The 115343-nt window shown below is 38.4% G+C and carries 114 protein-coding genes, 2 tRNA genes and 1 other RNA gene (1 of these 117 running past the window's edge); 67 read left to right on the top strand and 50 right to left on the bottom strand.

The window, feature by feature from the left end; all coding sequences use genetic code 11:
• The 8 genes from H6W52_RS06395 to H6W52_RS06360 all read right to left on the bottom strand — a co-directional run.
• Positions 1 to 169: the 5' end (the start) of a hypothetical protein gene (locus tag H6W52_RS06395; protein WP_116096865.1), read on the bottom strand. The gene continues 386 nt to the left of window position 1, outside the view; only the first 169 of its 555 coding nucleotides appear in the window; it begins with the start codon at positions 167 to 169; its stop codon lies off the left edge, out of view.
• 96 nt (positions 170 to 265) lie between these two features.
• Positions 266 to 649, bottom strand: coding sequence for a hypothetical protein (locus H6W52_RS06390; protein WP_123891940.1), 384 nt, complete (start codon positions 647 to 649; stop codon positions 266 to 268).
• Between the two features lie 5 nt (positions 650 to 654).
• A complete protein-coding gene (locus tag H6W52_RS06385; RefSeq protein WP_123891941.1) occupies positions 655 to 969 on the bottom strand; it encodes a hypothetical protein in 315 nt (104 codons plus the stop codon).
• A 193-nt stretch (positions 970 to 1162) separates the two neighbouring features.
• Positions 1163 to 1235: transfer RNA gene (locus H6W52_RS06380), tRNA-Lys, on the bottom strand.
• A gap of 5 nt (positions 1236 to 1240) precedes the next feature.
• Positions 1241 to 1313, bottom strand: a tRNA-OTHER gene (locus H6W52_RS06375).
• Between the two features lies 1 nt (position 1314).
• Entirely contained in the window at positions 1315 to 2631 is a 1317-nt protein-coding gene (locus H6W52_RS06370) for a hypothetical protein (protein WP_116096869.1), read from the bottom strand.
• 40 nt (positions 2632 to 2671) lie between these two features.
• Positions 2672 to 3103 (bottom strand): hypothetical protein, encoded by a 432-nt coding sequence (locus tag H6W52_RS06365; RefSeq protein WP_116096871.1) that lies wholly within the window; start codon positions 3101 to 3103, stop codon positions 2672 to 2674.
• A 290-nt stretch (positions 3104 to 3393) separates the two neighbouring features.
• On the bottom strand, positions 3394 to 5451 hold the full coding sequence (locus H6W52_RS06360) for a M3 family metallopeptidase (protein WP_116096873.1): 2058 nt from the start codon (positions 5449 to 5451) through the stop codon (positions 3394 to 3396).
• A gap of 211 nt (positions 5452 to 5662) precedes the next feature.
• Here H6W52_RS06360 and H6W52_RS06355 point away from each other — a divergent pair, with 211 nt between their 5' ends.
• On the top strand, positions 5663 to 6196 hold the full coding sequence (locus tag H6W52_RS06355) for an SRPBCC family protein (RefSeq protein ID WP_228457535.1): 534 nt from the start codon (positions 5663 to 5665) through the stop codon (positions 6194 to 6196).
• A gap of 39 nt (positions 6197 to 6235) precedes the next feature.
• On the opposite strand, the gene H6W52_RS06350 is transcribed toward H6W52_RS06355, so the two are convergent.
• The gene (locus H6W52_RS06350) at positions 6236 to 6604 is read right to left on the bottom strand and encodes a DUF805 domain-containing protein (RefSeq protein ID WP_185144395.1); all 369 of its coding nucleotides are present in this window, start codon (positions 6602 to 6604) and stop codon (positions 6236 to 6238) included.
• A 141-nt stretch (positions 6605 to 6745) separates the two neighbouring features.
• Here H6W52_RS06350 and H6W52_RS06345 point away from each other — a divergent pair, with 141 nt between their 5' ends.
• Both H6W52_RS06345 and H6W52_RS06340 read left to right on the top strand, forming a co-directional pair.
• Complete coding sequence (locus H6W52_RS06345; RefSeq protein ID WP_076396041.1) at positions 6746 to 7195, top strand: hypothetical protein; 450 nt, start codon at positions 6746 to 6748, stop codon at positions 7193 to 7195.
• 226 nt (positions 7196 to 7421) lie between these two features.
• On the top strand, positions 7422 to 7931 hold the full coding sequence (locus H6W52_RS06340; RefSeq protein WP_076396039.1) for a nitroreductase: 510 nt from the start codon (positions 7422 to 7424) through the stop codon (positions 7929 to 7931).
• A gap of 2 nt (positions 7932 to 7933) precedes the next feature.
• Here the strand turns inward: H6W52_RS06340 and H6W52_RS06335 are convergent, their stop codons facing one another.
• Positions 7934 to 8329 (bottom strand): hypothetical protein, encoded by a 396-nt coding sequence (locus H6W52_RS06335; protein ID WP_123891942.1) that lies wholly within the window; start codon positions 8327 to 8329, stop codon positions 7934 to 7936.
• A gap of 1223 nt (positions 8330 to 9552) precedes the next feature.
• Here H6W52_RS06335 and H6W52_RS06330 point away from each other — a divergent pair.
• Positions 9553 to 10107 (top strand): 30S ribosomal protein S16, encoded by a 555-nt coding sequence (locus tag H6W52_RS06330; protein WP_087705922.1) that lies wholly within the window; start codon positions 9553 to 9555, stop codon positions 10105 to 10107.
• A 12-nt stretch (positions 10108 to 10119) separates the two neighbouring features.
• Positions 10120 to 10662, top strand: a complete 543-nt coding sequence (rimM, locus tag H6W52_RS06325) for a ribosome maturation factor RimM (protein ID WP_116096879.1) — start codon at positions 10120 to 10122, stop codon at positions 10660 to 10662.
• Positions 10663 to 10671: 9 nt separating this feature from the next.
• Here the strand turns inward: rimM and H6W52_RS06320 are convergent, their stop codons facing one another.
• Entirely contained in the window at positions 10672 to 11628 is a 957-nt protein-coding gene (locus H6W52_RS06320; protein WP_241277881.1) for an XRE family transcriptional regulator, read from the bottom strand.
• Between the two features lie 90 nt (positions 11629 to 11718).
• On the opposite strand from H6W52_RS06320, the gene H6W52_RS06315 reads away from it, so the two are divergent.
• The 11 genes from H6W52_RS06315 (at position 11719) to H6W52_RS06265 (ending at position 21753) form a co-directional block, all read left to right on the top strand.
• Positions 11719 to 12189 (top strand): hypothetical protein, encoded by a 471-nt coding sequence (locus H6W52_RS06315; protein ID WP_116096883.1) that lies wholly within the window; start codon positions 11719 to 11721, stop codon positions 12187 to 12189.
• A 21-nt stretch (positions 12190 to 12210) separates the two neighbouring features.
• Complete coding sequence (locus H6W52_RS06310) at positions 12211 to 12810, top strand: CDP-alcohol phosphatidyltransferase family protein (protein WP_116096885.1); 600 nt, start codon at positions 12211 to 12213, stop codon at positions 12808 to 12810.
• A gap of 134 nt (positions 12811 to 12944) precedes the next feature.
• Positions 12945 to 14393, top strand: a complete 1449-nt coding sequence (gene asnS, locus H6W52_RS06305; protein WP_076396013.1) for an asparagine--tRNA ligase — start codon at positions 12945 to 12947, stop codon at positions 14391 to 14393.
• 270 nt (positions 14394 to 14663) lie between these two features.
• On the top strand, positions 14664 to 15914 hold the full coding sequence (locus H6W52_RS06300) for a site-specific integrase (protein ID WP_116096887.1): 1251 nt from the start codon (positions 14664 to 14666) through the stop codon (positions 15912 to 15914).
• Positions 15915 to 16455: 541 nt separating this feature from the next.
• On the top strand, positions 16456 to 17529 hold the full coding sequence (locus tag H6W52_RS06295; protein ID WP_116096889.1) for a DUF932 domain-containing protein: 1074 nt from the start codon (positions 16456 to 16458) through the stop codon (positions 17527 to 17529).
• A gap of 51 nt (positions 17530 to 17580) precedes the next feature.
• Positions 17581 to 17988 carry a hypothetical protein gene (locus H6W52_RS06290; protein WP_116096891.1) on the top strand — a complete coding sequence of 136 codons (408 nt, stop codon included), beginning with the start codon at positions 17581 to 17583 and terminating at the stop codon, positions 17986 to 17988.
• A gap of 2 nt (positions 17989 to 17990) precedes the next feature.
• Complete coding sequence (locus H6W52_RS06285; protein WP_116096893.1) at positions 17991 to 18500, top strand: hypothetical protein; 510 nt, start codon at positions 17991 to 17993, stop codon at positions 18498 to 18500.
• Complete coding sequence (locus H6W52_RS06280; RefSeq protein ID WP_116096895.1) at positions 18490 to 18684, top strand: 3-isopropylmalate dehydratase; 195 nt, start codon at positions 18490 to 18492, stop codon at positions 18682 to 18684. The genes H6W52_RS06285 and H6W52_RS06280 overlap by 11 nt, the downstream gene beginning before the upstream one ends.
• A gap of 332 nt (positions 18685 to 19016) precedes the next feature.
• Entirely contained in the window at positions 19017 to 20168 is a 1152-nt protein-coding gene (locus tag H6W52_RS06275) for a HEPN-associated N-terminal domain-containing protein (protein ID WP_116096897.1), read from the top strand.
• Entirely contained in the window at positions 20168 to 20743 is a 576-nt protein-coding gene (locus tag H6W52_RS06270; RefSeq protein WP_116096899.1) for a hypothetical protein, read from the top strand. The genes H6W52_RS06275 and H6W52_RS06270 overlap by 1 nt, the downstream gene beginning before the upstream one ends.
• A gap of 29 nt (positions 20744 to 20772) precedes the next feature.
• Positions 20773 to 21753, top strand: coding sequence for a bacteriophage abortive infection AbiH family protein (locus tag H6W52_RS06265; RefSeq protein WP_116096901.1), 981 nt, complete (start codon positions 20773 to 20775; stop codon positions 21751 to 21753).
• Here H6W52_RS06265 and H6W52_RS06260 read toward each other — a convergent pair.
• The 3 genes from H6W52_RS06260 to H6W52_RS06250 all read right to left on the bottom strand — a co-directional run bounded on the left by H6W52_RS06260 (position 21750) and on the right by H6W52_RS06250 (position 23064).
• A complete protein-coding gene (locus H6W52_RS06260) occupies positions 21750 to 22199 on the bottom strand; it encodes a response regulator transcription factor (RefSeq protein ID WP_116096903.1) in 450 nt (149 codons plus the stop codon). The two genes, H6W52_RS06265 and H6W52_RS06260, sit on opposite strands and share 4 nt — an antisense overlap.
• Before the next feature lie 279 nt (positions 22200 to 22478).
• Positions 22479 to 22772 (bottom strand): helix-turn-helix domain-containing protein, encoded by a 294-nt coding sequence (locus H6W52_RS06255; RefSeq protein WP_116096905.1) that lies wholly within the window; start codon positions 22770 to 22772, stop codon positions 22479 to 22481.
• A complete protein-coding gene (locus tag H6W52_RS06250; protein ID WP_002995989.1) occupies positions 22753 to 23064 on the bottom strand; it encodes a helix-turn-helix domain-containing protein in 312 nt (103 codons plus the stop codon). The genes H6W52_RS06255 and H6W52_RS06250 overlap by 20 nt, the downstream gene beginning before the upstream one ends.
• 193 nt (positions 23065 to 23257) lie before the next feature.
• Between H6W52_RS06250 and H6W52_RS06245 the strand changes: the two genes are divergently transcribed.
• From H6W52_RS06245 to H6W52_RS06235, 3 genes are all read left to right on the top strand, one after another.
• The gene (locus tag H6W52_RS06245) at positions 23258 to 23824 is read left to right on the top strand and encodes a Crp/Fnr family transcriptional regulator (protein ID WP_116096907.1); all 567 of its coding nucleotides are present in this window, start codon (positions 23258 to 23260) and stop codon (positions 23822 to 23824) included.
• Positions 23825 to 23899: 75 nt separating this feature from the next.
• A complete protein-coding gene (locus H6W52_RS06240; RefSeq protein WP_116096909.1) occupies positions 23900 to 24322 on the top strand; it encodes an rRNA adenine methyltransferase in 423 nt (140 codons plus the stop codon).
• Positions 24323 to 24408: 86 nt separating this feature from the next.
• Positions 24409 to 24963: a dihydrofolate reductase family protein gene (locus tag H6W52_RS06235; RefSeq protein ID WP_116096911.1), complete on the top strand. Its 555-nt coding sequence runs from the start codon at positions 24409 to 24411 to the stop codon at positions 24961 to 24963.
• A 195-nt stretch (positions 24964 to 25158) separates the two neighbouring features.
• Here the strand turns inward: H6W52_RS06235 and H6W52_RS06230 are convergent, their stop codons facing one another.
• The 12 genes from H6W52_RS06230 to H6W52_RS06175 are packed head-to-tail and all read right to left on the bottom strand — an operon-like array spanning position 25159 to position 34647.
• The gene (locus H6W52_RS06230; RefSeq protein ID WP_116096913.1) at positions 25159 to 25608 is read right to left on the bottom strand and encodes a DUF3872 domain-containing protein; all 450 of its coding nucleotides are present in this window, start codon (positions 25606 to 25608) and stop codon (positions 25159 to 25161) included.
• 11 nt (positions 25609 to 25619) lie between these two features.
• The gene (locus tag H6W52_RS06225; protein WP_116096915.1) at positions 25620 to 26180 is read right to left on the bottom strand and encodes a conjugal transfer protein TraO; all 561 of its coding nucleotides are present in this window, start codon (positions 26178 to 26180) and stop codon (positions 25620 to 25622) included.
• Between the two features lie 20 nt (positions 26181 to 26200).
• A complete protein-coding gene (gene traN, locus H6W52_RS06220; RefSeq protein ID WP_116096917.1) occupies positions 26201 to 27100 on the bottom strand; it encodes a conjugative transposon protein TraN in 900 nt (299 codons plus the stop codon).
• 24 nt (positions 27101 to 27124) lie between these two features.
• Entirely contained in the window at positions 27125 to 28468 is a 1344-nt protein-coding gene (traM, locus tag H6W52_RS06215) for a conjugative transposon protein TraM (protein ID WP_116096919.1), read from the bottom strand.
• Entirely contained in the window at positions 28455 to 28739 is a 285-nt protein-coding gene (locus tag H6W52_RS06210) for a nitrogen regulatory IIA protein (protein WP_116096921.1), read from the bottom strand. Before H6W52_RS06210 ends, traM begins: the two co-directional genes overlap by 14 nt.
• Before the next feature lie 18 nt (positions 28740 to 28757).
• Complete coding sequence (locus H6W52_RS06205; protein ID WP_116096923.1) at positions 28758 to 29186, bottom strand: hypothetical protein; 429 nt, start codon at positions 29184 to 29186, stop codon at positions 28758 to 28760.
• A 12-nt stretch (positions 29187 to 29198) separates the two neighbouring features.
• Positions 29199 to 29822 (bottom strand): conjugative transposon protein TraK, encoded by a 624-nt coding sequence (traK, locus tag H6W52_RS06200; RefSeq protein WP_037440337.1) that lies wholly within the window; start codon positions 29820 to 29822, stop codon positions 29199 to 29201.
• A gap of 19 nt (positions 29823 to 29841) precedes the next feature.
• Positions 29842 to 30837 (bottom strand): conjugative transposon protein TraJ, encoded by a 996-nt coding sequence (gene traJ, locus H6W52_RS06195; protein WP_123861346.1) that lies wholly within the window; start codon positions 30835 to 30837, stop codon positions 29842 to 29844.
• Positions 30838 to 30839: 2 nt separating this feature from the next.
• Entirely contained in the window at positions 30840 to 31472 is a 633-nt protein-coding gene (locus H6W52_RS06190; RefSeq protein ID WP_034735094.1) for a DUF4141 domain-containing protein, read from the bottom strand.
• A 27-nt stretch (positions 31473 to 31499) separates the two neighbouring features.
• On the bottom strand, positions 31500 to 34004 hold the full coding sequence (locus tag H6W52_RS06185; RefSeq protein ID WP_116096927.1) for a TraG family conjugative transposon ATPase: 2505 nt from the start codon (positions 34002 to 34004) through the stop codon (positions 31500 to 31502).
• Entirely contained in the window at positions 34001 to 34330 is a 330-nt protein-coding gene (locus H6W52_RS06180) for a DUF4133 domain-containing protein (protein WP_116096929.1), read from the bottom strand. Before H6W52_RS06180 ends, H6W52_RS06185 begins: the two co-directional genes overlap by 4 nt.
• An 11-nt stretch (positions 34331 to 34341) precedes the next feature.
• Positions 34342 to 34647 carry a DUF4134 domain-containing protein gene (locus tag H6W52_RS06175; RefSeq protein ID WP_002979435.1) on the bottom strand — a complete coding sequence of 102 codons (306 nt, stop codon included), beginning with the start codon at positions 34645 to 34647 and terminating at the stop codon, positions 34342 to 34344.
• 116 nt (positions 34648 to 34763) lie between these two features.
• Here H6W52_RS06175 and H6W52_RS06170 point away from each other — a divergent pair, with 116 nt between their 5' ends.
• The 5 genes from H6W52_RS06170 to H6W52_RS06150 are packed head-to-tail and all read left to right on the top strand — an operon-like array spanning position 34764 to position 38889.
• Entirely contained in the window at positions 34764 to 35120 is a 357-nt protein-coding gene (locus H6W52_RS06170) for a helix-turn-helix domain-containing protein (protein WP_228445356.1), read from the top strand.
• Positions 35121 to 35157: 37 nt separating this feature from the next.
• Positions 35158 to 36018: a hypothetical protein gene (locus H6W52_RS06165; RefSeq protein WP_228445354.1), complete on the top strand. Its 861-nt coding sequence runs from the start codon at positions 35158 to 35160 to the stop codon at positions 36016 to 36018.
• Positions 36019 to 36062: 44 nt separating this feature from the next.
• Complete coding sequence (locus H6W52_RS06160; RefSeq protein WP_228445352.1) at positions 36063 to 36311, top strand: hypothetical protein; 249 nt, start codon at positions 36063 to 36065, stop codon at positions 36309 to 36311.
• Complete coding sequence (locus H6W52_RS06155; RefSeq protein WP_116096936.1) at positions 36301 to 38076, top strand: DUF2326 domain-containing protein; 1776 nt, start codon at positions 36301 to 36303, stop codon at positions 38074 to 38076. Before H6W52_RS06160 ends, H6W52_RS06155 begins: the two co-directional genes overlap by 11 nt.
• On the top strand, positions 38077 to 38889 hold the full coding sequence (locus tag H6W52_RS06150) for an endonuclease (RefSeq protein ID WP_116096938.1): 813 nt from the start codon (positions 38077 to 38079) through the stop codon (positions 38887 to 38889).
• Between the two features lie 16 nt (positions 38890 to 38905).
• Here H6W52_RS06150 and H6W52_RS06145 read toward each other — a convergent pair whose 3' ends face one another.
• The 3 genes from H6W52_RS06145 to H6W52_RS06135 are packed head-to-tail and all read right to left on the bottom strand — an operon-like array spanning position 38906 to position 40774.
• The gene (locus H6W52_RS06145; RefSeq protein WP_116096940.1) at positions 38906 to 39541 is read right to left on the bottom strand and encodes a conjugal transfer protein TraD; all 636 of its coding nucleotides are present in this window, start codon (positions 39539 to 39541) and stop codon (positions 38906 to 38908) included.
• Positions 39542 to 39552: 11 nt separating this feature from the next.
• Positions 39553 to 40002, bottom strand: a complete 450-nt coding sequence (locus tag H6W52_RS06140; RefSeq protein WP_116096942.1) for a DUF3408 domain-containing protein — start codon at positions 40000 to 40002, stop codon at positions 39553 to 39555.
• Positions 40003 to 40006: 4 nt separating this feature from the next.
• Positions 40007 to 40774, bottom strand: coding sequence for a ParA family protein (locus H6W52_RS06135; RefSeq protein ID WP_116096944.1), 768 nt, complete (start codon positions 40772 to 40774; stop codon positions 40007 to 40009).
• A gap of 752 nt (positions 40775 to 41526) precedes the next feature.
• Here H6W52_RS06135 and mobA point away from each other — a divergent pair.
• The 28 genes from mobA to H6W52_RS06005 all read left to right on the top strand — a co-directional run bounded on the left by mobA (position 41527) and on the right by H6W52_RS06005 (position 71343).
• Positions 41527 to 41958: a conjugal transfer protein MobA gene (mobA, locus tag H6W52_RS06130; RefSeq protein WP_116096948.1), complete on the top strand. Its 432-nt coding sequence runs from the start codon at positions 41527 to 41529 to the stop codon at positions 41956 to 41958.
• Positions 41959 to 41966: 8 nt separating this feature from the next.
• Positions 41967 to 43259 (top strand): conjugal transfer protein MobB, encoded by a 1293-nt coding sequence (gene mobB / locus H6W52_RS06125; protein ID WP_116096950.1) that lies wholly within the window; start codon positions 41967 to 41969, stop codon positions 43257 to 43259.
• 93 nt (positions 43260 to 43352) lie between these two features.
• Positions 43353 to 45353, top strand: a complete 2001-nt coding sequence (gene mobC, locus H6W52_RS06120; RefSeq protein ID WP_116096952.1) for a conjugal transfer protein MobC — start codon at positions 43353 to 43355, stop codon at positions 45351 to 45353.
• A 149-nt stretch (positions 45354 to 45502) separates the two neighbouring features.
• On the top strand, positions 45503 to 45877 hold the full coding sequence (locus H6W52_RS06115; protein WP_084019003.1) for an ArsR/SmtB family transcription factor: 375 nt from the start codon (positions 45503 to 45505) through the stop codon (positions 45875 to 45877).
• Complete coding sequence (gene merTP / locus H6W52_RS06110) at positions 45874 to 46476, top strand: mercuric transport protein MerTP (protein WP_084019002.1); 603 nt, start codon at positions 45874 to 45876, stop codon at positions 46474 to 46476. The genes H6W52_RS06115 and merTP overlap by 4 nt, the downstream gene beginning before the upstream one ends.
• Complete coding sequence (locus H6W52_RS21190; RefSeq protein WP_084019001.1) at positions 46476 to 46682, top strand: GDCCVxC domain-containing (seleno)protein; 207 nt, start codon at positions 46476 to 46478, stop codon at positions 46680 to 46682. Before merTP ends, H6W52_RS21190 begins: the two co-directional genes overlap by 1 nt.
• A gap of 79 nt (positions 46683 to 46761) precedes the next feature.
• Positions 46762 to 47100, top strand: coding sequence for a hypothetical protein (locus H6W52_RS06105; protein WP_072885930.1), 339 nt, complete (start codon positions 46762 to 46764; stop codon positions 47098 to 47100).
• A 6-nt stretch (positions 47101 to 47106) separates the two neighbouring features.
• Positions 47107 to 47514 (top strand): Fur family transcriptional regulator, encoded by a 408-nt coding sequence (locus H6W52_RS06100; RefSeq protein WP_084019000.1) that lies wholly within the window; start codon positions 47107 to 47109, stop codon positions 47512 to 47514.
• 58 nt (positions 47515 to 47572) lie between these two features.
• A complete protein-coding gene (locus H6W52_RS21430) occupies positions 47573 to 47899 on the top strand; it encodes a DUF6660 family protein (protein WP_372487778.1) in 327 nt (108 codons plus the stop codon).
• Between the two features lie 252 nt (positions 47900 to 48151).
• Positions 48152 to 52519, top strand: coding sequence for a CusA/CzcA family heavy metal efflux RND transporter (locus tag H6W52_RS06095; protein ID WP_116096956.1), 4368 nt, complete (start codon positions 48152 to 48154; stop codon positions 52517 to 52519).
• 6 nt (positions 52520 to 52525) lie between these two features.
• Entirely contained in the window at positions 52526 to 53818 is a 1293-nt protein-coding gene (locus H6W52_RS06090) for an efflux RND transporter periplasmic adaptor subunit (protein WP_072885934.1), read from the top strand.
• 14 nt (positions 53819 to 53832) lie between these two features.
• The gene (locus tag H6W52_RS06085; RefSeq protein WP_072885935.1) at positions 53833 to 54432 is read left to right on the top strand and encodes a methyltransferase family protein; all 600 of its coding nucleotides are present in this window, start codon (positions 53833 to 53835) and stop codon (positions 54430 to 54432) included.
• Positions 54429 to 56561, top strand: coding sequence for a heavy metal translocating P-type ATPase (locus H6W52_RS06080; RefSeq protein WP_087709269.1), 2133 nt, complete (start codon positions 54429 to 54431; stop codon positions 56559 to 56561). The genes H6W52_RS06085 and H6W52_RS06080 overlap by 4 nt, the downstream gene beginning before the upstream one ends.
• A gap of 361 nt (positions 56562 to 56922) precedes the next feature.
• Entirely contained in the window at positions 56923 to 57747 is an 825-nt protein-coding gene (locus H6W52_RS06075; protein WP_084018995.1) for an RteC domain-containing protein, read from the top strand.
• A gap of 113 nt (positions 57748 to 57860) precedes the next feature.
• Complete coding sequence (locus H6W52_RS06070; RefSeq protein ID WP_072885938.1) at positions 57861 to 58424, top strand: helix-turn-helix domain-containing protein; 564 nt, start codon at positions 57861 to 57863, stop codon at positions 58422 to 58424.
• A gap of 88 nt (positions 58425 to 58512) precedes the next feature.
• Complete coding sequence (locus H6W52_RS06065; protein ID WP_185216500.1) at positions 58513 to 60924, top strand: heavy metal translocating P-type ATPase; 2412 nt, start codon at positions 58513 to 58515, stop codon at positions 60922 to 60924.
• Positions 60925 to 61023: 99 nt separating this feature from the next.
• Entirely contained in the window at positions 61024 to 61245 is a 222-nt protein-coding gene (locus H6W52_RS06060; protein ID WP_002981097.1) for a heavy-metal-associated domain-containing protein, read from the top strand.
• A gap of 261 nt (positions 61246 to 61506) precedes the next feature.
• A complete protein-coding gene (locus H6W52_RS06055; RefSeq protein ID WP_027374963.1) occupies positions 61507 to 61686 on the top strand; it encodes a hypothetical protein in 180 nt (59 codons plus the stop codon).
• A gap of 268 nt (positions 61687 to 61954) precedes the next feature.
• Positions 61955 to 62830 carry a DUF3347 domain-containing protein gene (locus H6W52_RS06050; protein ID WP_034735069.1) on the top strand — a complete coding sequence of 292 codons (876 nt, stop codon included), beginning with the start codon at positions 61955 to 61957 and terminating at the stop codon, positions 62828 to 62830.
• A gap of 14 nt (positions 62831 to 62844) precedes the next feature.
• Positions 62845 to 63150 carry a phosphoribosylpyrophosphate synthetase gene (locus tag H6W52_RS06045; RefSeq protein WP_072885940.1) on the top strand — a complete coding sequence of 102 codons (306 nt, stop codon included), beginning with the start codon at positions 62845 to 62847 and terminating at the stop codon, positions 63148 to 63150.
• A gap of 18 nt (positions 63151 to 63168) precedes the next feature.
• Positions 63169 to 63699 carry an AAA family ATPase gene (locus tag H6W52_RS06040; protein ID WP_072885941.1) on the top strand — a complete coding sequence of 177 codons (531 nt, stop codon included), beginning with the start codon at positions 63169 to 63171 and terminating at the stop codon, positions 63697 to 63699.
• A gap of 14 nt (positions 63700 to 63713) precedes the next feature.
• Positions 63714 to 65834, top strand: a complete 2121-nt coding sequence (locus H6W52_RS06035; protein ID WP_091098859.1) for a heavy metal translocating P-type ATPase — start codon at positions 63714 to 63716, stop codon at positions 65832 to 65834.
• Positions 65835 to 65840: 6 nt separating this feature from the next.
• Complete coding sequence (locus H6W52_RS06030) at positions 65841 to 66506, top strand: DUF3347 domain-containing protein (RefSeq protein WP_072885943.1); 666 nt, start codon at positions 65841 to 65843, stop codon at positions 66504 to 66506.
• Positions 66507 to 66517: 11 nt separating this feature from the next.
• Positions 66518 to 67042 carry a DUF305 domain-containing protein gene (locus H6W52_RS06025; RefSeq protein WP_116096960.1) on the top strand — a complete coding sequence of 175 codons (525 nt, stop codon included), beginning with the start codon at positions 66518 to 66520 and terminating at the stop codon, positions 67040 to 67042.
• A gap of 26 nt (positions 67043 to 67068) precedes the next feature.
• The gene (locus tag H6W52_RS06020; protein WP_116096962.1) at positions 67069 to 67488 is read left to right on the top strand and encodes a hypothetical protein; all 420 of its coding nucleotides are present in this window, start codon (positions 67069 to 67071) and stop codon (positions 67486 to 67488) included.
• A 32-nt stretch (positions 67489 to 67520) separates the two neighbouring features.
• Complete coding sequence (locus H6W52_RS06015; protein ID WP_116096964.1) at positions 67521 to 67976, top strand: heme-binding domain-containing protein; 456 nt, start codon at positions 67521 to 67523, stop codon at positions 67974 to 67976.
• Positions 67977 to 67989: 13 nt separating this feature from the next.
• On the top strand, positions 67990 to 70260 hold the full coding sequence (locus H6W52_RS06010; protein ID WP_116096966.1) for a multicopper oxidase family protein: 2271 nt from the start codon (positions 67990 to 67992) through the stop codon (positions 70258 to 70260).
• A gap of 261 nt (positions 70261 to 70521) precedes the next feature.
• Positions 70522 to 71343, top strand: coding sequence for an RteC domain-containing protein (locus H6W52_RS06005; RefSeq protein ID WP_116096968.1), 822 nt, complete (start codon positions 70522 to 70524; stop codon positions 71341 to 71343).
• Positions 71344 to 71348: 5 nt separating this feature from the next.
• On the opposite strand, the gene H6W52_RS06000 is transcribed toward H6W52_RS06005, so the two are convergent.
• Both H6W52_RS06000 and H6W52_RS05995 read right to left on the bottom strand, forming a co-directional pair.
• Entirely contained in the window at positions 71349 to 76787 is a 5439-nt protein-coding gene (locus H6W52_RS06000) for an N-6 DNA methylase (protein ID WP_116096970.1), read from the bottom strand.
• Entirely contained in the window at positions 76774 to 77211 is a 438-nt protein-coding gene (locus H6W52_RS05995) for a DUF1896 domain-containing protein (RefSeq protein ID WP_047094741.1), read from the bottom strand. Before H6W52_RS05995 ends, H6W52_RS06000 begins: the two co-directional genes overlap by 14 nt.
• Positions 77212 to 77388: 177 nt before the next feature.
• On the opposite strand from H6W52_RS05995, the gene H6W52_RS05990 reads away from it, so the two are divergent.
• The gene (locus H6W52_RS05990) at positions 77389 to 79002 is read left to right on the top strand and encodes a hypothetical protein (protein WP_123891943.1); all 1614 of its coding nucleotides are present in this window, start codon (positions 77389 to 77391) and stop codon (positions 79000 to 79002) included.
• A 31-nt stretch (positions 79003 to 79033) separates the two neighbouring features.
• Here the strand turns inward: H6W52_RS05990 and H6W52_RS05985 are convergent, their stop codons facing one another.
• The 6 genes from H6W52_RS05985 to H6W52_RS05960 all read right to left on the bottom strand — a co-directional run bounded on the left by H6W52_RS05985 (position 79034) and on the right by H6W52_RS05960 (position 85321).
• The gene (locus H6W52_RS05985; protein WP_116096974.1) at positions 79034 to 79915 is read right to left on the bottom strand and encodes an ORF6N domain-containing protein; all 882 of its coding nucleotides are present in this window, start codon (positions 79913 to 79915) and stop codon (positions 79034 to 79036) included.
• Positions 79905 to 81998, bottom strand: coding sequence for a type IA DNA topoisomerase (locus tag H6W52_RS05980; RefSeq protein WP_185216497.1), 2094 nt, complete (start codon positions 81996 to 81998; stop codon positions 79905 to 79907). The genes H6W52_RS05985 and H6W52_RS05980 overlap by 11 nt, the downstream gene beginning before the upstream one ends.
• A gap of 6 nt (positions 81999 to 82004) precedes the next feature.
• A complete protein-coding gene (locus H6W52_RS05975; protein ID WP_116096978.1) occupies positions 82005 to 83465 on the bottom strand; it encodes a DUF3945 domain-containing protein in 1461 nt (486 codons plus the stop codon).
• A gap of 85 nt (positions 83466 to 83550) precedes the next feature.
• Positions 83551 to 83859: a helix-turn-helix domain-containing protein gene (locus H6W52_RS05970; RefSeq protein ID WP_002978404.1), complete on the bottom strand. Its 309-nt coding sequence runs from the start codon at positions 83857 to 83859 to the stop codon at positions 83551 to 83553.
• A gap of 12 nt (positions 83860 to 83871) precedes the next feature.
• A complete protein-coding gene (locus H6W52_RS05965) occupies positions 83872 to 84225 on the bottom strand; it encodes a helix-turn-helix domain-containing protein (RefSeq protein WP_116096980.1) in 354 nt (117 codons plus the stop codon).
• Positions 84226 to 84475: 250 nt separating this feature from the next.
• Positions 84476 to 85321 (bottom strand): RteC domain-containing protein, encoded by an 846-nt coding sequence (locus H6W52_RS05960; RefSeq protein ID WP_116096982.1) that lies wholly within the window; start codon positions 85319 to 85321, stop codon positions 84476 to 84478.
• A 413-nt stretch (positions 85322 to 85734) separates the two neighbouring features.
• On the opposite strand from H6W52_RS05960, the gene H6W52_RS05955 reads away from it, so the two are divergent.
• The 3 genes from H6W52_RS05955 (at position 85735) to rpoN (ending at position 87855) form a co-directional block, all read left to right on the top strand.
• Positions 85735 to 85950 (top strand): DUF2683 family protein, encoded by a 216-nt coding sequence (locus tag H6W52_RS05955; protein WP_123891944.1) that lies wholly within the window; start codon positions 85735 to 85737, stop codon positions 85948 to 85950.
• Positions 85938 to 86231: a type II toxin-antitoxin system RelE/ParE family toxin gene (locus H6W52_RS05950; protein ID WP_116096986.1), complete on the top strand. Its 294-nt coding sequence runs from the start codon at positions 85938 to 85940 to the stop codon at positions 86229 to 86231. The genes H6W52_RS05955 and H6W52_RS05950 overlap by 13 nt, the downstream gene beginning before the upstream one ends.
• Before the next feature lie 160 nt (positions 86232 to 86391).
• On the top strand, positions 86392 to 87855 hold the full coding sequence (gene rpoN / locus H6W52_RS05945) for an RNA polymerase factor sigma-54 (RefSeq protein WP_087705908.1): 1464 nt from the start codon (positions 86392 to 86394) through the stop codon (positions 87853 to 87855).
• A 48-nt stretch (positions 87856 to 87903) separates the two neighbouring features.
• Here rpoN and H6W52_RS05940 read toward each other — a convergent pair whose 3' ends face one another.
• From H6W52_RS05940 to H6W52_RS05925, 4 genes are all read right to left on the bottom strand, one after another.
• On the bottom strand, positions 87904 to 88077 hold the full coding sequence (locus H6W52_RS05940) for a bacteriocin-like protein (RefSeq protein ID WP_157967235.1): 174 nt from the start codon (positions 88075 to 88077) through the stop codon (positions 87904 to 87906).
• A gap of 56 nt (positions 88078 to 88133) precedes the next feature.
• Positions 88134 to 89756 (bottom strand): AMP-binding protein, encoded by a 1623-nt coding sequence (locus H6W52_RS05935; protein WP_116096988.1) that lies wholly within the window; start codon positions 89754 to 89756, stop codon positions 88134 to 88136.
• 62 nt (positions 89757 to 89818) lie between these two features.
• Entirely contained in the window at positions 89819 to 90493 is a 675-nt protein-coding gene (locus tag H6W52_RS05930) for a beta-carotene 15,15'-monooxygenase (protein WP_116096990.1), read from the bottom strand.
• Positions 90486 to 90977 carry an RNA polymerase sigma factor gene (locus H6W52_RS05925; RefSeq protein ID WP_076396001.1) on the bottom strand — a complete coding sequence of 164 codons (492 nt, stop codon included), beginning with the start codon at positions 90975 to 90977 and terminating at the stop codon, positions 90486 to 90488. Before H6W52_RS05925 ends, H6W52_RS05930 begins: the two co-directional genes overlap by 8 nt.
• Positions 90978 to 91147: 170 nt before the next feature.
• Here H6W52_RS05925 and rnpB point away from each other — a divergent pair.
• An RNA gene (gene rnpB / locus H6W52_RS05920) (RNase P RNA component class A) lies at positions 91148 to 91472 on the top strand.
• 92 nt (positions 91473 to 91564) lie between these two features.
• On the opposite strand, the gene H6W52_RS05915 is transcribed toward rnpB, so the two are convergent.
• Positions 91565 to 92437 carry a polyphosphate kinase 2 family protein gene (locus tag H6W52_RS05915; protein WP_116096992.1) on the bottom strand — a complete coding sequence of 291 codons (873 nt, stop codon included), beginning with the start codon at positions 92435 to 92437 and terminating at the stop codon, positions 91565 to 91567.
• A 151-nt stretch (positions 92438 to 92588) separates the two neighbouring features.
• Positions 92589 to 93071: a DUF1573 domain-containing protein gene (locus tag H6W52_RS05910; RefSeq protein ID WP_116096994.1), complete on the bottom strand. Its 483-nt coding sequence runs from the start codon at positions 93069 to 93071 to the stop codon at positions 92589 to 92591.
• Between the two features lie 127 nt (positions 93072 to 93198).
• Here H6W52_RS05910 and H6W52_RS05905 point away from each other — a divergent pair, with 127 nt between their 5' ends.
• The 6 genes from H6W52_RS05905 (at position 93199) to H6W52_RS05880 (ending at position 99769) form a co-directional block, all read left to right on the top strand.
• A complete protein-coding gene (locus tag H6W52_RS05905) occupies positions 93199 to 95829 on the top strand; it encodes a valine--tRNA ligase (protein ID WP_116096996.1) in 2631 nt (876 codons plus the stop codon).
• A 66-nt stretch (positions 95830 to 95895) separates the two neighbouring features.
• Positions 95896 to 96531: a DUF4241 domain-containing protein gene (locus tag H6W52_RS05900; RefSeq protein WP_116096998.1), complete on the top strand. Its 636-nt coding sequence runs from the start codon at positions 95896 to 95898 to the stop codon at positions 96529 to 96531.
• Positions 96532 to 96615: 84 nt separating this feature from the next.
• A complete protein-coding gene (locus tag H6W52_RS05895; protein WP_116097000.1) occupies positions 96616 to 97506 on the top strand; it encodes a PfkB family carbohydrate kinase in 891 nt (296 codons plus the stop codon).
• Between the two features lie 89 nt (positions 97507 to 97595).
• A complete protein-coding gene (locus H6W52_RS05890) occupies positions 97596 to 98435 on the top strand; it encodes an alpha/beta fold hydrolase (protein WP_116097002.1) in 840 nt (279 codons plus the stop codon).
• Between the two features lie 57 nt (positions 98436 to 98492).
• Positions 98493 to 99137 carry an HD domain-containing protein gene (locus H6W52_RS05885; protein WP_116097024.1) on the top strand — a complete coding sequence of 215 codons (645 nt, stop codon included), beginning with the start codon at positions 98493 to 98495 and terminating at the stop codon, positions 99135 to 99137.
• A gap of 38 nt (positions 99138 to 99175) precedes the next feature.
• Positions 99176 to 99769, top strand: coding sequence for a hypothetical protein (locus H6W52_RS05880; protein WP_087705891.1), 594 nt, complete (start codon positions 99176 to 99178; stop codon positions 99767 to 99769).
• Between the two features lie 51 nt (positions 99770 to 99820).
• Here the strand turns inward: H6W52_RS05880 and H6W52_RS05875 are convergent, their stop codons facing one another.
• From H6W52_RS05875 to H6W52_RS05845, 7 genes are all read right to left on the bottom strand, one after another.
• Positions 99821 to 100051 (bottom strand): hypothetical protein, encoded by a 231-nt coding sequence (locus tag H6W52_RS05875; RefSeq protein ID WP_087705889.1) that lies wholly within the window; start codon positions 100049 to 100051, stop codon positions 99821 to 99823.
• A gap of 192 nt (positions 100052 to 100243) precedes the next feature.
• Complete coding sequence (locus H6W52_RS05870; protein ID WP_116097004.1) at positions 100244 to 101134, bottom strand: DUF72 domain-containing protein; 891 nt, start codon at positions 101132 to 101134, stop codon at positions 100244 to 100246.
• A 102-nt stretch (positions 101135 to 101236) separates the two neighbouring features.
• Complete coding sequence (locus H6W52_RS05865; RefSeq protein WP_116097006.1) at positions 101237 to 103336, bottom strand: T9SS type A sorting domain-containing protein; 2100 nt, start codon at positions 103334 to 103336, stop codon at positions 101237 to 101239.
• Between the two features lie 524 nt (positions 103337 to 103860).
• Positions 103861 to 105429, bottom strand: a complete 1569-nt coding sequence (locus tag H6W52_RS05860) for a hypothetical protein (RefSeq protein ID WP_116097008.1) — start codon at positions 105427 to 105429, stop codon at positions 103861 to 103863.
• Positions 105430 to 105439: 10 nt separating this feature from the next.
• Positions 105440 to 106036: a hypothetical protein gene (locus tag H6W52_RS05855; RefSeq protein WP_228457537.1), complete on the bottom strand. Its 597-nt coding sequence runs from the start codon at positions 106034 to 106036 to the stop codon at positions 105440 to 105442.
• A gap of 482 nt (positions 106037 to 106518) precedes the next feature.
• The gene (locus H6W52_RS05850) at positions 106519 to 108198 is read right to left on the bottom strand and encodes a ribonucleoside-diphosphate reductase subunit alpha (RefSeq protein WP_256038072.1); all 1680 of its coding nucleotides are present in this window, start codon (positions 108196 to 108198) and stop codon (positions 106519 to 106521) included.
• Positions 108199 to 108679: 481 nt separating this feature from the next.
• Positions 108680 to 109654: a ribonucleotide-diphosphate reductase subunit beta gene (locus H6W52_RS05845; protein WP_076395970.1), complete on the bottom strand. Its 975-nt coding sequence runs from the start codon at positions 109652 to 109654 to the stop codon at positions 108680 to 108682.
• 427 nt (positions 109655 to 110081) lie between these two features.
• On the opposite strand from H6W52_RS05845, the gene H6W52_RS05840 reads away from it, so the two are divergent.
• The 4 genes from H6W52_RS05840 (at position 110082) to H6W52_RS05825 (ending at position 114723) form a co-directional block, all read left to right on the top strand.
• A complete protein-coding gene (locus H6W52_RS05840; protein ID WP_076395968.1) occupies positions 110082 to 110771 on the top strand; it encodes an ABC transporter ATP-binding protein in 690 nt (229 codons plus the stop codon).
• 98 nt (positions 110772 to 110869) lie between these two features.
• Positions 110870 to 112099 (top strand): ABC transporter permease, encoded by a 1230-nt coding sequence (locus H6W52_RS05835; RefSeq protein WP_116097010.1) that lies wholly within the window; start codon positions 110870 to 110872, stop codon positions 112097 to 112099.
• Between the two features lie 127 nt (positions 112100 to 112226).
• The gene (locus tag H6W52_RS05830) at positions 112227 to 113498 is read left to right on the top strand and encodes an ABC transporter permease (protein WP_116097012.1); all 1272 of its coding nucleotides are present in this window, start codon (positions 112227 to 112229) and stop codon (positions 113496 to 113498) included.
• A 28-nt stretch (positions 113499 to 113526) separates the two neighbouring features.
• Positions 113527 to 114723 carry an efflux RND transporter periplasmic adaptor subunit gene (locus H6W52_RS05825; RefSeq protein ID WP_116097014.1) on the top strand — a complete coding sequence of 399 codons (1197 nt, stop codon included), beginning with the start codon at positions 113527 to 113529 and terminating at the stop codon, positions 114721 to 114723.
• The last annotated feature ends 620 nt before the right edge of the window (positions 114724 to 115343 follow it).

The raw sequence follows: 115343 nt of genomic DNA, 5'->3' as shown, positions 1-115343 counted from the left end.
TAAAATCACCCAGCTTTATGATTTCTTTTTGAACAACCGTTTCTTTTTTTGAGCTGAAGTTTTGATAATTTTTCTCCAGACCTACAGTCGAAGGTTTTACAGTCGGAATCTGTGCTTTAAGAGCTGAAAAAATGATAATAAAGAATGCTGAAATAATTGTTTTCTTCATAGGAGATGGTTATTATTTATGTTTTTTAAAAATGCTGAAATTACAGAAAAATTGGGAATTGATTAGTAAACCGAATCATTATTTTAAATAAAATTCTCAACGGGACTGAGGATCAAAATGAGCTTTAAAAGTAAACGGATCTTCTTTTTTATCTTCTGCAATTTCTAAAAATTCATGATATTCTTCAGGATGCTTTCCCATATAAGTCATCACAATTGCAAGATTAATAAAAAGATTCTTATCCGCCGAACCAAGATTCAACGCTTGATAAAGATATTTTAAAGCCTGCTCGTCTTCTCCCATATCAGAATAGATCGCACCGATATTAATTAAAGCGGAAGTATTTTCCGGTTCAAGCGCTAAAATTTCATCCAGTTCTTTGATTAAAAGATCGTTAATTGCATCCCAATGATCTTCATTTTCCCATCTTTTTGCCTGGAGTTTTTTTACGTTTTGGAGTCTTGTGTTTATATTATTCATGATTTTTATTTTTTTTCTAAAATTTCCGAACAAATGTTTTTGCCTTCATTGCACCGATAATCATAAATAATATAGTTTTTTCCTGTTTCTACCACTTCATATTCCGTTTTCTTACCAACATAAAATAAGCTGTCCGGCATTTTATATTTTGTTTTTATATTTTTTATTTCCGCTTTAAATTTACATTTACTCAGCATTTTTATGTTACTTTCTATCGTAACGGTATTTTTCCCATAGATTTCTGTCATTTTATTGTCAGAAAATTTCACTTTAAACCGATTATCTTGGCTATATCTGGAAAAAGTTCCATTTTTAATCATGTCACAATTCGGGATTTTATCAGAATACGGAAAATCATTTCTTCTTTGGGATTGTAAAGCGAAAGAAAATAACAGGGCGACGAAAAGTGTAAATTTTATTTTCATTAAGAAATACACTAAGGCGATTAAAATGTGTTCTTTAAAAAGATAGACCCTTTAAACACAGTAAAGGATTCATTGAATATAATTTTTGTTCTGATAACAGGGCTCGAACCTGTGTCCTCCCGGGTGAAGAGCCGGGTACTCTGCCGCTGAGCTATATCAGATACCAAGACAGATGTAGGGCTCGAACCTACGTCAATCCGGAAGAAGAGCCGGATATTCTACCACTGAATTAACCTGTCTTTATTTATTTTTTCCTGAGAAAAATTTGTTCTTTCTTAGAATCGTTGCCATAAATGGATTTGAAACCGTTACACCGTGTACAAGTTCGGGTGTCGGTTTAAATTTCGCAACAGAATGTTCTCTTGGTGCGATCCATCCTGATTTTTCCGGATCTATTCCTGCTTCTCTGCAAATATCTGTAATTAATTTTTTATTGCAAAATGCTTTTTCCTGAAAAACTTCCCAAGGTAGAGGGATCTTATTCCAAACCTCTGTATTAGGATCAATCTTACTGCCTGTTGCATAATGCCACGCAACAACATCTGCAGCCATTAATCTCATGACTTTTCCAAAGCAAATGTCTTCAAGGATAAAATCCATTCCCATTGCATAAATGATATTCATCCAATTGTCTCTCGCTTTATTCCATGCTCCGGCGGTATTGTTCCAGGTTGTAGAATCATTTCCGCGTTTTACAGCCATTGTCTGGCGATTGATATCGTTATTATTCCATAGAACTTCTAAAAAACCGGAGATTTCCTGAATAATAGATGTCCATTTTCCCAAAAGTTTTCCTTTTTGTTTGTCATTTAAATAATTTAAAGTTATATCACTTGTGTAAATATGAGAAATTGCCCACCAATTTGTATTTTCAGGATTTTCTTTACATCTTCCGAATAAAACTTCGCAAATTTCATCAAATGGTCTTTCCTGACTTTGATTGGTAAATACACTTCTCATATTGCAGCGTGCATTATAATAGGCGATAAAACAGGCAGTATTTAGATCAGATTGAAAATCCTCAAAATTTATCGTGTGACCTAGTCCGTGTTTTGAAATTTTTTGAAACTCAAGCTTTTTAGTTTCCTGAATTAATGTTTTTAATTTCTTTTCGATTCTTTTTAGGAGACGCCATTTTTTATTGTAATTTCTTTTAGAAATATCCAGACCAATTTCTTTTCTTTGAATTTTGTTCAGTCTGTCTGTCTTAAAATTATTCTGACCAACAGATTTAAAAATGAGGGGAGAAGTCTTATTTAAAAAATCTTCAATATCTTCTGTCTTACTACCAAATTTGTCAGTTTCTTGAGTTTCAATCTTAAAGACTTCTATGGCTTTATTAATTTGGACTTCTGCACCAACTGCAATTCCAAAACTTTCCAACATTGAAGTATAGCCATACAGATTTCTATTCAGAGATCCTTTTGCTGCTTTTTCCAGAATTTGATTTTCATGAGTTGAAAGTTGATCTTTCATAAGTTCAACAATCATTTCCGCAACATCTTCCGGACGTCGTCGTTCTTCTAAGGTTTTGTAAAGATCTTTGATATTGTACATTGTCACTTTTTATTTCAAATCTAATAATAAACTTCGAAAATTATTGATACTTCATTTTAAAATCAAGCCCATTTTTATATTCGGCAGGATTAAAAAAAGTAATAACTCCGATATCAGAATTCAGCCTTTGTTTCAAATCATTTAAATAAATTTCAGCTAATTTAATGGTTCCGTCAATAGTTAAACTGAAGACCGTTTTATTATCATCAGTTATATTAACGCCAAACGAAATTCTATCAGGATTGTCAATGTATTGATTCCAGTAAAATGTCTGGTCAATATGATCTGTACTTACAAAATAATCGATCATTTCTTTATTGCTGCTAAAGCCTTCTTCACTATCTATTCTGGAAGTATAATCTAAATTCAACGGTTCGTATTTAGGCAGATAAAGATTTAAAAGTTCAAAAATTTTTTCGGTTGATTTGCCGTCAAAATAAACCTGACAGACAATATCATTAATTAATTTCATGGTTTTAATTTCGAATTGGTTTAAAGCGGATTCTCAAATATAAATTTTAATTCTATGCAAAGTAAAAACAATTTTTAAGATGAAAGATAACAAGCATATTTTCGTTATGTGCGGATGATGAAACGTGCGCTTCATAGCAGATGAAATCTGCCTCACTTTGCTTAAATATTTAGCTCTAAATATAAAGCTTTGCGTTTCAGATTTATAATTAAAGCATAGCTGGAAATTTCATCACAGATTTTTAAAATAAAACCATTAAGCTCAATAACTTAATGGTTTTATAAATGTTTTTATCCAAACGCCCTCTTCAGCAAACTTTCCACTTTTGGTTCGCTTCCTCTGAAATTCTTGTACAGTTCCATAGGATCTTTTGTACCGCCGGAAGAAAGAAGAACTTTGTATTTCGTAGCAATTTCAGGATTGAAAATGCCGTTTTCCTTGAAATATTGAAACGCATCTGCATCCAGAACTTCCGCCCATTTGTAAGAATAATATCCCGCAGAATATCCACCCTGGAAAATATGTGAAAAACTCGGACTCATCGCCGTTTCAGGATTTGAAGGATATAACTGTGTTGCTTTTGTGTATTCATCTTCAAATTCCTTCACACTCTTATTCTCCAACTCTCCGACTTTAGTATGGTAATTCATATCCAGTAATCCGAAACCAAGCTGTCTCAATGTCTGGTAACCCTCCATAAAGTTTTTTGACTGTGCAATTTTTTCAATTTTTTCATCCGGCAAAACTTCTCCTGTTTTATAATGTTTCGCGAATGTTTTTAAGAATTCTGGTTCGTAGCAGAAATTTTCCAGAAACTGAGAAGGCAGTTCAACGAAATCCCATTTTACGGAAGTTCCCGAAAGAGTAGGGTATTGCGTATCGGCAAGCATTCCGTGAAGGGCGTGACCAAATTCATGGAACAAAGTTGTTACTTCCTGAAACGTGAGTAAACTTGGAGTATCCTTCGTCGGTTTGCTGAAATTGCAAACGATAGAAATATGCGGACGGGAATTTTCGCCGTCTTTTTTGTATTGATTTTTATAGCTCGTCATCCAGGCTCCCGCTCTTTTGCCTTTTCGAGGGAAATAATCTACATAAAGCAGCGCTTTGAAAGTTTTTTCAGAATGGTTGCTTCCATCTTCCATCTTCCCGCTCCCTGTTTCAAATACCTCATAAACCTTTACCTCTTCATGATATTTCGGAATATCGTTTCTTTCCTCAAAAGTTAATCCGAAAAGTTGTTCTGCCAATCCGAAAACCGCACCCTGAACCTGATTTAAAGGAAAATAAGGCTTTAATTCTTCATCATTAAGATCATATTTTGCTTTACGGAGTTTTTCAGCATAAAAAGCGTGGTCATAGCCTTGCATTTCTTCAATTCCGTCTGCTTTTGCCAAAGATTTCAACTCTTCAATTTCTTTATCGGCATAAGGTTTTGCTTTGGTTAAAAGTTCGTTCAGAAAATCGATGACTTTTGCCGGAGATTTTGCCATTCTTTCCTCCAGAACATAATCTGCGTAGTTTTTATAGCCTAATAATTCAGCTTTTTGCTGTTTTAAAGAAAGAAGCTCTTTAATTAAATTCTGATTATCAAATTCACCACCGTCGAAAGACTTTTTACCGTTTGCCAAAGCAATTTCCTTTCTCAATTCGCGGTTTTCAGCATACGTCATAAACGGAATATAACTTGGATATTGCAGCGTTACCACCCATCCTTTTAGATTTCTTTCTTTGGCTTCTTCTGCATATTGCTCCAGAATAGCTTCCGGAATTCCCGCAAGATCTTCTTTATTGGTGATATGTTTAAAATAATTATTCGTCGAAGCCAACACATTCTGCCCGAACTGAAGTGATTTTAAAGACAAATCCATGCTGATTTTCTTTAATTTCTCTTTGTCTTCTTCATTTAATAAAGCACCGCTTCTCACAAAACCTTTGTACGTTTCATTCAGAAGCATTTCCTGCTCTTCGTTGAGGTTATATTTCTCTTTTTCATCGTACACTTTTTTAATTTTACTGAAAAGGGCTTCGTTTTGAGAAATTTTTGAAGAATATTCTGTTAAAATCGGAGAAACTTCCTGTGCGATCTTTTGGATTTCATCGCTGGTTTCTGCCGAATTTAAATTGAAAAATATATTGGAAACCACATCAAGCTGTTCGCCGGAATAAGCCAATGCTTCAATTACGTTTTCGAAAGTCGGGGCATCCTGATTATCAACGATAGCGTTAATTTCTTCTTCAGATTTCTGAATTAAATCTTTAAAAGCTGGAAGGTAATCTTCGTTTCTGATCTGATTAAATGGAGCTGAATGATATGGTGTGGTAAATTTTTCTGTTAAAATATTCATATTCTGATTTTTAATTGTTATAAATTTAATGATTCTCCGGAACCGACAGCGAAAAAGCTCAAAAATGATGCCTGAAAGGAAGTTGTGACAAAATTGACGCTATTGTATAATCTTGTCATATGGAAAGTTAAGATGAAGCCGGATTGATTAATTTTGACAGCAAATTGAAGTGTCCTTATCATAAAAATTATAACCCTAAATTTTAATAACGATGAAAAAATTTTTAAAAGTTTTTGGTATCATTTTACTATTAATTGTTGTTTATGCTTTGATCGCAATGGTGGCATTTGGCAAAAACTATCATTACGAAAAATCGATGGTGATGAATGCTCCGAAAGAGAAAGTCTGGAAACAGATCAGTTCCATGAAAGCTTTTAATCAGTGGAATCCGTGGATGAAGCTGGATCCGAATATGAAAATTGTGTATTCCGGAAACGAAGGTCAGGTTGGAGATAAGTATTGCTGGGACAGCAAAAATGATGATGCAGGAGCAGGTTGTCAGGAAATGAAAGAGTTGGTTACAGACCAAAAGCAGAAAACAGAAATGATTTTTGAAAGACCGTTTTCAGGACAGGCAACCTCAGAAATCGCTTTGTCTCCAGAAGGAAACGGAACAAAAGTAACCTGGACGATGGATACAGAGCAGGATCCGATGATGAAAATAATGCGGCCGATGATGGATTACCAAATGGGAAAATCCTACGAAGAAGGACTTAATAATCTGAAGAAATTAGTAGAAAAATAAAAAGAAAGCCTTGTGAAATTACTCGCAAGGCTTATTTATTTAATATTCTTTTTGACCTATTTCATTAATTGAATTGTAATTTCCTTCACCTTTCGGGTTGGGACCATATTCATTCGGGCCATGGTCGCTGTTTCCAAATAACATCCAAAGGGAATAAAAGGGAATGATTTGGAACCATCCTGAATTTCCTCTGTCGTGACATCTTTTTGCTCCTTGTGCTAACATAAACCACACTAAAGGAATAAGCAATAGTAAAAAGATAATAAGAACAACTCCTGAAGGTTCTTCATTATTATTAATATTAAAATAAAGATTGAAGGGAACAGAAAATACTAAATAGATAAGATAGGATAGTCCATACTCTGTTCTTCTGATTCTTCCCTCGAAAGAAAATGGTGCTTTAAACATGGTATTTTTAGTTTTTATTCGTTAAAAAAACAAATGTAGAAATTATTTTAAAATTTCAGTACCATATTTGAAATTGTTATTTTAAGTTAAGCCGAATAAGAATTATTGAAAAAATATTATCTTTATATAAAGATTTGATGTATGGAGAAGACCGTATTTGAGAAAAACAACATAAGAAATTATGTAAAAAACGTGATTGCCGAAAAGATCGAAAAATTAAAAAACTTCATAGAATTTACATTAGAAGCAAGTCGCGACATCAAAAAGACTCCGAAATATGACAGCATGAGAGAAGAGATGCAGGAAGAAATCTACCAGATGCAGCGTCAGTTGGGAGCGTTAAACGATTTAAAAAGAAATATGGCTAAAGTCCTGAATAATTCCACCGAAAAAGTTCAGTTGGGATCTTTGGTCATTACGAATAAAGCAAGGTTTTATATTTCGGTTTCCTTGGGAGAATTCTTTTTTGAAGGCGACCGGTTCTATGCCATTTCTTCCGAAAGTCCGATGGCAAAGAAAATGATGGGCATGAAACCCGGCGATGAATTTACACTGAATAAAATTCATCAGAAAATTATTGAGGTCATTTAATAATGATGAATGATGAATGATGAATGATGAATTTTTCAAACTAAACACTTGCTGTCATTCTGAATAGAGCGCAGCGGAGTGAAGAATCTATTTAGTGATATTAACGTTGAATATTCGTCAGAACGACAAATAAACTTTTAAAATAAACGGATAATCTAAATTATCAATAACTAAAAACTATCAGCTATCAACAGTCAGCCATCAACTTTTTCGTAATTTTGCCCTCATGAATAAAGCAGAAGTTTTAAAAGAAATCATAGAGCAAAGAAGAAGCATATTTCCAAAAGATTATTCAGATACAGAAATTTCACAGGAAATTCTTGACGAAATTTTACATTCGGCAACGTTAGCTCCCAATCATAAACGTACAAAACCTTGGCGTTTCAAAATATTCAGAGGGGAAGAAAAAGCAAAACTGGCTTTAGAAATGCAGTCGATTTACAAATCTACCCAACCCGAAACACTTTTTTTAGAAAAAAAATACAACGATATTGGTTTTAAAATCAATAAAGCAGATACCGTAGTTTCCATTGTTGTCAATTTCAGCGGAATGGTTCCGGAATGGGAAGAAATCGCAGCAGTTTCCATGGCGGTTCAGAATATGTATCTTACCTGTACTGCAAATAATATCGGATGTTACTGGAGTTCTCCGAAAATTGTAGACCATCTGAAAGAATCTTTAACCATTGAAGAAAACCAGAAGTGTTTAGGGTTTCTGTATATGGGAGTAATCTAATTTTATTTGATAATGAAAATCTTATAATGAGATTTATGGTAAGGATATGAGCGGTAATTTTCCCCGATATAACGGTCTATAATATTAAGTCCCATATCTTTACTGCTTTTGTTTGGCTCTGTAGATTTTTCGTCACTTGTAATGATAAACTTAGGTTTATTCTTGGTAAGTTCGTCAACTATTGTCTGCTGTCCTTTTTTAGTATTGGCAATTCCGGGGTGCAGTTCACTGTATTTTGTTGCAATTTTTCCTGGAGAAAAATAGTATAAAATCAGTTGATTAATCAAAAACTGATCATGATTGTCAACACCAATATAAAGGTAATCTTGCTTTTTTACATTGTTCTGAATAAAAAAGATAGCATCTGTTAAATCTTTATCACTTTTTAAATAAGGCATTGTAAAAAGATTTACGGTGTTATAATCCCTTGTATTATGCCGATATATTTTTTTAACAGAAACAAAAAGAAGGATTACAGCTGTTGTATATTTTATCCATTCTGGTAGAGTAAAACGTAAATTTTTAAAGAATGAACGGATATAGTAAATTCCTATGATGCATCCAAAAAATAATACAGGCAAAGAATGTATCGTATCGGCTCTGTTAAACAGCTGATTTAAAAATAAAAATCCACTAAAAATTACGACCAGCAGTTTGTAATTGGGCTTTTGCTTCTCGGATCCCGTTATCTTTCGATATTCAATAGACAAAGCAAATACGAATAGTAAAGGATATAAGTAATATGTTGATTTTATTGGAATTACCCTGTATTGTTTAATCAGAGAGCCGGGCTCAGCAATGAGAGTCTGAAAATATAGACTGATTTCCTGGGAAGTAAATATTGCATAATATGCACAAGCCGCTAATAATAAGCTAACTCCGGCGAATAATAAAATTTTCCGGAATAATTCTTTATCAAAAAATATGGATACAGCAAGAATTAGAATATAAGAAATAAAGGAATATACGAAAAAATCTATTCTGAATAGTGCCGTAACCTGAAGAGCTAAAAAAGACAAAAACAGGATGTACGATTTTCTTTTGTCTAAGTAGCTGAAAAATAGCAAGTATGATATACTGACACAGATTAAAGCGTTATAAATAGGAGGGAAAAAAAGGAAATCAGATTTGGAATTAAGATAATAGCAAAATATCAGAGAAGAAAAAGCTGCTGTTTTCGAAGATTTAATAAGGTTTCTGACAATAAAATAGAAGAAACTTCCAAATGATATTCCGATTAAAAATTCCAGACACCTTACCGAAAGCAGATTTTCTCCAAAAATTTTCATCCAGGATTCGAAAATCCAGAATTGACCTTTCGGATAAATAGTCCAGAAATCTTTTAAATACCTTTCTCCTTGAAGTAATCTTTTGGCATTAACCAAAACAATTCCTTCATCATAAACGTTTAATGGGGAACAAAAAACCTGAAAAAAGAAAAGAAAGGCGATGAAAAAATAAATATAAATGTTTTTACAGACATTCATTTCGAAGACTTTAATCACAAATATATAAACAGTTTTAAGAATTGAAAATTATTAGGTGGAATATTTGAAAAAAAATATTATCTTTGCACTCTTAAATATTTAACTGGGACGAGTTCCCGTAAAATTCAAACATTATGTCAGTAAAAATCAGATTACAAAGACACGGATCTAAAGGAAGACCTTTTTTCCACATCGTGGTTGCAGATTCTAGAGCAAGAAGAGATGGTAAATTCATCGAGAAACTAGGAACATACAACCCAATTACAAACCCTGCAACTATCGATTTGAACGTTGATTCTGCTGTAAAGTGGTTAAACAACGGTGCTCAGCCAACTGATACTGCAAGAGCTATTCTTTCTTACAAAGGGGCGCTTTACAAAAAACACTTACAAGGTGGTGTTGCTAAAGGAGCTTTTGATGAGGCTGAAGCTGAAAAAAGATTCAATGCTTGGGTAGAAGCTAAAGAAGCTAAAGTACAAGGTAAAGTGGACGGTTTGGCTACTGCTAAATCTGATGCTAAAAAAGCTGCTTTAGAAGCTGAAGCTAAAGTAAATGAAGCTAGAGTTGCTGCTGCTGCACAGGCTGAAGCAGACGCTAAAGCTGCTGAAGAAGCTGCAAATGCACCTGCTGAAGAAACTACAGAAGGAGAAGCTGCTGCTGAATCTACAGAAGAAAATACTGAAGCTTAAGAAAAATCCGGTATGCGTAAAGAAGATTGCTATTTATTAGGAAAAATCACACGCAGACACGGACTTGCGGGAAACGTTATCCTTAAATTGGATACCGATCAACCCGAGCTTTACAATAAACTGGAATCAATATTCGTTGAAATCAACGGATTATTGGTTCCTTTTTTTATTGAAAAATCATCCTGGAGTAAATTGGATGCTCTTAATATTGCCTTTAAAAACTCCTCGGAAGCTTTAGTGGATCAGTCATTGGGGAAAAACGTCTATCTTCCTCTCTCAAGCTTACCGAAACTTACAGGAAAGCAATTTTATTACCATGAAATCATCGGGTACAATATCCATGATGAAAATGATAACGACTGTGGAGTGATCCGTTCCGTAAACGATCAGACAGCGCAGGTTTACTTTATCACCAATCTCGACGGAAAAGAAGTGGTAATCCCTATTATTAAAGACTGGATCTTAGAAGTGAACAGAGATGAAAGATTCATCAAAATGCATCTTCCGGAAGGTCTTATTGATGTTTTCTTGGTTCCTTCCAAGAAAGACGAATAATTTTACTGCTTACATTTTAGTATTCAGTTTCTTTTTCAAATCCTCAATCTGATTATACATTCGGTTAAAAAATATTTTTCGGTCCCGGTTTCCCGAAGTATTCATCGATTTTGAATTTTTTATCTGATGCTCAAAATAATTCAAGGTTTCGGTACATGTCTTTTCATCGTTAATCAGAATATAGCCAAACATATTGGTCGGAATGGCAAACAGTGACTGTTGAGGATGATGAAAAAAGATGTCATTGGAAAGATGCATCAGTTCATTTTCATATAATTGAAATTTAAGATTGTTTTCTGTTTTTTCCTCAATATACTGTATAAGTTCCGTTAATTCATTTAAAATAATCCGAGCCTCACTCTGTTTCAGGTGTCCCGTTTCAGAATAAAACAAAATTTGCTGTAGGATGCTCGAAATGGTGCTGTTATTCCATAACTCAATAACATTCTGTTCCTCATATTTCTTCCTGAGTTCTTTCGTGTCGAGTTTAAAATCGGGAGGCGAAAACTGCAGGAAAGGGATGAAAACCTGTTTGGAATTAAGCAGATTCATCCATACATATACTTTAAAGCGGGAAAGCATCGAATCTGAAAGCGTGTAAAAAAACGGAATGTCTTTCGCCGAATAATAGATTGTCATTCCTTTTGAAAGAGGAAGGTTTTCAAACACATTGAGATTGTTCTGGAAAAATGATTTTAAATCTTCTGTTTCCGTAACAACACTTGTTTTTCTTACTATAATCTGCCGGTCAGAAGTCTGAAACTGATCCAGAGAAATCTGAAAATACTTTGCCAGTTCCAAAGCTTCCTCTAAACTGAATTTCGCTTTCAGGGAAGTTCTTCGGTGTGCCGCATCGTAGCTGATATTGAGAATGTTGGCAATTTCGTCATTCAGAGATTTTTCGCCAATCTTTTTTCGGATTTCTTTAAGCAAACGTTCCTGATACATGGTTTTTGCGATTTTCACAAATGTAGAGATTTATTTTAATTTTTTTTCGCATTTATGAAACAGCTTTTCAAGTATAGCTTTGAGGTGTAATTTTTAAAATAAGCAATCATGAAAAATTTTGTATTAATCATTGCGCTGTCTTTTTGCAGTTTTGTAAACGCACAAATCGGCAACAAAAAAGACTGGGCAATTATAGGATCAATTATTTGCACTCGTCTCGAATTAACCATCATGAATGATAAATCTTTTCTTTCTTTCGGTCCGAAAATTCCTCTTAATGAAAATAATTATGTGAGTTTAAGAGGGCATTTCAATTGGTGGGATACACCGGAAAGAAAATTTATTGTTATTCCGGAACTGGATTATTTTTACAAAGTTGCAGATTTTAAAGAAAAAAGTATGATAACCAATTTGTATACCGGCGCCGGAATTACTCCATATGCGGTATCACCAAAATTTGGAATAGTTTTTTACCATTTTATTTCTGCTGAAGCGGGTTATAATATTGAATACGAACCTTATAAGTACTTTTCTACCTCAGGTTTCAGATTTTCTTTGGGATTTAATTTAGTCTTCTAAATCTTAAAAAAAACAATTGAAATGAAAACAATACCCTATCTATTAATCGCCACAAGATTTTGTTTGGCTCCAATCATCCTTTTGTTAGCTTATTTTAAAGGAGAGCAATCCCGATTTTTAATTTTAAGCTTAATGTATTTCGGTTTATTAACGGATATTTTCGACGGAATCATCGCACGAAAAGTGGGTGTTTCTTCCGAAAAACTTAGAAGATTAGACAGTCAGACCGATTTGGTATTCTGGCTATCTCTTGGATTTGCTTCTTACTTTTTGAATGCCGAATTAATAAAAAACGAATGGAAAGGAGTTGCTCTAATTTTCGTCATGGAAGCACTTTGCTATATAATAAGCTGGCTAAAATTCGGGAAAGAGACCTGTACTCACGCTTTTTTATCGAAAATGTGGGGACTGAGTTTGCTGATCGCTTTTACCTATTTAATTGGATTTCAACAAGCAGGATGGACTTTTTATCTTACCGTTATTTTAGGATTTGTTTCGCACATTGATGTAATTTTAATTATTTTAATCCTTCCCAAATGGCAATATGATGTTCCGAGTTCTTATCATGCATGGAAAATTAGGAAAGGAAAACAGAGAAAAAAATCGATTTTCTTTAATTGATTCTTATTTAAAGCATAATTTTTTGAGTAATTAATTGATAAATGAATTGAATTAAAACAGTGTAATCCTCAAATTGCGCTGTTTTTTTGTAACTTTGCAGACATTAATTTTTACAGAAAAATTTTAATCAACAAATGAAAAAGCAGACCATTAAGGAAATCCTACAGGATTACAAGAAAGTATTACATCATGACATTACGGTTTACGGTTGGGTAAGAACGTTCCGTGCGAATCGCTTCATTGCGCTTAATGATGGTTCTACGATTAATAATTTGCAGATTGTTGTTGATTTTGAAAATTTCGACGAAGAGATTATCAGCAAGATCAGTACAGCTTCTTCCCTTAAAATTGTAGGAGAAGTGGTGGAAAGTCAGGGAGCTGGACAGGCTGTTGAGATTTTAGCGAAAAAAATTACCATTTTAGGAGATAACTTCACGGAAGAAAGAGACAAAACGATTCTTCAGCCTAAAAAACACTCATTGGAAACTTTGAGAGATCAGGCGCATTTGAGATTCAGAACCAATTTATTCGGAGCCGTTTTCAGAGTGCGTCATGCGGTAAGTTTTGCGGTACATTCTTTCTTTAACCAAAACCAGTTTTTCTACATCAACACACCGGTTATTACAGGAGCTGATGCAGAAGGAGCCGGAGAAATGTTCGGAGTAACGAATTTTGATCTGAACAATATTCCGAGAGACGAGCAGGGAGACATCGATTTTGCTCAGGATTTCTTCGGAAGAAAAACAAATTTAACGGTTTCCGGACAGCTTGAAGGAGAAACTGCAGCGATGGGATTGGGAAGAATTTATACTTTCGGACCTACTTTCCGTGCAGAAAATTCAAACACTACCCGTCACTTGGCAGAATTCTGGATGATAGAGCCGGAAGTGGCTTTCAATAATCTGGAAGACAACATTGATCTCGCAGAAGATTTCTTAAAATATGTAATTAAATATGTATTGGATCACTGCAAAGACGATCTTGAGTTCTTAGACAAACGTTTTGAAGAAGAACAAAAATCCAAGCCTGAAAAAGACAGAGCCAAAGAAGGTCTTATTGAAAAGCTTGAAAATGTAATTGCGAAACGCTTCAAGAGAGTTTCTTATACAGAAGCTATCGAGATCTTAATGAACTCAAAAGAAAATAAGAAAGGGAAATTCCAGTATCCGGTTGAAAACTGGGGAACCGATCTTCAGTCTGAGCACGAAAGATATCTGGTAGAAAAACATTTCGAAAGTCCGGTAGTTTTGTTTGATTATCCAAAAGAAATTAAAGCGTTCTACATGAAACTGAATGAAGACGGTAAAACCGTAGCTGCGATGGACGTTCTTTTCCCGGGAATCGGAGAAATCATCGGTGGTTCCGAAAGAGAAGCCAGACTGGATGTTCTTAAGCAGAAAATGGCAGAAATGCACGTTGATGAACACGAATTGTGGTGGTATTTAGATACAAGAAAATTCGGTTCTGTTCCTCATGCAGGATTTGGTCTCGGATTGGAAAGACTGGTTCTTTTCGTAACAGGAATGACGAACATCAGAGATGTAATTCCTTTCCCGAGAACGCCGAAAAACGCTGAGTTTTAATTTTATGAAAAAAAGATTAGTAAAAAGCAAAAATAAGCAAAACGGTTAAAACCTTTGCTATACAAGGCTTTATAAAAAGAGTAGTCTTAGTTCGGAAGTCGGTGTCTGATAGGTTTTGGGCTTAAATTGACAAGGTTAGGTTACTAATTCGTTACCGATTGACAAAGGTAACTATGTGGTTTAACTGATTATATTTCAGTCTTTTGCATCCTTTTCTATGTTCCCTTGTAACTCAATGTAATTTAATTTTAAACGTTAAACATTTGAGTTATGGAGCAGACAAAAAAATCGACGTTCAAACTGCTTTTCTATTTGAAAAAGAACGAACTAAAAAAGAACGGTAATGCCCCGATTATGGCACGTATTACCATTGACGGAACCCCTAAAACTTTCGGCACAAAGTTAGAAATTGACCCCAATAATTGGGATTTAAAACACGGAAGAGTTCAGGGAAAAAGTGCGCAGGCATTAAGCATCAATAAGAAACTGGATAACATACGTGGGCGTATCGACAAGATTTATGAAGATATGCTGAAGCACGAGGGCTTTGCAACCGCCCAAAAAGTTAAGCTATCGTTTTTGGGTGTTGGTGTAATGGATGATGCAATATTAAAAGTCTTTAACGACCAAAATGAGGATTTTAAAAAATTGGTCGAAAAGGAAGAACGTTCCCAAAGTACCTATAACAAGTACATCACGGTTTACAATCATCTTACCACGTTTATCAAAGAACGCTATCATCGTGATGATATGGCATTTCGGGAATTGACTACCGATTTTATTCGTGAATTTGATTTTTACCTACGCTACGATTTACAGTCTTCGCATAATACGGTTTGGGTTTACACTATGCCTGTGTTAAGTCTGGCAGAACAGGCTATTAAAAAAGGCTTGATACGTGATAATCCATTTCAGGATTATGAAATTAATATGGAAGAAACCGACCGGGGTTATATCCTTAAAGAAGATGTAGAAAAGCTGATGATGTGCGTACCACCGCACCCACGGTATGAATTGGTAAAAGACCTGTTTATTTTCAGTTGCTTTACCGGACTTGCTTACGCTGATATTAAAAAACTGACAAGGAACAATATTCAATCTTTCTTTGACGGTCATCAATGGATTATCAGCAGGAGAAAGAAATCAGATATTGCTTCCAACGTTCGGTTAATGGAAATCCCTAAACGTATCATTGAGAAATATCAGGGTACGACAAGGAATGAATTTATCTTTCCTGTTCCGACCAATTCAACCTGTAATACGCACGTAGGTAAATTGATTGAAAAGGCAGAGATTATTACAGAGCAAAAAGTAACCTTTCACACGGCAAGGCATACTTTCGGAACAATGTTTTTAACAGAGGGTGTACCGCTTGAAAGTTTGAGCAAAATGATGGGACATAAAAATATTTCCACCACACAGATTTACGCTAAAATCACAAGCCAAAAAATCAGCAAGGATATGGATTTAGTTACTCCTAAATTCAAAGCAATGGAAGAAGCGTTTATGATGGCAATCTAATCAGCTTTTATTTAATGACAACGAGCAGAACTTAACGGTTCTGCTTTTTTTACGCCTCTACTTTTTGTGTAGGTAAACATTTACTTTCCTCAACGCAATCCAACGCTGTAAAAGAGCTTATTACCTACTTGCTAAATAGAAAATTGAAAAACGAAACCCTAATCTAACGCCCCTTGCTATTCCATTTTTCAAATCTCTATTACAGGCTATCATAGCCTGGTCATTAATACCATAAAAATTTAGAACAGAAAATTTCCACAATCAACCGGTAAAAAGGCAGCTAAGTTATAGCGGGCAGCCATCGCACACACCCACCAATAAAAAAAACGAATGAACGGTTTCCCCCTAAAGGAACCCCCATTAAATCATTTTTTTTCTTGGTCATCGCTGTTGCCCGCTTGGATTATCTGCTTTCTTTTTTCCGGTTTTTCTTTTGGAAAAATTTATGCGAAGCGAAGCGGAGCAAACCACAACGGGAAGCGGGAAAGGAGAAAAGCGAGTGAGTAAATAACATTTTTTCAAACATCAAAATTTTAGCATTATGGCACACAACATCAATTTCAACGAGCAAACAGGACGTCATTCATTTTGCAGCGTTCAACAAAAAGCGTGGCACGGTTTGGGGCAAATCGTAGAGCAGTACCCAACAAGCGAGGAAGCAATCGTACACGCAGGTTTAGATTACGAGGTTATCAAATCCCCACTGTTTACACAGGGCAGAACAATGAGCATAGGCGACAGCGGAGAGCTGATTGAAGCAAACGACATCTTAGTACCTAACAGTTTCGCCACACTCCGCACCGACACCAATACACCATTGGGTGTAGTAGGGAAAGACTACCATATCGTACAGAACCGTGAGGCGTTCAATTTCTTTGATGCTATTGTAGGCGGAGGCGATGGGATATTGTATGAAACCGCAGGAGCATTGGGCAACGGGGAACGCATTTTTATCACTGCCAAGCTGCCTGACTATATCCGAGTAGGTAACGGCGACGACGTAACAGAAAAGTACATCTTCTTAACCACGAGCCACGATGGTAGCGGAAGTATTACCGCAGCGTTTACCCCTATCCGTATCGTATGCCAAAACACCCTTAACGCATCATTACGGAGTATGACAAACGTTGTGCGTATAAAACACACGTCAGGCGCAAAACAACGCCTCGAAAACGCTCACAAGGTTATGGGGCTTGCCAATACCCTAAGCACCCAGTTAGAGAACATTTTTAACGACTGGGCTAAAGTAAGGGTAACAGACCGAGAAGTAAGAAAGCTAATCCAGTTGGCACTTTGCCCAAACAAAGAAACGCTTAACCTGCTCAAAAAAGGTGCGGAAGATGAAGTTTCCACCGTGTTCAAAAACACCGTAGATGATGCCTTTGAATACGCTATGATAAGCGACACCCAACAAATGGCAACTACCAAAGGCACATTATTCGGGGCTTACAATGCTGTTACAGGCTACTTTCAGAATGTACGCAATTACAGGGATGGCGAAGCCAAACTACAATCTATTGTAATGGGTGGTACAGCACAGCTAAAGACCCAAAAAGCCTTTGAACTGTGTACAGACTTTGCCTATTCAGGAGCAGAGATTTTCAACTTCAATTAATCATCAAAGGCGACTGCCTGCAAAGGTGGTCGCCTACTAAAAACAAAAGATATGAAAGCATTAGATAAAATGGACAACCTCGATAAAGCGGGCTTGTTATGTAAATTGTTTCCCGCAGAACTGGAGAACCTGCAAAACGCTATAAAAACACAATGCGACTACTTCCTGCAAAATGAAACCGCCTTTCGTGAGGGTTGGTATCAAAAGGGATTTTTCACCGCTGATTTTTGGTGCAGGCTTGTGCAGAATGCACAAAAAGGCATAGACAAAGCCGAACCACTATGGAAACGCCCGCACTGGTTTACAGACCATTTTTTTGACGGACACAATTCAATTTTCGCTATTCACTGCCTGATTGAATATACAGACGATACGCAGTGCGACCCGCAATTAAAACAGGTGATACACCTGATTTTCGGGAGCGACAAATTTTTACAGATAACCTTAAACGATAAATAATTATGGCTAATTGGTGCAACAACTGGGTTGTTTTTGAGGGAACAGCCGAAGCAATAGAACAGATAACACAGCTATTCAAATCAATGGCTGAACAGGAACAGAAAGACAACTGCGGGCAATTACCTCATTTCGTACAGGACACGCACGGAGATTATTTGTACAATATCAGTCAGGACAATGAAAGTGCGGGCGTATTCCAGTATGAAACAAAATGGTCGCCAAACACGGAAACCGTGAAGCAGATAGCCGAACACTTCAAAGTCAATTTCACACAGGACTATGAGGAATTAGGATGCTTAGTATATGGTCAGGCAATATTTGAAGACGGCATACTAACGAACACCTGCTTAGATAGCCAGGACTTTGACAGCTATGAATTAGACGAGGAAACAGATACCTATCATTTTGAGGGAACAGAATATGAAAGCGAGTGGGAAATTCTCGACACCTTATTAGAGCGTAAAATCGAAAATCAATTGGCTAATGCTAAAATTCAGCACAATGAAAATTAGAGATAAAAACGGGAACTGGATTGAAGTTACAGACCTTAAAAAAGCTATTCAGCAAACTGGTTGGTATAAAGAATATGAGCATAACCCACCTGTGAAAAGCGACAAGGAAAGGCAGACATATTGGACAGATATGCACAAGAAATTAATAACTCTAAGAGAACGGTTAAACAAACCGAAAAATTAAAACACCGTCCGACCCAAAAAGTCGGGCGGCAAAAAGACAGATCCTCCCGATGGTCGGGCAGTCTTTTTGCTTTAAATGGGAGCAATCCCCTTTAGTAAAATGCACCACTACACAATTCCTTTTCTTCTCCATTTTACCAAACAGGTTGCAGCGTTATTGTTTGGGATATTCATTATCCCAATGATTGGTTATTAATAATAATAACTTCCTTTCTTAATCAGCGAACAAAGAAAAAGACACTGACTAATTGATTTGAATTTTCATAAATCTGGGTTCAAGCACCTTTTTAAATTTGCTAAATTTGTTTTATAGCAAAAACTGCAAATTAATATATGGGAGGAGTTAAACAGAGATGGCTTGAATTAGAAAGTAGAAATTTAAGCAATATTCCAGATAAGAACATTTGTATCAAACATTTTGATGATAAAAGCATTAATCGCTTTATTAGGCAAAACTATCACGATGGTTATTGTGATTATTGCGCTAAGGAACTAAAAGTAGTTTCTCTTGAAGATTTAATGGAATTTATTATGGATGGTATTTCAAATTTCTATGAAGATGCCGCCAACTTTATGAGTTACAATTCAAGAGAGGGAGGTTATCTTGGAGAAATCTATACCCCTGACGAACTTATACAAGAACACATAGAGTTAAATGCTGAACCTTTTGAGGTTATTGAAGATATTGTTAATTCAATTGAAGATATTGCTTGGGCTCAACCTGACCTGTATTACGAGAATATTAAAGATGATTTAGAATTTCAGTGGAATTACTTTAAAGAAATCATCAAACATAAATCCCGCTACCTTTTTTCATCAGCAGACAGCAGCCTTCCTAAAGTCTTGCAAATACTACAAGAGGTTGGTAAACTTATATCAAAATTAAATATAATCAGGATTATCCCGGCAGGAACAAAACTTTATCGTTGTAGACAACACGACTTCAAAACAAAAATTATAGATTTTAACGAAATCACTGCTCCCCCTAACAAAAAAGCAATTTATCCAAATAGGTTTAGCCCTTCAGGAATATCAATGTTTTATTCCGCTTTTGATGATGATACAGCAATTTTAGAAACAATAAGCAGGACAGATAAATACAAAAGGTATGTAACGATTGCGGAATTTGAAACCTTAGAAAATCAGGTTGTTGTTGATTTTAATAAGCTCCCAAAAATTCCAAGTATTTTCGGCATTAAGGACAAGAAACGATATTACCTTATTTTATTTCTATACTCATTTGTAAGGGATATAACGCAACAAATTATTAAGGATGGTAAAGAACATACCGAATACGTTCCAACTCAAGTTGTGACTGAATTTTTAAGGTATCCATTCAATAAAAATAGGAAGAATAAAATATCGGGGATTATTTATCCCTCATCGCAAAATAGAAATCATCAATCGGCAGTGTTTTTTTGGGATGACGAACTAAGTAGAGAAAAAGTAAAATTGAACACCTTAAAAAGAAAGAAAATTATTTAATGAAAATTGACAGTGAACATATTGTAAAGCAATCTGAAGAGTTTGCATTGAATATAGCCAAGCAAATTTCAAAAATAACAGTTAGACCGTTCTGTGAAATTTCCTTTCATTCATCGGAATATAGAGATAGGAAAACGCTTTCAAATTATCTGCATAAAATTCCTAAAAGCGACAATCCACTCATTTATATTGTTCAGATTAAATCCCCGAAAATTTTAAGCACGCTGATTAATTATTTTGAAGATTATCAACCAGCAAATAAGCTAAAAGTAAAGAATAAAGACCGTGTTAACGTTTCCCGGTACAACAAGACTTCATCAGATATATTATATGTTGGAAGCTCAACGACTGATTTCAAGACAAGAATTAAGAACCATCTTGGCACAGAAGGAAATCGGGTTTATAGTTTGCATTTATGCAAGTGGGACAATTGTTTAGAATACGATTTGAATATTTTTGCATACGAAGTCATTTCAGAAAGCAATGAAATTATTGAACGTTTCATTGTCGAAATTCTTGAACAGCAGTTTTGGGATAAGCTAAACCCAATATTTGGAAAACGAAGTGGTTTATAACCCAAAAAATAGATTAAACAACTGAATTAATGAAAACATTATACATTATTGGTAATGGATTTGACATCCATCATAAATTAGACACAAGGTATCAAAGTTTTGCAAAGTACTTGGCTGAAAATAATAGTGAGGTTTATGAACTCTTATTAAATTATTATGGACTTCCTGATATTACAAATCCTGAATTGACAGATGAAGAGTATGCGTTATGGTCAAGATTTGAGCAAGCCTTAGCTGACTTGGATTATTTATCGGTATTGGACGATAATTCCGACTTAATTGCTCGCCCTGGTGCTGAAGATTTTCGAGATAGAGATTGGCATAGTTATCAGATAGAGATGGAAGAAATCATTAAGGATTTAACGACCACTCTAATTAGCGACTTTAATAAGTTTATTCTAAAAGTCAAATACGAAAGTATTTCTGACGATGTGCTAATTGACATAGAAAACGATAGCCATTTTTTAAATTTCAATTATACAAAAACACTACAGGAAGGCTACGGCATTCCCGAAGAACGAATAACTTATATTCATAACAGAGCAGATACAGAAAATTGTACTCTTATTTTAGGGCACGGAACTGACCCAGCAAATTTTGATGAGAAAGAAGAAGAACCGCCACAAGGATTAAGCGAAGAGGAATTATACGAATGGCGTGAACAAAAGGCTGACGAATATGACTACTCTTATGAAAGTGCCAAACAAGAAATACTATCTTATTATACAAAGGCATTTAAAAATACAACTACAATTATAGAAAACAATATTGTTTTTTTTACCAATCTTACAGAAGTTGAAAACGTTATTGTCTTAGGGCATTCTATTTCAGAAGTAGATTTAAAATATTTTGAGGTATTAAAAACCAAACTAAATGAAAATGTAATTTGGAATGTTTCGTATTACAGTGAGCTTGAAAAGCAAGCACATAAAGAAAAACTGTCGCAACTTGGAATAAATAACAACAATATTGCCCAAATAAAAATTACAGATTTAAAAAAGCAGATTTAGTTATAAGTAAAATATTCCTGTGCAATATTCGCTACACCCATACTAAAATATCTTCCGCCATTGATAACAACATTAATGGCTTTTTTAAAATCGTCTGCATCGCTGCCAATCAGCAGATAACCTGTAAAACCAATTACTAAAAGAGGATTTATGGCTTTTTTTGCATCAATATCACTATGCGCAATCAGCTTAATGGTTGGATATTGTGTCCTTAATTTTTGAAGCTGTGCCAATACATCACTGTTGTAAAAATCAAGGTCAACAATGCAAACTTTGGGAAGTTCTTTTAATGGGGATAATTGAGATAGTCCTTCTTCAATGTTTTCCGAACGAAATAATACTTCAAGCCCTGAAGCAATAAGGTCGTTACAGGTCAAATCTAAAATTGGATTTCTATCATTGATAAAGGCAAGAGTAATTTCTTGCGTTGCTGTACCAGTTTCCATATCATACCTTTTTTGTGTTGATGTAGCCCTGCACAAAAAAAGAAGCGCAGGCAACCACACTTACTGGCATTAAGGCACTGGTACGCCTGACCCCCAAATAAGCGAGCGCCCACGCCATAACGTGAGCGTTCTTACTTATTCGTTCCGGGGTTTTAAAAATTACCAGTTTCTAATGCGGAACTTAAAGCAAAAACAACTTTAAGTATTTTCTATATTTTCGACAACAAAGATACTAAACTTGTACTTTTTTGACCGCATATAATACAAAAAAGATTACAGTCAAACTGTTTTTTGGGAGATATAATTTTGTTCCAGTATCGTCAGAATATCGCTTTCCTTGTAAATAATCTTACCGCCTATTTGGATGTACGGCAGAATGCTATCATCACGATATTGCTGTAAAGTGCGTTTGCTGATATGGAGCAGTTTGCACACATCTTCGCTCGATAGATAAATTTCTCCGTTCATTACAGGGCGGTAGTTTTTCAATATGCTTTCGATACGGCTTCTTAGCTGTGCAATCATTTCCTGATGGGCAATGATTTCTTCATTGTCATTCGTGAATAAATCCATTTTCGGCAGTATTGTACGGCTGTCCGGCTTCGAGCAAAGCCTGTACATCCGAGCGTTTATAATAATTCTTACGGTTCAGTCGGGAATAAGGTAATAACCCTTTGTCCTTATACGTCTGCAAAGTCCGCTTGGTAATGTTCATCATCAAACAAACTTCCTGGTTATCGAGCCATTGCTCTTGCGCAAAAATTGGCGTGTATTTCTGCGTGGCATTTTCGGTCAGTTCCAAAAGTGCTTTCAGCTCATTTTTCATTCCGTCCAGTGCGGATTTTTGTATTGCGATTACTTCCATTGTTTGCTCAATTTTGCTAGGGAAGTCGAATTTATCAAGGCTTTGCAAGCGGCAGCAGAATGTTGTAGCCATTGGCTTTGAGAGGCAGCATTTGGCGTATAGTTGTAATTCCCGAAGGGAATTATTTTGTAAATTTGAAAGAAGATAAATGCTTTTGAAAAATATGAAAGCCGCCTCAACAATATAAAATCTTATGATAGGAAAACTGAAGTATTATTTAAGGGCTAATACAAATATTGACGACAATCAAATCGACAAAATAGCAGCTTGCTTTAAGTTAAAGACCTTCAAAAAAAACACGACCTTGCTTTTGGAAGGAGAAATTTGTAAAGAACTATATTTTGTACACAGTGGTTGTATTCGGACATATTACATAACCCAACAAGGACAAGAAAAGACAAGGTATGTAGCTTTTGAAAATAGCATAGCAACCTCTATTTATAGTTTTATTTCACAACAACAATCATTTGAATTTGTTGATACGCTTGAAAATTCGGAATTATATTCAATAAGCCATAAAGATTTTTATCAGTTAATATCTGAAATACCCCAATGGGAAAAATTCTATATAACACTTTTGGAAATGGCTTATCTCTATCAAAACAAAAAAATAGAGAACCTTGTAACACTTTCTGCTAAACAACGCTATGACAAATTAATGGCGGAAACACCAATCTTTGTTCAACGGCTCTCGAACAAAATACTTGCATCGTACCTCGACATAACCCAAGAAACTTTAAGCAGACTTAAATCGAAATGAGATTTTTTGACCTATATCAATGCACAGGTTTTTACAGCACATTAATTTTGCTACTCACATTTTAAATTAAGCAATATGCTATTCGACCCAGACAATAATGTTGTTAAACTCTGTGCTCAAGGTATGAACTTGGAAGGAAAAGGTAAACTAAAAGATGCAAACAGACTTTTCCTACAAGCTTGGAAAGAAGCTACAAACGACTTTGAAAAATTTACTGCTGCTCATTATGTAGCTCGATATCAGAAAAGTGTTGAAGAAAAGCTGAAATGGGACGAAACCGCTTTACAATTAGCTTTTAAAATAGATGAAGATACTATTAAAGAAACTTACCCTTCGTTATATTTAAATATTGCTAAATGCTACGAAGACCTGAACGACTTTGTAAATGCAAAAAAGAATTATCAATTAGCTCTTTCTTTTACGAACAAATTACCCGACAATGGCTATGGAGATATGATTATAGAGGGTATTAAAAATGGTATAAAAAGAGTAACATAAAAACCTATTTGGAACAACGACTGAACAATGCAGAGATAATATCCTGTCCAAAAAGAAAATAAATTTCAGGCAAATAAAGATTTAATATGAGAAAAGTAATAGCAGCAATTAATATGACACTTGACGGAATTTGTGACCATACAGTGGGAATAGTGGACGAAAAACTTCATCAACATTACTCTGACCTAATAAATAATGGTGGCGTTATTTTATATGGTCGGACAACCTTTGAACTAATGAAGTTTTGGCAAACCTTATTGCAAAATCCATCGGGGAAAAAATCAATGGATGATTTTGCAATTTCAATAGACAAAATTCCAAAACTTGTTTTCTCCAAAACTCTAAAAGAAACAAGCTGGGACAGTGCGAAAATTTCAGATAATTCACTTAACGAAAAAGTTATCGAACTCAAACAACAAGCAGGAAAGGATATTTTAATTGGAAGTCGGAGTTTAATTATTGAATTATTAAACTGTGACCTTATAGACGAATTTCAAATTTGTATCCATCCCATAATTGAAGGGAAAGGTTTACCATTATTTGAGCAAATAAATGATAGAATTATTTTGAAACTTGTAAATACAAAAATCCTCGACACTGGTGTGACAATATTTTATTATCAACCGCAAAAGAAAAGATAAAAGACCAATAATAGCGTTTTGCAGGTACGGTTGTTCATTGTAACATTGTAACATTCCTGTCGGTCAAACCGGAAATACCGGAGAAAATGTGTATTGAAAGGCAGTGTTTGACGGTTACTATGAAAGTATGGGCAAACCAAAAACAAAAAAACCGACCTCATTGAAGTCGGTTTTTGCTCTTATAGAATTTTACCGTTAATCGGTACTGTTAAACTGAAAGCTCACTTGTTTTTCGTTCCCGAAGTTGTCCGAAATCCAAACATCAAAGGACTGTGATACGGCAGACGTTGAAGTGTAGTACAACCTGAACTGCTCCGTTGGTAATTGGTACTGGTCATTGGGAAGGTACGGCGGTTCATCATAGTACCGCAATGTGCCTTGCCCGTCGAACTGAAAGTAACGGAGGAAATACTGCGTATTGCTGTAATTGCCTGAACGCTGTATGGTAATGCGTATCTCTACTGTCTGCCCGGTAGATACATCTTTTGGAACAGGCATCACGTTTACATCAAAAGGAAAATCGTCCTGTATTTCGAGTTCATCATCTTTGCTACAAGATACCAACGTTACCGAAGCTGTGAGGATTACCAGGAATACATATATCGGCAGTAATCCTATTCTGAATTTATTGAATATTGCTATCATTGTTTTCTGTTTTAAAAGTTAAACCTTAATCCCACACCTGCGGACGGTCGGAACTGTTCTAAGTCTGTACCCCAAAGGACTTTTGTACGTCCTTGCAGGACTAGTACAAAACGGTCGGACAGGTACGTTTCAAAAGTGAGGCGACCGCCTGCTCCGTAGATAAAATTATCTTCGCTCAATATCTTCGCACCGTCGTACAACATCGCTTCTCCCCGGTTGATGCTTTCATAGCCGACCACGCCTGTTACGGCGAAATTCAGCGTGATGTTCTTTCGGGCATCGCCCAACAGGAAGAAGCTGTAACCGCCCTCTGCGGAATAGGCTTCCTGCGGTATGCGGAGTTCTTTATAATCGTGGTACTGGTGGGTATATTCCAACGCCCAAAGCTGATAGTTACCGTTCTTACCGTTTACAGTCATTGCTGCGCTGATGTAGTAATCATTGCCGATTTTATTATTGGATAATACGCCTACACTTATTTCCAATCCTTTCTGCTTCGGCAGCATCCTTTGCGCTTGTGCGGCAGTGATGCCTATCAGGACAAGCAGCACGGTATAGATATACTTTTTCATATTCTTGCTTTAAAGGGTTGTTAAAAATTCAGGTGCATATCGTCAATCAAACGGGCTTTGATTAAATCGGAATTTTCTACCTGAAGCGTTTGATGCCTCCCGCCGTTCTTCTCGAAAATCTCAATCAGCAGTACCTTGTCATCGGCAATGGTAAACTGGTCTAACAGGAACACATTTTGCTCGGTCGATTTTCCGGCAATGCCGTCCAATGGCTTGTACGTTCTCAAAGGCGTTAAAGGGCGTTCCTGGACTACGGTGCGTTTGGCAACTTTTTTATCCACTACCTTGAAATTGATAAAATCAATCTGAAACGGCACATTGGTACGGTTTCTCAATTCCGTATGGAAATAGTATTTGCCGTTGTGTATGTAAATGCCTTTGAGGATAAACTGGATGCCGAAGCTCTTAGCCCCGATATGCTTTACAATACGCTTATCTTTTTTGTAAATGGTTTCCAGTAGCAAGCCTGCCAGTGAGGGCGAATTGTTGCCCAATTCTTCAAAAAGCACATCGTTACCGTTGGCTTTATCCACCGCCTTTTGCATTGTGAGCAGGTCGTAGCTCAATACCTCCGGGTAGGAACTGTAATACACGTTGAAGCTGTAAAAACGCCCATCATTCGTGATAACGGAAAAATTCGTTTCCGGCTCAAAGTCCCTAACTGATGCTTTTACACGCAACACGTTTTCCGCATCTTCAGCTTTCCCTGCAATCAGGTATTCGCTGCCCAAATCCACGTAACGAATGGCGGTCGGGAAAATCAGGTGCGACGTTTTATCGTAGGTAACTTCCATACGGTACGGTTCTATCTTTCCCAATGCAAGCGGTGTTTTTGCTGTTGCACTGTCCTGTGCATAGGTTGTTACGGCAAAGCCGAGTATCAGGGCAAAAGCCCAAAAGGTTTTTAAATGATTTTTCATTGTTTTATTTATTTGAGTTCAACATTATTTTTTCGATACGAGGAAGACCTGATAGCCCGCTTTCAGTGTAACCTTTGGCGTTCTTACTTTCTTGGCGAAATAGCCCGAAATACCCTGTACCACGCCACGGCTTAGGTCAGCCGCTACCTGCTGTCCGGCATTCTGCGTGAGCATTACGCTTGTTCTCCCGGTCTGGCTCATATTGCCCGCCATTTCGGTAAGGGCGTTCATTTCCGGCGAATAAGGCGCGTACAAGCCCTGCTGTCCGTCCAAATCATAAATGGTAATATCAACCGGGATGATGTTGCCCTCCAGTTCTACGGAGGTAACTTTTAATTGCAGCCTGCCATTCTGAAATTTGGCATTAGCCGTTACAATCGTTCCTTTGGGGATGGTACGTTGCGGGGTTTTAGCAGGCTCTAACAAGCGTAAGCGCACACCCGTTTCGCCAACTACCGTTTGGGCTTCGTGTACACAGGCTTTGATGCTGTTTTTGGGTTGTACTACCTCTTCAGTAGAACCTGCGGTATAAAACCCACGGTTTTTTGTTTGGCTCCAATCGGCTGCAAAGGCACTGTCCGACGGTTCACGGTACAGGGCTGATACAATGTTCTTTCTTGTGGGTGTAAACGATACGAATTGCTCTTTTTGGTTAGCACCCGCAGCTCCCGTAGTTGCACCGTTTGCAGGAGCAGCATTTCCGGTATTGGCATTTTGCGGCAGATACTTTGCAGCCATTTCATAGGATTTCTCCATTAATTTGAGTTGGTCGTCAACGGTGGCCACAGGTGGCACATCTTTTTCCGACAACTTCGCTTTCAGTTCGTCCACCTGCTTACGCAGTTCCATTGTTTCAGAATTGTTGTCCTGATAGAATGAACCCAATGTACTTTGCGCATTGCGATAGCTGTTCAATGCCGAATTTCCGTTTCGTCCCGAATTTCTGCCACCACCGCCAAAGCCGTCGCTTTCCTCTTCTTCGGGTAAACTATCTTCATTGTCAGCAGATGCACTGTCTTCAGTATTCCAATAATCAGAAAGCGTGGTCAGTGCATTACGCTTCTCCTGCTCTTTGCGTTCGAGCATTTCCTGCTCATACGCCTTGCTTTTATCGTCGGGCATTCGTGCTCCGGTAGCCTGTGGCACGGCATCGTTCAGCCCGATATTTTCAATCGCCTTTTTATCTTCGCCCGGTTTAAATATGAGGTACATACAACCCAAGAAGACAATTCCCATTAAACCGAATATGATTGGCTTTTTGAGCTTTTCGGCTTTGTTCTGTGTGCCGTCTTGCAGCACATCAGCGGTTGCTGACGGGTTCCCCTCCGTTACCCGAACAACCGATTTTTTGTTCTCATTTTCTTTCATAAATCTGATTTTTTAAAATTGTTGATACACTATCCTGCAACCTTGCAGGATTTTTACTTTTGAGGACAGGGTTCTCGATATGCTCTATGACCATATCGTTACCGGACTTTGAGGTATCGTACATCACTTTGCCAATGACCGCTACGGTAAGCAGCAGATAACCCACAAAGAAGTACAGCGTATATCGGTGCTGTTTGCGTAAAGGCAAAGCCCGCCAACGTTCGTCCAGCTTATCAAAGTACCTGTCCATATTTGCTTTTAATTTTTTCATAGCCTTACTATTTCTGTGTTATAGCTTGAAACGCTTAGGACTTTTACCCGCCGTTTGCTTCGGCGCATCGTTGACCAGTGCGACCGCTTCCGTTAATTTGGGTGCGGACATTACGGACAGGTTTGCCAGTTCCGATTTTTTGAGTAATTGCCCAAAGCCGTCTTTCTTCGCTACCTCCATACGGCTCAATGAGAATTTGCCATTTAGGTACTTTACCCACATACTGCATTCTATACGGGGCTTGTCATCGCCTGACCATTGCAGGTAGCCTGTCAGCAGTAAGTCCTGCTTAGGTAAACTGTCTGCACCTTTTTGGCAACTTTCGAGGTATTCGCTGATGCTGTCTTTCAGCTTTCCGGCATACGCTCCCTGCGTATGGAAATACCCGTTATATCCTTTGTCGGTAAGGATTTTTGCGAACGTGCTTAAATCTGATAATGCTTCCATAAGATTATTTTTTTAGCGTTCGATAACCTCTATATCCTTATTCTCCACGACTGCAAATTTTTCAATATTGAAGCCCTGTGGATTATTGTCGGAACGAACGGAGTTGACGAGATAGCAGGAAGTAATCAGGTTGCGCCTGGTTACGTTGCTTGACCGGATAATGAACTGTTTGGCATAGGTACGCACAGCATAGGGGTAGTTGTCGAAATTGCACACGACACTATCCACCTCTATGCGTTGCTGCACGTTCCCCGAAATGATACGGCTGTAATAGCCCTTTTCCGACAAGTCTTTGTAGTAATCAAAAGCACTTTTATCGGCAAGGTTGAATGCCCTGCTCATATTGCTTTCAATAGCGTTCTTGTCGGGCGCAAGCGTAAAGAACAGTTCGTGAAATCTCCTGACGTGTTCCCTTGCTTCAACCGGGCGGTTGATGCTCGCATCCTGCGATAAGGCAAGCATCAGGGATTTACCATTATCCAGTACATAGATTTTTTGGCGTTGTTCTTCTGCAAAGCGGTAGGAACGCCATACGGCGTAACCTACCACGCTGATGCAGAGAACCGCAAACACAATGGCATATAATCTTATCTGCCTAAAGCTGTTTTCGATATTTCTTAGCGTTTTAAATTCCATTTTTTAGAATGATTAATGTTTATTTATTCATCAGTTTACCGCCGATGTTTCCAACTGTTGAACCTGCGCCTGCGCCGGCGATATTTCCGGCTTTCATTGCTGTGGAGTTTACATTGCGGGTAAAGTTTCCTGCGCCTCCGGCTTGGATTACCCAACCTGTTACTGTCGGGATAGTGAAGTACCCGATGATGCCGATTATCATAAAGATGATGTACACGGTATTGCTCGTATCAGGTATATAGGTGGGGTCGGCAAGCATTGCTATATCCCGTTCTAAAATGAGGGATTGTATTCTTGCCAACATTGAGCTGAACAAATCCGAAACGGGAAGCCACAGGTAAACGCTGACGTACCTCGTGAGCCATTGCGTGAGCGTGGACTGAAAGCCATCCCATACGGAAATAGCAAAGGCTATTGGTCCGAGTATGGAGAGGACTATCAGGAAAAACGTTCGTATGGTATCAATGACCAAAGCCGCCGCCTGAAAGAGAATTTCCAGTAGATTGCGAAACCAATCCTTTATGGCTTTCTCTATCTTGTAGGCTTGCCTGTCCATATACATACCCGCCATTGTTCCAATGTCGGAGGGCGACCAACCCAGTTCGTCCAGTTTCTTATCAAACTCTTCGTCTGATACCATATAGGCGGTTTCGGGGTTTCTTACCATTGCCTCATATTCCAACTGGTCTTTTTGCTGTTGCAACTTGTTCAGGTCAAGCACTTGGTCTTCGAGGATTTCGTGTGTTCCTACCACCACCGGGCTTAATACCGCATTGATGGTTCCCAGTACGATGGTCGGGAAGAACATAATACAAAGCCCCAAAGCGAACGGGCGCAGCAAAGGGAACATATCAATAGGTTCGGCACGGCTTAAAGCCTGCCAAACCTTTAATGCCACATAGAACAATGCTCCCAATCCTGCCAAACCCTTAGCTACTGCTGCCATATCGCCTGCAAGCGGCATCATATCATCATAAAGCGACCGCAGGAGTTCGTGAAGATTATCCCATTCCATTGTTACCAGTATTTTTGGTTAGCAGTTCCGTAGAGTTCAAGCACTCTTTGGGCATCGTTTTTCTTTTTCGCTCTTAGGTAGCTTACAGAAATGTTCTTGTTGGTATAGTAGCGCACAAGGCTGTGATAATCCTTTACCTCTTTATACACACGGTCAATCACATCCATACGCTCTTTGTCATTGAGCGAAAGGCTTGAAGAGGTAATAATCTGCTTCAGTTCTTTCAGCAGTTCGGTACTTTCATTGAGCAGTGCCGAATAACCATTACCGATGGCGGTCAGTTCCTGCGGTGTGAAATTTGGGTCGTTCATCATCTTGCCAAAATTCTGCACGTACATTTCGGAAACATCGCCGACCAACAATACCGTTTGCTGCACCTTGCGGGCATCTTTCACAAGGTTGTTGATAGCTTTCAGCTTGTCGTAATATTCCTTGCCCTGGTCATAAACTTTTTTCACTTCGTTGAAGTTCTTTATCACGTTGCTTACGGTGGAAGAAGTCTGCACGATTTCGTTTGCAGAGTTGATAATCCCTGAAGCCAAATTTGCGGGGTCGGTTACAACCCACTGGGCTTTTGCTGACGGTGCTACGGCGAGCATCAGTGCCGTACACACCAGATACAATACTTTTTTCATTGTTTCTGAATTTTAAAATGTTAATGATTATTGATTTACTTTGTCCCGCCTTTGCATTGCGATATGCTTAATGGCGAGTTCTACATTACCGTCCAGTTCAGATGCGAGTTGCATCACTTCCATTTTTTCGGTTTCTTCTGTGGTATAGGCGAGGTATTCCTCTAAACTAACCTCGGTGGCATAGACTGCCGAGTGCGTACCACCTAAGCCAATCCAAACCTCTTTGTAAAGTCGGCTTGCATCGTTGTTCATATTGATGGAAAGTACCTGCCCTTTCTCTTTGTCGGTAAGCCCCAACATTGCCTGTATATCATCAAACTTGTTCATATACTTGCGTTGGTCAAGCAGGATTTTACAGTCGGAGTTGTTGATGATACTTTCCTTGACGATAGGCGACTGGATAATATCATCGACCTCCTGTGTTACGACAATGGCTTCCCCGAAAAATTTCCTCACAGTTTTGAACAGATACTTGATGTATTCTGCCATTCCCTCTTTGGCTATCGCTTTCCAAGCCTCTTCAATCAGGATAAGTTTGCGAATACCTTTCAGTCGGCGCATCTTGTTGATGAACACCTCCATAATGATAATCGTGACTATGGGAAAGAGGATTTTGTGGTCTTTAATCGCATCAATTTCAAACACGATAAAGCGTTTGGAAAGCAGGTCTAACTGCTTGTTTGAGTTTAGCAAATAATCGTATTCTCCACCTTTGTAATAGGGTTCGAGTACGTTAAGGAAATTGGCAATGTCAAACTCCTTTTCCCTAACCTGCTTTTCTTCCAGTACCTTGCGGTAGTCGCCTTTTACATACTCATAAAAACCGTTGAATGACGGGTACACATCTTCCGTCTTGATACGCTCGATATAACCGCTTACTGCATTGGAAAGGGCAACTTCTTCAGAACGGGTTGGCGGCTCATCATCACGTTTCCATAAGGTCAGTATCAAAGTTTTGATACTTTCCCTTTTCTCAATGTCGAACACGCCATCATCGGTATAGAAAGGGTTAAAGGCAATCGGGTTATCTTCGGTATAAGTGAAGTAAACACCATCTTCGCCTTTGGTTTTTCCTTTGATGAGTTCGCATAAGCCCTGATAAGAGTTACCCGTATCTACCAACAGTACGTGTGCGCCCTGTTCGTAATACTGCCGTACCATATGGTTAGTAAAGAACGATTTGCCCGAACCCGACGGACCAAGTATGAACTTGTTACGGTTCGTGATGATACCTCGCTTCATAGGCAGGTCGGAAATATCCAAATGGATAGGTTTTCCGGTCAGTCGGTCAGCCATCTTGATACCAAACGGCGAGGGCGAATTATGGTAATTGGTTTCTTCTGTAAAGAAGCACAGCGCAGGCTCAATAAATGTGTAAAAACTTTCTTCACTCGGAAAGTCGCCTGCATTGCCCGGCATTCCTGCCCAGTACAAAGTAGCTACATCCGTTGTGTTGTGCCGAGGCTTACACTCCATCAGTGCCAACGCACTACCGCAATCATTTTTTAGCTGTTTCAGTTCCGCAGGGTCTTCTGACCACGCCATAATATTGAAGTGCGCACGAACAGAAGATAGCCCGAAGCTGTGGGCTTCGTTCAGGTACTTTTCTATCCACTCTTTGTTGATTTGGTTGGCACGGCTGTACCTTGCCAGTGAGTGCATATTCCTTGCAGACTTCTCAAACTTTTGCAGATTGTCTTCGCTGTTATCCAAAAACAAATACTGGTTGTAAATGTGGTTGCAGCTTAACAGCAAGCCCACAGGTGCAGCGAATGACAGACGACAATCGCTTCGGTCGGTAGATAGCTTTTCAAAACGGGTATCTGCCGATACCGTTCCGGGCAGGTCATCGGTATCTGAAAGAGTATGCAGGCTTAACCTTTTGTTGCCTATGCGTACTTCTTCTGTTCCGAGTGCGATGTCCTGCATTGGTGTTCCGGTTCCCCTCGAAAGCGTAAGGTATTGCTCCAGTAATCCCTGTGTATTTTCTGTTCCGATAATTTCATCTTCGGTCAGACGTTTTAGGGTTACGAAACCACTATCGTTCACGATACGCTCAAACTGGGCGACCGCTTCCATAAAGCGGTGTATCGTTTCCTTGTTTCTGATTTCCTTTGGTATTAGTGTGCCTTTGCAAAGCGAACTGAAGTTGCTTTGCATCCGCATTCTTTCCTTAGTGGTCTTTGTTAAGAACAGGTAACAATAATGGTTGAGGAACGGTCGCTCGTTGAAATGACGTTGATAGGATTTTGCCAAAAAACTTTGGTTGTCTTCTGTCAAATCGGGTGCATAGCTTTCTTTGATGTACCAATCCTGTTTGTGAATGACCGTAAAATCAGGCAAGGTTTTGATAGCCTTGTGCCAGGCGGAGTGAATGGCTTCGTATTCCGCAGAAGCTACCGTGAACAGTTCCGGCAAACGCACTTCAAAGCAGGCGGTAATGTCCGCATCTTTGGATAAGATGCAGTTGTTCTCTACTGCCAACAAAGGAAATTTATTTTCCAGTGTGGTAGTCTTTGCTACATTTCTCATACGGCATTCTGTTTAGGAGTGAATTTTAAATAGCGGTGTACAGGCTTGCGGCAGATGATGTAGCGGGGATGCCGTTTATTGGCTGCAATTTTCATCAGCCCGTGTTCGCCGTACTTCCTGTTAAGCGAAAAGGTCTGCCATACGATGAGCGAAGCACCGCCTGCTCCGAGGAACAGGCAGATGTAAGAGTTTACGCCTGCCATATACAGTATCATCACGAGGATAAGCATACCGAGCAGCCCACCTGCGAAAATGAACAGGTATTGTGCTTTCAACCCTTTAAATTCCACCGTCCTGCCGATGCCTTTGTTGATATTGTAATTCATAAGGCAACGGATTAAAGGAAGAATGAACGCAGGATGGTAGCGGCAACAATCAGGAAGATACACGCACCGAACCACGAAGCTGCGGTCTTACTCGTGTCAGGGTCGCCGGAGCTGAATTTGTTGTACACCTTAACGCCCCCGATTAACCCGACTACCGCACCGATGGCGTAGATTAACTGCGTTGCGGGGTCGAAATAGCTTGTTACCATTTGGGTAGCCTCGTTGATACCAGCCGACCCGTTTCCCTGTGCGAACGCACCAATTCCCGACAGCATTGCCACGGCTGCCAGTAAAACTTTTTTTCTCTGTTTTTCCATAATTGAAACACATTAATTTGTTACTGTTTATCCCGCACCTTGCGAGCTTTCGGGACAAATGTCTTGTGGAAAAAGAGGCATTATAAGAAAGTGGCAGTCAGAGGAAGTGTTTGGCTGTGAGTGGCTTTATTGGTGGGGACTTCCAGAGCGGAAGTACAAATGATGGGAGGCTTTTATTGCAATTTACAGTTGGTTCAATGCAACTTTTAAATTACATTTGTACATTCATAATAAAGTCACTTTTAATCCTTTTTGAGATGAAAATATCAGGCAGACATATTGGAGAAATGCTGAAGGAAGCCAGAGAACAAAGACAGCTAACTCAAGAACAATTAGCCCAAAAAGTGGGTAAGAAAAGGAGTTACATTTCTAAGGTTGAAACTGATTATGGCAATAATATCAAACTTCAAACCCTTAAAGAGATAGTAGAAAAGGGATTTGACGGTACAGTTAAAATTAATTTGGAACTCTGATTTGTATATGGATAAATTATTGAAGAACGCTTTTAAAATGCAAATTCAATCCAAAGAAGGATTTGAGTTCGAAGAATTTATTGATGAACTGTTTCTTTTGAAATATGGCGTTAATAACTATACGCCCATCAGGAGGAATAAGGATAAAGGCAATGACGGTACTATTTTGCCCGAACAAAAGATATTGGCTTGTTATGCGCCAAGAAAATATAGCAAAACTGATTTTGAAACAAAAGTTTTAGGTGCAGCAAACAAAGAAGGAGATTTTGAAAAATACCAGAAAAACTGGAAAGACAAATTTCCAAATTGGGAAATGTATGTTAACCACGAAGTGTCACCGGAACAATTTACACTAATTCAGGGTTTAGATGGCGTTACTTCGATTAAGGGGATAGACCAAATTCTTTCTATTGTTGATGAACTTTTATCAAGTAAAAAAAGGAAACTTGCAGCCTACTTAGGCATTGAAAGCTTTTTTATACAGGACTATATTCAGGAAATCATTAATGACCTACTGAATGCATCAAACGAAGAAGATAAAGCTCTGCATTTCGACAGGAAAACATTAGTCCCTCCCCAAAAGAAAATCGAACTCAACTTTGAACAGGAAGATTGGGACGGGATGAACTCGGAAATGGTATTGGTGATGACGGAGTTTAATACGATTACCAATATACTTTCGGGATATAATGATGATGAGATTAATACCCTGAAAAGAAGGGTTATAAATGATTACAATAAACTTTCAGGAAATTTCAAGGAGAGATTATATAATCTGACCGACCAATATACAACGACATATGGAAACATTAAAGATGATGAATATGTAAAATGCGTAAAATCTATATTGCTGTATATGTTTGAACAGTGCTTAATAGGCAGAAAAACAGAAAATTAACTATGATATTACCGCAGCCCGAAAGCAATCTTAAAACCAACCTTATGGTATTAGGAGCAGATATTATAAGTATTATGGGTAATTCCCCTTTTAAAAACAAATACGTTATCGTGGATGATATAATGAATAAGTTTTTAAACAGGGATAAAGATAGGACACCCGACCTTTTTCTGTATGCCTTGACCTTCTTGCATACGATTGGCAGCATTGAGAAAAAAGGATATAAAATCAAATTGGTAAAGAAAGAAAGCCAAGAAGAAAATCAAACAAGTTTATTCAACAATGTTAATTAGAATATATTCAGAAACCAACCTTATAGATGCTGTTCCATTTCACAATGGAATAAACATCATATTGGGCAAATACTCTGGGGATAAAGAAGCACGAGGGATTAATGGTATTGGCAAATCTACGTTGGTCAGGCTTGTTGATTTTACCTTATTAAGCGGTAAAGCAGAAAAAAGATTTGCTCAAAAAAAGTATGACTTTTTACGTGATGATGAACACACGATTACTTTAGAAATTGAAGTACAGGAACAAAAATATTTTATCAAGAGGGGCTTTGCCGATACAAAAAAAATATTTTTCGGGAAGCGACCGGATGCTCTTGATGAATATGAAAAATCTGAAATGCCGAAATTGCTGGAAGGGATATTTTTTCCGACAGAGAACAACGAAGTATTCTTTGAAGGAAAAAGATATGGAACGTTGATGGAATTTTTTGTTAAGGACGACTTGCAAAGTCAGCAAAGAGTTGACCCTTTAAATTTTGTTTCTTACAATGCCAATGCAAGAGAAAAGGCATTGTATAATTTTTATTTGCTAAATCTCCCGACAAAAACACTTTTAAAATATAACGAAGTATCTTCTGAATACGAAAGGTATAATAATACGGTAAAATCCCTTTCAGAAAAGGTTAAAGCAGATACAGGTAAAGATATTCAGGAATTTAGAACAGAGCGGTTAAAGATTGAAAAAGACATTGCTGCACTCGAAAGCAGTCTGAAGGAATATAACTTTCTTGCCAATCATAAAGAGATAGAGCAAAAATTAAATCAGGTTATTTCTGAAATTAATGAGCAATCTGTCATCTATCATAATACAAACCGGAAATTAGACAAACTAAAATCCTCTTATAACGAAGTGTCATCTATTGACCTGGACAAAATTCGTAAGCTCTACAATGAAACGGTAGCAACATTTGGCAACTTTGTAAAAAGAAGTTTAGACGAAGTTATAGACTTTAAAAAGCAACTTTTGGCGAACAGGAATAAATATTTGTTGGAGGAAGAAAAGAAATTACAATCATCAATAGACCAAAGTTTAACACAGCTTGAAAAATTAGAAAAGAACAGGAGCCAATTATTTTCAATGCTAAAAGAGAGAGGTGCATTGGACAGGATTGAGAGTACCTACGAAAGATTAGTCAATGAAAAAACACTTTTAGAACGGAATACCTCAATTGTACGAGAAATTGACGAAATCGAAGAAATATTAGGGAACTCAAATATTGTAATAGCTGAATTAAAGAGGGATATTGTCAGCGAACTAAACAAGCAACAAACCTATCTTGATGAGTTGCGATTGTTATTTCAACAAATTCTTGAAAATGCTATCTATTTGGATGAAGAATTTGATAATTCTTATTTTAATATCACATTAAACTCTACTTCGCCAAGAAACCAATTGCCTTTTAAAATAAGCTTGGAAATTCCTAAAGCGGATGCTTTAGGGCAAGAGCGTTTGAAAATTGTAGCATATGATTTAATGGTATTCTTAAAAAGCAGGATTGACAAACGGAGTATCCCGGATTTTCTTGTACACGATGGTGTATTTCACGCCATATCATACAAAACAATATCCAATGTTCTGAACTATATGTACCACAAATCAAACGAACTACATAATTTTCAATATATCGTTACTTTCAATGAAGATGAAATTGATTTGACTGGGGATGAGAGTAAGTTTGGAAAGTTTGATTTTGATTGGTCTAAACAAGTAATTGCTGAATATTCAGATACCGAGCAGGAAACAATTTTTAAACGATTTTTTTAAATGGCGAACTATCAATTACCTCCTTTAAAAGATGAAAGGTTATTTGAGGAACTCACTTGTGATTTATTCAATTTTGTAGAGAATACCTCATCATATGAGAATACAGATTTTCAGACGTTTGGTGTGAAAGGACAAAATCAGAAAGGTATTGATGTCTTTTCTTCCAAAACAAAAACGGTTATACAGTGCAAATTGAAAAGTATTGGAAGAAAAGATGAAACTATAAGGAAAATTCTAATTCAGGATATAAATACCGATTTAGAAAAAGCAAGGGATTTAGCGATTGATTTTGACAAATTTGTTTTTGCTTCTACGTTTCGTGACGATGCTCAAATACAGGAATACCTAAATCAAATAAAAAGAGAACAGAAAATACCCTTTCATTTATATTACTGGGGATGGGATACCATAACAAAGCATATTGAGCAATCAGAGGCGTTACTGCATAAGTATTTTCCAAAGTTTGTAAAGAAAGCCAAGCCTGGAAAGACAAAAATTGAACTACCGGACGGAGCGTTGGGTAAAGAGCTTTCCAAGAAGAACTACATTGATTATTTAAAAAAGCGATATGGCGATTGGAAACAAATTGAATTAAGCAAAAAGGGAGAAAAATTCAATTGGGCTGCTTTTACTATTTCATTGTCTAAAAGATATAAAGCATCAGGGATGAATTATATTGATGTTCGACATTTTGAAGATTTAGCATCATATCTAAAAAGCCGGATTGATGGGACAATTATGGGAAAAGTGAATAAATCTAAAGGAATAAAAAATTATTCTGTCTTTGAAGAGTTCTCGGAAAACGAAGTTTAAAAAGACAAAGGGAAGTCTATACAAACTCCCCAATGTCAAAATCACCCAAATCACTTTTCCGCAAGGTGGAAGAACCGTCGTCGCTTTCAGATGAAAGTGTGCTATCCAAAAGCTCGACAATCTTTAGGGAAGCACCCTCAATGGAATTTTCCAGTAGGCTGAATAATCCGGTTCCCTGTAATTTCTGAACTATGGCTACCGCTGCTTCCTTTTGAGCCTGTTCCAAATTCTCTTTTTGGAGCAATGCCCCTACGGAGCTTAGTTCGTCGTAGGTAACCCCTTGGGCAAAACCGTTATCGCCACCGGATATTCCGTACCTGTTCCATTCTTCTTCCTCTTCCTCCAAATCAGGCATATTGCTGAAAACTTCGTCCAGTTCTTCCTGCGGAATTTGAATGCTGACGTTTTCGTTTTCGTCATATTCAATGTCTAAATTATCAGGGTTTATCTCCGGTTCCGCTATTTGGCTTTCATTGGCAGTGTTTGGCACTGAAAGGCTTCTTACTGGCTTGGGCTGCCCCATAATATCGGGCAGGTTCGGGTTAACTTTTTTCTGTGTGGGCTTTTGCTCCGACCTTTTATGAATAACAATCTTATCCTGCAAAAGCAGGACAATGACGATTAGCAGGCATATCACAATTACTATTTCCATAATCAGGTACTTTAAAAAATGGGTTTAAACTTTTCGTTGAAATCATCGGTAATGGCTTTTTCAAACATTTCAAAATGATGTTCAAGTATGTTATCGAGATAGGCATACAGGGGTATAGCATCTTTACCGATTACCTGTACAATACGAGATAGCCGTTCGTGGTATTCCTGCCGGATATAAATGCTTTTATCGCCCCGCTTTGTCATCGAGTGGGTTTTCAAAAAGTGTTCGCCGTAGCTTCCATCAAGGTTTTTCTTTGTACGGCTTCTTTCCCGTTGTGCGGGTTTGCTTTGTGATAATTCTTCCTGCTGCACCTCGTCTTTTACCGCTTCTTTTACCTGCTCTTCGGCAGGTTCAGGCGGTAGCTGCAAACCGTCCTTTTTAACTCCGTCCACCATCAGGTTCATCATCATTTCCTCGTTAATGTCCGGCGTGACTTTTCTTTTATTGTCTTTTTCCATAGTACTACAATTGAATGATGTTTAAAAATTCGCTAATGAACAGGTCTAACTGGCAGGCTTTCATCAAACGCTCGTCGGGAGGCATTACCGTAGAACGGAAAACCGTTTTGCTGTTTGCTTCGCTTTCCTTGCGAAAACGGGTGCTGTTCTTGATTTGGCTTTGCATCAGGCTTAATCCCAGTTGCCCGATAAGCTGATTGTACACGTCATATAAGGGTGTGCTTTCCCTGCCGTCCACCTGGTTCCAAAATAGGTTAATGCTTTGTATGGAAGTTTCGCCTTTTTTCATAATCACGTCCTGTAAAAGCTGCGTGAAGATGAGCGTACTTTCCATTACCACACGGTCTGCCGTAATGGGTGTGAAAATGTGGTGCATACCTGCCAGTGCTTTCAGGATACCGGGCGTGTTCACGGTTCCGGGCAGGTCGAAGAACAGCACATCAAGCGGAACGGGAGAAGTGTTTACAAATTCGTGCGCCGCATCGAGTACGCTATCCGCTTTGTGCTGCATAATTGGATAGGCTTTTTTGTTGATGGTGGTAAACTGCTTATATGCCAGTTTTTTCAACGCCTCATTTTCCATTACCATTGCCAAATCACGGGTTTTCATTTTCATCAGGCTGTGCTGCGGAAAATCCGCATCAAATACGGCTACGTTGTAGCCCAACCGATAGTGCATCGTACTTGCAACAAGCGTGGTGAACGTGCTTTTGCCAACACCGCCTTTTTGAGAAGAAAAGGCAACGAACAGAGGTTTCTTTTTTGTGTCCATATTTTTAAAATTTAAAGTTTACATCTTCCTGTTTTCAGTCTTGCAGGCTTGCACCCGTGCAGTCCAGATTTCGTGCTGTCTTTCTTGCAGGATAGCTATCAGGCTTGCCTGCGGGAATTGCTGATTGCCTGCTTTCTTGCAATACAGCAGCAATGCTTTCATTCAGGCATCTTATCAGGCGGGATTGCATTCTTGCAATCGTTCCGTCTATCATTCCATCCGTCACGCAGGCGTGATTGTCTGATAGCAGGCTGTCACGCTTTCCGTCATTCCTGCGCTCTTGCTTTCTTGCAATCTTGCAGGCAGGATAACCTGCCATCTTGAATGTGTGCCGTCAGCTCGTCCTGAAGTACGGGCTGTCTGCCTGCCAACATTCAGGGGCAAAGAACTCATCAAAATCATTCGGTTGTATAGCGGTGGCAGTGTTTGGCGTTCAGAGGCAGTGTTTGGCACTGCCACACTGTACAATGCTTTCGTAAAGAGGGGCTTACTTTGTAAAATGATTTTTATTAATGGATTTATGCAAACATCACCTGACAAATCAAGAGGTAACAGCAACGGCATCGAGCCGTTTTTCCCTGTTACATTCAATCCGTCCCGCAGGGCGGATTTTTGTGTTCACCGGAACACGGCAAGTTGTGTTTTGAGCATCTCGGAATGATTTCCGATGCTCAAAACAACTTGCCCTTTGCAGGGGGCAGAAAACACCTTCCGAAGTCAGGGTTTTGTATGGATTTTAAAATGGATTAGTGATGAACGATAACAACAAAAAGCAATTGAAAAAGACCGGACGTCGCCCAAAAGAAGACCCGGCGACAATCCGCTATACGATTTCCTTTAACGAACAGGAACACGCCCGCTTTCTTGCCCTTTTTGATAAATCAGGTATGCAGGTAAAGGCGCACTTTATAACGTCCTGCATCTTTGACAAGACAATAAAGACCATTCAGATTGACAAAGGAACGGTTGATTTTTATATGAGGTTGACCTCATTTCACAGCCAGTTCCGTTCTATCGGTGTAAACTATAACCAAATTGTAAAGCTGCTGTACAAGAATTTTTCCGAGAAAAAAGCCGCAGCGTTTCTGTACAAACTGGAAAAACAAACAGTAGAAATGGCGGTGCTATGCCAAAAAATTATCCAATTAAGTGAGGAATTTGAAGCCAAACACCTCAAAAAATAGCGGTAGAAATGATAGCAAAAATTGGAAGAAGCGCAAATTTATACGGGGCATTGGCGTACAATCAGCTTAAAGTAGAGAATGAAAACGGGCAGATTTTGTTTGCCAATAAGATGATTGAAACGGCAAGCGGTCATTATTCCGTAGCACAGTTAGCCCAGTCTTTTGCGCCTTACCTGATAGCCAACCGCAATACCGAGAAACATACACTGCATATTTCGCTCAATCCTGACCCAAATGATAAGGTAAGCGACGATAAGTTCAGGGAAATGGCAGAGCAGTATATGCGGGAAATGGGTTACGGCGAACAGCCTTTTGTAGTTTTCAAACATACCGATATTGACCGCAGCCATATACACATTGTATCGGTTTGCGTAGATGAGCAGGGCAAAAAGATTTCGGACAAATTCGAGAAAATGCGGTCTATGAATGTATGCCGTGAACTGGAAAGAAAACACGGATTGATACCTGCAACAGATAAGGAGCGCAATCAAACTGATAGGGTTTTTCGCCCGGTAGATTATCGGGCAGGCGATGTAAAAAGCCAAATCGCTTCGGTCGTTCGCCACCTGCCCAACTACTACCAATACCAAACTTTGGGAGAATACAATGCCCTGCTTTCACTGTTCAATATTACCGCCGAGAAAATCGAGGGAGAATTGCAGGGAAAGATGCAGCAGGGTTTATTGTACATTCCCTTGAATGAAAAGGGCGAAAGAGCCGGGCATCCGTTCAAGGCTTCACTGTTCGGAAAGAGCGCAGGGCTTCCGGCTTTGGAATTGCATTTTGCGAAATGCAAAACAGCTTTGAAAGACAACCCAACCAAACAGACCCTAAAATCTGCCGTTACTATTGCCCTGAAAACCACGAGCGCTGAACAGGCTTTTAAGAAGCAATTAGCGGAACAGGGCATTAACGTTGTGGTTCGTAGAAATGACACAGGGCGTATTTACGGAATAACTTTTATTGACCACAATTCTAAAACGGTTTGGAATGGTTCAAGATTGGAAAAAGAACTTTCTGCCAATACCTTTAATGATTATTGGAACAATAACATCAAACCAGATATTAAAGAACCTGCCGTTTTAGAACCCAAACTGTCCACATCAAATGATGCGGATCTTCCTGCGGAAGAACCACACCATTTGTTTGACTTCTTAGCTATTGACAAACACGAAGACGGCTTGATTGAAGCATTGGGCGGCTTACTGTCCGAAACCCAGGGCGACGATTACGAAGAACAGGACTTTGCCAATAAGATGAAGAAGAAACGCAAACGTCAAAGAGGCAGAAATAATATTTAGCCAAATACTGCCACACAACGCCACAGACTGCCACATTCTTATAGCCACTCCATAGAGCCTTTAAATTCACGCCCGAACATTAAACTTAAAATAATGCAGGGAGAAGACGATTTAAGAGGACTTGCCAAGATAATGGCTTTTATGCGGGCTGTCAGTATTCTTTTGGTGCTGATGCACCTTTATTGGTTCTGCTACGGTTTCTTTTTAGAACGTGGTTGGACGTTGGAAGTAATCAACAAGATATTAGTCAATTTCGACCGGACGGCGGGTTTGTTTTCACATACCCTTTACACCAAAGCATTCGCTTTGGTTTTACTGGCTTTAAGTTGCTTAGGAACAAAGGGCGTAAAAAATGAGAAAATAACCTGGTCTAAAATTTACGTGGCGTTGGGCGTTGGCTTTGTGCTGTTCTTTCTAAACACACCGTTGCTAAAGTTATTTCCGGCAACAGGCACATTCCTATATATCCTTACTATCTCATTAGGCTATATCGCTTTGCTGATGGCAGGTGTATGGATGAGCCGCTTGCTCCGCACTAATCTGATGGACGATGTTTTCAATAACGAGAACGAGAGCTTTCAACAGGAAACCAAGCTGATGGAAAACGAGTATTCCGTCAACCTGCCCACCAAATTTTACTACAAAGGCAAATGGAACAACGGTTGGATAAACATTGTAAATCCTTTCAGGGCATCAATCGTGTTGGGTACTCCGGGTTCAGGTAAATCTTATGCAATCGTAAATAACTACATCAAGCAGCAGATAGAGAAAGGCTTTAGTATGTACATTTACGATTTCAAGTTTGATGACCTTTCAACCATTGCCTACAATCATCTACTGAAGCACAGGGACAAGTACAAAGTTCAGCCGAAATTTTACGTGATAAATTTCGACGACCCACGCAAGAGCCACCGTTGCAATCCACTCAATCCCGATTTTATGACGGACATTTCTGATGCCTACGAAGCGGCTTACACCATAATGCTGAACCTCAACAGGTCGTGGATACAGAAGCAAGGGGATTTTTTCGTGGAAAGCCCAATCATTCTTTTAGCTGCCATTATTTGGTATCTGAAAATCTACGAAGATGGTAAGTATTGTACGTTCCCACACGCCATTGAATTACTGAACAAAAAGTATTCGGACGTATTCACGATTTTAACCTCGTACCCTGATTTGGAAAATTATTTATCGCCCTTTATGGATGCTTGGCAAGGTGGAGCGCAAGACCAATTACAGGGACAGATTGCATCGGCAAAAATTCCTTTGTCAAGAATGATTAGTCCACAGTTATATTGGGTAATGACTGGCGATGATTTTTCATTGGACATCAACAATCCTAAAGAACCAAAAATTTTGTGCGTGGGTAATAATCCCGACCGTCAAAATATCTACTCCGCAGCTTTGGGCTTGTACAATTCAAGGATTGTAAAGCTGATTAATAAAAAGGGACAGCTTAAAAGTTCCGTTATCATAGATGAGTTGCCTACGATTTATTTCAGGGGGCTGGATAATCTTATAGCAACGGCGAGAAGTAATAAGGTGGCGGTATGCCTAGGATTTCAGGATTTTTCGCAATTAACAAGGGATTACGGCGACAAAGAGAGTAAGGTAATACAAAATACAGTCGGTAATATATTCAGTGGTCAAGTGGTTGGCGAAACAGCAAAGAGCCTATCGGAACGCTTCGGTAAGGTATTGCAGAAACGCCAAAGTATGACGATTAACCGCAATGATAAATCAACTTCTATTTCCACACAGTTAGACAGCCTTATTCCAGCTTCCAGAATTTCAACGCTTACACAGGGTATGTTCGTGGGTTCTGTATCGGATAACTTTGATGAACGTATCGAGCAAAAGATATTTCACGCCGAAATTGTGGTGGATAATGAAAAGGTAGCAGCAGAAAGCAAAGCCTATCAGCAAATACCGCAAATCTTATCTTTTGTGAATGAGCAGAGCGAGGATAAGATGAAGCAGGAAATTGAAAGTAATTATAAACAAATAAAAGCAGACATCCTGAATATTGTTTCAAGTGAAATGGAGCGCATCAAGAATGACCCGAACTTACAGCATTTGGTACAGAAAGAATGATTATACTAAATATTTTTGTGATGTCTCTGTTAATATATTGTTAGAAGAATTGAAAGAAACGGCACCATTACATCAACATATAAAATACCAAATTTTAATACTTATATTTTAGCATTTGCTTAAATAAGAAAATTAGCTATATTTGCATTATGGATAATACTTCTTGCATAAGACAACAGGCTGACATTAAACAAATCAATCGCTGTAAAGAACGAGTTTCAGAACTCCACGGCTCGTTTGACTATTTGTCGAACGGACTTGAGTTGACGGGAAACAATGTAAGACTGAAAATTCTGTTTCTTCTTTTTGAAGAAAAACGACTTTGTGTTTGTGATTTAAGCGATATTCTTGGTATGACAATTTCAGCAATTTCTCAGCACTTGAGAAAACTCAAAGACCGAAAGCTTATTGAAACCGAAAGAGAAGCGCAAACCATTTTTTACTCGTTGACGAAAGAGTATGAAAAAATGTTGGAACCATTTTTTAAAATACTTGACGACAACAAAATTTTAGAAACAATATGAAAACGGACAACAAACTAATCGGGACTGGACTTTTGACAGCAATTGTAGCTTCATTGTGTTGCATTACACCTATTTTAGCTCTCATAGCAGGGACGAGCGGACTTGCTTCAAACTTTTCCTGGCTCGAACCTTTCCGACCATATTTTATCGGTTTAACAATTTTAGTAATTGGTTTTGCTTGGTATCAAAAGTTGAAACCGCAAAAGAAAATTGACTGTAAATGTGAAACAACTGAAAAAATAAATTTTATGCAAACAAAATCATTTTTAGGAATTATTACCCTTGTGGTGGCTTTACTTTTATCATTTCCAATTTACGCTCACATCTTTTTTCCAAAGCCCGAAAACAAAACAATTATTACCCAAAGTTCCAAAATTCAGAAAGTTGAGTTTACAATTAAAGGAATGACTTGTTCAGGTTGTGAACATCATATTAAAACAGAGGTTAGCAAACTAAAAGGAATTATCGAAGTTGTCGTTTCCTATGAGAAAGGCAACGCTATTGTCAAGTTTGATAATAAGCAAACCCGTATTGCTGAAATCGAAAAAGCTATCAATTCGACAGGTTATAAATCACTAGAAAGTAAAGTTATATCATAATGGAAATTAAATTACAATCAATAATAACTTGCCCAAAATGTGGGCACAAAAAAGAGGAAACAATGCCAGTTGATGCTTGTCAGTATTTTTATGAATGTGAAAATTGCAAAACAAGGTTAAAACCACTACAAGGCGACTGCTGTGTGTATTGTAGCTATGCCAGTGTTCCTTGTCCACCAATACAACAGGATAAAAAATGTTGCTAAATAGAACGCATTTTATAGAAATCACATAAAAAATCGGTAGGTTTTACTAATTATTTGTAAACACTTATAAAAATAACTTATGCTATCAACAGAAAAAACATTATCAGAGGTAATTGAAATATTAAGACTAAGAGGTTATACCGAAGATTTTAACCTATTGGAAGAAAATATCTCATACAAAATAGGAGGCGAAAAGGTCAATTTAAGTGACATAGTTATTGATAAAATTTATCGTTTTACAGGACTGAATGACTTGGAAGATGAAGCTATCTTGTATGCGATGAGAAACCAAAAAGACGGAGCAAAAGGGATTTTCGTAAATGGCTATGGCACGTACTCCGACAGTGTATCGAACAGCATCATAGAGCAAATAGCAGTTAACGAAGATGACAAGGATGATTGGACAATAGAAATTTGAATTAGAATGACTGAATTAGAAAATGTTTTACAACAAAGAAATATAAAACCTACCGCAATGCGCTTGTTGGTGGCAGAAAAATTGATGCAGCAACAATACGCCATCAGTCATAAAGAATTGGCAGAACAGTTCGAAAATGCAGATAATGTCACTTTGTTTAGAACTTTAAAAACATTTTTAGAGCACAAACTTATCCATACAATCGATGATGGAACGGGTGTTGTAAAATATGCACTTTGCCAATCCGGCTGCAGTTGTAATCCTTCGGAGCAGCACACGCATTTCCATTGCTCACAATGCAAACGAACTTTTTGCCTTACAGATGCAGAAATTCCCAACATCAATATTCCTCTAAACTTCAAATTAGAAGGTATCAATTTGGTGCTTAAAGGAAGGTGTGACAGATGCAATTAAAATAATCTGAAACTTTGCAATCCGATTGCACAAATTATTTTTCTATATTTGTACCCTAATGAAATGGTTTCTCACAATATGGACTTTTTACCTGATGGTACTCGCAGCGTTGCCTTGCAGCGATGCAAGCAATCAGTGTGAAGATACCGTTCCTAAATTTGAAACCGCCCAATCTCACGACCATAACCAGGATAGCGACGACAATTGTAGTCCTTTTTGCTATTGCACTTGTTGCAGTGTAAGCATCGGGTCTTTTAATTTCAAGCCTTTTGAAATCAAGCAACCTAAACTTGCTTTCGTTACTAAAAAAATCACAATCCGTGATTACACCTTAATTTCCCGCTACCAAGGAAATATCTGGAACCCACCCAAGTTTAATGTTTAATTTTTACAGATTTTCCAAATGCTGTTGATGGCTGATGTTTAGCCTTAACTGATGATGCTCCTGTCATTCATTTTATAATGATATGTGCAATCCATTTAAGTTTTCCTGTTTGTTTCAGATAAATCCATAAAGCTTTTGCTTTTGTGATAATAGGCAAATAGTACGTTTTCCATTCCATAGACATTCATAAATCTGTTGGCTGCTTACCACAAGTGGCAAGTATATTTTTTGTAAAATATTAAACAGAAATACGTGTTAGATAACATTATAAAATTCAGTATCAAGAACAAGCTTGTCGTTGGTATAATGACCTTGTTGCTCATTATTTGGGGAGTGTGGAGCGCCACAAAATTACCCATTGATGCCGTACCCGATATTACTAATAATCAGGTACAAATAATTACGGTTTGTCCCACATTGGCGGGGCAAGAAGTAGAACAATTAGTAACTTTTCCTATTGAACAAAGTATTGCCAATATTCCAGATTTAGAAGAAACACGGAGCATTTCGAGGTTTGGTTTGTCGGTAATTACGGTTGTATTTAAAGACAATGTAGATATTTATTTTGCCCGGCAATTAATCAATGAAAAATTAAAAGAAGCCGAAGAGAAAATCCCGAAAGGAATTGGTACGCCGGAACTGGCTCCCGTAAGTACAGGTTTGGGCGAAGTGTATCAATACATCATCCATCCCAAAAAAGGAAGCGAGAAAAAATACGATGCCAAAGAATTGCGCACAATGCAGGATTGGATTGTAGCCCGACAATTGTACGGAACACCAGGAATTGCCGAAGTCAATAGCTTCGGTGGCGAGCTGAAACAATATGAAGTAGCCGTGAACCCGAACCGCCTTAGAGCAATGGGTGTAAGTGTTACTGATATTTTTACGGCATTAGAAAAAAACAATCAAAATACAGGCGGTGCCTACATTGATAAAAAACCAAATGCTTATTTCATTCGTGGAATTGGCTTGGTTACTTCTTTAGATGATGTAAAAAATATCAGTGTAAAAAATGACGGTGGCAGTATTCCTATTTTTATTAAAGATGTAGCCGATGTAAGATTTGGAAGTGCGGTAAGATATGGCGCAATGACTTATAACGGCGAAGTAGATGCAGTGGGCGGTGTGGTAATGATGCTGAAAGGCGAAAACAGTAACGAGGTTGTCAATCGTATCAAAGAAAAACTACCCGTTATTCAAAAATCTTTACCCGATGATATTATCATTGAACCTTATTTAGACCGCACCGATTTAGTAGGCAGAGCAATGAGTACCGTAGAAAAAAACCTGATAGAGGGTGCATTGATTGTCATCTTTGTATTGGTTATTTTCTTGGGAAATTTCAGAGCGGGATTGATTGTCGCTTCCGCTATTCCTTTAGCGATGCTATTTGCTTTAGCCTTGATGAATGTCTTTGGCGTGAGTGCCAATTTAATGAGTTTGGGTGCGATAGATTTTGGTTTAATTGTAGATGGTGCGGTAATTATTGTAGAAGCCACTTTGCATCATTTGGGTTTAAGAAAATCTAAGCAAAAACTTACACAATTGGAAATGGATAACGAAGTTTTTACATCCGCTTCTAAAATCCGTAGCAGTGCAGCTTTTGGCGAAATCATTATCTTAATCGTTTACATTCCTATCTTGACGTTGGTAGGTGTTGAAGGAAAAATGTTCCGTCCTATGGCGCAAACAGTAGGTTTTGCAATATTTGGCGCATTGATTTTATCCCTTACTTATATTCCGATGATGTGTGCTTTGTTTTTATCTAAAAAGCCGATGCACAAAGAAACCATTTCAGATAAAATGATGAATTGGTTGCAAAAAATGTATCAGCCTTTATTAGAAAAAGCCATCAAAATAAAATATTGGTTAGTGGGCATAACCGTTGCTGTATTTGCTTTTACACTATTTCTATTTGGCAGAATGGGTGGCGAATTTATACCACAATTGCAGGAAGGCGATTTTGCCTTTCACTGCATTTTACCACAAGGAAGTTCATTAAGCCAAAGTATCGAAACATCAATGCAAGCTTCAAGAATTATTAAAGAATTTGATGAAGTAAAAATGGTGGTCGGTAAAACAGGAGCCGCAGAAGTACCAACCGACCCAATGCCACCTGAAGCGACAGATTTAATGGTTATTTTAAAACCGCAAAGTGAATGGAAAAGTGGCAGAAGTTATGATGAATTGGCAGATGCTATCAATGAAAAATTAGAAGCAATACCTGGTGTATTTTTCGAAAAGAACCAGCCAATACAAATGCGTTTCAATGAGTTGATGACAGGTATTAGGCAAGATGTTGCAGTAAAAATATTTGGAGAAAATTTAGATACGCTTGCCTTGAATGCTGATAAGGTTAGTAAGGTTATACAAACAGTAGAAGGCGCTACATCTCCACAAGTAGAACGTGTGAGTGGCTTACCGCAAATAAATGTGGAATATGACCGTACTCGTTTAGCCAATTACGGCATTAATGTAGAAGACGTAAACAACGTTGTAAGTACCGCCTTTGCAGGGAAAAGTGCAGGTGTGGTTTTCGAAAATGAAAGAAGATTTGATTTGGTGGTTCGGTTAGATAGTATTCACAGAAGCAGTATTGAAGATGTAAATAATTTAATGATACCAACTTCCACAGGCAATCAAATTCCGTTATCACAAGTTGCTACGATTGATTATAAATTAGGTCCGGCGCAAATAAGTCGTGAAGCAGGAAAAAGAAGAATTGTAATCGGGTTCAACGTTGCAGGCAGAGATGTGCAAAGTGTGGTTGAAGAAATTCAACAAAAATTAAATGCACAGGTAAAATTACCACCAGGTTATTATTTCACTTACGGCGGTCAGTTTGAAAATCTGAAAGAAGCCAGCAATAGATTAATGATAGCCGTTCCTATTTCCTTGTTATTAATTTTTGTGTTGCTCTATTTCACGTTCCGTTCCTTTAAGCAAGCAGGTTTAATATTTACCGCAATTCCGATGAGCGCCATTGGTGGCGTATTGGCTTTAATGCTTCGTGGAATGCCTTTCAGCATCAGTGCAGGAATTGGTTTTATCGCCTTGTTTGGTGTAGCCGTTCTTAACGGAATTGTATTGATAGGCACTTTCAACCAATTGGAAAAAGAAGGAATAAAAGATGTTTTCAAACGAGTAATCGAAGGAACAAAAATAAGACTTCGACCTGTATTGATGACGGCAACCGTTGCGAGCTTAGGATTTTTACCGATGGCACTAAGTAGCAGTGCAGGTGCAGAAGTTCAAAAACCTTTAGCAACCGTAGTAATCGGTGGTTTGGTTACGGCAACTTTCCTTACGCTGTTCGTTCTGCCTTTACTCTACATCATTTTCAATTCAAAAATTAATTTAAAAAGAAAACCCAAAGTGAAACCTATTGCAACTATCATTGTATTGCTTCTGTCATTAACAGGCTTTACAGCAAATGCACAAACACAGCATTTATCAAGTGTTGATGATGCGATAAATATTGCGCTTCAAAATAATCAAGCCATTAAAGCTTCAGATTTAGAAATTGATGCCAGCAAAGCGTTGAAAAAAACAGCCGGAGAATTACCTAAGTTGGATATTAATGCACAGTTGGGACAATACAACAGCACCAAATTCGACCAGTCTTTTCAGGTGTCACAAACCATTCCTTTTCCGTCATTATTCGGAGCAAAAAAGGAGTTGATTAATGCTGAAATTAAAGGTAAAGAATTGCAGAAGAACTTGAGTGTTTTAGAATTAAAAAACCAAGTACGTACTTATTATTATCAAATTTTGTACTTGCAACACAATCAAAAACAACTACAGGAATTAGACAGTTTGTACAACAATTTCATAGGCATTGCAAAGCTTCGTTACAAAACGGGCGATACCAAAAAAGTGGACATCAGTACGGCAGAAGCCAAGAAAGGCGAAATCAATTTGTTATTAAAACAAAATGAAGTTTTCTTAAGTAATGCCGTTGCCAATCTGAAAACATTGATGAATACGAAAGAAGATTTTACCATATCAGGAAATGGAAATTTTCAGCCTTTACAAATTTCAAATTTGTTGGATAATGATGCAGTAGCCAATCATCCTGCTATTCAATCTTTGTATGAGGAAGCAGTTATTGCGGAAAAAACCAAAAAAGTAGAACGGGCACAAGGTTTACCCGATTTTACGATTGGGTATGTCAATCAGTCTTTAATTGGTTTTCAAAATGTGAATGGAGCTGAGAAGTTTTTCAATGGCGGAAACCGGTTTAATTCTGTAAACATCGGCATTGCAATTCCCATTACTTACGGTGCTACCAAAGCCAGAATAAAATCTTTGGATTATAGAAAGCAAGCAGCCGAAGCCAATGCACAACAGCAACAGAGAACGTTGGCAACGCAAATGCAAAATGCTTTGTTGCAATACCAGCAGGATATGAAGCAGTTCAATTATTTTCAGCAAGAAGCTTTGCCTAATGCTAAAGAAATTGTTTCAGCAGCACAATTAGGTTACAAAACAGGCGACATCGGTTATGTAGAATATCTTTTTGCCTTGCAAACCGCAACCGATATTCAGTTGAATTACCTCAAAAGTATTCAGCAGGTCAACCAATCTGTAATCAATATTTATTCATTCATCAATCAATAAGTACAAATGAAATTCAATATAAAAAAAATCACGTTGATGACAGCCATAGCTGTTTTACTATTTGCTTTTTCTGCCTGTAAAAATGATAAGAAAGCAGAAGATAAATCTGCCGAAACCAAAACTGCAGGAAAAGAAGAAGCACCACACGAGGAAGAAACGCCAACCATTGCCACACTTACCGAAGAACAAATAAAAACGGTAGGCATACAATTAGGCACCATTGAACACAAGGAATTAACAGCAACCATCAAAGCAAACGGAAATCTGAAAGTTCCCAATAACAATAAAGCCAACGCCACTTCTTTGTATGGCGGTGTGATAAGAACACTGAAAGTTCAAATTGGAGATTATGTAAGAAAAGGTCAGGTTATTGCAACCATTGCCAATCCGCAGTTCATCCAATTGCAGGAAGAATATTTGAGTACAGCAAGCAGAATTACGTTTGCAGAACAGGAATTAGCAAGGCAAAAAGAACTGAATGAAGGCAATGCAGGTGCAAAGAAAAATCTGCAAAGTGCTACTGCCGAATTAAGCAGTTTAAGAACCCGCAGAGCTTCCTTGCAACAGCAGATACAATTAATGGGCATCAATCCAGGTTCGGTATCAAACGGAAATTTAAAATCCGCATTGGTCGTAACCAGTCCGCTGAATGGTACGGTTAGCAACGTTTTTGCCAAAATTGGAAGTTATGTAGATGTTTCTTCGCCGGTTATCGAAATTGTAGATAACAGTTCATTGCATTTAGATTTACAGGTGTTTGAAAAAGATTTACCACAGGTAAAAGTTGGACAAACTATTCATTTTACTTTAACCAATAATCCTACTGCTGAGTATGATGCTACAGTTTTCAGCATTGGTTCATCCTTTGAAAACGAGAGCAAAACCATCGCCGTTCATTGTCGTGTAAATGGTAATAAAAGTGGTTTAATTGATGGAATGAATATCACAGGAATTGTAAGCCTTAATAATGTAACAACGCCTGCTGTACCAACTGATGCGATTGTAAATGCCGATGGCAAATACTACATTTTTGTACAAACCAATAAAGAAGCAGAAGCCCATCACGAAGAAGGCGAAAAAGAAGGCGACCACAAAGAGGGCGAAGAAAAAGACCATAAAGAAGATAAAACTGCTAAGAATTTTGAAAAGGTAGAAGTGCTGAAAGGCGTATCTGATATGGGTTATACACAAATTACTGCATTAAAGGAAATTCCACAGGGTGCAAAAATCGTAACTAAGAATGCTTTTTTCGTTATGGCTAAAATCGTTAATGCAGGAGAAGGAGAACACGGACACTAAAAATTGTATAAATTATGAATGATTTTCTAAGATATTACCTGCCCATTTTCTATGCTCTTGTATTGCTTTTTGCATTTGTAATACCCTCATACCGTACATACAAAAGCACGGGTATTAACCCAATTACTTTTGGAAAAGAACCCAATGCACATAACTATATTAGCAATGTGATGAAAGTATTGTTAGCCGCATTGTTTGTTGTAATACTAATGTACAGCTTTGGGAATATTTATCAATTTACTATCCCTATACCTTATTTACAAAATCTAAATATTCATTTTGTCGGACTAATTCTAATCCACATTTCTTTAATATGGATAATCATTGCGCAAGTGCAAATGAGCAATAGTTGGCGCATTGGTATTGATGAGCAAAACAAAACGGATTTAGTAACCAAAGGGCTGTTTTCTATTAGCAGAAATCCTATTTTTTTGGGAATGATTATTTGTGTGGCAGGATTATTTCTTGTCATTCCCAATGCCGTTTCCTTTTGCATTTTGCTTACTACCTATATTGTTATACACATACAAATAAGGTTAGAAGAAGAATTTCTGAAAAAGCAACACGGTGAGCAATACAAATCCTATCAATCTAAAACAAGAAGATTATTATGAGTACAGAACATAAACATATCTACGATGCCCACGGCAAGCAAATTTGCTGTTCGCCGCAGGAAGCAAAAATAAATGAAAAAGCCGATGAAAAATTGGTGCAGCAGGAAGGTGCCAAAGCCTTACCCGTTATTGAAGAAAAAACAAGAGAGCGCCACTTCAAAGGCGATGGTCATTTTCACGGTACAAGGTTCAAAGAAGAATTAGACCACGACCACAGCAACGAACATTCAGACGATGATGGACACGACCATAGCCACGATGAAAATAAGTCCACCCTTCAAATGTTCTTGCCTGCAATCATTTCATTCGTGCTATTGATGATTGCTATTGCTTTTGATAATTGGCTACCGCAATCCTGGTTTACAGGTTGGGTAAGAATTATTTGGTATGCAATAGCCTATTTACCTGTTGGATTTCCTGTAATTAAAGAAGCATTTGAGAGCATCCGCAAAAGCGATGTATTTTCAGAGTTTTTATTGATGAGCATTGCCACTATCGGAGCTTTCGCCATTGGCGAATATCCCGAAGGTGTTGCCGTTATGCTGTTTTACGCCGTTGGCGAAGTGTTCCAAACATTAGCCGTAACAAGAGCCAAAGCCAACATTAAAACCCTGCTCGACCAAAGACCCGATGAAGTAACGATTTTAGAAAATAACCAACCTAAAACTGTAAAAGCAGCAACTGTAAGCATCGGCAATATCATTCAATTAAAACCCGGAGAGAAATTAGGATTAGATGGCGAATTATTATCCGAAACGGCAGCATTCAACACCGCAGCATTAACTGGCGAAAGCAAACCCGACACCAAAACCAAAGGCGAAACTGTTTTAGCAGGAATGATAAATTTAAACACAGTTGCACAGGTAAAAGTAACCACGGCATATACCGATAGCAAGCTTTCAAAGATTTTGGAATTGGTTCAGAATGCTACTGCACAAAAAGCACCAACAGAGTTATTCATCAGAAAATTCGCAAAAATCTATACACCAATTGTTGTGTTATTAGCAGTGCTTATTACTGTTGTTCCTTACTTTTTTGTTGATAATTATTTGTTCAGTCAATGGTTATACAGAGCATTAGTGTTTTTGGTTATTTCTTGTCCGTGTGCTTTGGTTATCAGTATTCCTTTAGGGTATTTTGGTGGAATTGGTGCCGCTTCAAAAAATGGGATTTTATTCAAAGGAAGTAACTTTTTAGATGTGATTGCAGGTATTCAGAATGTTGTGATGGATAAAACCGGAACAATGACCGAAGGCGTTTTCAAAGTACAGGAAGTTAATTTGAAACCTGAATTAAATAAAGACGAAATTCTGAAATTGGTAAATGCCTTAGAAAGTCAAAGTACACATCCTGTTGCCACAGCCATTCATCAATATGTAGGAGAAATTGACAATTCCCTAAAATTAGAAAACACAGAAGAAATAGCAGGTCACGGTTTAAAAGCCAACGTAAACGGAAAAGAATTATTGGTAGGTAATTTCAAATTGATGGACAAGTTCAATATCAGTTATGATTTAGACCCAAGTACGATTGTTTACACTTTAATCGCCATTGCTTACGATGGAAAATTTGCAGGCTACATTACCATTGCCGACAGTATTAAAGAAGATGCACAGATTACAATTGACAAACTAAAAGCATTAGGCGTAAAAACTACAATGTTGAGCGGAGATAAAAGCACCGTGGTAAAATTTGTTGCCGATAAATTAGGAATTAATAATGCCTTTGGCGATTTATTGCCGGAAGACAAAGTAAATAAAGTAAAAGAAATCAAAGCCAAAAACGAAACCGTAGCATTTGTTGGCGATGGCGTGAATGATGCGCCTGTAGTAGCTTTGAGCGATGTAGGAATTGCAATGGGTGGTTTAGGAAGCGATGCCACTATTGAAACTGCAGATGTTGTAATTCAGGATGATAAACCAAGTAAAATCCCAATGGCAATCAATATCGGAAAGCAAACCAAGAAAATAGTTTGGCAGAATATCATTTTAGCATTTGGTGTAAAAGCTGTCGTTCTCGTTTTAGGAGCAGGTGGTTTAGCCACAATGTGGGAAGCTGTTTTTGCAGATGTAGGTGTAGCATTATTGGCAATTTTGAATGCTGTAAGAATACAGAGGATGAAATTTTAGAATTAAGCTTATTCTAATAATGAATAAAACTAACAATGCATAGGAAAGGCAAAAGTTATCAAAAAGTACCTCCGTACAAAAGATACAAAGCTTCTAAACCCTCAAATGGTAATTTGTTGAAGTCGAAAAAACCTTCGCTCTTTATGATACTTTTTGGGATATTTTTAGCTGTGTGCCTTATTGCTTTGATATACATAAAAATTAGACACTATTATATCTATCACTATCACTAAAAGTGGAATTATAAGTTATCAAGCAAAAACCAAAGTTTCAAAAGAGAAGCCTGAAAATGTAAATTCTTTTCAAATATTACAGTATTTAGGCTTCTCAATTATTTTTTTTAATAGATTTAAGATAAGGAATGGACAAATTCTACAAAGAAACACTCTCTAAACTGGAATTAGAAATTAGCGAATTGGAGGTTGAAGTCGATTGCTCCTTACAACGTATTGAAGCTGCCATACACCTTATTCTCGAATGCCTTTCGGAATTAAAGGAATACGTTTTGAAAAAAGGATTTAAGAATACTAATGAAGAAATCCGCTTTTTCAAATATCAGAAACCTGTTATTGTTTCAAAGCTCATCTACTACAACGCCATTTATAAAATAGAAACGAGAAGACCGTATGGGAATAAGCGCATCAGGAAATATTTTATCAAAGAACTGAAAAAGCTAAAAAGGTTCTTTGATAACAACCTTGATTTTTATAAGTATTACCGAAGCAATAATTCTTTTGTGGATGAAAAAATATTTGTACGGGGAAAACACGATATAAGGCTATGGTTAGATACCTTTTATTTTGAGGCAGACCATACTTTTTCTACTTCGCACGATTATAAGGTTGCCAAGATAATTGCCAATGATCTGATACAGGTTTATTTGGAAGACAAGTTGAATAACCTTAATCTAAAAAAGACTTCAGAAAATTCGTTGAAATGGACGGCAAGCAAAACAGCACTGACGGAACTTATTTATGCACTATATTCCCAAAGTGTATTTAACAATGGGAATACAGACATAAAATTGATTGCTAAAGCATTTGAAGATGCCTTTAATATTGAATTAGGTGATTTCTATCACACGTTTATGGAACTGAAAGCCCGCAAAATAAACCGAACGAAATTCCTTGACAATCTATGTGAAGCACTGATAAAGAAAATGGACGAACAAGATGAAAAACAGTAAGTATATATGTACACAGGCTTTATTCCTCTTGGCAAGAAGTCAGAGTAATTAAACTTAAATCGTAAATTTGTTTATTGCTTTTATATTAAATACAATGCAGGCAGTGAATAAATATGAACACACTCTTTATAAAAAATATGGTTTGCAACCGCTGCATTATGGTGGTACAAAACGAATTGGAAAAACTGGGATTAGATGCTAAAAATATAAAACTGGGCGAAGTTATTCTTTCCAAAGAAATAACATCTCTGGAAAAAGAGAATTTGTCCAAAACTTTAGAGCCATTAGGATTTGAAGTAATTGACGATAAAAAAGGCAGGATAATAGAAAAGATAAAGAACATTATCATTGACCTGGTACACCATCAGGATAGTGATGTAAAAACCAACCTTTCCGATGTATTGAGTGACAAATTGCATCACGATTACAATTACCTGTCCAATCTGTTTTCAGAGGTAGAGGGTACAACCATTGAAAAATACTTTATCGCCCAAAAGGTGGAGAAAGTCAAAGAATTGTTGGTGTATGATGAGTTGTCATTAAGTGAGATTGCGAACCGCCTAAATTATTCGAGCGTGGCATATTTGAGTAACCAGTTTAAAAAAGTTACCGGGCTAACACCAAGCCATTTCAAACAGATTAAAGAGGATAAAAGAAAACCGTTGGATAAAGTGTAAGTAAATCTTACAAATCAAATCCAAAATTTCACAACAGTACCCATAAATATAATAGCCAATTTTGTATTGTAAATTAAAGCAGGCAAATATGGCGACAAACAGAGAAAATATATACATTCCATTGGAGGATGTAGAAAGCGAACACTGTGCATTAATCGTTGAAAAGGGATTGGCACAGGTAAAAGGCGTAGAAACCCATAAAGTAGAGCTGAACAACCGAAGGGCAGCGATTACTGTAGTTAGCAATGAAACCGTAGGCGAGGCTGTTAAGGCAATTAAAGATTTAGGTTACGGAGTTCCTACGGTTAAAAGTGCTTTTCCGGTATTGGGCATGACCTGTGCATCCTGTGCGGGCAGTGCCGAAAGCATTGTGAAATACCAACCGGGAGTAGTTAATGCTTCCGTGAACTTTGCAACGGGCAATCTTACCGTGGAATATCTGCCCAATATGACCGATGCCTCCACCCTGCAAAAAGCGGTTCAGGGAGTAGGTTACGACCTATTGATTGAAGACGAAACCAAGCAGCAGGAAACGCTCGAAGCCATCCACGAAAAGAAATTCCGAACCTTGAAAAACAAGACCATTTGGGCAATTATCCTTTCCCTGCCCGTGGTAATCATAGGAATGTTCTTTATGGATATGCCCTATGCAGACCCGATAATGTGGCTCTTTTCCACGCCCGTTGTAATATGGTTGGGCAGGGATTTTTTTGTAAACGCTTGGAAGCAGGCAAAGCACCGTTCCGCCAATATGGATACGCTGGTGGCATTGAGTACAGGTATTGCGTACCTGTTCAGTGTTTTCAATATGCTGTTTGCCGACTTTTGGCATCAACGGGGACTGCATGCTCACGTATATTTTGAAGCGGCTGCCGTTATTATCGCATTCATCCTCTTGGGAAAACTGCTGGAAGAAAGAGCCAAAGGCAACACCTCTTCAGCCATTAAGAAGCTGATGGGCTTGCAGCCAAAAACGGTCATCGTGGTACAGGCGGACGGAACGGAAAAGCAGACCGCTATCGAAGACGTAAGCGCAGGCGATGTGATACTCGTAAAGCCCGGTGAAAAGATTGCGGTAGACGGCATGGTCATATCGGGCAATTCGTATGTGGACGAAAGCATGTTAAGCGGTGAGCCTGTACCTGTATTGAAAAAAGAAAAAGAAAAAGTATTTGCAGGAACGATTAACCAAAAAGGCAGCTTCCGGTTCAGGGCGGTAAAAGTGGGCAAAGAAACCATGCTTGCCCACATCATCAAAAGGGTGCAGGATGCACAGGGAAGCAAAGCACCCGTACAGAAACTGGTCGATAGGATTGCGGGCATCTTTGTTCCCACAGTGATAGGTATTGCCATCCTGACATTTACGCTATGGTTGATTTTGGGAGGCGAAAACGGGGTTGTTCAAGGTCTGTTGGCAGCCGTTACGGTATTGGTCATTGCCTGCCCCTGTGCTTTAGGCTTAGCGACACCCACCGCTATTATGGTAGGCGTTGGTAAAGGTGCTGAAAATGGCATTTTGATAAAGGATGCCGAAAGTTTGGAACTGGCCAAAAAAGTAAATGCCATCGTTTTGGACAAAACCGGAACCATCACCGAGGGAAGACCACAGGTAATGGGCATTAAATGGCTGAACAATGAGGACACTGCAAAAGAAATCCTTTTGAGCATCGAAAAGCAATCCGAGCATCCATTGGCAGAAGCCGTAGTGAAGCATCTTGGCGATGTAGCGACCACCTCTTTATCCATGTTCGACAGCATTACGGGCAAAGGCGCAAAAGCAGACCATGACAACGAAACCTATTATGTAGGCAACAAAAAGCTATTGGCAGAAAACAACATTGCCATTGCCGGAGAATTACAAGACCAGGCCGAAGAATGGGGCAAACAGTCTAAAACCGTTATCTGGTTTGCAAACAGCAAAAAGGCTCTTGCTGTAATCGCTATCGCCGATAAGATTAAGGAAACATCGGTGCAGGCTATCCGGGAAATGCAGGAAATGGGCATTGACCTGTATATGCTGACCGGAGATAATGAAGCTACCGCTAAAGCCATTGCGGAGCAGACAGGCATCAAGCATTACAAAGCCGAAGTTTTGCCACAGCACAAAGCCGACTTTGTGAAAGAACTGCAAAGTAAAGGAAAGGTAGTGGCAATGGTGGGCGATGGTATCAACGACAGCACCGCATTGGCAACAGCCGATGTAAGTATCGCAATGGGCAAAGGCAGCGACATCGCAATGGACGTAGCCAAGATGACCATCATTTCGTCCGACCTGACCAAGATACCGCAGGCAATACGCTTGTCCAAACAGACCGTAGCCACCATCAAGCAAAACCTGTTCTGGGCGTTTATCTACAACGTAATCGGCATTCCGGTAGCGGCAGGCATCCTTTACCCTGTTAACGGCTTCCTGCTCAACCCGATGATTGCGGGTGCGGCAATGGCATTGAGCAGCGTGAGCGTGGTCAGTAACAGCCTGCGGTTGAAGTGGAAGAAATAAAACAGTAAATCTCACAAATCAAACAAGAAATTACACAACAATAACTAACTGAATAGTACGGAAATTTGCATTATCAGATAACTCTAAAATTTGTAAACAATGGAAAATAAACAATTTCAATTCAAGACGAACATCAATTGCGGCGGTTGTATCGCATCTGTAAAGCCGCACTTGGACAAGGCAGAGGGCATCTGCCATTGGGAAGTGGACACGGCCAACAAGGACAAGGTACTTACCGTGAAGTCCGAGGGCATTACCGAGCAGGAAGTAATATCGACCGTGCAAAAGGCAGGCTTCAAAATAGAACCTTTGGATGCCTAAGCCAGCAACTTTTTGAAATGCCCTTTTTCCGACCGAATTTCCATGAGGTTGGGTTGATGAAAAAGGGCATTTTATCAATTCTGAAAAAAGGCGATAGGTTATTGCGTATATGGCATTATTTTTCCATATAGCAAAAAAAACGTAAAACTATATAAAAAACCAATCTAATTTGTAACTTTGTTGCGTTGAAAAATTATAGAATACATATAGGCATTTTGACATTGTTCTGTTTGGTTTTCTTTATGATGCCAAGTCAGAGCTATGCCTGTTCCAAAAATTCAACAAAGACCGAGCAGTCTTCCTGCTCAAAGGAGAAATCCAAAAAATCAGAACATAAAAAAGGTTGCAAGAGCAAATCCTGTAAAAAATGCAAAAGTGACAAATGCGGGGGCGGTTGTTCACACAGCTCTTGCAGGTGCGGTGCTTCAACCACTTCCCTAAATGTCCCAACCATAATCGAATTAAAGGCAAAAAATCACTTAGCAGCGGCTAAAAAGCACAAATTCGGTTTTAAAGAAGCCTACTATTCTTCGGGCTTTTTCTCCATTTGGCTACCGCCTAAAATAAGCTAAAACTATGGCCTGATAGCCATAGGTGTGTCCTGTCAGAAGCTGTTCCGGCTTTTGCAAATCCCCTATTTGTATCATTTATTCAAAATTTAAAACAGAAATGGGTTTATCAATCCCCCGTTTCTCAAAATGTAATTATTATGAAATCATTATCAAAAATAGTGATGGTAATCGCCGTATTACTATCATCAATAAACGGCTTCGCACAAATCAAGAATGCGAAAACAGAAACCGTAAAGATTTACGGCAATTGTGGTATATGCAAAACCACCATCGAAAAAGCAGGTAACGTAAAAAAGGTAGCCAGTGTTGACTGGAACAAAGATACCAAGATGGCTACGCTCACCTATGACGGCGACAAAACAAATCAGGATGAAATCCTGAAACGTATCGCTTTGGCTGGTTATGACAGTGAGAAGTTCCGTGCGCCGGATGACGTATATGCTAAACTGGCTGGTTGCTGCCAGTATGATAGACCAGTGAAGACGGTTGCCAAAAACAAGGAGGCGGGAATGGACATGAATGCCGGACATGGCAATCACGACCATAGCCAAATGGCAGCTAACAAAGATGCAGCCCAAAACCAATCACAGCTAAAGGCTGTATTTGACAACTACTTTTCAGTGAAAGATGCTTTGATAAAAACCGATGCGGCGACCGCATCTGCCAAAGCCGCTGAATTGGCTGCATCCCTTAAAGCAGTCGATATGAATAAGCTATCGGCAGAGGAACATACGGCTTGGATGAAAGTGATGCAGGACTTGACGGCCAATGCGGAAAGCATTTCAAAATCAAAAGATGTTGCAAAACAAAGAAGTGCTTTTGCGGCACTTTCGGGAAGCATCTACACACTGGCCAAAGTGTCTAAACAGGATACTCCCGTTTATTACCAGCACTGCCCTATGTACAACGGAGGTAAGGGAGCCAATTGGCTAAGTAAAGAGAATGCTGTTAAAAACCCATATTACGGCTCACAGATGCTTACCTGCGGCAGTACGGTCGAAACCATTAAATAACAGGTCTGAAAGCTATGGTACAGTACAATGACATGGTGCAGGCGCTTAAAGACCTAAGACAGCGTGGATACAGTATGGACTTTAGTCTGTTGCCGGACTGCCTGTTCTGTGCGTCAAGGAGCCTGAAACTAAAACCGGAGGATTTTACGGTTACGGAAACCCATAGGTTTGAAAGCCTCGACAGCAGTCCTGATAACAATGCCGTGATTTATGCCATATCGTCCAATGATGGTAAGAATAAAGGCGTACTTGTTGATGCCTATGGTGCTTATGCCGAAGAAATGACCCATGAGATGGCAAAAAAATTAAGTGCAACATAACTTTTAAAACCCCTTGTTATGAAGAACAGGACAAATTGGTATGTCATTACGGGAGGCCCATCAACAGGTAAAACTACGGTTGTGAACCTCTTGGCTGAAAAAGGATATAATACAGCCATAGAACATGCCCGGCATTACATAGAAACGATGAGCATCGGCGGAAAGACCGTAGCGGAAATCAGGGAAAATAAGCTGGAATTTCAACAAGGCGTACTGAAAATGCAGATTGAACAGGAAGCAAAGCTCGACCCGGAGGAAGCGGTATTTTTGGATAGGGCTATACCCGATGCCCTTGCCTACTATCGTTTTTTAGGGCTTGAACCGGATGCCCTGCTGAATGCTGCTTTAGCGCATGTTGATTATAAGAAAGTATTTATACTTGACAGGCTCCCGCTTGTAAAGGATTATGCGAGAACCGAAAATGAAAGTGAACAACGCCATATACATTCTCTTATAATCGAAGTTTATAAATCCCTGTCTTTTCCGATTGTACACGTGCCTGTGCTGCCACCGGAAGAAAGGGTTCAGTTCATTCTTAACAATCTATAATATTTTATGCGATTATGAATAAATACACGTGTCCTATGCACCCACAGGTGCTAAAAGACGAACCGGGAAAATGCCCGCTCTGTGGCATGGCATTGGTTCCCGTTGGCGGTGCGTCAGCTTCTCATGAACACACATCAGGACATGGGCATTCCGGGCATTCTCAACATGGCCATGCTGACGAAAACTTTAATAAACATGAGGGGCATCATACAGGCGATTTCCTCACACGTTTTTGGATAAGCCTTGTCATTACAATCCCTATCCTGCTCCTGTCACACATGATACAGCAATGGTTGGGTTTCTCCCTTGCTTTCAATGGCGATAAATATGTGCTGCTGGCATTGGGTACGGTGATTTATTGCTATGGAGGCTTACCGTTCCTAAAGGGAATGATTGGCGAGGTGAAAGCCAAAGCCATAGGGATGATGACACTTGTTGCCATTGCCATATCCGTAGCCTATGTTTATTCCGTAGCCGTTGTATTTGGCTTGCAGGGTATGGACTTCTTTTGGGAACTGGCAACCCTAATTGACATCATGCTGTTAGGGCATTGGCTGGAAATGCGTTCCCAAATGGCTGCTTCACGGGCATTACAGTCATTGGTGGCTTTGCTGCCCAACGATGTTACCGTGGAACGTGGCGGAGAAGCTGTAAAGATAAAGCTCGAAGACCTGCAAAGCGGTGAAACGGCTATCATAAAACCGGGAGAAAAAATTCCAGCCGATGGATTGGTACTGGAGGGGCTTTCGTATATCAACGAGAGTATGCTTACCGGGGAAAGTGTTCCCGTAAAAAAGGAAAAGGACGGAAAGGTCATCGCAGGCTCTATCAATGGCGATGGTGCGCTGAAAGTTAAGGTAACAGCCGTGGGAAAAGACAGCTACCTGAACAGGGTTATCAATCTTGTGCAGGAAGCGCAGGCTACTAAGTCTAATACACAGAACCTTGCGGACAAAGTTGCCAAATGGCTCACCTTTATTGCCATTGCCGTGGGCATAGGCACATTTGCCTATTGGTATGCAAGCAGTGGAGATATTGCCTTTGCGCTTGAAAGAATGGTGACGGTAATGGTAACGGCCTGTCCGCACGCATTGGGCGTGGCTATCCCGTTGGTGGTCGCCATTTCCACAACGCTTTCGGCGACCAATGGCCTGCTCATCCGCAACCGTACGGCATTTGAAACCACCCGAAAACTTTCCACCGTCATTTTTGATAAGACCGGAACGCTCACCAAAGGTTCCCATGCCGTAGAAAAGGTTATACCGTTAACAGACGAATATAATGCCGATGAGGTTATCCAGTATGCTGCCGCAGTACAGCAAAATTCGGAACACCATATCGCCAAAGGCATTATGGCTACATTGAAAGAAAAGAGCCTTGCCTTATGGAAGTCTGAAAACTTCAGCTATATGCAGGGCATAGGTGTTAAAGGTGTTGTGAACGGGAAAAATGTCGTAGCTGGCGGCCCGAATTATTTCACCGAAAACCACCTTTCCCTGCCGGAAATACCAAGCGAAATCAATCAGGAAGCCGAAACGGTCAACTTTGTCCTCATTGATGACCGGGTAATCGGCATCATTACTTTGGCAGACAGCATCCGTGAGGGGTCGGCACAGGCGATTGAGGAACTCAAAAAAATGGGCATCAAGTCCTTTCTGCTCACCGGGGACAACGACAGGATTGCTGCTGCCGTAGCCGGAAAATTGGGTATGGACGGGTATTTGGCTAATGTGCTTCCGCACAACAAGCAGGAGAAAGTAAAGGAGTTTCAGGCAAAAGGCGAAATCGTAGCAATGACTGGTGATGGTGTAAATGATGCACCTGCACTGGCACAGGCAGATGTGGGCATTGCCGTGGGTTCCGGTACGGACGTGGCTGCCGAAACAGCGGATATCATATTGGTAGACAGCGACCCGAGGGATGTGGTCAAACTGATTGACTTCGGCAAACTTACCTACAAAAAGATGGTACAGAACCTGATATGGGCGGTTGGCTACAACGTGGTGGCAATACCGCTTGCGGCAGGCGTACTCTATCCGAATTTTGTTTTAAGTCCCGCTATGGGTGCTGTGCTGATGAGTGTAAGCACCATTGTAGTGGCTATTAACGCAAGTTTTTTAAAAATCAAAAAATAAATAAAAATGAAAAATCTAACATTATCAATCATTGCTGTTATCATGGCATTTGTAACAGTATCATGCAATCAGGCATCCAACAAAAACGAGCAGTCTTCAAGTGATACTGCTGTTGTATCACAAGAACAGTCAGCTTCCCAACCAAAAGAGGATGATACGGTAGCTGCGCCCGTTGTGAGTGAAACTCCGAGCGGTCAGGAAGCAAAAGCAACAGGAAAAGAAGAAGCAAAAAACTTTTCTATTGCGCCCATAGTTACCGATTATCTGTCCTTAAAGAACGCCCTTATTTCGGACGATGACAAAGCTGCCGCCAGTTCAGGGAAAAAGCTGTTAGCTACCCTGAATAAAGTGGACATGAAAGCCGTTCCTGCCGATAAGCACAAAAAGTACATGGACATAGCGGACGATGCTAAAGAACACGCAGAACATATCGGGGAAAATGTCGGCAACATCCACCACCAGCGGGAACATTTGGCCTCGCTTGGCGAAGATTTGAAAGACCTGATTGATTTGTTCGGTACATCGCAAACATTGTATCAGGACCATTGCCCGATGTTCAATGACGGTAAGGGTGCTGTTTGGTTCAGCGAAAACAAGGAAATCAAAAACCCTTACTACGGTTCTAAAATGCTGACCTGCGGTAAGGTGGGAAAAACAATTAACAGCAAATAAAATTCAGGGTTATGGAAAATATGCAAAACAGTCACCATGCGGGTCATTCCTCGGAGCATGGCACGAACAATACAAAACATGCTTCGGCCATGTACAAACGCTTTGCGGTGATGGCTGTAGCCATGTTCGCAGTGATGTATTTTATCATGTACGCCATGATTGACGGGTGGCAGAACCTGATACCCAATATCAACAATTTGTACATGACCCTGCTGATGACTTCGGCAATGCTGCTTATCGAATTAGCGATAATGAAAGTAATGTACCCCAACAGGAAGATGAATTGGGCGATAGCCATCATCTCGGTTGCTGTTGGCATCTTTTCATGGTTTGGTATCAGGGAACAAATCAATGTCGGGGACAAGCAGTTTGCAAAGGGTATGATACCCCATCACGCAGCAGCCATATTGATGTCCGAAAAGGCACACCTGACCGACCCGGAACTGATAGAGCTGCAAAAAAATATACTTAAAACCCAAGCGGAAGAAATTGAACTAATGAAGCGCAAGCTAAAAGAGTTTGAAGAAAGTAAATAATAAAATTTAAAAAAACAAGTTTGGACATGAACAAAATAATAATTGGCTTTATTTCCTTATTAACCCTGCTATTCACCGCTTGCGGTCAGGCGGGGTCAAATAAGGATGAAGCGGAACAGCAGCATTCGCATGCAACTCCGGAAAGCAACGGACATACTACCCAAATAGGTGAATTGGTTCCATCGGATGAAGTCTGCATGGTCAACGATGCCTATATGGGCAAAAGGCAGTTTGACGTAAAATTTGATGGTAAAACCTATTACGGATGTTGCGAAATGTGTAAGGAACGTATTCCAAAAGATGCGACCGTGCGGATGGCGATAGACCCCTATTCCCATAAGCAGGTAGACAAAGCTAATGCGGTGATTGCTGTGACAGGAAATAACGGTGAAGTTTCTTATTTTGAAAACAAGGAGAATTATGCCAAGTATGTGAAAAAACAGTAGACACAAAAAGATGAAGCCACAATAAAATAATTATGACCATAAAGAAGAAAATCATATTGGGGCTGGCTGTCGTCCTGATTGCCATACAGTTCTTTCAGCCCTTACGGAACCAGGCGGTTGAAGTGCCAGCCACCCATATCGAAAGGGTGTACACCGTACCCCAAAATGTAAAGGCTATCCTTGTTCAGTCCTGTTATGACTGCCATAGCAACAATACCCATTATCCGTGGTACAGCCGTATCCAGCCCGGCGCATGGTACATGGCAGAGCATATAAAAAAGGGGAAAGAGGAACTCAACTTTAGCGAATTTGGCGAATATTCTGCCCGCAGGCAGCGTAACAAGTTCAGGGCTATGGCGGGGCAGGTCAAGGACGGGGAAATGCCTTTGTCGTCATACACACTCATCCATCGCAATGCAGTATTATCACCGGAGGATAAGCAGGTTTTGATGGCATGGTTTGGCACAATGGAAGACAGCATTAAATAAAATTTTTCAACGAATGAACAGATATAAAAAAATACCCATAAGAATACTGCAAACAGTGCTGATACTGCTTTGCACCCAAACGTTGTTTGCACAGAAAGTAGTGCATTACGACCTGTATGTAAAAGATACCCTTGTCAACTATGCAGGTAAGCAAAAGCGGGCGATTGCCGTAAACGGGCAAATCCCCATGCCCACCCTTACCTTTACCGAGGGCGACACTGCCGAAATAGTGGTGCACAACCAATTGAAAGAAAGCACATCACTTCACTGGCATGGTGTGTTCCTGCCCAATAAAGAAGACGGTGTGCCCTGGCTTACACAAAAACCCATCGCACCGGGCACAACCTACACCTACCGTTTTCCGATTATCCAGCATGGTACGCACTGGTACCATTCCCACTCAGGATTGCAGGAGCAGATTGGCATGTACGGAAGTTTTATCATGAAGAAAAGAAGCGATGATAAGACATTCAGAAAAGGAATTGACGATTTGCCGACCGTTCCAATTATATTAAGTGAGTGGACAAATCTTAACCCCGATAATATCAACCGTATGCTACACAATGCAAATGATTGGGCGGCCATTAAGAAAGGCGCAACACAATCATATGTTGAAGCTATTAAGGAGGGAAAATTAGGGGTAAAGGTAAAAAACGAGTGGAAGCGGATGCTGGCGATGGATGTCAGCGACGTTTACTATGATAAAATCCTAATAAATGGTAGCCATAGCACCGATTTGAAAACAATTGATGGTAAAAAGCTAAAAGCAGGCGACAAAGTCAGATTGCGTGTTTCCAATGGAGGGGCGTCTTCATATTTCTGGCTACGGTATGCTGGAGGAAAAATTACAGTATTAGCGAATGATGGGAATGATGTTGAGCCTGTAGAGGTGGACAGGTTAATCATTGCCGTTTCTGAAACTTACGATATTGTAGTGACTATCCCTCAAGATGGTTTGGCTTACGAGTTCTTAGCAACAACCGAAGACAGGACACAATCTGCGAGTTACTTTATAGGTGATGGGGTCAAACAGCTTATTTCTCCACTCCCACGATTGAAGTATTTCGAGGGGATGAAGATGATGAACGATATGATGAAAATGAATGGCGATTTGAACGATATGGGCATGAAGATGAGCCTTAACCAAATGGACATGAATGTAGTGATGTATCCCGAAATTACTGGAGAGGCAAAACCAAAAGAAGACCATAGTCAACACAATATGAATATGGAAAATGATCCCAACCGTTACAATGCAAATGCTTTGGGAGAAATCAAAACGCTGAATTATGCAATGCTACAATCTCCTTCCAATACGGAACTTCCTAAAGATGCGCCAGTAAAAGAATTGAAATTTACCCTTACCGGAAATATGAACCGTTATGTGTGGAGTATGGATAATAAAATACTTTCAGAAGTTGATAAAATACCTGTAAAAAAAGGAGAAATTCTACGAATTACCATTCATAATAACTCAATGATGCGGCATCCAATGCATCTTCACGGATTTGATTTCAGGGTGATAAACGGAAAAGGCGAAAAATCGCCGCTTAAAAATGTGTTGGATATCATGCCTATGGAAACAGATACCATTGAGTTTTTAGCAAATGAGGAAGGTGATTGGTTCTTTCATTGCCATATATTATATCACATGATGGCGGGAATGAACAGGGTCTTTGAAGTTGGAGACTACAATAACCCCTATCTACCCGATAAGGCAAAAGCCTATAAAGAATTGCAAAGAGAAAGTAATATGCCTCATTTTATGGCACAAAACGATTTTGCAACCAATGGTAATGATGGAGAAGCTATGTTAATGAATGCACGCTACCAATTAGGAACAGAATGGCGTTTAGGTTACAATGATATGCACGGCTACGAGGTAGAAACACATTTAGGTAGGTATTTGGGCAGAATGCAATGGTTTATGCCATTCATAGGTTTTGACTGGCGTTACCGCAGACTCGGTATTGATGAGCACGAAAAGAATTTGTTTGGGCAAAGAAATGAGAAAGACACCCGCAGACAGTTTAGCTTAGGATTTATCTATACGCTGCCGATGCTGGTCAATTTTCAGGCAGAAGTATATCATGATGGAATTGTGAGATTGCAGTTAATGCGTGAAGATATACCAATTTCAAAAAGACTAAGAGGTGGTTTTATGGTGAATACCGACTTAGAGTATATGGGAGAACTTAGGTATATCATTAATAAGAATATAGGTATACGTACCCACTATGATAGCGATATGGGCTTTGGTGTGGGGCTGGCATTGACTTATTAAAATTAAATAACTAAGGGTTGTAAACTGCATAACCGTAAAAAAATATCGGTAAAAAAAAGGAGGTGATGCAGGTGTAATTCGCAAAGACTAACCTGCATCATACTACAACCCTTTAAAGTATGCAACAAAAATCTATCTATCGTTCCATCATCAATACGGTAGAGGTTGAATTTTTTTAAGCAGTAATTGCATCATAAGCTAATACGAACAGTGTTAGCTTTTCTGTATTAACCAATAATATATTACATCAAAATGAAGCGAATGGATAAATTTTACAATGAAACATATCTTAAATTGGAAACTGCAATCCAGGAACTGGAGATTGAAACCGACTGCCCCATAAAAAGAATTGAAGCCGTTATACACCATATCATACAAAGCCTTGCCGACTTAAAGGACTTTGTACTGAAAAATGACTTTAAGAATATGGAAGAAGAAATCCATTTTTTCAAGTATCAGAAACCTGTTATTGTTTCAAAGCTCATCTACTACAATGCCATCTATAAAATCGAAACAAGAAGACCCTACGGGAACAAGCGTACCAAGAAATATTTTACCAAAGAACTGAAAAAGCTAAAAAGGTTCTTTGAAAACAACCTTGATTTTTACAAGTATTACCGCAGCAATAATTCTTTCGTTGACGAAAAATTCTTTGTGCGTGGCAAGCACGATATAAGGCTGTGGTTAGACACATTTTATTTTGAAGCAGACCATCGTTTTTCTACTTCACACGATTATAAGGTTGCCAAGATTATTGCCAATGACCTGATACAAGTTTATTTGGAAGACAGGCTCAATAACATCAATGTGAAAAGGGGTTCGGACAATTCATTGAAATGGACGGCAAGTAAAACGGCACTGACGGAACTCATATATGCACTGTACTCCCACGGTGTATTTAACAATGGGAATACAGACATAAAATTAATTGCCAAAGCATTTGAAGATGCCTTTAATATTGAGTTGGGTGACTTTTACCACACGTTTATGGAACTGAAAGCCCGTAAAATAAACCGAACGAAATTCCTTGACAACCTCTGTGAAGCACTGATTAAGAAAATGGACGAGCAAGACGAAAAGTAAGCGCATCACAATACGCCACGGGGCAAATGAACACCTTTTGTCCGTATAATGCTTTCCTGAACCTTTGAGGCTTCTTTCAGCTTCTCTGCCTGCTCCGGAGCATCTTGTTTGGTTTCAGGCGTAATAGATAGCTGTATCTTTCTTTCCACGGCTGCCAGTTCCGTTTTAAGTTCGCTCAATCGGCTTTCCTTAGACCAAGTACCGTTAACCACTTCCTGAAGTATAGGCAGGTCTTTTTGGATTTCAGCGATTTTCTCCTGCTCCTGCTTCACAAAGCCCGGCAGCTTTTCCAAAGCCTTCAAAAAATTCATTGCGGCAGTTTCGGGGTCTTTTGCCATTATACCATTGTTATAGGTGTATTTGATATTGCCCTCGCCCTGTACCAAAAAGCGGTTTACCCGAATATCCGAACCCTCTTTTTCCGACATTTCAGTTTTTACCAACAGCGTAAAACCATACAAGCTGCCTATCTCTTCATACTGACCTGCGGTGCGGGCTTTATCTGCAATCTCGTTTAGCTTTGCACCAATTTGTTTCGGATTTGCATTGGGTGGCAAACCATCCAACAGCACAGGGTTGTCGATTGTACCGTCCGAACGCTTTTGCAGGCGTTGCTGTAAGTTTTCCCAGTCGGTACTCATCCGGTTCAAACGGGATTGAGTGCTTTGCAGCATTTCCGTATAATCCTGCACCTTAAATTTGGCACTGGATTTAGAACGGTTGAACGCCTGCTTTTCGCTTTCCAGTCCGGCAATCTGTTTTTCCAGTTTGGCTTTATCCAACAGGTCTGTATTTCCTGATAAGATTGCCACGTATTCGGAGAAGTTCATTCCCGATTTTTCGTCCATACTTCCCTCGTCAATCGTTCTTTTGGTCAGGTTGTTGGTCTTTAACTGGTCGATGAAAAGCTGCTTGTTATACAGCAGGTTGAACTTATAACTATCCAAAGATTTTTCAACGGCATATATAATCACAGCCACTTTATTATCGGCAAAGAATTTGGCAATCTCATTACCTTTACGAATTGCCCGCCCATCCCTTTGGGCAAGGTCAGACGGTCGCCACGGTGTATCTAAATGATGAACGGCAACGGCTCTTTTCTGTGCGTTTACGCCAGTTCCGAGCATACTCGTAGAACCGAAAAGCACACGGATTTTGCCCTCGTTCATTCCGTTGATAAGTTCCCTGCGTTGCTTATCATTTTTCGCTTCCTGAATAAACCGTACTTCATTCGCAGGTATGCCGTGGTCTTCCACGAGCTTGCGTTTAATTTCCGAGTACACATTCCATTCGCCAGGCTTGTAGGTTCCCAAATCGGAGAAAACGAACTGTGTTCCTTTCTGTGCATTAAATAGGTTGTAATACTTGGCGATGTTTGCCGCACAATGCGAAGCCTTGTTATCGGGGTGGTCTTCATAAATACCACTTACCATACGCATATCGAGCGACATCTTACGGGCGTAATCCGTAGCAATGAGCATCTTTGCTTTTTCTTCGCTGGGACTTAGCGGCGGTCTGCCCAACAGTTCTGCATTGCCTGTTTTGGCAAACTGCATCAGGCTTTGGATAAACGCTTCTTGGTCGGGCGTTGGCGGTATGTTGTATAGCACCTCGTTTTTGATGGGGCGGTCAATACCAATATCCTTAGCCGTTCTGTAATCCGTGATTTCAGAATAGAACTGTGCCAGTTCCGGCACTTTGATAAAGTAGCGGAAACGCTCTTTTGCTACAATATTGTTAGCTACCGAAAATTCATAATCGGTCGTTTTCCGTGCATAGATAGCTGCCCACGCATCAAAGGAATGAATACCCTGTTTTTCCAATGCACGGGGGCGCAGGTATTTAAACAGCAGGTACAATTCCGTTAATGAATTGCTGATGGTTGTACCCGAAAGAAAGGTTGCACCCATATCCGCATTGGTACGCTCTTGAATGGTGCGGATTGCAAACAGCAGGTTCAGTGCCTTTTGGCTGCCGTCCACGTTCCCCAGTCCGGCAACCCGTGTATGACGGGTGTTGAACATCAGGTTTTTGAACTGGTGGCTTTCGTCCACAAACAAATGGTCTATGCCCATCATCTTAAAGTCCACAATATCATCCTTACGGTTTTCAATATCGTGTTGCAGCGTTTTCAGCTTTACTTCAAGATTTTCTTTCCGCTTGATTACCCCGGCGAGCATTCCCCTTGTCACTTCCTTGCCCTGCGATTTCAGGGCATCGAGATTGCGCTCTACGCTGTCCAGTTCTATTTCGAGGATTTCCTTTTGTATTTCGGGCGATTGCGGTATCATTCCGAACTGGTCGTGCGTAAGTATCACGCAATCCCAATCATTATTTTTAATATCCCCGAAAATCCGCAGGCGTTTTTTCGGCGTAAAATCATCAATACCCGGATAAAGGATTTTGGCGTGTGGATAGGCTTTACGGTAGTCTTCGGCAATGGCAGGTATATTTGCTTTCAGCCCGATAATCATCGGCTTATGGGCTAATCCCAAACGCTTCATTTCCTGCGCTGCGGTACACATTATCAGCGTTTTTCCTGCGCCTACTTCGTGGTCGCAGATAGCACCGTTGTTCAGCTTTATCATCCAAACGGTGTCCTTTTGACTTGAATACAGGTCTTCAATGCCTGCTCCCTTGCGGTCTAATCCCGGAAATTCCTGATGGCTTCCGTCATAGTTTGGGCGAACGAAACAATTAAAGGTATCGTTGTACTGGTCGGTCAGCCTGTTTTTAAACTCATCGTTCTGTGCGTGTAGCCAGTCGGTAAAGGCGGTACGGATTTCGTCAATCTTGGTGTTCGCCATTTGTATGGCTTCCATATCCCGTACTTTAACCTCTTGGTCGCCAACCATTACTTTTTTGGTAATATCAGGCGTGGTATTGACAAGGGCGTGTTTAAGCAGGGCAATACCGTCAAACGTGCGGCTTTCCGCTTTGACCGCATATTTTTCCCAAATGTGCATATTGCCCTGATGACACTTTACGGAAAAGTCGTCGGAGCTTTCGGAGTAATGAACCAGTACATCCGCATCGAACAAATGCGAAGCGAAACGGGCATAAATTCCGGTAGGTATCCACCGTTCGCCGAGGTTAAAATCCAGTTCCTCAAATTCGATACGTTTTGGTCGGGCTTCCTCTAAAGCGGTAAGGCTTTCTTTGGCTTCGGTATCATCGGGATAGTTTTCGAGATAGGCTCTTACTTCATCTGCTTTCTCCACCACGTTGCCTGCAATCCAACGTTCGGCTATTTCATATTCCTGTTGTAGCGGATTGTAGAACAACCGCCCGTGCAGGGCTTCTTTCAGGGTATCGGCAGGCAGGCTGCTGATTTCGGACATAAAGTCCAAATCCACATTTCCGTATTTGTTCAGGGAGGCAGCTAAAGCCTCTTCGGGATTGTCGGTTGCTAACGTGGTAGTAGAGAAACTGACCGGACGGCTGAAAATATCCGCTTTATGGATTATGCCGCCAATGACACGCTCCAGATAGGGGATTTCTTTACCTGCACTGTCTGTTTTTATCAGCTTGGCATTGTCGGCAGTATTGAGATTGCCGTATTTTTTGGTAAAGGCATCGTACAGCAGGTTCAGGGTTTCCCGTTCTTCCCTGTGTTCGGTCTGTTTTTCAGCTTCTTTTTGGTACAGGTTGATATAACTGTCCCTTACGGCTATGTAGGCTTCGGCTCTTGCTTTCTGTGCCGACGGCAATTGCAATGGATGAAAGATAGCTTTTTTGTCTTCCTTATCCACCTCTTGCAAATAGCCGACCCAACCGTTATCCACCACAAGGCAATCATTCCGGTGGAATAATTGCAGTTCGCCGCTATACGGAGCAGGTTCAGGAACGGTGTTAATATCGGTAACGGGAATGGCAGTCTTATCAGACTGGCCATTGCCGTTTATTTGTGAAAACAGGTCGCCGATGGCTTCCTGTTTTTTGCTGTTTACTTGGCTTTTTCCATTGGTAGCACCATTGGATTTTAGCGGTGTATAAGGTTGCTGCCTGGCACTGCTGAACAGGTCGGGTTGACGACCTATTGTGCCTCTTCTTTTATTACTACTTTGCCTTTTGTTTTGGGTAGTTCTTTTAGGTGGAGCAAGCACCATTACAGGCTCACCCGCACTTTCAAACAGGTCAAAAATGCTTAGTTGTTTTAGTTCCTGTGGGCTTTCCTGATGGACTACCGGAGTGGTTATAAGCTGCGGTTTTTGCTGAACGATTGCAGGGTCTATGACCGGAGGTGTAACCTTTGGTTCAATCGGAATTTGTATCATAGGCTCATCATTGCGTTCGCCTTTGTATAAATTCAAATTCAGATGGTTCCCAAAATCTTCGGAAAGCATTTGTTTCAAATCTTTGGCAATACCCTCAACACCGTCTTTATGCGTATAGATTAAGGCAGGTTGACCGTATGGGTCGGTATCTAATTTTTGGTCGGTATGGATAATTCTTGTACCGTCCTGAAAGAGCGCATTGCCCGGCGTATTGTATTCGGTTGGCTTGCTTTGGCAAAACAGATCTTCCCTGTCGGTCAGATTTTGTTTTGCCGTATTTTTTTGCAGGATAATCAGGTCGCTGCCCACTTCCGTACCTGCATATTCGGTAAACAGATTGTTGGGCAGTCTTACAACCGAAACCAAATTATTATCCTGCATCAACGCCCTGCGTATGGGTTCGTTCTTAGGGCTATTCAGAATGCCCTGCGAAGTGATGTAAGCCAACAAACCACCCTCACGGAGCATATCAGCACCTTTCAGAAAAAAGTAATTGTGTATGCTTCGGGCAGCCTGTTCCTTTGCGCTGTTTCTGCTGCGTGAATAAGAAAGGTCAAATACAGAAGTATCGCCGAACGGTATATTACTGGCGATTATATCATAGTTGTTTTGTTCCCTTTCGGGAATTTTCTCAAAACCGTTGATACGGATATTGCTTTCGGGGTAAAGCTGCTTTAAAATCTTGCCTGTAAGCAAGTCTTTTTCATAAGCGGTAACACTGGCTTTCTGATTTTCCGAAAAGGATTGGATGAATGAACCGATACCTGCGGAGGGTTCGAGGAATTTATCAATGTGCAGACCATTATCCCGCAAGGCAGATGAAATGGCATCTATAACCTTTGGCGGGGTATAAAAAGCCGTCAGCACGGAACTTTTCATACTGTCCACATACCTGCGGTATTGCTTATCGTCTTGGGAATTGTCTTTGAGGAGTTGGTGGAGTTCCTGCGTGAGTGGAAAAAGGTCGTGTTCTGTTTTTCTCCAATGATTGATGTCTATTTCGTTTTCTACGGCGTTCAGAACGAACTTAAGACCGCCAAATCCGCTGTATCGCATCATTAGCAGTCTTTCTCCTACGGTGGCTTGCCGTTTCTCCTTTTCCAGTTTAAAAACAATTCGCAGGGCATCAATATTCTGTTGGAGATGGAACCGCTTACTGAAGCCCATTTTCCTCAATCCATATTGAGATGGTTCCGGTCAGTTCGGTATAGAGTAAATCAAACTCATTTCCGTTGGCGAAATCATCAGTTAATTCATATCCTGCGAAAACAGGCTCACAAACGGGAAACATTTTAAGGGCGAACGGTCGCAGTTCCTCGTCTGCCATTATGGTATCAAATTCATTGCATACCACTTTGAAAACCGTGTCGAACTTGGAGAAGTGCAAGCCCTCAAAAAGTATGTAGTTGGCTATTTCGTCGCATTGCTCAACGGCGTTTCCCGAACGGAAAGCACCCTCATAAGCATTGGCAGCCCACGAAGACCGTTGGTCAATAAATTTTTGGTCGTGTGCCTTTTCGGGAAAGCTGCTGTTTAATAATTCTTGCAGTCGTAATCTGAAATACGACAGGTCTTTTTGCTGTACATCCATACTTATTTTGATTAGAATTTTACTTAAATCCTAAATTATAAGCAGGAGCAAATGCCTTTGATAATGTTGCAGCGTTTGGCTTTGAAAGGCAGGATTTGGCGTAAACATAATAGGCGAGGCAACCGAATACAGATTGGTTTTGATTAAATTTGACGATTAAACAATATGGTGCAGAATATGGCTAAAAAGGATTTTGAGAATAAGAAACCAAACAACATTACAGAATATATAAGCCTTGCAAATGATATATCTGACTACCGGAACAGATTGAAAGCAATAGACTACCTTTCAAAGTATAAATGCTTTGAAAGCAAAAAGGAATTGTATCGTTTGATGAAAACGGAGAGAATATTTGAAGTTAAAGAGCAAGCCTTTAGAGCATTGCAAAATTTTGGCGAAGATGTTAGATTGACAAAAAAAAAGAAAGGAAAGTCAGTTAAAACTATAAATGATAAACTTTTGATTTTGCACAATTCATTTAATGGCGACCCTTATACACTAACAGATTTCAAGATAAAGTTTAAAGATTTATATCCTTACGTTTATGATATTTATAATTATGAAAAAAAATCAAAGTTTGACAGCTTTATAATAAGCTCCATTAAGACATTTGCAAAAAATAAAATAAAGCACAATTATTCCATCAATATCAGTTTTGATGCTCCTGACATATCACTTTCTCAGGAAGTTTTTGAAATGGAATATCAAGGAAGTTCAGATACAAATGATGAGTTAGTTATTGAGGATGATAAATTAACCATTAAGTGCAATAGAACTGCAAAAATCAATCTTATAAACATTGTTTTTTCAGAAAGCAGTTCTATTCATAATCAGATTATAAAATCTCTGATTTACTATTACATCCGAGTAAACCGCTTTGTTCCTATAAAGAATATCTCAGTTAACCGAATAAAGCAAACAGGAGAAGAAACAATGCTTTCTTTGCCAACAGCAAAAATTGGTATTGAACAGATATTGAACGATAATTTTCAAGGTGTTGATATTCCAAATACCAATATCAACGACATATTTAAGGTTAATGATAAATCTAAAGCAATACAATATGCTTTAACCTATCTTTTGAAGTCGAAAATTACCAATGAAGAAAGTGAGCGATTTGAAAAATTATGGAAGTCTTTTAATTCTATTTATTATTACTTTGGAAATGGTGCAAACGAAAATGAATGCCACCGCTTAATGCGAAATTTTATACTTACCAATCCAACATTATTCTCAAAATCATTGCATAAAGCAAGAACGATTACAGCTAATGAACTTCGGGGAAAAGTTCGTTTTTATGAGCTATTAAGTAACGATTACGATACCAAAGAAAAGATAGTTGCTTTTATTGCTTTTATCTTCAGGTATCAAAATCATATTGTTTGTAAAAACCTACTTGATAATATCAGTTATTTTGAAACTGATTTAAAAGATATTTTCAATCTGGATAAAGTTGAAAGCAAGTTTAATAAGTTCGACTATATCAAAGACCTTTATCACAACAATAAGTCTTCAACAGACAGCGAAATAATCTTTAAGAAGATTAAAGATTATTTGGAGGATAAAGTTAAAAACCCCGTAACAAATACCGAATTGGAAATTATTGTCTTCATCTGTATTAAATACTGTTACTATCTACGGAACAAGATATTTCACGCAGAAAAGCAAGATTTAACTTTTAGGTTTGCTAAAAACAACCTGATTTTTGAATTAGAATGGGTAAATGGAATATTGGAAACCCTAATAGTCGAATTAATATCTGTTAATTCAGGCTGGACAAGGAAAATTTAAGTTTTTAATCCCTGTCAAAATATGAATTAAATTAAGCTCTATTTAAAATTTGAAGCATCCTGCCGACTTCAATATCCATTCTTGAAAAAGCAAACCATTTTTTGCCCAGGTCTTTGAGCGATGCGCCTATGTGGTAGAGTTCTGTATGGTCAATTATCAAAAAACGGTCGTGGGCATCTGCAAAAACCTCAATATCTACCGGAGGATATTGGCTATTGTAGCGTTGTAAATCCAACCTTAGCTGATTGCTGATGTTTTTGGTAAGGATTGTAGCAGCTACATTGTTCTTACGCTTACCCAGTAAGGTAAGCACCGTATCGTCCACGTAATTATCAAGCAGGATAATGGAACTTTTGGCATTTCTGATAATATCGGAAACAAAGGTATAGGCATCAAATACCTGCCCGTTGTAGAAAATACCTTTTTCGCTGTGCAGCTTGTCACTTTCCAAAGCCTTAAAAATCTCTTCAAATTTTTGGTCGGCTTCCAGTTGCTTTAATTCGATATTATCCAAACGATGAAACAAAGAAGCATTGCTGATAAGCATACGCCGCATTTCTACAAAGGCTTCCATTATTTCAACACTCATTTTAACGGCTATATCAGACCGGAGTATGGCAGATGCCATTGCAACACCTTGTTCGGTAAAAACATAGGGCAAATAACGCCTGCCGCCGTAATTTAAACTTGAGGTTCCAAATTGGAACCTCAAGTTTTCAACTTCCTCTTCGGTCAGTTGAAAGCAGAATGATACGGGAAAACGCTCAATATTTCTTTTAACGGCTTTGTTCAGGTTCTTTGTTTCTACCTGATATAAGGCAGCGAGGTCGCTATCCAACATTACCTGTTTGCCCCGGATGGTATAAATGAGGCTCCTGATTTCTTTGGGTATGATTGACGGTTTATTTTCCATTACGCTTACTGCTTTTGTTTTTCTCAAACTCAAAGGAACTTTCGGCATTTTCTTTCAGTACGATATAAGCATCGAATTTCTTTCCGGCTTTGCTCGTCATTCCTTTTATTAATGAAGTTTTGCCTTTATTGACAAGGCTTGTTACATTTTCAATACTGATTTGTACACCGCAGACGGTGCGGAACTGTATCCAGTTACAAGCCTCATCAGGACATTTCACAATCTTATCACGGATAATAAGTTGCTGACTTTTGCATTTAGGACAGGTCAGCTTGGGTTGGTTGGTGCTTGCAATAGAGGTTTGCAGCAATTCATCGGTAATGGATTTGGCATAGGTTTCCATTTCCTTTTGGAACGTTCCGGCATCCGCTTCGTTGTTTTCGATTTTCTGCAATGCCAATTCCCATTCGGCGGTCATTGCCACGTCTGCAATCTTGCGTTCTTTGACCAACTCATAAACCTGCAATCCTTTTTCGGTAGGGATTAAAGAGCGTTTATCCCGTAGGATATAATTACGGGTAAACAGTGTTTCGATAATGGCGGCTCTTGTTGCAGGCGTACCGATACCAATATTTTTGAGGGCTTTACGCTCTTCCTCATTTTCGATTTCTTTTCCGGCAGTTTCCATAGCAGACAAAAGCCCGGCTTCGGTGTAAAGCACTGGCGGTTTGGTCTGCTTTTCCAAAACGGAGACTTCCTTTATCGCAAGTTCGTCGCCTTTATGCAGTTCGGGTAGTTCCTGCACTGGCTCTTCGCCGTCATCGGTAAAACTACCTTTTATGGAACGCCAACCCGCTTCCTGAATTTTACAGCCTTTTGCCGTAAAGTCGTAGTGCAATACCTGTAATGAAACATCGGTTATTTCCTTTACACAGGCTTGTGATATGGCTTCGAGCAATCGAAGCGCAATCATATTGTAAATCTTGTTTTCGTCTGCATTGAGTACGGACGGTACTTTGTCCGTAATCAACAAACCGTGATGGTCCGTTACACGGAGGTCATTCACGATACGTTTGTTGAACCGTCCCCATTTGATTTTGGTAAGGGCTTGTTTGCAATCCTCACGGTTCTGCAAAGCCCGCACAAGGTTTGGAATTTCAGCCCACATATCTTCAGGAATGTATTTGCTTCCGGTGCGTGGGTACGTGATAAACTTTTTTTCGTATAGGCTTTGCGCAATATTGAGCGTTGCTTCAGCAGATAATTTCAGCCTTTTATTGGCTTCCTTTTGTAAGCCAGTCAGGTCAAAAAGCAATGGCGGTTGTTCTGTAACGCTTTTGGTTTCTACCGAGGTAACGGTTGCCGTTGCGCCACGCTGAATAGCTTTAAGGGTGTCATCAGCAAGTTGCTTTTCGTCCCATTTGGTTGCGGAAATACTTTTGAAATCAACCTGGGCTTTATTGTGCATTAGTTGTATCTGCCAGTATTTCTTTACTGTGAAATTCTTATTGTCGAGATAGCGTTTGCATATCAAAGCCAGTGTGGGCGTTTGCACTCTTCCGAGCGAATAGATACCGTTTCCTGCTGCAATGCTCAATGCCTGCGTAGCATTGATGCCCACAAGCCAGTCGGCACGGCTTCTGCCTTGCGCAGCCTGATACAATCCGTCAAATGCTACTCCATCTTTCAGGTTGTCGAAGCCCTGCTTTATTGCCTTTTCGGTAAGCGAACTTATCCAAAGGCGTTCAAAAGGTTTGCTGCATTTCAGGTATTCATAAATGTACCTGAAAATGAGTTCGCCCTCACGACCTGCATCGGTAGCAACAATAATGCTGTTGCTTTTATTAAAAAGCTGCTCAATGACTTTCAGTTGCTTTAATGCGCCAGTATCGGCGGTATAGCTTTTGTCTTTTTTGACCTTGCGAACGGTCAATAAAAAAGGGCTGGGTAATATCGGCAGTGATGCCTTGTCAAATCCCGAAATGCCGTAATCTTCGGGCATTCCCAGTCCTATTAAATGACCGAATGCCCACGTAACAAAATAGCCATTACCTGTCAGGTAGCCGTCCTTTTTATCGGATGCTCCCACAAGTCCGGCTATTTCCCTTGCTACGCTTGGTTTTTCTGCAATGATTGTTTTCATACTGTATTACATTTTTCTGCCTTTGGATTTTGCAGGCTTGTTATCCTGTTGTTCCTGCTGCTTTTCATTTTTCGGTGTTTGCTGCCCGGACTTCAAAGGCTCTTGGACGTTCTTGGTCGCTTCGTTGGTCTTGCCCTCCGAATTGACGGCAGTCTGCGTTTTATGGGTTTCGGCAGGTTCTACCCGTGCTTTGTACTGACCGGGAAACTCAAAATTGGTCTTTCCGGTATCTTTGTCGAACGTGATATAACCCTTATACGGTTGGTCTTTTTTGTCTTTCAGTTCAACGTATATGGTTTGTCCGGCTTTGAACTTGTTGTACTGCTCATCATCCAGTTCTTTGCCCCTGAAAGTTCTTGGAGCTTCTTGCGGTTGGCTTTGCTGATTGCTTTGTTGGGTATTCTGTTGGTTCGTTTGCGCCTGCTGATTGTTGTTGCTTTTGTCAAACAGGAACTCAACATACCGTTTGTCCGCATTGAATTGTACAGTTGCCGAAAACTCCGTTCCTTTCGAGGAAATCATACCCTCTAAATAGAGCGGTTTGCCCTCCATCAGCGTTTGTTTTTGTTCGTCATTCAGCTTTACGCCCTTAATTTCATCGGGAATTTTTATAAACTCCGTGCGCAGTGCAACCACGTCATTGGTCAGCCTGTCAATACTTATAATGGACGGCATCAGGTCGCCTGTTTTGGAGTTTACCAAATTGACGACACGCCCCATATTACCCGTTTCGAGCAGGTTTTTCTTGTCTTCGTCCGTAAACTTGTGACCGAAAAATTCAAAGTGGAGGTTAGGTTCTCTTTTGATACCGTGTATTGCCACGATAACATTGCCGTCTTCGCCTTGCTGTAAAGACAGGCGGGCATCCGTGCGGAGGATAGAGCCCCCGAGGTTGATACCTATCGGTAAAAGCTCATTGGTTTTATAACCTCGTAACAAAGGGTCGAGCAGGTTCCTTTTTTCAAGATACTCTTTGCTCAATCCGAGGTTTTTCATTGTGTCCCAATCAATCTGCTCCGGCTTGTAGCGATATTCGCTTGTTTCCGTTGTTGTTTGTGCTGTTGCCATATTATTTTGATTTTCTTGTTTTTTATCGGGTTGGGGTTCTGCTTTCACTTCGTGTTCTTTCAGCACTTTTTCGCCCTGTGGAGTGGGCTTATCTACGTGCTTTTGCAGTTCCTGCGCTTTTTCAGCAGCAACCGAGGCAGGCACTTTGAAGAAAGTAAAGTCTGTAGGGTTCTTTAACTGGCTGAAAAAATTGGAAAAGAAGTTGGAAAAGAAATCACCGCTTTTATCCACACGCATAAACTGGTTTTGATTTTTCTTCGTGGGGTCAACGGTTTCCATTTTCCCGTTTTCGTCTATACTCTTTACTGCCTGGATTTTCATTTTCTCTTTATCCAGTACGAGTAAGATGTCCGAAAGCTGTTCGGGCATTTCCTGTTTATTAGTTGTTTCTTCGCTCATAGTCTGAAAATTTTAAAATTTCACGGTCGAATGTAAAGGAAGCCTTCACTGATTTGCTTTAAGTGGCACTCAAAGGCAGCATTTGTCACTTATTGGCATCCAGTTTGGGCAAAGGCGGGTTAAAACTTTCCCTGATGAACTGATGCACATCGGACAATTTGTAATACAGTTTTCCGCTAATCGTATAATAAGGCAGCTTGCCTATGGAGCGATACCGTTGCAGGGAACGGTTACTGATTTTCAGCATTTGCAATAAGTCCTGATTATCCAGTAACTCTTCGCCGTCTATGCTGTTACGCTTCTTTTGTAAATCGTCTATGTGGTTGCCGAGAATGTCAAGCCTGTCCATTATGCGTTCCATCCACGCCACAAATTCCATTTTGTCGATATTCATACGGGTACGCTTTTAATGATTATCTGATTTCAGTTTTCTGCCTTTTTCGATATAGCTTTTGCCTTTCGCCATAAGCTGCTCCACATATTCATCGGTGGTCTGCACAGCGTTAGCGTTGAGCATATCTTTTATAGCACCAATCGTATAGTAATACTGCCCGTACATTTTTGAAAAGGCTATCTGCCCGTTGGTACGCATACGCCACAATGTTTTTTCACTGATGTGGAGATACTGGCAGACTTCGTGGTTGTTGAGCCATAAGCTATCGTAGCTTGTATCTTCCAGTTTGAGGATATATTCGCTAATGGCTTTCAACCGTTCGTTGAGGTGCTTCCACACTTCTTCGTCAACTGTTATAATGTTCATTGCACTATTGTTTAATATTCACAGTACAAAATTCAGAAGTGTGGCAGTGTTTGTCTGCCAATGCGTACCCATTGGTTTGGCACTTTTTTTCAAATTTTTTGCAATGAGAAAAACCCTTGTTTAATAAGGGTTTTAGCGTGTTTCGGTTATTTTGTAGTAGCCTTTTGCCCATATATGCCAATTGGCATATATGGGCAAAGAAAAAGCAGTACATTTTGTGTACTGCTTTCAAACACCCGTGCTGATGTTGCTAAAGGTCTTTATCCATATACTCTTCGAGGGAAATTTTGAGCTGGTCTAAAAACACCGTTCGGGAGCCTGCCCTTGTTTTCATTCGGTGGAAAGAATGATGTATATCATTCAAGGGCGTTCGGAAGAGGATTTGGAAAATCAATGCTAATTTCCTGATGCCTATTTTCCCGTATGCAATAGATTTGGAAACATACAGGGCGTAAATCAATTCTATCAGTGCATTTTGCGAGTTCGTCCACGAAATGTCTTTGTTCCCATCACCGTTTATTGAAATGGTATCGGGATTTTTTTCAGGGTTTATTTTGGTAAGCAAGAAAGTATAAAGTAATTCATTGGCTATAATATGGGCAACTTTGTTATCGTAATAAGTAGAAAAGCTAAGGTCAATTTCAAATACACTACTTTTTAGACCATCGTGGTAATTGATTTTTCCGAGCCTGAAATAACTGTGGTCACGGTCAGTTCTGCCTGCACGATAGTACCTGTAAAAATCCTCATTGGATATGCTTTCCTTGTATTCGGATTTCAGAATTTTCAGTTGGTTTTCAAAATAACTTTGGTGTATTCTCCCTGCACTTACGGGGCAGGTAGTTTCAATACGGAACACTTTATTGTAATAAATAAGTTTTCCTAAAATCTGCGGTTTAATGTTCTTGAAAAAATGGATTTCCTGCTGTTCGTCCTTAAATCCGGTCTTTAACACTTTCATCTTTATAGTAAACAGCATTTCCTTTAGGAATAAGGTCATTTGGTATGCCTCATCCGCAGTTTGCATCATTTGAGAAGACAGCTTATCTTCCTGATGTCGAATTTCCGATAATATTTTGTTCAACACGATTTCCATAGCTTAGACGTTTAGATATTGGGACTATTAGTTTCGGAACTACATCTTTGTTGATTTGTCAAAACTTGGAAATAATATTTAAACCATTATCACAGATTGCCCCCATATTGGGAAAGATTTTTTTTAATAATACTTATAATAGGATTTGGGGAAAAACGAAAAAGGGTAAAGTATGCTTCGACTTTACCCTTTTTTTTATTAAATTTGCAGTAATGATTTACAAGGTAATCAGATGAAAGCGAGTGCAGTAAGCACCATTACTAAATCGTTACCGATGGCACTTTCGGTTCTTGTAAACTACTCTTTATTAGCCACTTTGGGCTATATTAATCTTTTTTAATAAAAACATATAGAAAAATCCTTCTGATCTTATCGGAAGGATTTTTTTATTAACTTTACCTAAAATAATGATGATGAGTACAATTACCATACATACAGAAAACGAAAATCAGATCAATCTTCTGAAAGCTCTTTTGAAAGAGCTGAAAATTAATTTTGAGATTAATAAAGAAGAAAAACTTACAGAGTGGCAGAAAAAGCAATTGCTAGAGGGTATAGATGAGGCTGATAAAGGGGATTTTGTTAATAAAGAGGATGCTAGAGAAATTTTGGATCAATGTTTCAGATAAAATGGACTCGTCAAGCATTATTATCCTTTGCTGATACCCTCAAATATTGGATTGCTCATAATTCCTCCCAAACATATTCAAAAAAATTAAGAAAAGAAGTTGAGAAAAAAGAAAAACTTATCGCAGAAAATCCGAATATAGGTTCACCCTCTGAAATTGATGATGTGAAATATGTTTTGATTGATAAAAATTTTTCAATGTATTATCGGGTCAACAAGGAGGTTATTGAAATTCTTGCGTTTTGGGATAACAGAAGAGATCCGGAAAATTTGAATGTATAAAAATTAAAAAGCCCTGAAAATCAAGCTTCAGGGCTTTTGTTGTTTATTTTAAATAGCTTATTATACCATATTGAATACAAAAATCGTGCTAAAATTTAGTTTTTTCAAAAAAAAGTGTTAAATTCGTAAAATATGTTATGTTAAAACACCAACTAGTAATATGCTAAAACAACACTTACAACTCAAATTAGGACAAAAGCTGGCTCCCCAGCAAATCCAGTTAATGAAGTTGATCCAGCTTCATACATTGGAGTTTGAAGAGGAACTTGAAAGGGAGTTAGAAGAAAATCCGGCATTGGAGATCGCAAAAGAAGAATCTAAAGAGGACGATTATTCTTCTCTGGAAGATTCATATGAAACAGAAGGTACGGAAAGCATTGAAACAGATTTTGATGTAGACCAGTATCTTTATGATGATGAACCAAGCTATAAAACATCTTCCAGTAATTATTCTTCGGACGACGAAGAATTTGATAATGAAAGTCTTTTAACAGAAGGGCAGTCTTTATACGATTACCTTTTGGAACAGATTCATCTTGCCAACATCAACAAAGAAGATTTGAAGATTGCGGAATATCTTATAGGAAATCTTGATACAGACGGATATTTAAGAAGGGAAATAAAATCTATTGTAGATGATCTTGCCTTTTCTCAGGGGATTTATACCACCAAAGAAAATGTAGAAGATATTCTTGAAAATTATGTGCAGAAGCTGGATCCGCCCGGAGTAGGAGCGAGAGGTCTTCAGGAATGTCTTTTGCTTCAGATTGAGAAAAAAGTAAGTTCGGATAAAGCGGTTTCTCTGGCTGCCAATATTCTGAGACATCAGTTTGATGCTTTAACGAACAAGCATTACAACAAAATCATTCAGAAATACGATATTGAAGAAGAAGATCTGAAGGATGCGTTAGACGAAATTTCAAAATTATCTCCAAAAGTTGGCGGAAATTTCGATACTCAGACGATTACAATCAATCAGGAAATTATTCCGGATTTTGTGATTCAGGTGAAAGACGGACAGGTTATCCCGATGCTGAACAGTAAAAATGCACCTACGCTGAGAGTTTCAGAAGAATATAAAGATATTTTATCCACTTATTCTCACGATAAAAATTCTGCCGAACACAAACAGGCTGCTTTGTTCATCAAGCAAAAATTAGATGCGGCAAAATGGTATATTGATGCCATTAATCAGCGGCAGAATACATTATTGCAAACCATTACGGCTATTGTGAAGTTTCAGAAAGATTATTTCCTTACGGGAGATGAAAAATCTTTGAGACCAATGATTCTTAAGGACATTGCCGATATTACAGGCTTCGATATTTCAACAATTTCCAGAGTGGTAAAAAGCAAATATGCAGATACACCGAACGGAATTATTTATCTGAAGGATTTATTCTCAGACAGTTTAACAAATGATGACGGAGAGGAAGTATCTACAAAAGAAATTAAAACTCATCTTCAGGAAGTAATCAGCAAAGAAAATAAGAGAAAGCCTTTAACAGACGACGCTTTGGTGGTGATCTTAAAAGAGCAGGGATACAATATCGCCAGAAGAACAATTGCAAAATATCGGGAACAGCTTAATATTCCGGTAGCAAGATTAAGAAAAGAACTCTAAAAATAACAGAAAAGCATTTCAAACCGAAATGCTTTTCTTTTTATCTGATTAAAAAGGAGTCTGTTGTACACAGGTTGAAGTACAGCAGTTGAAAACATAAGGAAGTCCCTGATTATTAACATTTAAATCATAACAAGGATCCGGACTTACAAGACAAAAGCATCTTCCGCTACCTTTTACACTTTTCAACTCTTTTCTGTTTAATTTTTTTAAATTTTTCATAGTAATTTAATTCATTTGATTTTCCTACTCTATAAGCTTTTCGGATTACGCTGTATTTAATTGTTTATTTTTTCCAGTCCCAGTTCTTTTACAGAAACTTCACGCATTTCAACCTTTCGCACTTTTCCGGAGATCGTCATCGGGAATTCGTCTACAAACTTCCAGTATTTCGGAACTTTATAATGGGCGATCCTGCCTTTGCAGTAGTTTAAAAGTTCTTCTTCTGTTACCTGAAAACCTTTTCTCACTTTCACCCACGCCATCACTTCTTCTCCGAATTTTTCGCTTGGAACTCCGATGATTTGAACATCAAGAATATTCGGATAAGTGTACAAAAAGTCTTCAATTTCTTTAGGCGAAATATTTTCACCGCCACGGATAATCAGGTCTTTAATCCTTCCGGAAATGGTAATGTAGCCTTCATCATCCATTACTGCCATATCTCCGGTATGCATCCATCTTCCTTCATCCAGAACCTTTCTGGTGTTTTCAGGATCGTTCCAGTATTTCAGCATCACAGAATAACCTCTAGTACACACTTCCCCATGTTCGCCACGCGATACAATTTTTCCGTTTTCATCAACTATTTTTATTTCCAGATGATCCTGAACGGTTCCCACCGTATTCACCTGCTTTTCAAATGGAGTTCCGATAAGAGTTTGCGTAGAAACAGGGGAGGTTTCCGTCATTCCGTAGCAGATGCTCATTTCTTTAATATTCATGAGACTTTCCACCTTTTTCATAATTTCAGGAGGACATACAGAACCAGCCATGACACCTGTTCTTAAACTTGAAAAATCAAAAGTTTCGAAATTTTTTACCGCTAATTCAGCAATAAACATGGTCGGAACTCCGTAAAGCGAAGTACATTTTTCATCGGAAACAACTTTTAAAGTAATTTCAGGATCAAAACTGTCATTCGGAATCACCATACAGGCTCCGTGAGCAGTACAGCAGATATTTCCGATCACCATTCCGAAACAGTGATAAAAGGGAACAGGAATGCAGACCCTGTCTTTTTCAGTATACTTTAATCGAATTCCGATAAAATATCCGTTGTTTAAAATATTATGATGAGAAAGAGTGACGCCTTTAGGAAAACCGGTCGTTCCTGAAGTATATTGAATATTCACAGGATCATCAAACTGAACATGCTCCTCAAAACTGTGGAGTGTATCATCAGAAATATGCTGTCCGTTATTTAAAAATTCTTCCCAGTTATCATCAAAGAAAATTTCAGATTTTAAAGTCGAGCAGAACTCTCTTGCATCGGCAATCATCTGTTTATAATCGCTGGATTTAAAAGCCAGAGATGAAAAAATATGGGACATTTCAGACTGATTGATTACAAAGATCAGCTCGCTGGTTCTGTAAGCGGGATTTATGTTCACCAAAATAACTCCGATTCTTGCGGTTGCATATTGTAAAAGAACCCATTCGTAGCGGTTCGTAGACCAGATTCCGATGCGGTCTCCGGATTTTGCTCCCAAAAAGATCAAAGCTTTTGCAACGGCTGTTGTCTGATTATAAAATTCCTGATAAGTGGCGCGGTAATTTTGATGTACGCAGATTAAAGCTTCCTGATTGGGAAATTTTTCAACGGTATGTTTAAGATTGCTTCCGATGGTTTCACCTAATAATGGAATGTCGGAACTACCGTGAACATAAGATATTGGCATAGAATAAAAGATTTGGTTAAATAAAATTAACAATAATATCTTAAATTCCTGCTTTTTTCAGTTTAAATTTCCTGCGAATCGATTTCTTTTAACTGAGTTAAATTCTTATCAAGTTTTTTAATGATAATTCCATAAACCACTCTATAATACAGCCACACCATTATTACTGTAAAAACAGTGCTTATGATGATACCGGCTACAAATCCTATAAGGGTGGAGTTGGTAATCTCTACATTCTGAGTATTTAAAATGTAAAAAACAAAGATTGTGAAAATAGAGGTGAAAGTGATTAATAACGCAATATTAATTAAAATAAACGCGTTTACTGTCTTTTTAAATGTAATGATCTGAAGGATAAATTTTTTAAGATTTTCCTCAATTTTTATAACCTTGTAATTTTGATAAAATTTAAATACAAAATATGCGGTAATGGTTAAGCTCAGAACTTTTAAGACCAGATAAATATTATCGAATGTATTTTCTAATTCCGAAGTTCTCTGTACACCGAGTTTCGTAAGAATATTAATGAAAGAGTTGGATTCCTTTCCCTGAATGATGTAGAATAATCCTATTAAAGTAAAGAATAAAAATTCGAAAACACTGATCCAGAAAATATACTTCACATAATTGCGCGATTTTTTGTTGAGCATCTGAAGGATCTCATTATAATCATATTTTTCCTGAACAGGCTGTTCCTGCCATGTTTTCTTAAAACTGTCTAAATCAAATTCAGGCATATTTTTCCATCTGTTCTTTAAGGGTTTTCTTTAATCTGTTCATTTTCACACGCGCATTTACTTCGGTAATTCCGAGGTTTTCTGCAATATCCTTATAAGGCAAATCATCCAGATACATCATCACGATTGCTCTTTCCACATTGGGAAGCGTCTTGATTACTGTATACAAAAGTGATACCTGTTGCTGTTTTTCATCATCATCTTCTACAAAATCTGCATGATTAATGTCCAGTTCATTAGTTTGCAAACTTTTGCTTTTTTTTCTGAAAAGGGTGATAGCGGTATTTAAAGCAACACGGTACATCCAAGTAGAAATTTTTGAATTTCCTTTAAATGAGTCATAACTTCTCCACAATTGTAACACAATTTCCTGAAAAAGATCTTCCTCATCCTCCAAAGAATTGGTATAAAGCCGCGAAACCTTGATAATCAATCCCTGATTATCCTTAATAAGCTGCGCAAATTCCTTTTCCTTTGAAGCCAATTGGGATGTTTAATTTTTGTAGCACGAAGATATGATATAATTTGAGAATTTGAAAATTTAAGTAATTTGAAAATGAATGAATAACATCAAACCAAAATCATTTTCTTGCAGATTAAAAATTTTCAAATTATCACATTGTCAAATTTTCAAATTATCTATCTTTGCAGCCACGAGAAAATCGGCTTGTTGATTTCCCGTTTTACGGGAGGTAGGAAAGTCCGGACACCGTAGAGCAGCAAAGCGGATAACATCCGTCACCCGCAAGGGTAGGACAAGTGCAACAGAAAGGATGTACAGTTCGGCTGTAGTGAAACCAGGTAAACTCTTTGTGGTGCAATGATAAGTATATCGGTTCTTTTCAGCAATGAAAATAGGAGTTGCTCGCTCTGAAAGCCGAGGGGTAATCAGCTAAAGTTTTGCAGCAATGTAAGGCGCAGATAAATAACAGGCACTTCTTCGGAAGAACAAAATCCGGCTTATAGATTTTCTCGTGGTTTTTTAAGAGTTGGAAGTTAGAGGCTTGAAGAAGGAAGTCTTAATGCAATCATTTAAACCTCCTTCTTCAGGCTCCCATCTTCTATTCTTACTTATTTCTCGCTTTCCAGTTGTTTTTTTGCTTCTTCTAAATCTTTACGATCCTCTTCAGACAATTTAGGATACTGCAGATTCATTTTTTCCAAAGCATCAATAATAATTTGTATCGCGGCAACTCTTGCAAACCATTTATTATCAGCCGGAAGAACATACCAAGGCGCGTAATCTTTTGAAGTCTCGTTGATTGCCGTTTCGTAGCATTCCATATATTTATCGAATAAAGCTCTCTCCGGAAGATCTGCGGCGGAAAATTTCCAGTTTTTTTCCTGTTCGTTAATTCTGTCCAGAAGTCTTTTCTTTTGCTCGTCTTTAGAAACATTCAGGAATATTTTTACAATGGTCGTTCCGTTTTGGGCAAGATGCTTTTCAAAATTTCTGATGCTTTCATAGCGGTTTTCCCAGAATTTATCATCAAAATCCTTAACAGATTTCCATGTTTTTTCGCTTAAATTATATTCAGGATGAACTTTGCAGACCAATACACTTTCATAATGAGAACGGTTAAAAATTCCGATCATGCCTTTTTGAGGTAATGCTAAATAATGTCTCCATAAAAAATCATGGGTGTATTCTTTCGAAGTGGGAGTTTTGAAGCTCGTTACATTACAGCCTTGCGGATTTACTCCCCCGAAAACGTGCTCAATCATGCTGTCTTTTCCTGCGGCATCCATCGCCTGAAGTACCACTAAAAGAGACTGGCTTCCATCCGAATACAATTTCTCCTGAAGCTCACGAAGCTTTTCTTTTTCGTTTAATAATAATTGTTCCCCTTCTTCTTTAGTAAGTTTTCCTTTGTATTCTGTTAAAGCTTTTTTAATGGAGAATTTACCTTTTACCAAAAAATCGTCTGAAAAGTTAGTGTCCATATTTATTTTTAAATTATTAAAAAGATTAAAGATTAATTTTGGTCATAATTTATCAGCTAAAAACCGTTAACCATCAACTAACCTAATATAAATGTAATAAAAAAACCGCCTCCATGAGACGGTTTCGTTTATTTTAGTAGAGATTTTACCATTATGCAGCAGTTTTAGCCGCTTTTTTTGCAGCCTTTTTCGCAGCTTTCGCAGCCGCTTTCTCTTCTTTAGCTTTAGCTTTCAATTCTTCAGGAGTCAATGGTTTTGGATCCGGAGCATTAGGATCTACGTTTCCTTTGATGTAGATTACGCTTCTGCTGTTTACAGGATCGTTAGAAAATACTTCGATCATTTTGTTAAAACCACCGTTAATTGCAGTATTGTATCCTACCTTTATTTTAGCTGATTTTCCCGGCATAATAGGATCCTGGCTGAATTCCGGAGTGGTACATCCGCAAGATGCTTTTACATTCGATAAAATAAGAGGCTTATCTCCTGTATTGGTTACCGTAAAGAATCTGATACCGTCTGAACTTGGCTTTACATTTCCGTAATCGAAAGTAGTTTTGTCAAACGTAATCGTTTGTGCAGATGCAAGAGCGAAGGTTCCGAATAATGCAATTCCTGCGATTAATTTTTTCATATTCTTGAATATTAAATATGTTGTTAGATAAATTTTGAGAAACAAAGTTAAAAATTATTTTAATTCATACTTAAAATATTTTTCTTTAGACTATTTTTGCAAATTGTAAATTAAAGTAAAAGAATTTATGCAGATTTCAGAAAAGTACAATCCACAGGAAACAGAACAAAAGTGGTACAATTACTGGTTGGAAAATAAATACTTCCATTCAGAGCCCAATGACAAGCCGCCTTACACTGTTGTAATTCCTCCGCCAAACGTGACGGGGATTTTGCACATGGGGCATATGCTTAACAATACCATTCAGGATGTGCTGGTCCGTCGTGCAAGAATGCAGGGCTTTAATGCTTGCTGGGTTCCGGGAACAGATCACGCTTCCATTGCTACGGAAGCGAAAGTGGTTGCTAAACTGAAATCTGAAGGAGTCAATAAATCTGATATTACAAGAGAAGAGTTTTTAAAACACGCATGGGAATGGACTGATAAATACGGAGGAACAATTCTTGAGCAGCTTAAAAAATTAGGATGTTCATGCGATTGGGACAGAACCCGTTTCACCATGGAGCCGAAACTTTCTCAACAGGTGATTAAATCTTTTGTTGATCTTTACAACAAAGGATTGATTTACCGTGGATACAGAATGGTAAACTGGGATCCCGAAGCAAAAACCAATATTTCCGATGAAGAAGTAATCTTTAAAGAACAGAATGGGAAATTATATTTCCTGAAATATAAAATTGAATCTTCGACAGGCTCAGATACCGATGAATATTTGTCAGTGGCGACAACGCGTCCGGAAACTATTTTCGGGGATACTGCAGTGTGTATCAATCCTAATGATGAGAGATACGCACATTTAAAAGGTAAAAAAGTAATCGTACCAATTGTTAACAGAGTAATTCCGATTATAGAGGACGAATATGTAGATATCGAATTCGGAACAGGGGCTTTGAAAATTACGCCTGCTCACGACATCAATGATTACGAAATCGGACAAAAACACAATCTTCAGATGATTGATGCTTTGGATGATGACGGAAATCTGAACGATCACGGGTTGCATTACGCCGGAAAAAACAGATTCGAGGTAAGAAAGCAGATTGCGAAAGAACTGGAAGAAAAAGATCTTTTGCTGAAAGCGGAAGATTACGTAAATAAAGTAGGAACGTCAGAAAGAACAGGCGCGGTAATTGAGCCTAAAGTTTCTGTACAGTGGTTCCTGAAAATGTCTGAAATTGCAAAACCAGCTTTGGATGTTGTAATGGATGATGAGGTTAAATTTTATCCTGAAAAGTTTAAAAATACCTACAAGCACTGGATGGAAAACATCCGCGACTGGAATATTTCCCGACAGCTTTGGTGGGGACAGCAAATTCCTGCGTTCTATTATGGTGAAGGAGAAAATGATTTCGTAGTTGCAGAAACTATCGAAGAAGCATTAGAACTTGCAAAGCAAAAAACCAACAACGATCAACTGACAAAAGAGAATTTAAAACAAGACGAAGATGCTTTAGATACATGGTTCTCTTCATGGTTGTGGCCAATGTCTGTTTTCGATGGACTGCTTGATCCTGAAAACAAAGACATCAATTATTATTACCCGACTTCAGATTTGGTTACAGGTCCGGATATTATTTTCTTCTGGGTAGCAAGAATGATTATGGCAGGGTTGGAATACAGAAAAGAATTTCCGTTTAAAAATGTTTATTTCACAGGAATTGTAAGAGATAAGCAGAGAAGAAAGATGTCTAAATCTTTAGGAAATTCACCGGATCCGTTGGAATTAATGGATAAATACGGAGCAGATGGAGTTCGTGTAGGAATTTTATTAAGTTCTGCAGCAGGAAACGACCTTCTTTTTGATGAAGATTTGATGCTTCAGGGAAGAAACTTTATGTCAAAGATCTGGAGTGCTTTCCGATTGATCAATATGTGGAACCATGAAGATAAACCGGCAAATTCAACAGAACTTCAGGCAATTGAATGGTTTGAAAATAAATTAAATAAAACAATTGCTGAGATCAACGATCAGTTTGAAAAGTTCAGAATTTCTGATGCTTTGCATTTGATTTATAAATTAATTTGGGATGATTTCTGTTCTTGGTATTTAGAAGCAATCAAACCAAACTATGGAGAAGGAATTTCTAAGGAAGTTTACAATAAAACCGTTGCTCTTTTTGAGGAGTTAATAAAATTGCTTCATCCGTTCATGCCTTTCCTGACGGAAGAATTATGGCAAACAATTTCACAACGAAACGTTGAGGATGCTTTAATTATTGCGCAGCAGAAAAAGGCAGAAAGTTTTAATGAAGATATTATTAAAAACTTTGAAATCGCTGCAGAAATTATTTCCGGCGTTAGAAATTACCGTCAGACAAAAGGAATTTCTCCAAGAGAAGGTGCTGAAATTTATACCAATGCTTCAGAATTTCCTAACGAATCCGTGATTAAGAAATTGGCGAATGTTTCAGAAATTTACTTCGGAACAAAAACGGATAAGCCGAGCTTTACATTTTTGGTAGGCGCAACAGAAATTTCAATTCCTCTAAGTGAAAATTTGGATTTGGGAGAGGAGAAAACGAAAACAGAAGAAGAATTAAAATACCTGAAAGGATTTTTGATCTCTGTAGATAAAAAGCTTTCCAACGAAAAATTTGTTGCCAACGCAAAACCGGAAATTGTTGAGGTTGAAAGGAAAAAACAAAAAGATGCGCTAGATAAAATAGCCATTCTTGAAGAGAAATTAAAAAGTTTATAATAAAAGGTTTAGGTTAAGGTTGAGCTTAGAGCTTAGCCTGAACCTTCATCTTAGTCTAAATATAACATGACACACATAGAAAACATCAAAAAACTGTTCTCCAAAAACTTCGTAGAAAGTCCATTACTGGAAAGCTTTGAAGTTGGGAAAATTTATCTTTCCAGCGGAAAACTTGTTGCCTGTGATCCTCTGATTACAAATGATATGAAGCCTTTCTCAATACCATTTCCGAAAGGAGATTTTGCAGTTCTTCTGCATAAGGAAAGAGAAAGCAATTGTGTGGCGTATGCTGAAATTATTTTCAGCCAGTCTGAAATTACAGACTGGAAACTGGCGACAACAGAAGGGCAGAACGTAAAAGATCTTACAGAGGGAGAGGTTTTCGGATATCCCGTAGAAAGCGGGATGGGCTGCTTTATGGATGTGGATACGCAGAATAGTCTTAACGATTTGGAACAGAGATTGTATCGTAATAAGGGTGTTGATTTTATGGGGATCTATGAAGAATTTTTTCATGAATATTTCTTTGATGAAAAAGGAGCAATCGATCAGTTTGCATTCCTAAAACCTTCAGAAAATCATCCGGGAACTATTTTTGCATTTGAAACAGGGTATGGTGAAGGTTTTTATGCAAGTTATATTGGATTTGATAAAAATAATAATCCTGTAAAAATCGTAACAGAATTTATTGAAATTAGTTGATTTTTCATTAATTATTTTTGAAATTCAAATTTCAAGTCATAAATTTGTTAGAATCACGAAATATTAATTCTATAAGAAACACTAATGAATTTTTCCTCAGAACAGCCAAGAATTATCGTTGTAGGAAGCTCTTCGATAGATCTTGTTTTAGAAACCGAAAAAGTTCCCTGTGAGAACGAGACGGTTATTGCCCGAAAATCCGAAAGTTACTTTGGTGGAAAAGGAGCCAATCAGGCAGTTGGTGCAGCACGTTTGGGAGCAAGCGTCTACTTTGTAGGCTGTGTTGGAATGGATCCGCTTGGTCAGCAGATTATGAGGAACATGGTGAATGAGAATGTGAACGTAGGCTTCGTTTTTGAGACGGATCGTGAAGCCACCGGAACAGCTTATGTAACCACTTCAGGCGGAAATACCGCAATTGTGGTAGTTCCTGCAGCCAATAATTATCTTAGTGTAGAACACGTTGAGGCGGCAGATAAATACTTTCATACAGCAGATCTCGTACTTCTTCAGCTTGAAGTCTCCATGAAGGTAATTGAGTATACCATAAAAAAAGCCAAGAAATATGGTAAAAAAGTAGGATTGTATGCTTCACCTGCACAGCGTCTGAGCGATGAAATTTTAAATCATGTAGATTTCATTGTGGTAAAAAGCAATGAACTTCATATTGTTTTCGGAGAAGATCAAAGAGAAGACATTCTTAAAAAATACTTTAACAAAGTTTTTGTAAGAGATGACATTAATTCTACCATCTATTTTGATGGTACAGAAATGAAATATTGCAGAAACGATAAGGATAAAACTGCGTATAAAATGGGAATGGGCGATGCTTTTACGGTAGGATTTTCTATTGCTCTGTGTCATAGAAACTCTATAGAAGAGTGTGTGAAATTCGGGAATGAAGTTTCGGCAAGAGTTTCTGAATCAAAAGGTTCCCAATGTTGCCTTCCCAGACTTTCAGATTTTATTTCATAAGCTATTTGTTACATATCGAAAGTTTTAAACTTAACATAAAATATAAAGTAAAATTTCCACTTTTATAGTGGATTTTTTCTTTTTTACCCATGAAAGAGCTAAAGCTTACAGCATCTGATGACGTTTCAATAGTTGCCCATTTATTTTCGCCTGAAAAAAGCAATCGTAAACTATTGCTTATCAATTCTGCAACCGGAGTAAAACAGCAGATTTACTTTTCATTTGCAAAGTTTTTTTCCGAAAAAGGATTTACCGTTATTACCTACGATTATCGGGGAATCGGGCTTTCGAAACCTGAAAATATGAGAGGATTTTATGCTTCGATGAGAATCTGGGGTTCCGAAGATTTTAAAGCTGTTACAGATTACATTCAGAAAAATTTTACAGATTATCGAAAGTACTGTTTAGGACATTCCGTGGGAGCTTTAATTTTAGGAATGAATAAAGATGCTGAAATGTTTGAAGAATTTTTCTTTGTAGGAACGCAGAATGCTTTTATAGGACATTTGAAATTCAAAACAAAAATAGAAGCGTATTTAGGTTTTGGAATTGCCCAGCCTTTAACCACCGCATTACTGGGCTATTTTCCGGGAAATTGGTTCGGACTCGGAGAAAGTCTTCCGAAAAATTGCGCATATGACTGGAGAACCTTAATTTTAAACAGAAAATCGACCAACAGATTGCTGGAGAAAATTGAGGATTATTCTAAAAATTTAACACAGAAAGTATTTGTAATATATGCTGAAGATGATGCATGGCTCAATGAAAAAGGGGTAAAAAGTCTGATGAACGATACCTATCCGAATCTTAAGCCAACTTACAGAGTGGTGAAAATTTCAGAATCGGAAAAAGGAGAGATCGGACACATTAATTTTTTCAGAAGTTACAATAAGAAACTGTGGAATATTATTTTAAATGAAATTTCCTGATAAAAGTTTTTTTCTTTCCGACACTTTGGTCGCCCAATATTTAAAATGATTGATATAATGAAGAATCTGATCGAAAACACGGTAGAATTTGTAAAAGAAAAACTGGAAGGTGCAGAAGCAGGACACGACTGGTTTCACATCGAAAGAGTATGGAAATTATCCAGAAAAATTGCTGAAACAGAAAATTGTAATCAGGAAGTTGTAGAACTTGCGGCTTTGCTTCACGATATTGCCGATCCCAAATTTCATAACGGAGATGAAACCCTGGCTTTAAAAGTCTCCCGAGATTTTCTGGAAAGCCAGAATGCCGAAGAGAAATTAATTGAGCAGGTTTTGTTCATTATTAAAAATATTTCCTTTAAAAACAGAGGTGAAGTTCCCAAAAATCTTCCTGTTGAACTGAAAATTGTGCAGGATGCAGACAGAATTGATGCCATCGGAGCCATCGGAATCGGAAGAACGTTCAACTTCGGAGGCTTTAAAAATAATCCGATGTATGATCCTAATGTAAAGCCTAAACTCAATATGTCTAAGGAAGAATATAAAAAATCCAACGGAACCACCATCAACCATTTTTACGAAAAACTTTTGCTGCTGAAAGATCTGATGAATACGGAAAAAGGAAAGGAAATTGCCGGAGAAAGACACGATTTTATGCTGAAATTCCTCGATCAGTTCTACAAAGAGTGGAATGTTGAATAGGATTCTTTTAAAAGTCTTTAAATAAGTATCTTTGCACTATGGTATTTATTGTTCTGGTCATTTTCTGGGCTTCTGTTTTTTCTCTTTTGCTTTCTAAGCTGAAGAAAGGGAAAGGCGCAGAATGGGCAAAATTATTCCGTATTGTTACGATCATTTTTTCGTTTTCTATTTTCACGTATTGGTTTATCAAGAAAAGCACGATAGGCATTGTAGAAAATTCTGTGGCATTACAGGTGATTAATAAACTTCCGCAGCCTCTGGATTTTTATGTTCTTACGCTTAATGACACGGAAGTAGGGAAAGTTATCGACACAAAACATCTGGGAACCATCCGTCCGGAATATTACAGAATAGAATATCTGAAAATGGATAAGTCTGATGAATATTGGGTTGTGGGATATTTAGGAAAGAAAAATCTTGTCTATTTCTCCCAGAATTCTGTCCCGAATAAGAATATCGATCAGATGATAGAAGTTCAGAATTACATCATTCAGAGTTCAAAGCTTTCCGATATGGCTAAAAAACAGATTGAAGCCTATAATCATGAAAATGTAAAGCTCGGAATCTGGATCACTTTAGATTTTCTGCTGCTGTTTCTCAACATCATGCTGCTTCTCAGAAAAAGAAAATAAAAAAATCCCAATCTTCACTAAAGGTTGGGATTTTGTATTGCTTTTAAAAGATTAAGGATAATCAAGAATAATCATGATTCTTTCTTTATGCTCTTCAGGGCAGTTCTTAATCAGCTTATCTTTATTGTGTTTACTGATTTGTTTTGGTTCCAGCCATTCCGTTACATCGGAACTCAAACTGTTGTTGTCGTACGTTCTTTTTATTTTTTCGTCTTCATAAAAAGTATACTCGTCACCGAGCCAGTTGCTCGTAATACTTATTGTACAAATTTCCTTTTCCATACTGTTATTGGTTTTTATTTGGCTGATTCATTAATGAATCTCTACTTCCCAATTTAGTAATTATAACAATATAAATGAAGGATTTACGGTAATTTTTTTTACAGGCGATAAAGTGAATTATTTATATTAAAAATGCACTTTTTGTTGTCATTATCCCACTTAATAGTGAATAAAATTAAAATTTATTAAATTCTAAAATAAACTTCCTGTACTTTCTTTTGCCATTTCGGGGATGTGAAGATCCTGTTTCCACTCTTCATTCACTTTTTTAATAAAATAAGCGGAAAGCAGCGGAGAAGCTTTTTCAATATTCTGATGTACAAAAAAATACAGATTCTGAAGTCCTTCCTTCTTCCATTTGCTGAGATGCTTCATCCAGTCATCCAGCCTTTCATAATCACTTTCTGCGTTTGCTCCAACGTAACGGATAAACGCATTTGGTGTGGTGAGACGCATATGAAGCATATCTCTTCTTCCGGCAGTATCTACAATAATGTTGGTGATGTTGTTTTCTTCAAACAGATCGCAGGTTTTATTGAGAATCTCTTCATCGGTAAACCATTCTGTATTTCTCAGCTCGATCGCGAGAGGAACTTCCTTTGGCCAGTTTTTCACGAATTTTTCCAGCCTTTCGTAATCTTTTGGTTTAAAATTATCGTGAAGCTGAAGGAACACCATTCCCAGTTTTTCATCAAAGTTTAAAACCGCCGTAGCAAACTGCGTAACGACATCGTCTATATTTAAAAGCCTTCTGAAATGGGAAACTGTATTGGTGATTTTTGGAAAAAATTTAAAATCAGCGGGAGTTTTCTCTTTCCATGTCTGTACCTGTTCCGGAGTCGGCATACCGTAAAAGGTGGCATTCAGCTCAATAGAATTAAACTGCGTTGCATAGTACGTAAGTTCATCTTTTGTTCCTTTAGGATAAAATCCTTTAAGATCTGTTTTGTTCCATTTTGCACATCCGATGGAGATATTTTCCAGTCCGTTTTTATTGCGGCTTAAAATTTCTTTCGTTCTTGGATGGTCTTTAGGTAATGTAAAATCTATTTTTGAAGGATCTTCAACTTGTCCGAATTTCATATCTGAATATTTTAGTGATTAACTCTTTTAACAAATATAAAACAAAAACCACAGAAAAATTCCATGGTCTTCTCTTAAAAAAAACTGTTTGCTGTTTGTGAATTACTGTTTAATAATCTTTTTGGATATCTCTGTTTTATTGGTTTTTATTGTTACAATATAATTTCCGGAAGGATGAGCGGAAAGGTCAATTTTCATCAGTTCATTATCGCAGTCCTGATTGTATATTACTCTTCCCAGCACATCAATTATTTTTACATTTTTAATAGGCTCTTCAGCTTTTATCATTACAAAATCTTTCACAGGATTCGGAACAATTCTGATTTCTTTTTTGCTGTTTTCGGAATCTTTTGTGCTTAAAAAACCTCCACAATTGGTAGTTAATGTAATGTCGGCATAAAGAGCTTGTAAATCAGTTAATTGAGCGTTGTCTACACACATTGCCAAATTTGGATTGTAATTTATAAAATCAAAACCATCTTCAATGGAGCCGTTTCTTACATTTACATAGGTAAGATTTGCCATGTTCCATAAAGTAAGATACTTGAAGCTTGGTGAACTTGAAAAGTTCAGTTGTGTAATTTGAGGGCAATTAATGAAATATCCGTTTTCCAGCTTATTATTGGCTGTTGTATTCACCTGTGAAATCAAAGGCATATTTTGAAGACCGAGATATTCTAATTTTATATTATTTAAAGTATTAATGGAGGGTAAAAAATTATTATCAGACAGATCTAAAGAAGTTAAGGCTACACAATCTGATGTATTTAAATTATTTATTTTGGTAGATTGTATCGTAATTTCTTTCATACCTGTGCATTGAAGGAGATTAACTGTATTTAATTCCGGGAAAATACCATCACTCATTGACGCGTAATAACCGATAGATAATTTCTGTATTCCGGAACAATTCTGGATATCCAATTCTTCAAGATTCTGATTGTTTCTAAAAATAAAATTGGTTAGTGCTGTACAGTTTCTTGCTGTAATTTTCTGCAGATCATCATTTCCCTGTGTTCCCACCGTATTAGATCTGTCAGTTTTTAGAGCCTGAAGATTGGCAAGATTATTCACATTCACTGTGTTCATATAGCCGCATGAATTTGTAATATCAATATTCTGAAGCATTGTCGCTGTGCTGAAATTTACAGCATTAGTAATAGGCTGGTTGAATGCCTTTAAAATTTTAAGTTTTGGTAAACCTGTAAGATTTAATGAAGCTACATTTCCAAAATATACTCCTGAAGTTGTATGATAACCATATCTGTTATAAAATGAACAATCAAGTTCTTCCAGGTTCATTAATCCCGCCGTTGTAAAATTAATAGAAGAGGCATTTAATCCCTTGATTTTTTTAAGATTTGCGGAGCCATTTACATTGGCTGAAGAAAAATAAGCTCCAACACTGTAATAATGATCCGTATCTGCTGCAATTTCTTCAAGATTCGTGCAGTTGGTTGCTGTAAGATCTATATTTTGATTATAAACCTGACTCAATGAAGGTCCACTGTTCCCATTCACCAAAATATTAGTTAGTGAATTTAAATTTTGAAAATGTAATTTTTCAAGTTGATAACATGAAGTTGCTGTAATTGAAGTGATGTTATTGCAGTTTTCAAGATATAGCTGTTTGATTGTTTTTTCGTTTAAAACAATATTTCCTATAAGTTGCGGACAATTATTAAACCTTAATATAGAAGTTGTTCCGATGTAAGGATTAAGATTAGATAAAAATTGATTAATATCTTGAACAGACGAACAGCTATTAAAAGAAAAATCGACCAAAACATTTTGCGCAGTTCCCGTATTATCTGTGAAACCGCCCGTTCCCGTGTACAAAACTTTTTTGATCTTAGAATTATTGGTAAAACTGATAACTGCAGACTTGGTATCATTGATATACAATTCTTCCATATTGGGAAAAAGAAGAGCATCTGTAATTTGATCGGGAAGATTATTAAAAGCAGGAGTTCCGTTTAATTTTATATTTAAAACTTTAATTTGCTGTGCCTCCGAATCCTGAATTTCGCCATCATTATTTGCATCTATTGCAATATAATTTCCACTAAGGTTTTGTGCAATCTGATTGCCCGGATTTGAGCTTAAAAGTAAAGCTTTGAATTTCGAATCTGTAAAATTAAGATTTTGGGAGTAAGCTGTGGAAAAACAGCCTACACAAAGGGTGAATAATAATTTGTTCATGATTTGAGTTTTTATTACATCAATTTCTTTTTTTCATGTGTATTGAAATTTGATGTTGCAAAAGTACCTCTTTTTTGAATTGTCTCTTTTTTGAAATTTGTTTTAAATAATTTGATTATGAATGAATTTGGTCGTAATTATTATATTTTGTCTTGCTTTAAAATAAAATATAAATTAAAAAATTAAGAAATAGTTTAATCTCTATAAAGTGATTTGAATAATGGACTTAAAAAGACTTAAGTATAATTACAATAAAGCAAGCTCAGGTGAATAGATGATGTTATTATTGGATAATTTATACATGATAAGCTGTACAAAGAGCTGTTTTTTTGGTCAGTGATTTCTCATAATCATTCTTAGTAACAAAATGTGAAATCTCCCCAGAAAATGCTGTAATTTCTTATATAATATAGTTTTAAGCATAATAAGATTTATAAAAATATAAATGATATTTTACATTTAAGACTAAACAAAAACCACAGAAAATTTCTGTGGTCTGTCTGGTTATATAATTTAGTTAAGGTTTACTTTATGCCCTGAGTTACCATTTTATTAGAAACTACCGAATAAACACAACCTGTTGTCTTTAAAGTAACTGTAATGGTTGCAGGAACCGATCTGTACGCTGTGTCACCATACGGTTCAACAATATTACCGTTAGAATCTTTTAAAGTTTTTCCTTTCACGGTATACGTCATGGTTGCAGTTCCGGTGAAGCCGCTTGAAGGATAGAAAGTTACAATTCCTGTACTTTTATTATAGCTCCATGTTCCCTGCGGAGTTACTTTTCTGCGGTATAAAGTAAGATCAGTATCACTTGTCTTTGTAAAGCTGAATGTAGTTTTATCAATATTATTTTTACTTCCTGTAGGAGGAGTTGTTATACTGATGGAGCCTTTGTAGGCAATATCGTTATCCAAAACCGGAATCGAAACCGGCTGAAGCTTACAGGTTGTTGCCACATCATCATTTGTAACAGCGGAATAGGGAAGTGTTAATTTCACATTTCGGATAATATGCTGTTGATACGCTGCTCCGGTTGATGCCGCAAAACCAAGTTTTAAAACCGAAGGTACTGCAGCATTTAAAGTCTGGTTTGTAGCCGCGCCCTCAGTATCGGAACTGTTAAAATCTGTTACCGCAGGATTGGCATTTTCACTGTATGGAAGCGATGTTTTGTAATGATAATAATTAATAATATTAATCGGTGTTCCGTTTTGTGTGGTCTGAATATCCACTTTTATATCAAATCCGTCTGTAGTAGTTGCTGTTACAAAATGAGGAATCAGATCCAGATATACTTTTCTGAATTCTCCGCTTCCGTTTCTCAGATCAAAAGTAGAAGCCAGTGTATTGGTGGTTGCAGCATACGATCTGTCTGCCTGTAATATTCTTCCTACCGTTCCTGTATTGCTTAATGTAGATCGGGTTACCAAAACCGGATATCCTGTGTAGCCATCTCCTAAACCATTGCTGTTGATGGCGGCGCCTCTTGCTCCTCTTAAAGTAACGTGGCTGGATCCCTGGCTCCATGTTACTCCGGCAATACCGTTAACTCTGGATTCCCCCTGAAAACGTTTGGATTTAAAATTTCCGAATTCATCCAGCGCAATTCCGAGATATGCTCCCGATAAACCGGGTTTTCTGAATGAAGCATAATCATTTTTTGCTCTGTTATAAGCATATCCCAAACCTGCACCGGAAGATCCGATTGTAGGATTGGTGACAGATCCGTCGTACAGGAAAAAAGATAAACCGTCACCATATGAACCGCTGAACGCAGCGCCGGATTTCATATCGTATTCAAACTCTACGTGTAAACCATTTACCGAAGTAAAAGTTCTGCCGTTAATAAACAATCCTCCGAACTGACTTGAGCTTGCCGGCGTAAGCTGTACTCCTGTTGCAGTATGAGAAGCATTTCCCTGTATGGTAAGCTCAGATGCCGAAGAAGCATTCATTAATGAGCTTGAGTAAGAATAAAATCCGTAAATACTCGCAACTTCAGTACTGTCTGTCTGTGCGTACACGAGACCAGTAAGCAAAGTAAAGATAAGGCTCATCACCGATAGCCCTCTGAAATTCTTTTTCATGATGTTTTACTTATTTTACGACAAAAACAATGTTAATAAAAGAAGCAGGTGTAGCGTTTGCCAGTACATCATAATTTAAAACTCCCGTACTGCTGATGCTGTTAATCCTGAATACAGTAGAATCATATCCTGTTACATAATAATAAAGATCCGTTGCGTTAGGAAAAAAAGGAATGGTTGCCGGAGCCGAAGTACTTCTTGCATTGGACGGAATATTCGAAAACTGATTTTTATACAATGTATATAAATCTTTCGTTTGTCCGGCAGCGATGGTAGTCGTATCAAAAACAACACTCGGCATATAGAAAAATCTTGCGGAATAAGGAGATAGACATACCCAATCCGGAGATGCCGGAGTTCCTACATTCTGGCTGATACATTTTTTGTTGGTATCGAAAATAACCAGTCCTGTTGCAGGATTGGTAACCAAAGAAAGATTACTGATTCTGGGGAGTAAAAGTCCCTTTGAATTACTTGAAATGTCTAATGAAGAGCTCGGATCGGGTGAACTTGTGTTAATACCGACTTGTGCAGTAATGCCATAAGAGAGCATTACCAAAATTAGAGTGATAATTTTGTACATTTTAGAAATAATTTTTGTGTTCATACCATTGATAAGCTTTTTACCAATAGCTATTATTTGATTAGGTTTTTTTATGTGTTTTTTTATTTTGTAAACAGATTCAATGGATCTATTTACAGCTATAACTTTTTATTTTGGTAATTAAATTATGAATAGAGTGTTGTGTTTTTTTATTTAATAAAATAATATTTATCTTATGATTTAATGGAAGTTTACTCTTCGGTAGTATATTTTACAATGATACAAATCTTAAAAATGATCATTAAAAATATTTGCAAATATACTAATATTTTATTTCAAAAAATAATCAAAGTACAGAGATGCAATAATTTTATTCACCGATTCGGGATTGAAAGTGAATTATTTTCAATGTTTACAGATGATTACGATAAAAAAATATTTTCTCTATCTGTATGTTAAAATTGTATTAAAATTTTTCTTAACATAAAAAAGCACGCTGAAAAAGCGTGCCCGATTGAATATGTAATGTTTATTATTTGAGTATCTTATGCTTCACAAGCTGTGCAGGTAACAAAGTTTACCATCATTTCTTTAGAAACAGAAGAACTTCTTTGATAATAAAGGGTTTTTACACCTTTTTTCCATGCCTCAATATAAAGATAGTTCACATCTTTTACCGGCATTGTAGAAGGGATCTGCAGATTCAGAGACTGCGCCTGATCAATGTATTGTTGTCTTTGGGCTGCCTGAGAAATAATCTCCATCGGAGAAATTTCCTTGAATGTTTTAAACACTGCTTTCTCTTCATCCGTTAACTCCTTCAAATGTTGTACCGAACCGTGATTCAACATGATCGTTCTCCACGTTTCTTCGTTATCAAGCCCTTTTTCCTCCAGTAATTTTGCAAGATATTTATTCTTACGCATGAAGTTTCCTTTCGCAAGACCAGCTTTATAATAATTCGAAGCAAACGGCTCAATTCCCGGAGAAGTCTGTCCTAAAATCGCAGAACTTGATGTTGTAGGCGCAATTGCCATGGTTGTCGTATTTCTTAATCCGTACCCTTTCAGCAGTTCCGGCTCTCCGTAAATATTGGCAAGCTCTCTTGAAGCTTGTTCCGCCTGTTCTTTGATTCTTCTGAACGCTCTTGCATTGAATTGTGTCGCCTCAAAACTTTCAAAAGGAATCATATTTTTCTGAAGGTAAGAATGATATCCTAAAACTCCTAAACCAAGCGCTCTGTGACGCATTGCGAAGTTTCTTGCACCCTGAAGATAATAGTTTCCTTCCGTTTTGTCGATAAATTCAGATAAAACCGCATCTAAGAAGTAGATTGCTAATTTTACCGCGTCTGTATCTTTCCATTCATCATACAATTCCAAGTTCATGGAAGATAAACAGCAGATGAAAGACTCTTCTCTTGTAGAAGGAAGCATGATTTCAGAACAAAGGTTACTTGCATTCACAGTAAGTCCTAAATCTTTGTAAACCTGTGGTTTATTTCTGTTCACATTATCGGTAAAGAAAATATAAGGAAGCCCTTTTTGCTGACGGCTTTCCAATACTCTTGCCCAGACTTTACGCTTTTCCATATCGCCATCAATCATATCCTGCATCCAGTAATCCGGAACACAAACTCCCGTAAATAAATTCTGGATCGGACTTCCGATGTCTTTGATGGATAAAAATTCTTCAATATCTCCGTGATCGATGTCTAAGTAAGCTGCAAAAGCCCCTCTTCTTACGCCACCCTGAGAAACAACGTCCATTGCTGTATCAAAAAGTTTCATGAAAGAAACCGCTCCCGAAGATTTTCCATTGTCGGTAACCGCAGTTCCTCTGTTACGAAGTTCCCCGAAATATCCTGAAGTTCCGCCCCCGATTTTGGTCTGCATGATGACTTCGCCCATTTTATGGGTAATTCCTTCAATGCTGTCCGGAATATGAACATTGAAACACGAAATAGGAAGACCTCTCTGTGTTCCCATGTTTGCCCAAACAGGAGATGAGAAACTGATCCATCCTTTCGTGATCATTTCCTTGAAAGCAGGCTGAAGTTCCGGCTTATATAATCTTTTGGCAGCAGCAGTGGTAATCCTGTCGATGGCTCCGTCTACAGTTTCACCCTTCAGCAAATAACCTCTGTTCAGCATTTGCTCAGACTCTTCATTGAGCCACCATATGTTGTTGTTTTGTTCTTCCATTGTTGTTGTATATTTTCGAATTCCCGAGCGGTTTGAAGGCTCAGGAATTTTGTTTATTTAATTATTTGTCATTGCGAGGAACGAAGCAATCTCTTCATGAATTTTCGTCTTAAACTATTCTTAATTATTTTAAATTTTAATCATTAAGATTTTGGTTTAGAATTTAAGAATATTAAGTGAATCATTATTTTTAGATGCTTCGATAGGCTCAGCATGACGCCGCTAATACTATCTGTTTCGACGCTCGCTTCGCTCGCGCTTTAATCACTAAGTCTTATATCACTAAGTCTTATTCTAAATTACTCAACATTTTATTTTTTGTTAAGTATTTTTGCAAAATTTAAAACCAGTTATTTTGAATCACCGGGTTTGTGTATATGAGGTTTTAATTCGGGATGTTTAGGTTGCGTTTCTGGCGTGACCCTTCTTCTTCTATCTGGTGTCCCGTCTGATTTATCGGGTTTAGGTCCTGGTTTAATAGCTGTAATTACGTTCATAAAATTTAAAATAAATCGTTCGCAGTAATACTCTTATCGTGCTTTGTATAATCTACCGGTCTTTTAGCAAAGAAATCATCCATAGAATTGGCGAAAACTTCCTCTTCGAACCAAACCATCGGTCTGTACTGTTCCGGAGTTACGTTGTATCTTGTTTTCATGTTGATCTTCTTTAAACTGTCGTCTACACGGTATTTCATGAAGTTTAAAAGATCTTCTTTAGAAACATTGTCGATTTCACCCAGTTCAAAGATCCAGCTTAAAATATCACCTTCTCTTTCAATGGATTCATCAACCAAAGTATAAATATCTTCGATATCGCTGTCTGTTAAAAGATCAGGCTGTTCTTCTCTGATTTTGTTGATTAAGAAAATTCCTGCGTTGGCGTGGATCTGCTCATCTACGGAAGTCCATGCGATGATGTTGGAAACATTTTTCATAAACCCTTTAAATCTTGTGAAAGAAAGGATAATGGCAAATTGAGAGAAAAGAGAAACGTTTTCTACCAGAATACTGAAAAGCAACAATGCAGAAACATATTCTTTCGGTGTTGCAGAATTCGCGTGTCTTAAGGCATTTCCTAAAAATTCAATTCTGCTTTTTACGGCAGGAATTTCAACTACGTTAAGGAACTCATCGTTATATCCCAAAACTTCCAATAATCGGGAATACGCTTCCGAGTGACGGAATTCGCATTCTGCAAAAGTAGCTCCCAAACCATTCAGCTCAGGCTTTGGAAGGTGAGTGTACAGATTTCCCCAGAATGTCTTTACAGACACCTCAATCTGTGCAATGGCTAAAAGTGCATTTTTTACAGCGTGTTTTTCGTGCGGCTCCAACTGCGAATGAAAATCCTGAACATCTGCAGTAAAGTCCACTTCGGAATGCACCCAGAACGATTTGTTGATTGCCTCTACAAATTGAAGAACCTCAGGGTATTCAAATGGCTTGTAACTTACTCTCTTATCAAAAATTCCCATATTAAAATGTCTTAAAAATTAAAATAAATAGATCAATGTGGATAACGTTCAAAAAATAATCAATATTCTGATTTGGTGCAACTTATGTGTGAAAGTTATCAACCACGGAAGCGATTTATTTTTTGATCTGTGCAAGCACAAAGTTCGAAAAAAAGAACTGTAATAAAAAGGGCGAAACACTAATTCGTTGAGTTTTAGCCTTAAAAGTTTTCCACATTTACATGAAAGCCCCTTAAATATTGACTTACAAAGTATTATGTTAACAAAAACGTGATTATAGGCAGGATTTAATTAAACAAAAAAATAAAAAGTGCTTTGAATAAAGAGTTTATCTGTTAAACAATTAATTAAATAAAGATTTTTTCAATATTCGTAACAAATTAAAAATTCTGTCTACTTATTGGGTATAAAAAACATACACCGCTTAATGTTAGTAATTCAGGATTTACATAAATCATACGATACCGGAAAAAGTAAGCTGCACGTTCTCAAGGGAATTAATCTTACGATTTCCGAAGGCGAATTTGTATCCATCATGGGAAGTTCGGGTTCAGGGAAATCCACACTTCTTAATATTATTGGTATTCTCGATGAAAAAGATTCCGGAACGTATGAGCTGGACGGAGTTCCTATTGAACATCTGTCTGAAGTAAAAGCTGCCGAGTACAGAAGTAAGTTTCTGGGATTTATTTTTCAGTCTTTCAATCTTATCGGCTACAAAACAGCTTTGGATAATGTCGCGCTTCCGTTGTATTATCAGAATGTTCCGCGAAAAGAGCGAAATCAGAAAGCCATGGAATATCTGGAAAAAGTAGGACTTGCTCAGTGGGCAAATCATTTACCGAACGAGCTTTCCGGAGGACAGAAACAGAGAGTTGCCATCGCAAGAGCTTTAATTACCGATCCGAAAGTGGTTCTTGCCGATGAACCGACCGGAGCACTGGATTCCAAAACTACGCATGACATCATGAAGCTGCTTCAGGATATCAACAGCGAAGGAAAAACCATCATTGTTGTTACCCACGAACCCGATGTGGCAGCGCAGACAAAAAGAAATGTTGTTCTCCGCGACGGAATTATTGAAAGTGATGAGTTTATTAAACAGTTGGTGCTGTGAGGCAGGAGGCTGGAAGAAAGAAGTTTAATTAATAGAATAAATCAGCGGAAAAGCAGGAGAACCTCAATCATCCCGCTTCCCGCTTCAAACCTAAGAATATGTTCGATTTAGATCGTTGGCAGGAAATATTCAGTTCCATTCGCAGTAATGTATTGCGAACGGTACTTTCCGGTTTTACTGTGGCTTTGGGATTATTTATTTTCATTGTTCTTTTCGGAATCGGAACTGGGCTGCAAAATGCTTTTACACAGGGCTTTGCGAGAGATGCCCAGAACCTTATTTCCATTGTAACAGGAAAAACAACGATTGCTTACAACGGTCTGCAATCCGATCGTCTCGTTACAATGAATAATGATGACTACGATTTTCTGGTGAATGTTGATAAAGAAAAAGTAGGAAGCTCTACGCCGAGATATACCTCGAATTTGCTGGTAAAATATGGCAAAGAAAGCGGGAATTATCAGATTAACGGGGCAAAACCCGAAGAGCAGATCATCGAAAACCGAAAAATGCTGGAAGGTCGCTATCTCACTCCGACAGATCTCGAAAGAAAACAGAATGTTGCCGTAATCGGAAGAATGGTTCAGCGCGACCTTATAAAAAACGGAAATCCGGTAGGAAAAGAATTGGACATCAACGGAACCATATTTAAAGTAGTCGGAGTATTCTCGGACGACGGCGGAGACTGGGACGAAAGACATATTACAGTTCCGATCACCACTTTGCAGCAAATGAAGAAAGGTTCGGATACTGTAAGCATTAATTATATTGCATACAACGACAAATTAACACCGGAACAGGCGATTAAATATGGTGATGAATTAAAATCACGATTAAAAGCTCGAAAAAATGTAGCTCCCGATGACGAAAACGGAATCAGAGTCTGGAACAACGCCCAGAATATGAACGACACTTTTGCTTTCATGGCAGTACTTACAGGAATTGTCGGTTTCATCGGATTGGGAACTTTGGCAGCAGGAATTATCGGGATCAGCAACATTATGGTGTACATCGTAAAAGAAAGAACCAAAGAAATAGGAGTCCGTAAAGCAATTGGTGCAAAACCAAAAAGCATCGTTGCGCTTATCGTTCAGGAAAGTGTAGTGATTACCGTAATTTCAGGTTTAATAGGAGTGGGACTCGGCGTTCTGGCTTTATATTTAATAGGAGATAATCTGGAAGAATACTTCATTAAAAATCCGAGTGTAGGATGGGGACACATTATAGCCGCATTTATTGCACTGGTGTTTTCAGGACTGATTGCAGGATTTGTTCCCGCTTACAGAGCCTCAAAAATTAAGCCTATTGAAGCATTGAGAACGGAATGATGAAAAAAAGTGAATGGTCAATAATGAATAGGGAATTTGCCTAGCAAGAGAATTTAATCTCAAAAAAATTGACTATGGATTCGCAGAGATTGACCATTGATAGTATTAAAGAAATTGACATTAAGAAATGAACATTATATTTAAAAAAGATACTTGGCAGGAAATTTATTATTCCTTGAGAAATAATAAGCTTCGTACCTTCCTTACCATGATTGGAGTAGGTTGGGGTATGTTTTTGTATGTTAGTTTGCTGGGTGCTGCAAAAGGAATGGAAAATGGTTTCGATAAGCTGTTTTCAGGTTTTGCCACCAATTCTATTTTCCTTTGGGCGCAGAATACATCCATTCCTTATGACGGTTTCCCAAAAGGAAGACAGATGCACCTAAAACTTTCGGATATCGACATTTTAAAAAGAAAAATCACAGATATAGATTATATATCGCCTCAGAATTCAAGAGGAAGCTTTACCGGAACACCCGGAGAATTAATGTCCAGAAACGGAAAAAGCGGAACCTATTCTTTAACGGGAGATTATCCTGTAGGAAATAAAATTTCAGAAAAGAAACTGATTTTCGGAAGATATCTCAACGATGCCGATATTTCCGGAAATAAAAATGTAGCGGTAATAGGAGAAGAGATCTACAAAAACTTTTTCGATTCCAAAAAGAACGAAAATCCTTTGGGGAAATCCATTAATATAAAAGGTATTTTTTTCAACGTAATCGGAGTATTCAGGATCAAAAAAAACGGAGGTTTTGAAAATGATCAGTCGGTTTTTATTCCACTTTCCACTTACACAAAAATGTACAATGCAGCAGATAACATTGATATGTTCGCGATTGTAAGCAAGCCCAATGTAGATGTAAATTCAGTAGAGGAAAAAGTAAAACAGGAGCTTAAATCCAAAAATAAAGTTTCGCCCGATGATACCAATGCCTTCGGAAGTTTTAATTTAGGTAAAGAATTTAAAAAACTGACGGGTTTCTTATCCGGAATGCAGTTGTTAACCATTATTGTGGGAACTTTAACCATTCTTGCCGGAGTTATTGCAATTTCCAACATTCTTTTAATTACGGTAAAAGAAAGAACCAAAGAAATCGGGATCCGAAGAGCTTTAGGAGCAAAACCTTCAGAAGTAAGAAACCAGATTCTTCTGGAAAGCGTGGTCATTACACTCTCTTCCGGATTGCTCGGCTTTATTTTCGGGATTTTTGTTCTGATGATTCTCGATATTGCCACAAAAGGACAGGATTCCTTCCCGTTCTACAATCCTACAGTTAACTATGGAAACGTATTTGCTGCAATGGCAGTGATGGTGGTTTTGGGATTGATAATCGGGATGATTCCTGCACAGAGAGCCGTTAAAATCAGACCAATTGAAGCTTTAAGAACTGAATAAAATAATTTAAATAAAAAATAAACTATATATGAAAAAGAAATTCACTTGGAAAAAAGCCATTTATATCATTTTGGGGCTTTTGTTTGCAGTGGCGCTGTTCTCGGGGATCGGGTATCTTGTAAAGTCCAATTCTAAAGAGAGTGAGGCTTTCCTTACCAGAAAACCGTCTGTTCAGAATATGGAAGATAAAGTGATGGCAACAGGAAAAATCGTTCCCAAAGAAGAAATTGAAATCAAACCCAATATTGCCGGAATTATAGATAAAATTTTGGTAGACGAAGGAGATAAAGTGGAAGTGGGGCAGCTAATTGCAACCGTAAGAATCGTTCCGAATCTTTCTGAGGTTAATAATGCACAGCAAAATGTTAATAATCAGCAGCTTCAGATCAGCAATGCAAAACTGAATGTAGACAATATGCGCAAACAGTTTGAAATGCAGGAAAGACTTTACAAGCAGGGAGTCGCTTCCAAGCAGGAATTTCTGAATGCACAGCAGCAGTTGTATTCTACACAACAGGCTTTGAGAAACGCACAACAGCAATTAGTGACTGCTCAGAAAGCCTTACAGATCGCAAAAACGGGATCTACTCCTGAATTGCAGGGCTTGGCAACGACCCAAATCCGTTCAAAAGCTTCAGGAACCGTTCTTGAAGTTCCTGTAAAAGTAGGAAGTCAGGTTATTGAAGCCAACTCGTTCAACGCCGGAACTACCATCTGTTCCATTGCAGATCTGAATTCATTAATCTTTCAGGGAGAAATTGATGAAGCTCAGGCTGGAAAATTAAAGCAGGGGATGGATATGAATATTGTGATCGGCGCGCTTCAGAATAAAACATTTCCGGGAAGATTAACCATGATCGCTCCAAAAGGAAAAGATAATAACGGAACCATTAAATTTCCTGTTGAAGGAGATGTTTTCAATCCGAATAATGAATATATCAGAGCAGGATTTTCTGCCAACGGAGAAATCGTTCTGAACTCCCAGAAAAATGCCTTGCTTTTAGATGAATCTTTAGTACAGTACGAAAAGAAAAACGGAAAAGACCTTCCTTTCGTTGAGGTAAAGCAGAAGGACGGTAAATTTAAGAAAGTCTATGTGAAATTGGGAGCAAGTGACGGAATCAATGTACAGATATTATCTGGAATTGATAAAAACGCAGATGTGAAAGTTTGGAACCCTTCCGATAAAGACAAAGAAGAGCTAAAAGAAAAAGCGAAAAAATAGTAAACTGACACTATAAATTTTTAAACTGTAAATCCCGGGAAACTTCTCGGGATTTTTTATTACGCATAATATAAAGTAGAATTAAATGTGTAATTGTAGATTCTAACCGTATAATAAAGTCAATTTGTAAAAAGTATGACTATTATATATTAAAGATTATATCTGTCGTTACTTCCTTTATTTAGTGTTTTCAAATAAAACTCAAACATTAGTTTAAATTTCCCCAAAATATTATTACAGTGTATCAGTATTTTACGTATAAATATGAATTAAAAGTGAAATTAAAGTTAACAAAACTTGTTTTGCGTTACAATAAGTTGTTATCTTTGCCCCACTGAAAACGAGAGAGGATCAGTAAGCGCAGAAGAGCTTTTAGACAAGCATATAATTTACGATTCCTGAAAAGATGCGATGCATCTTTTTTAAGAGATTCTGGTATTTTCCTTCATTATTTTAAAATAAAAAAAACTTAAAATAAAACTTGCGGGAATAAAAAAGATCAGTATCTTTGCAGTCCCTAAACGGGGAAGCGCAGGAGTGGATGATTGAGGTTTAGAGAGGAGTTAAGGTTACAGAAAAAACTTTAAAATTTTCTTTCAAAACATTTGGTCAGATGAAAA

It is taken from the genome of Chryseobacterium sp. C2(2020), assembly GCF_014218915.1.
GTDB classification, from domain to species: Bacteria; Bacteroidota; Bacteroidia; order Flavobacteriales; family Weeksellaceae; genus Chryseobacterium; species Chryseobacterium mucoviscidosis.
This window is presented reverse-complemented; position numbering and strand designations above follow the sequence as displayed.

What these genes read in the sequence shown, in the direction of transcription:
- H6W52_RS06240 (WP_116096909.1), top strand. Translation starts at nt 23,900, where the DNA reads ATGCTATTCGACCCAGACAATAATGTTGTTAAACTCTGTGCTCAAGGT.
- H6W52_RS05895 (WP_116097000.1), top strand. Translation starts at nt 96,616, where the DNA reads ATGAATTTTTCCTCAGAACAGCCAAGAATTATCGTTGTAGGAAGCTCT.
- H6W52_RS06080 (WP_087709269.1), top strand. Translation starts at nt 54,429, where the DNA reads ATGAGTACAGAACATAAACATATCTACGATGCCCACGGCAAGCAAATT.
- H6W52_RS21190 (WP_084019001.1), top strand. Translation starts at nt 46,476, where the DNA reads ATGGAAATTAAATTACAATCAATAATAACTTGCCCAAAATGTGGGCAC.
- H6W52_RS06085 (WP_072885935.1), top strand. Translation starts at nt 53,833, where the DNA reads ATGAATGATTTTCTAAGATATTACCTGCCCATTTTCTATGCTCTTGTA.
- H6W52_RS06385 (WP_123891941.1), bottom strand. Translation starts at nt 969, where the DNA reads ATGATTAAAAATGGAACTTTTTCCAGATATAGCCAAGATAATCGGTTT.
- H6W52_RS06285 (WP_116096893.1), top strand. Translation starts at nt 17,991, where the DNA reads ATGGCTAATTGGTGCAACAACTGGGTTGTTTTTGAGGGAACAGCCGAA.
- H6W52_RS06020 (WP_116096962.1), top strand. Translation starts at nt 67,069, where the DNA reads ATGAACAAAATAATAATTGGCTTTATTTCCTTATTAACCCTGCTATTC.
- H6W52_RS06030 (WP_072885943.1), top strand. Translation starts at nt 65,841, where the DNA reads ATGAAAAATCTAACATTATCAATCATTGCTGTTATCATGGCATTTGTA.
- H6W52_RS06055 (WP_027374963.1), top strand. Translation starts at nt 61,507, where the DNA reads ATGCCTGTTCCAAAAATTCAACAAAGACCGAGCAGTCTTCCTGCTCAA.
- H6W52_RS05910 (WP_116096994.1), bottom strand. Translation starts at nt 93,071, where the DNA reads ATGAAAAAATTAATCGCAGGAATTGCATTATTCGGAACCTTCGCTCTT.
- H6W52_RS06210 (WP_116096921.1), bottom strand. Translation starts at nt 28,739, where the DNA reads ATGAAAAAATTAAAAGCAAATATGGACAGGTACTTTGATAAGCTGGAC.
- H6W52_RS05980 (WP_185216497.1), bottom strand. Translation starts at nt 81,998, where the DNA reads ATGAAAACAATCATTGCAGAAAAACCAAGCGTAGCAAGGGAAATAGCC.
- H6W52_RS05825 (WP_116097014.1), top strand. Translation starts at nt 113,527, where the DNA reads ATGAAAAAGAAATTCACTTGGAAAAAAGCCATTTATATCATTTTGGGG.
- H6W52_RS06045 (WP_072885940.1), top strand. Translation starts at nt 62,845, where the DNA reads ATGGTACAGTACAATGACATGGTGCAGGCGCTTAAAGACCTAAGACAG.
- H6W52_RS06185 (WP_116096927.1), bottom strand. Translation starts at nt 34,004, where the DNA reads ATGAGAAATGTAGCAAAGACTACCACACTGGAAAATAAATTTCCTTTG.
- H6W52_RS06025 (WP_116096960.1), top strand. Translation starts at nt 66,518, where the DNA reads ATGGAAAATATGCAAAACAGTCACCATGCGGGTCATTCCTCGGAGCAT.
- H6W52_RS06335 (WP_123891942.1), bottom strand. Translation starts at nt 8,329, where the DNA reads ATGCCTTATTTAAAAAGTGATAAAGATTTAACAGATGCTATCTTTTTT.
- H6W52_RS06260 (WP_116096903.1), bottom strand. Translation starts at nt 22,199, where the DNA reads ATGGAAACTGGTACAGCAACGCAAGAAATTACTCTTGCCTTTATCAAT.
- H6W52_RS06115 (WP_084019003.1), top strand. Translation starts at nt 45,503, where the DNA reads ATGGATAATACTTCTTGCATAAGACAACAGGCTGACATTAAACAAATC.
- H6W52_RS05890 (WP_116097002.1), top strand. Translation starts at nt 97,596, where the DNA reads ATGAAAGAGCTAAAGCTTACAGCATCTGATGACGTTTCAATAGTTGCC.
- H6W52_RS05865 (WP_116097006.1), bottom strand. Translation starts at nt 103,336, where the DNA reads ATGAACAAATTATTATTCACCCTTTGTGTAGGCTGTTTTTCCACAGCT.
- H6W52_RS06365 (WP_116096871.1), bottom strand. Translation starts at nt 3,103, where the DNA reads ATGAAATTAATTAATGATATTGTCTGTCAGGTTTATTTTGACGGCAAA.
- H6W52_RS05955 (WP_123891944.1), top strand. Translation starts at nt 85,735, where the DNA reads ATGAGTACAATTACCATACATACAGAAAACGAAAATCAGATCAATCTT.
- H6W52_RS06255 (WP_116096905.1), bottom strand. Translation starts at nt 22,772, where the DNA reads ATGGATTTATTCACGAATGACAATGAAGAAATCATTGCCCATCAGGAA.
- H6W52_RS05900 (WP_116096998.1), top strand. Translation starts at nt 95,896, where the DNA reads ATGACACACATAGAAAACATCAAAAAACTGTTCTCCAAAAACTTCGTA.
- H6W52_RS06040 (WP_072885941.1), top strand. Translation starts at nt 63,169, where the DNA reads ATGAAGAACAGGACAAATTGGTATGTCATTACGGGAGGCCCATCAACA.
- traM (WP_116096919.1), bottom strand. Translation starts at nt 28,468, where the DNA reads ATGAAAGAAAATGAGAACAAAAAATCGGTTGTTCGGGTAACGGAGGGG.
- H6W52_RS06010 (WP_116096966.1), top strand. Translation starts at nt 67,990, where the DNA reads ATGAACAGATATAAAAAAATACCCATAAGAATACTGCAAACAGTGCTG.
- H6W52_RS06230 (WP_116096913.1), bottom strand. Translation starts at nt 25,608, where the DNA reads ATGATAGCAATATTCAATAAATTCAGAATAGGATTACTGCCGATATAT.
- H6W52_RS05985 (WP_116096974.1), bottom strand. Translation starts at nt 79,915, where the DNA reads ATGGAAAATAAACCGTCAATCATACCCAAAGAAATCAGGAGCCTCATT.
- H6W52_RS21430 (WP_372487778.1), top strand. Translation starts at nt 47,573, where the DNA reads ATGAAATGGTTTCTCACAATATGGACTTTTTACCTGATGGTACTCGCA.
- H6W52_RS05990 (WP_123891943.1), top strand. Translation starts at nt 77,389, where the DNA reads ATGGCTAAAAAGGATTTTGAGAATAAGAAACCAAACAACATTACAGAA.
- mobC (WP_116096952.1), top strand. Translation starts at nt 43,353, where the DNA reads ATGCAGGGAGAAGACGATTTAAGAGGACTTGCCAAGATAATGGCTTTT.
- H6W52_RS06190 (WP_034735094.1), bottom strand. Translation starts at nt 31,472, where the DNA reads ATGAAAAAAGTATTGTATCTGGTGTGTACGGCACTGATGCTCGCCGTA.
- H6W52_RS06265 (WP_116096901.1), top strand. Translation starts at nt 20,773, where the DNA reads ATGAAAACATTATACATTATTGGTAATGGATTTGACATCCATCATAAA.
- H6W52_RS05960 (WP_116096982.1), bottom strand. Translation starts at nt 85,321, where the DNA reads ATGGAAATCGTGTTGAACAAAATATTATCGGAAATTCGACATCAGGAA.
- H6W52_RS05940 (WP_157967235.1), bottom strand. Translation starts at nt 88,077, where the DNA reads ATGAAAAATTTAAAAAAATTAAACAGAAAAGAGTTGAAAAGTGTAAAA.
- H6W52_RS06225 (WP_116096915.1), bottom strand. Translation starts at nt 26,180, where the DNA reads ATGAAAAAGTATATCTATACCGTGCTGCTTGTCCTGATAGGCATCACT.
- H6W52_RS06165 (WP_228445354.1), top strand. Translation starts at nt 35,158, where the DNA reads ATGCAAATTCAATCCAAAGAAGGATTTGAGTTCGAAGAATTTATTGAT.
- H6W52_RS06140 (WP_116096942.1), bottom strand. Translation starts at nt 40,002, where the DNA reads ATGGAAAAAGACAATAAAAGAAAAGTCACGCCGGACATTAACGAGGAA.
- H6W52_RS06175 (WP_002979435.1), bottom strand. Translation starts at nt 34,647, where the DNA reads ATGGAAAAACAGAGAAAAAAAGTTTTACTGGCAGCCGTGGCAATGCTG.
- H6W52_RS06005 (WP_116096968.1), top strand. Translation starts at nt 70,522, where the DNA reads ATGGATAAATTTTACAATGAAACATATCTTAAATTGGAAACTGCAATC.
- H6W52_RS06270 (WP_116096899.1), top strand. Translation starts at nt 20,168, where the DNA reads ATGAAAATTGACAGTGAACATATTGTAAAGCAATCTGAAGAGTTTGCA.
- H6W52_RS06145 (WP_116096940.1), bottom strand. Translation starts at nt 39,541, where the DNA reads ATGGAAATAGTAATTGTGATATGCCTGCTAATCGTCATTGTCCTGCTT.
- H6W52_RS06390 (WP_123891940.1), bottom strand. Translation starts at nt 649, where the DNA reads ATGAATAATATAAACACAAGACTCCAAAACGTAAAAAAACTCCAGGCA.
- H6W52_RS05930 (WP_116096990.1), bottom strand. Translation starts at nt 90,493, where the DNA reads ATGCCTGAATTTGATTTAGACAGTTTTAAGAAAACATGGCAGGAACAG.
- H6W52_RS06340 (WP_076396039.1), top strand. Translation starts at nt 7,422, where the DNA reads ATGAATAAAGCAGAAGTTTTAAAAGAAATCATAGAGCAAAGAAGAAGC.
- H6W52_RS06180 (WP_116096929.1), bottom strand. Translation starts at nt 34,330, where the DNA reads ATGAATTACAATATCAACAAAGGCATCGGCAGGACGGTGGAATTTAAA.
- H6W52_RS06015 (WP_116096964.1), top strand. Translation starts at nt 67,521, where the DNA reads ATGACCATAAAGAAGAAAATCATATTGGGGCTGGCTGTCGTCCTGATT.
- H6W52_RS06090 (WP_072885934.1), top strand. Translation starts at nt 52,526, where the DNA reads ATGAAATTCAATATAAAAAAAATCACGTTGATGACAGCCATAGCTGTT.
- H6W52_RS05905 (WP_116096996.1), top strand. Translation starts at nt 93,199, where the DNA reads ATGCAGATTTCAGAAAAGTACAATCCACAGGAAACAGAACAAAAGTGG.
- H6W52_RS05915 (WP_116096992.1), bottom strand. Translation starts at nt 92,437, where the DNA reads ATGGACACTAACTTTTCAGACGATTTTTTGGTAAAAGGTAAATTCTCC.
- H6W52_RS06235 (WP_116096911.1), top strand. Translation starts at nt 24,409, where the DNA reads ATGAGAAAAGTAATAGCAGCAATTAATATGACACTTGACGGAATTTGT.
- mobA (WP_116096948.1), top strand. Translation starts at nt 41,527, where the DNA reads ATGAACGATAACAACAAAAAGCAATTGAAAAAGACCGGACGTCGCCCA.
- H6W52_RS06065 (WP_185216500.1), top strand. Translation starts at nt 58,513, where the DNA reads ATGGCGACAAACAGAGAAAATATATACATTCCATTGGAGGATGTAGAA.
- H6W52_RS05965 (WP_116096980.1), bottom strand. Translation starts at nt 84,225, where the DNA reads ATGAACATTATAACAGTTGACGAAGAAGTGTGGAAGCACCTCAACGAA.
- H6W52_RS06290 (WP_116096891.1), top strand. Translation starts at nt 17,581, where the DNA reads ATGAAAGCATTAGATAAAATGGACAACCTCGATAAAGCGGGCTTGTTA.
- asnS (WP_076396013.1), top strand. Translation starts at nt 12,945, where the DNA reads ATGAAAAAGCAGACCATTAAGGAAATCCTACAGGATTACAAGAAAGTA.
- H6W52_RS06105 (WP_072885930.1), top strand. Translation starts at nt 46,762, where the DNA reads ATGCTATCAACAGAAAAAACATTATCAGAGGTAATTGAAATATTAAGA.
- H6W52_RS06350 (WP_185144395.1), bottom strand. Translation starts at nt 6,604, where the DNA reads ATGTTTAAAGCACCATTTTCTTTCGAGGGAAGAATCAGAAGAACAGAG.
- H6W52_RS05845 (WP_076395970.1), bottom strand. Translation starts at nt 109,654, where the DNA reads ATGGGAATTTTTGATAAGAGAGTAAGTTACAAGCCATTTGAATACCCT.
- H6W52_RS06275 (WP_116096897.1), top strand. Translation starts at nt 19,017, where the DNA reads ATGGGAGGAGTTAAACAGAGATGGCTTGAATTAGAAAGTAGAAATTTA.
- H6W52_RS05860 (WP_116097008.1), bottom strand. Translation starts at nt 105,429, where the DNA reads ATGAAAAAGAATTTCAGAGGGCTATCGGTGATGAGCCTTATCTTTACT.
- H6W52_RS05970 (WP_002978404.1), bottom strand. Translation starts at nt 83,859, where the DNA reads ATGAATATCGACAAAATGGAATTTGTGGCGTGGATGGAACGCATAATG.
- rpoN (WP_087705908.1), top strand. Translation starts at nt 86,392, where the DNA reads ATGCTAAAACAACACTTACAACTCAAATTAGGACAAAAGCTGGCTCCC.
- H6W52_RS05855 (WP_228457537.1), bottom strand. Translation starts at nt 106,036, where the DNA reads ATGAACACAAAAATTATTTCTAAAATGTACAAAATTATCACTCTAATT.
- H6W52_RS05835 (WP_116097010.1), top strand. Translation starts at nt 110,870, where the DNA reads ATGTTCGATTTAGATCGTTGGCAGGAAATATTCAGTTCCATTCGCAGT.
- H6W52_RS06160 (WP_228445352.1), top strand. Translation starts at nt 36,063, where the DNA reads ATGGTATTAGGAGCAGATATTATAAGTATTATGGGTAATTCCCCTTTT.
- mobB (WP_116096950.1), top strand. Translation starts at nt 41,967, where the DNA reads ATGATAGCAAAAATTGGAAGAAGCGCAAATTTATACGGGGCATTGGCG.
- H6W52_RS06370 (WP_116096869.1), bottom strand. Translation starts at nt 2,631, where the DNA reads ATGTACAATATCAAAGATCTTTACAAAACCTTAGAAGAACGACGACGT.
- H6W52_RS06205 (WP_116096923.1), bottom strand. Translation starts at nt 29,186, where the DNA reads ATGGAAGCATTATCAGATTTAAGCACGTTCGCAAAAATCCTTACCGAC.
- traN (WP_116096917.1), bottom strand. Translation starts at nt 27,100, where the DNA reads ATGAAAAATCATTTAAAAACCTTTTGGGCTTTTGCCCTGATACTCGGC.
- H6W52_RS06330 (WP_087705922.1), top strand. Translation starts at nt 9,553, where the DNA reads ATGTCAGTAAAAATCAGATTACAAAGACACGGATCTAAAGGAAGACCT.
- H6W52_RS06075 (WP_084018995.1), top strand. Translation starts at nt 56,923, where the DNA reads ATGGACAAATTCTACAAAGAAACACTCTCTAAACTGGAATTAGAAATT.
- H6W52_RS06035 (WP_091098859.1), top strand. Translation starts at nt 63,714, where the DNA reads ATGAATAAATACACGTGTCCTATGCACCCACAGGTGCTAAAAGACGAA.
- merTP (WP_084019002.1), top strand. Translation starts at nt 45,874, where the DNA reads ATGAAAACGGACAACAAACTAATCGGGACTGGACTTTTGACAGCAATT.
- H6W52_RS05885 (WP_116097024.1), top strand. Translation starts at nt 98,493, where the DNA reads ATGAAGAATCTGATCGAAAACACGGTAGAATTTGTAAAAGAAAAACTG.
- traJ (WP_123861346.1), bottom strand. Translation starts at nt 30,837, where the DNA reads ATGGAATGGGATAATCTTCACGAACTCCTGCGGTCGCTTTATGATGAT.
- H6W52_RS05830 (WP_116097012.1), top strand. Translation starts at nt 112,227, where the DNA reads ATGAACATTATATTTAAAAAAGATACTTGGCAGGAAATTTATTATTCC.
- H6W52_RS06100 (WP_084019000.1), top strand. Translation starts at nt 47,107, where the DNA reads ATGACTGAATTAGAAAATGTTTTACAACAAAGAAATATAAAACCTACC.
- rimM (WP_116096879.1), top strand. Translation starts at nt 10,120, where the DNA reads ATGCGTAAAGAAGATTGCTATTTATTAGGAAAAATCACACGCAGACAC.
- H6W52_RS06345 (WP_076396041.1), top strand. Translation starts at nt 6,746, where the DNA reads ATGGAGAAGACCGTATTTGAGAAAAACAACATAAGAAATTATGTAAAA.
- H6W52_RS06150 (WP_116096938.1), top strand. Translation starts at nt 38,077, where the DNA reads ATGGCGAACTATCAATTACCTCCTTTAAAAGATGAAAGGTTATTTGAG.
- H6W52_RS06280 (WP_116096895.1), top strand. Translation starts at nt 18,490, where the DNA reads ATGAAAATTAGAGATAAAAACGGGAACTGGATTGAAGTTACAGACCTT.
- H6W52_RS06155 (WP_116096936.1), top strand. Translation starts at nt 36,301, where the DNA reads ATGTTAATTAGAATATATTCAGAAACCAACCTTATAGATGCTGTTCCA.
- H6W52_RS06245 (WP_116096907.1), top strand. Translation starts at nt 23,258, where the DNA reads ATGATAGGAAAACTGAAGTATTATTTAAGGGCTAATACAAATATTGAC.
- H6W52_RS06135 (WP_116096944.1), bottom strand. Translation starts at nt 40,774, where the DNA reads ATGGACACAAAAAAGAAACCTCTGTTCGTTGCCTTTTCTTCTCAAAAA.
- H6W52_RS06355 (WP_228457535.1), top strand. Translation starts at nt 5,663, where the DNA reads ATGAAAAAATTTTTAAAAGTTTTTGGTATCATTTTACTATTAATTGTT.
- traK (WP_037440337.1), bottom strand. Translation starts at nt 29,822, where the DNA reads ATGGAATTTAAAACGCTAAGAAATATCGAAAACAGCTTTAGGCAGATA.
- H6W52_RS05875 (WP_087705889.1), bottom strand. Translation starts at nt 100,051, where the DNA reads ATGGAAAAGGAAATTTGTACAATAAGTATTACGAGCAACTGGCTCGGT.
- H6W52_RS05870 (WP_116097004.1), bottom strand. Translation starts at nt 101,134, where the DNA reads ATGAAATTCGGACAAGTTGAAGATCCTTCAAAAATAGATTTTACATTA.
- H6W52_RS05840 (WP_076395968.1), top strand. Translation starts at nt 110,082, where the DNA reads ATGTTAGTAATTCAGGATTTACATAAATCATACGATACCGGAAAAAGT.
- H6W52_RS05935 (WP_116096988.1), bottom strand. Translation starts at nt 89,756, where the DNA reads ATGCCAATATCTTATGTTCACGGTAGTTCCGACATTCCATTATTAGGT.
- H6W52_RS06310 (WP_116096885.1), top strand. Translation starts at nt 12,211, where the DNA reads ATGAAAACAATACCCTATCTATTAATCGCCACAAGATTTTGTTTGGCT.
- H6W52_RS05995 (WP_047094741.1), bottom strand. Translation starts at nt 77,211, where the DNA reads ATGGATGTACAGCAAAAAGACCTGTCGTATTTCAGATTACGACTGCAA.
- H6W52_RS06050 (WP_034735069.1), top strand. Translation starts at nt 61,955, where the DNA reads ATGAAATCATTATCAAAAATAGTGATGGTAATCGCCGTATTACTATCA.
- H6W52_RS06250 (WP_002995989.1), bottom strand. Translation starts at nt 23,064, where the DNA reads ATGGAAGTAATCGCAATACAAAAATCCGCACTGGACGGAATGAAAAAT.
- H6W52_RS06060 (WP_002981097.1), top strand. Translation starts at nt 61,024, where the DNA reads ATGGAAAATAAACAATTTCAATTCAAGACGAACATCAATTGCGGCGGT.
- H6W52_RS05880 (WP_087705891.1), top strand. Translation starts at nt 99,176, where the DNA reads ATGGTATTTATTGTTCTGGTCATTTTCTGGGCTTCTGTTTTTTCTCTT.
- H6W52_RS06070 (WP_072885938.1), top strand. Translation starts at nt 57,861, where the DNA reads ATGAACACACTCTTTATAAAAAATATGGTTTGCAACCGCTGCATTATG.
- H6W52_RS06315 (WP_116096883.1), top strand. Translation starts at nt 11,719, where the DNA reads ATGAAAAATTTTGTATTAATCATTGCGCTGTCTTTTTGCAGTTTTGTA.
- H6W52_RS06360 (WP_116096873.1), bottom strand. Translation starts at nt 5,451, where the DNA reads ATGAATATTTTAACAGAAAAATTTACCACACCATATCATTCAGCTCCA.
- H6W52_RS05975 (WP_116096978.1), bottom strand. Translation starts at nt 83,465, where the DNA reads ATGAGCGAAGAAACAACTAATAAACAGGAAATGCCCGAACAGCTTTCG.
- H6W52_RS06300 (WP_116096887.1), top strand. Translation starts at nt 14,664, where the DNA reads ATGGAGCAGACAAAAAAATCGACGTTCAAACTGCTTTTCTATTTGAAA.
- H6W52_RS06000 (WP_116096970.1), bottom strand. Translation starts at nt 76,787, where the DNA reads ATGGGCTTCAGTAAGCGGTTCCATCTCCAACAGAATATTGATGCCCTG.
- H6W52_RS06295 (WP_116096889.1), top strand. Translation starts at nt 16,456, where the DNA reads ATGGCACACAACATCAATTTCAACGAGCAAACAGGACGTCATTCATTT.
- H6W52_RS05950 (WP_116096986.1), top strand. Translation starts at nt 85,938, where the DNA reads ATGTTTCAGATAAAATGGACTCGTCAAGCATTATTATCCTTTGCTGAT.